Raw genomic sequence first — 107,492 nt, 5'->3', positions numbered from 1 at the left:
ACGTACCCCCCCCCCCCCCCCCCCCCCCCCCCCCCCCCCCCCCCCCCCCCCCCCCCCCCCCCCCCCCCCCCCCCCCCCCCCCCCCCCCCCCCCCCCCCCCGCGGCCGTCAGAGGGCGCCGAGGTCCAGCGCGTCGGCCATGGCGCGGTACCCGGCGTCACTCGGGTGCAGCTTGTCGCCCGAGTCGTACGCCGGACGGATGCCGCCGTCGGGGCCGGCCACGGCACGGTCGAAGTCGGCCACCGCGTCGTACTCGCCCGAGGTGCGGATCCAGTCGTTGACCGCCCGGCGCTTGGCCTCGTTGACGCCCGCCTCGTCGTCGTAGAACGACCCCTTGATCGGCGTCAGGGTGGCGCCGACCACCTTGACGCCCTTGGCGTGCGCCTGGCGGATCAGCGAGCGGTGGCCGTCGATGAGCCGCTCGGCGGAGACCTCCGGGGTGGGGCCGCCGGGAAACGTGGGGCCGCTGCCCCCGATGTCGTTGATGCCCTCCAGCACGATGACGGTGCCGACACCGGGCTCGCTGAGCACGTCCTCCTTGAAGCGGGCGATGCCCTTCTCGCCGGCCCAGGTCGTGTCGTTGGTGACCTGGTTGCCGCCGATGCCGTGGTTGAGGACGCCGCGGGGCTTCCCGGCGGCGGCGAAGCGCTCGGCGAGCTCGTCGGGGTAGCGGTTGTTCGTGTTCGGCGAGGAGCCGACGCCGTCGGTGATGGAGTCGCCGAAGGTCACGACCCCGTCGCGGCGCCCGGCCGGCTTGCCGCCGGTGACCTCGACGCCGGTGAGGTAGTACCAGGAGTCGTTGCTCTCGTCGAACGCCGCACCGCCGTGGTCCGACCTGTGGTCACCGTCGGCCCGGTAGCTGGTGGCGGCGGAGAAGTGGTGGAAGGTGGCCGGTCCGGTCGGCCCCGCCAGATACAGCGTGACGGTCAGCGACTCCAGGGCCCTGACCTTGAACGGCACGCCGTCACTGGTCGCCGTGGCGCCTGCGGGGATCGTCACCGAGCGCCCCTTGCCGAACGACAGGTGCCGGACCGAACCCGGCTTCACGGCCGCGCCCCCGGCCGTGCGGGCCACGGTCGCTCCGGTGATGCGCAGCGGAGTGCTCCCGTAGCGGTTGGACAGCTCGATACGGGCCTTCGTGCCGCCGGTGGTGACCCGCACCACCTGCCGGACCGTGTGGTTGTCGAAGCCCTGCTGCGACCAGTTCGGCGCGAACGGCGCGGTCGGCGCCTGCGGCGACGTCGCCCAGCCGCCCTGCCACTTCGCGCTGTGCCGCTCGGCGGCGGCGGCCGGGCCCTGCGCGCCGGCCACGGGCAGCGCCGCCAGCGCCGCCGCCGACAGCAGTGCGATTCCCGTACGGCGTAAGGAAGTTACGGTGCTCATGTGTTCCGCCCCCTGCTGGATCCCGAGTTCCTGTATCGATCACGTGCGTACGGGGTGATCAAGGATGCGGGGGCCGCTGCTATTCCCCGGGGGCCGCCGGGGCGGCGAACAGCAGGGTCGCCAGGGCGCCGAAGACGTCCTCCGGTCCGTCGCCTGCGGGGGTGCCGTCCAGGTTGTGCGTGAGCAGCAGGGTGGCGAAGCCGTGGGCCACCGACCAGGCGGCGATCGACGTGAGTTCGGGGTCCCCGGCCCGGTCCGCGGGCAGGCCGGCGACGCCGGCGCGCAGCCGGTCGTACGAACGGGCCTTCGCGGCCAGCAGCTCCGGGTCGTCGGGGCGCAGCAGGTCCGGCTGGAACATGACCTGGAAGTGCGCCGGGTGGGCGAGCGCGAAGCGGACGTACCGCACACCCGCGTCGCGCAGGTCCTTCGCGTCGGACAGCGCCGCCGCCAGCAGGTCGTGCCCTTCCGCGGCGATCGCGGTCAGCAGGCCCGCCCGGTCCTTGAAGTGGTGGGCGGGCGCGGCGTGGGAGACCCCGGCGCGGCGGGCGAGGTCGCGCAGGGACAGGGCGGCCGGGCCGTCCGTGCGGATGACGTCGAGCGCTGCGGTGAGGACGGCCTGTCGCAGGTCGCCGTGGTGGTAGGTGTCGCGGCTGGTCATGAGCAGCAGACTACGCGGAATCTAGGCATTGACAAGTTGACCGTCGCCGGGCAATCCTGTCGGTGTCAAGATGGGTGCGGGTCCGGATGGGCTCGTGTCGGTGTGGGCGCGTGTCCGGATGGGCCGGTGCGTTCGGAGGGGAAGCCATGGGCGGGGAAGTCGTGGAACTGGGGCGCGTGCGGCAGATGTGGCATCTGCTGGAGCCGCTGCACGCCGTCGTCTACTACGCCCCCGAGGTCTTCGCGGAGGCGGAGAAGCTCGGGTACGCGACGGACGTCCGCTGGCCGGGCTATTTCGCCTGGCGCGCCGCGCCGCTGGGGGCCGTGAGCGCGGAGGTCGTGACGGCGGCCTTCTACAGCTTCAGTCCGCGCACGGTCGGCGCGTACGTACCCGCCGCGTGGGGCGTCGCGGACCCGGCGGACGTCCTGGCCGCGCGGCTGCGGGGGGTGGACGGGGCCTACCGCGCCCTCTTCGGGGAGCGCGTCGACGGGCCCGAGGTCGCCGAGGCCGCGGCCCTCGCCCGGCGGGCCGCCGAGGCGGCCCGGACCGCGGGCCGGCCGCTCGCGGCCGCCAACGCCGCGCTGCCCTGGCCCGACGCCCCGCACCTCGTACTGTGGCAGGCCGCGACGGTCCTGCGCGAGCACCGCGGCGACGGGCACCTCGCGGCGCTGCTCACCGCCGGGCTCGACCCGGTCGAGGCCCTCGTGAGCTTCGCGGGCGTCGGAGCGGCGTCCGCCGGGACGTTCCGCAGCCGGGGCTGGAGCGACGAGGAGTGGGCCGCCGCCCGGGAACGGCTCCTCACGCGCGGCCTGTTGGACGCGGACGGCGTCGCCACCGGCGCGGGACGCGCGCTGCGCGCCGAGGCCGAGCGGGTCACCGACGAGCTGGCCGCCGCGCCCTGGCGGGTGCTGGGAGCGCGAGGAGTCGCGCGGCTCGCGGAGTTGCTGGGGCCGCTGTGGCTGACGGTGCTGGGTTCGGGGTTGCTGCCGGCCGAGAACACGCTGGGCATCGGCAAGGTCTAGTACGCCCCGTGGGACGCTGGGGGGCATGCATACCGACGCGCCCCGACGGACCGCCTGGATACGTACCCCGACGCCCGCACGGGCGCTCAGGACAGCGCTCCCCGCGGCCGCGCTGTCCGCCGCTCTCGCCGTCACCGGCTGCACGCCCGAGGCGGTGGAGGGAAGCGGCGGCGGACGGGAGCCGGGCGCGGCCGGCTCGGCCCTCGCCGCCGCCGGGACGCTCACCGTCAAGGGGCGCGCCCCGAGGACCGGTTACGAGCGCGAGGCGTTCGGCAGCGCCTGGGCCGACACCGACGACAACGGGTGCGGGACGCGCGACGACATACTGAAGCGGGACCTCGCCGACGTACGGATCATGAGCGGCGGCGGAGCCGACTGCAAGGTCGCCGGCGGGACGCTCACCGAGGACCCGTACACCGGGCGGCGCGTGGAGTTCGTGCGCGGACGCAGCAGGGTCGACATCGACCACCTCGTCGCGCTGTCCGACGCCTGGCAGAAGGGCGCCCAGAAGTGGCAGCGCCGCAAGCGGGTCGCGTTCGCCAACGACCCGCTGAACCTGCTCGCCGTCGACTCCTCCGCCAACCGCCGCAAGAGCGACGGCGACACGGCGACCTGGCTGCCGGCCAACAAGGCGTACCGCTGTGTGTACGTGGCCCGTCAGGTGGCCGTGAAGAAGAAGTACGAGCTGTGGGTCACCGGCGCCGAACGGGACGCCATGAAGCGCGTGCTGGCGCGGTGCCCGGACGAGCGGCTGCCCGCGGCCGGCGGCCCGACCGAGGCCCCGGCCCGCTTCGGCCGGTGAGGCTCGGCGGCCGCGTGAACGTGTGAACCCGTGACCGCACGCATGCCTGAACCCGTGACCGTGTGCACGCCTGACCGCCTGACCGCCCGACCGCCTGCACGCCGGACCGCCTGCACGCCGGACCGCGTGACCGTCCGCACGCCGGACCGCGTGTGACGGTGTGAACGTGTGGCCGCGTGCATGAGTCCGGCCCACTCGCGGGGGGTGCGCGAGTGGGCCGGACGGTCTGCGGTGTCGCCGTTGCGGCGGGGCTTCAGGCGATCAGAGCTTGAGGTCCCACTGCGAGGCGTCGTGGGAGAAGTCGGGGGAGATCTCGACGACGAGGTTCTCGGCGTCGGCCGGGGTGTCGAAGGCGTACACCACGGTGGCCTTCTTGCCCGGTGCGAGCGTGCCGGTGAACAGCTCGCCGACCTTCTCGTCGAAGATCTGCTCGGCCTTCACGCCCTCGGCGCCGGCGCGGGCCTCGGCGGTGACGAGCGCGGCGTCGAACTTCTTGGTGCCGGCGTTGTCGAGGACGACGGTGACCTTGTAGGCCTTGTTGCCCTTGGTGTGCCCGATCGCGTACTCGCCGGGGGTGTAGGGCTCCGGGGCGGACATCGTGACGGTCAGCTTGTCGTCGTAGACGGCGGAGTCGCCGGCCGCCAGCGTCTGGGAGTCGGTGCTGTCGCCGCCCTTGCCCTTGCTCTTCTTGTCCTTGTTCTTGGCGTCACCCTTCGAGGAACTGCCGCCCGACTCCTTGGCGGCCGACGAACTGCTGGTCGCCTTGTTGATGTCGTCCACCGCGTCGTCCACGGCCTTGAAGAGGATCACCGCGCCGACCACGGACATGACGAGCGAGACCAGGCCCAGGATGGCGCCCGCCAGGGCGACGCCCTTGTTGGTGGCCCCGCCGCGCTTGGCGCGGCCCCGGCCGGCCAGGCCCATGACCAGGGCGATGATGCCGAGGATGCCGGCGAGCCAGAAGAAGAACGGGATCAGACCCGACAGCGCGCCGATGATGCCGAGGATCAGGGCGGCGGTGCCCAGGCCGTTGCGGGCCTGCGCGGCCGGCACCGGAGCCTGCGGGAACTGAGGCTGCTGCGTGTACTGAGACATGGATGTCCTCCGGACAAGGTGTGTGCGGGACTGCCTTGCCGCCCCGTTCTGCTGCGATGGGTCAATCACAGCAGAGCTTGTGAACCGAGTCAACACGGTTCACGCAAGAACTTGAATTCACGTCGTGAAGCGGCTGCTCTTTCGCGCGCGGGTATGCTCGGTGCACAAGCAGGTGCAGGGGTACGAGGGGAGCCGGCCGGTGTCGGACAACGCAGCAGAGGTGACCGCCGCCGGAATCGCCCGGCTCGCCGGGGTGGGCCGCGCCGCCGTGAGCAACTGGCGCCGCCGCCACCCCGACTTCCCCAAACCCGTCGGCGGCACCGAGACGAGCCCCTCGTTCGCCCTCGCCGACGTCGAGCAGTGGCTGCGCGACCAGGGGAAAATCTCCGAAGTGCCCCTGCGCGAGCGGGTCTGGCAGCAGCTCGCGGGCCATCCGGAAGGAGCTGTTCCGGCCCTGATCCAGGCCGGCTGCGTCCTCCTGCTCGTACGCGACCGGCCCACCGCGTGGCTCCAGCTCTCCGCCGTCTCCGACGAGAAGCTGGCGTCCCTCCTGCCGCCCGCCCTGGAACAGGTCCTCGGCCCCCGCTTCGGGCCGGACCGGGCCGTTCACACCCCCGGCGCACCCGAGCTCGCCGCCTCCGTGCCCCTGCTGCGCGCCACCGCCGAGCTCGCCGCCGAGCTCGGCGCCCGCCAGACGTACGAGTTCCTGCTCGGCCGCCACCTCGACGCCAACCCGCGCCAGTACACACTCACGCCGCCCGGACCCGCCGCCCTGATGGCCGCCCTCGCGGGCAGCCCCCGTACCGTCCTCGACCCGGCCTGCGGCACCGGAACCCTGCTGCGCGCCGCCGCACAGGGCGGCGGCGCCGCGTCCGCCGACGCGCGGCCCGACGCCGCCGGGCCGCCGTCCGGCGACCGGGAAGGGCGCGCCCTGCACGGGCAGGAGACCGACCCCGACCTGGCCGCCCTCGCGGCCCTGCGCCTCGCCCTGCAGACCGAGAACGGCGCCACCGATGTCCGCGTGGCCGCCGCCGACTCCCTGCGCGCCGACGCCTTCCCGCACCTCACCGCCGACGCCGTGCTCTGCCACCCGCCGTTCAACGAACGCAACTGGGGCCACGAGGAGCTGGCGTACGACGCCCGCTGGGAGTACGGCTTCCCGGCCCGTACGGAGTCCGAACTGGCCTGGGTGCAGCACGCGCTGGCCCGGCTGCGCGAGGGCGGCACCGCCGTCCTCCTGATGCCGCCCGCCGCCGCCTCCCGCCGCTCCGGCCGCCGCATCCGCGCCGACCTGCTGCGCCGGGGCGCCCTGCGCGCCGTCGTCTCCCTCCCGGCGGGCGCCGCGCCCCCGTACGGCATCCCGCTGCACCTGTGGGTCCTGCGCAAGCCCGCGCCCGGGGGCCGCCCCTCCCACGAACTGCTGCTCGTCGACACCGCCGCCCTCTCCGCCGCGGGCCGCGACAAGCTCGACTGGCAGGCCCTGCACGGCGCCGTCCTCGACACCTGGCAGACCTTCGACCGGGACGGCGCCGTCACGGAACGCCCGGGCGTCAGCCGCTCGGTGTCCGTCCTCGAACTGCTCGACGACGACGTCGACCTCGCCCCCGCCCGCCACCTGCCGCCCCCGGCCGCGGGTGGCGGCGCCGCCGAACTCGCGGCCGTACGGGAACGGCTGGCCGAGACGCTGCGGCAGACCACCGCGCTCACACCCCCGGCGGGGGAGGCCGCCCAGCCGCCGCGCTGGCCCACCACCACCGTCGGCGAACTCGCCCGGGCGGGCGCACTCGTGCTGCGCGCGGGCGGCGCGGGAGCCGGTTCCGGGGAACCGGTCCTCACCGAACAGGACGTGCTCACCGGAGCCGCCCCCTCGGGCGCCCTTCCCGAGGGCGCGGCGGAGGACCCCGTGCGCGTCGAGGCGGGCGACGTGGTGGTGCCCGTGCTCGGCGGGGGCTCGGTCGCCCGCGTCGTGGACGACGCCACCGCCGGAGCCGCCCTCGGCCGCAGCCTCCAGCTCCTGCGCCCCGATCCGGCGGCCCTCGACCCGTGGTTCCTGGCCGGCTTCCTGCGCGGCACCGCGAACAACCGCCAGGCCAGCAGCTACGCCTCGACGTCGACCCGCCTCGACGTGCGCCGCCTCCAACTGCCCCGCCTGCCGCTCGCCGACCAGCGGCGCTACGGTGAACGCTTCCGCACGCTGGCCGAGTTCGAGGACGCCCTGCGACGGGCCGCGCGCCTCGGCGAACGGCTCGTACAAGGGCTGTACGACGGCCTGACGGACGGGACGGTACGACCCGACGGGGACGGGAGTGAGGAAGGAGCCGCGCGGGAGTGAGCCGTGCCACAACCGATCCGTACAACCCATGGGCCGTTGTCGGTGTCGGTGTATACGCTCAAAGCGCTTGATCGGGTGCTCGCCGTGGCGCGTGTCCGTCCCCCGTACGTCTCATCAGTTCTTCAGGAGCAGCCATGCACGGCTCCGGCACCACGCCGCCGGTCCGCACGGACGGCGTCGTCATCACCATGCGTGTGCTGTTCCCCCTCTGCGCCGTCTTCAGCTGCGGCATCCTGTCGTGCGTGCCGCTGTTCCGCATCGCGATCCTGCGCGGCCGCTGGTACGACTGGGTGGCCGCGTGGGGGAGCATGCCGCTGGCGATCACGGCGTTCGCCGTCGTCGGCGCACTGCCCGAGGGCGACGTCAGGACCGACATAGCCCTGTCGTGCGTCCTGCTCCTCGGGGCCGTGACCGCCGGGTACTTCCTCGTCTTCGACATCCGGCACCACGCGCGCCTCCAGAGCACCGGCGTGCCGCACTCCGTCACCGGCCCGCGCGTCCCGTACAGCCCGTACGCCCCGCAGCCGCAGCCGCAGCAGCCCCAGCCGCAGCAGCCGCTGTACGGGCAGACCCCTCCGCCGCAGTACGGCTATCCGAACCCGTACGCGAACACCCCGGTCGCCGATCCCGGCCCGGCGCCCCAGCAGCAGCCGCATCCGCAGCACCAGCAGCATCCGCACCAGCACCCCCCGCGCCCGCAGGAACAGCAGCCGCAGCCTCAGGCGCCGCAGAACCCCCAGCGCATGGACCAGGTGCGGGCCGAGCTCGACGAGCTGAGCGACCTCCTGCGCCGGGACCAGCGGGGTGACCGGGACCGGTGAACGGACGGATCATCGCGGGGCGCTACGAGCTGTCCACCGTCATCGGCCAGGGCGGCATGGGCCAGGTCTGGACGGCGTACGACCAGCGCCTGGACCGCCGCGTCGCCGTGAAGCTGCTGCGCCCCGACCGGATGGCCGCCGCCACCGCCGCCGAGGAGATGCGCCGCCGCTTCGTGCGCGAGTGCCGCGTCACCGCCCAGGTCGACCACCCGGGGCTCGTCACCGTCCACGACGCGGGCAGCGACGACGACGACCTGTACCTGGTCATGCAGTACGTCAAGGGCGCCGACCTGGCGGACCACCTGGCCGAGCACGACCCGTACCCCTGGCCGTGGGCCGTCTCGGTCGCCGCGCAGCTGTGCGCGGTGCTGTCCGCCGTGCACGCCGTGCCGATCGTCCACCGCGACCTCAAGCCGCGCAACGTCATGGTCAAGCCCGAGGGCACCGTCACCGTCCTCGACCTCGGCGTCGCCTCCGTCCTCGACACCGACACCACCCGCCTCACCCACACCGGCTCGCCCATCGGCAGCCCCGCCTACATGGCGCCCGAGCAGGCGATGGGCGGCGCGGTCGGCCCGTACACCGACCTGTACGCACTCGGCGTCCTGCTGCACGAACTGCTCAGCGGCAACGTCCCCTTCGCCGGCTCCACCGTCCTGGGCGTCCTGCACCGCCACCTGTACGAGCCGCCGCTGCCTGTCCGCCAGCTCCGCCAGGACGTTCCCGCGCCCCTCGAAGCGCTCGTCCTGCGGCTGCTCGCCAAGGACCCGCAGCACCGCCCGTCCTCCGCCCAGGAGGTCTATGAGGCACTGGTCCCGCTGCTGCCCGCGCACGGCGGCGCTCCGTCCGGACCGCTCGACCCCACGCGCCCCTTCCTGCGCCCGCACGCCCCCTGGCCCGACCGCGCCACCGCCCCGCCCGTCGCCCAGCCCACCCCCGCGCAGGCGCAGCCGGACGTCGCGGGCGCGGTGGACGAGGTCAAGCAGCTCCTCGGCGAGGGGCGCATCACGCAGGCCGTCGACATCCTCGGCGGGATCCTCCCGGCGGCCGCCGCCCAACACGGTGAGCGCTCCCCGGTCGTCCGCATCCTGCGCAAGCAGTACGCGGCGACGCTCCTGGACGACGGGCAGTACCGCCGCGCCCTGCCCGAGCTCCGCCGCCTCGCCGACGACCGCGCCGCCGAGGCGGGTCTGGCCGACCCGCAGGCCCTCCAGTTCAGGTACGACGCGGCGCAGTGCCTGGAGCAGCTGGGCGAACCGGCCGCCGCGCTCGCCGAGTACCGGGGCCTGCTGCCGTACTACGAGAACCAGTACGCGGGCGGCACGGCGCCCACCGACGCCACCGCCCGCGCCTTCGACATCCGCCAGCGCATCGCGAACCTGCTGCTCGCGATGGGCGACCACGCCGCCGCGCACGCCCAGTTGCAGGCCCTGCTGTACGACGCCGAGCTCGCCTACGGCCCGTACCACCAGCTGCCGGGCGAGGTGCGCCGCGCGCTGGACCGCACCCAGCGGATGCGGGAGGTCTGAGCCGGTCCGTGCGTCGGGTCCCGGCCGGCGGCGTCCCGCAGCGCTCGCCCCCGGCCCGCCGTCGTGAGCCGCCGTCCGCCAGGTGCTCGTCCAGTGCTTCGCCGTGCCTCATGCGGCGCGGGTCATGGTCCGGTGGCCGCGGGGTGGAGTCTTCGTGTGCCTCCTGCGGCGCCTGGCCGCCGCGCGGGGCGCGGCGGCCACCGCGACGAGCACAAGGAGCGACAGCCCGCCCACGGCCCCGCCGACGCGCAGCCCGGGCGGGCTGAACTCGCAGGCCACCGCCGAGGCGCGACCGTCCAGAGGGACGGCGACCAGGCCGAGGTACGAGTCGGCGGGCCGGTACGCGTCGGCGGGCCGCTCCCCGGCGCCGTCCGTGCGGCAGCTCCAGCCGGCGATGCGCGGCATGGCGAAGACCGCCGTGCCCCGGGAGCCGGGCGGCAGCTCGGCCCGTACGCCGCTGCCGGTGACGCGCACCCCGGTCGCGCCGCCCGCCCGCAGACCGTCCACGGCGGCGGCCAGCCGCTCGCGGTCCAGGCAGCCGACGCTCCGGCGCGGCAGGCTGTCGGCCCCCGAGCCCCGCAGCACGATCGCGACCCGGCCGTCGCGCGGTACGGCGCCGAGCGGCTGCATCGCGGCCCGCCGCGCGGGCACGGCGCCGCGCAGCGTCGCCTCCGTACCGGCGCGGGCGCCGGCGAGCCGCGCCGTACCGGAGAATCCCGGGGCCCAGAGGAACACCTCGCCGTCGGCGGGGCAGGCGGCGGTCAGCGTGGCGCCGTCGCCGTCGCCGCGCACGGCGGTGGGCGGGAGGGTGTAGACGCGGGCGCCGAGGAGCTTCTCCTGGTTGCGGAAGGGGGAGGCGTCGAAACGCGGCCCGGGGCCGGGCGGGCGCACGGTGACCAGCCGGGGCACCGCGGCGCGGGTCACCGTCACCTTGCGGTCGTCGGGCCGTGACCAGCGCTGATGCGGGTCGCGCGGCATGTGCACGCGCGCGCCGACGGCGAACAGGGCGTCGGTCACCGGGTTGTCGAGGCTCTGGACGGCGCGCCCGCTGGACGTCCACCCGGCGCCGAGCGCGGCGAGGGTGCGGGTGAGGACCTCGGGGGTGTGGCTGCTGTAGTACGCCGCCCCCTGACCGCCCACCATCAAGGGGTCGTTGGCGGTGGTCTGCTCCCGGCCGGGCTCGGTCCGGTGGGCGGGCCAGCCGTCGGCGCCGGCCACGGCGTCCGCCTGGGCCTGCTGCCGGCTGCCCCACGACGCGTAGTCGTCGAGTTGCGCCAGCCGCTGCCGGTCGGCGTACGCGGTGGTGACGGCGGCCTGCGCGGCCGACGCGCCGGCCAGGAGAACGGCCGAGACCACGACCGCCGCGCGCCGCCGCCGGGGGGCGGTGGCGCGGGGCTCGGCGGAGGCACCCATGAGGGCCCGCGCGCCGCTTTCCGCCCCGCCGCTTTCGGTCCCACCGCCTTCCGCCCCCGAGCTCCGCCCCGGCCCCCGGCCCGCACGCGCCGGACCGTCCGGCCCCCGGCCCGAGGGCGCAGGACGGCCCGCGTGCTCCGCACGCCGTGCCAGCAGCACCGCTCCCACCGTCGCCGCCACCCCGGCCGCCGTGAGCGGGTACGTCCACGACGTGACCAGAGGGCTCGCGGCCGCGCCCGCGGCCAGGAGCGCGACCGCGGCCGCTGCGCCGAGCAGGGCCCGCCGCCCCGGCCAGCCGTACGAGAGCGAGATCCAGGCCGCTGTCACCACGATCCCGGCGAGCACGAACGTCTGCCGGTACGGGCTGCCGTTCGGCGTGGCGAAGACGTGCCACACGAGGTGCGTGGGCCCCCACTGCGCCGACACCGCCACAGCGGCAACGAGCAGCGTCCACGCCCACCGCGCGCGCCGGGGCGCCGCCCGGTGGAAGAGCAGCGTGCCGGCGAGCACCAGCCCACCGGCGCCGAGGAAACCCGCCGGCGTGAAGAAGCTGTACGTCGCCGGAAGCGTCCGGGCGAACACGTCCGTCCAGTCCGACGGCGCGAACTCCCGCGTCCAGCCCGGGTAGGCGTGCCGCGACCCCAGGAAGACGACGGCCAGCAGGGGCGCCGCGAGCCCGATGCCGAGCACCGTGGCGCCGGCCGCCCGCGCCAGTGCGCGCAGCCTCTCCCGTACCGGCGCCGCGTCGTCGGTGAGCAGCCGCAGCAGCAGGACGAGACCGGCCCCGAGCGTCGCCATGTACGCCGTGTAGAAGTTCGCGGTCCACGCCAGCGCGACGACGACGGGACCCAGCACACGGCGGCGTCCCGTCCGCGCCCACTCGCCGACCAGGCACAGCAGCGGAAAGGCGATCAGGCCGTCCATCCACATCGGGTTGTAGACGGCCTCGGCGACCGCCCACCCGCACAGCGCGTACGCCGACCCGAGTGCCCCCGCCGCCCACCACGGGCCCTGGCCGCCCGCGCGCCGCAGCGCGAGCAGCAGCACGGTCATGGCAGCCGCCGCGACGGCCGTCTTCAGCACGGTCGTCACGTACACGGCCAGGTCGATCTCGTCGCGCGGGAAGAGGCCGACGAGCGGTGCGAACGGACTGCTGAGGTACGTGCCGGCATCGGGCAGGAAGCTCGTGCCGTACCCGGACTGCCAGTTGACGAGCACCCCGCCGTCCGCGCGCCCGTGCAGCAGGTCCCACAGGCGGGCGTGGTACGGCACGAACTGATTGCCGAGGTCATTGACGGCGCGCGTGCGCGGCCCGAAGGGAAAGGACCGGGCGGCGGCGTCACCGGCGCACACCGAGGCGACCGTGACGATCGCCGCCAGCGCCGCCGCACGGCCCCTGGCCGCTTCGGTAATCGACATGCTGATCCTTCTACTGCGCCCGATGTCGAATGGGCCAGCGTCTGACGGAAAAAGAGATGTCCGCGACATCGCGGTCGGGCAATAAAGCGGAAACAAGAGGGAATTCACCTGCTGGTGGCCGACACTTCACGTGGAAAGCCGGGCTCCGCCACATCGGGCGGCTGTGGTGTGCCTCATCCGTGCGATCGACGAGGGAGAGCCGTGCTCATCTCAATTGTCGTCCCGTGTTTCAACGAAGAGGAGATCGTCCGCCGCTTCCACGAGCACGTGACGGAAGAACTCGGCGGCCTCGGCCACCGCGTCGAGCTCCTTTACGTCGACGACGGGAGCAAGGACCGCACCCTCGCGATACTCCAGGAAATCGCGGCATCCGACCCCCGCGTGCGCTATGTCTCCTTCAGTCGCAACTTCGGCAAGGAGGCGGCGATGCTGGCCGGCCTGCGCCACGCCTCGGGCGACGCCGTCGTCCTCATGGACGCCGACCTCCAGCACCCGCCCGCGCTGGTGCACCGCATGGTGGCACTGCACGACCAGGGCTTCGACCAGGTCGTCGCCCGCCGCACCAGGAAGGGCGACCGGGTCACGCGTACGCTTACCGCCCGTGTCTACTACCGGCTCATCAACCGCCTCGTCGACGTCGAACTCGTCGACGGCGTCGGCGACTTCCGCATGTTGTCGCGCCGCAGCGTCGACGCGCTGCTCGAACTCACCGAGTACAACCGCTTCTCCAAGGGCCTTTTCGCCTGGGTTGGATTCAGTACCGTCACTTTCGCGTACGAGAACGCCGTACGCGAAGAAGGCCGCTCCAAGTGGACCTTCTCGAAACTTCTCAACTACGGACTCGACGGCATCGTCTCCTTCAACGACAAACCGCTGCGGGCCGCTCTCTATCTCGGTCTGCTGCTGGTCGCCGTCGCCATGGCGTATGCGACATGGATTGTCGGCGTCGCCCTCGTGAACGGGGTGGAAACCCCCGGCTTCGTGACGCTGCTCGTCGCCGTGACCGCACTCGCCGGCGTGCAGATGCTGATGATCGGCGTCGTGGGCGAATACGTGGGCCGCATCTATTACGAGGTGAAACGGCGGCCGCACTTCCTGGTGAAGGCGACGAACGTGGAACCGGCGGCGCCCGCCGCCTCCGCTCACCGGCCCGGCCGGGAACTCGTACGCCGGTGATCCGCCGCCAGCTGCTGAGGTTCGCCCTGGTGGGCGTGGTGAACACGGGCACGTACTACGCCTGCTACCTGCTGCTCCTGCGCTGGCTGCCCTATGTCGCCGCGCACGTCCTGGCCTTCGGCGTGAGCATGATCGGCTCGTTCTTCCTCACCTGCCGATTCACGTACGGCACGCGCCCCACCTGGCGGAAGTTCCTGCTGTTCCCGCTCACCAACGCGGCGAACCTCGTCGTCACGACCGGCGGCGTCTACCTGCTCGTGGACGTCCTGGGGCTCGGCAGCGCGTACGCCCCGCTGATCGCCGCGGCGGCCGCCGTGCCGGTCACCTTCGCCGTCTCCCGCACGATCATGCTCGGCGGCCCCGCCCGGGACGCCGGGGACAGCGCATCCACGAACACGCGCGAATCGTTGGGCGAATCAGTGGCCCGGACCACTCCGACTGCCTAACATCGATCACCGCAAGGTCGTTCGTCGCACTTTCGTTGCTATGCCGCACGATCACCGCCGGGAGGCACCCTTTGCACCGCCGCCGTCGCACCGCGCTCTCCGTCTCCACCGCGCTTCTGGTCGCGGCGCCGTTCCTCGCCGCGTGCGGCAACGAGGCGCACCCAGGGGCCGCGGCCGTCGTGGACGGTGGCCGTATCGAGGTCGCCGCCCTCCAGTCGCAGGTCGAGGACGTGCGCGAGGCCCAGCAGACCTCGCCGCAGTCCGCCCAGCTCATCGGCTCGACGGGCCAGCTCGGCCGCGCCAAGCTCTACGACCTGATCGTGGACAGGATCGTGCGGCGGGCGGCGGACGACGCCGGGGTGAGTGTGAACCGCAAGGAGGTCCAGCGGGCCCGGGAGGAAGCGGTCCGGCAGGCCGGCGGCGCGGAGCAGCTCTCGGCGATGTACCTCCAGCAGCGCGGCGTCGCCCCGGACCAGATCGAGGACGCCCTGCGCAGGGACGTCCTCGTCGGCAAGCTCGCGGAGAAGATCGGCGCCACGAACACCCCCGAGGGGCAGCAGAAGGTCAACGAGGCGTTCGTCGCGGCGTCGAAGGCGCTCGACATCGACGTGAACCCCCGCTACGGCACGTGGAACGACGAGAAGATGCAGCTGGGCGACTACAAGACCCCGTGGATCACCCAGGTCACGAAGGAGGCGGCGTCCCCGCAGGCGCCGGAGACGGGCGCGTAGGACCGCGCGCGGCGGGCGCACCTGGAGGGCCGGAGGGCCGCGCGGCGGCGCACCCCGGGGCCCGGGGCCTGCCCACCGGTGCGCCGCCCCGCCGAGGTACGTTCGACACGTGACCAGCGAAGCTTCCGCACCCGCACCGGCCGCCCCCGGCCGCATCGTCCTCCTCACCGCGAGCCACCGCGTCGCGCCGGGGCTGCTGTCGTGGCCCGCCTGGCAGACGCTGCGCGCCGCCGACCGGGTGCTGTGCGCGGACGCGGGGCATCCGCAGCTGCCGTACCTCCGGGAGGCGGGCGTCGCCGTCGAGCACGCGGCGCCCACCGCCCGGGAGCTGGTGGACGCGTGTGACGGCGGCCGCACGGTGGTCGTCCTGCCGTCCGGCGAGGGCGACCAGGCGCTGACCGACGGCCTCGCCCGGCTGGCCGGCTCGGGCCGCGTCCAGATGCCCGACCTGGAGCTGCTGCCCGGTTCGTACGACCTGCCCGGCGCCCGCCTCCTGGACCTCGTGCAGGTCATGGACCGCATCCGCCTCGAATGCCCGTGGTCCTCGCGGCAGACCCACAAGGGCCTCGCGAAATACGGCATCGAGGAGGCGTACGAACTCGTCGAGGCCATCGAGGACGGTGACCGCGAGGAACTGCGCGAGGAGCTCGGCGACGTACTCCTGCAGGTCGTCTTCCACGCCCGCATCGCGCAGGAGGGCAGCCCGGAGGACGGGTCCGAGCCGTTCTCGATCGACGACGTCGCCGGCACGATCGTCGAGAAGCTCATCCGCCGCCACCCGCACGTCTTCGGCGACGACACCGCCGAGACCCCGGAGGAGGTCAAGGAGCACTGGCTGCGCACGAAGGCGATCGAGAAGCAGCGCGAATCGGCGACCGACGGCGTCCCGCTCGGCCAGCCCGGCCTCGCCCTCGCCGCGAAGCTCTCCTCCCGCGCCCGCCACGCGCGGCTCGACGTCCCCCTGCCGGCGGGCGAGGGCATCGGCTACGAGCTGCTGGCCATGGCGGTACGGGCCGAGGAGTCCGGCATCGACCCCGAAGCGGCGCTGCGCGCGGCGGCCCGCGCCTACCGCGACGCGATCCGCGCGGCGGAGGGCCACGCCCCAGGGCAGGGGGCGGACGGAGAGTAGGCCGCCGGGTCCGACGCCCGGGCAGCCGCCGGAGCACCGGCGGATACTGTCGTGGCATGTCCGACCAGCCGCCCCCCAGCCCCGCGCCCGAGCTCTTCACCTGGGAGTTCGCCACCGACCCCTACCCGGCGTACGCCTGGCTGCGCGAGCACTCGCCCGTGCACCGGACCGTCCTGCCCAGCGGGGTCGAGGCCTGGCTGGTCACCCGGTACGCCGACGCGCGGCAGGCGCTCGCCGACCAGCGGCTCTCCAAGAACCCGGCGCACCACGCCGGCTCCGCGCACGCCAAGGGCAGGACGGGCATTCCGGGCGAGCGCAAGGCCGAGCTGATGACGCATCTGCTGAACATCGACCCGCCGGACCACACGCGCCTGCGGCGGCTGGTGTCGAAGGCGTTCACGCCGCGCCGCGTCGCCGAGTTCGCGCCGCGTGTGCAGGAGCTCACGGACCGGTTCATCGACAACTTCGCTACAAAGGGGAGCGCCGACCTCATCCACGAGTTCGCCTTCCCGCTGCCGATCTACGCCATTTGCGACATGCTGGGCGTGCCCCGCGAGGACCAGGACGACTTCCGCGACTGGGCGGGCATGATGATCCGCCACGGCGGCGGGCCGCGCGGGGGCGTCGCGCGCTCGGTCAAGAAGATGCGTACGTACCTCGCGGAACTCATCCACCGCAAACGGGAGGAACCGGGCGACGACCTGATCTCCGGGCTGATCCGGGCGGGCGACCACGGCGAGCACCTCACCGAGAACGAGGCGGCGGCGATGGCCTTCATCCTGCTCTTCGCCGGGTTCGAGACGACGGTCAACCTCATCGGCAACGGCGTGTACGCGCTGCTGCGCAACCCGGAGCAGCGCGAGCGCCTCCAGCGCGCGCTCGCGGAGGGGGACACGGAGCTGCTGGCCACCGGCGTCGAGGAACTGCTGCGGTACGACGGGCCCGTGGAGCTCGCGACCTGGCGGTACGCCACCGAGCCGCTGGTCCTGGGAGGCCGGGACGTCGCGGCCGGCGAGCCCGTGCTCGTCGTGCTCGCCGCCGCCGACCGGGATCCCGAGCGCTTCGGCGAGCCGGACACGCTCGACCTCGCACGCCGCGACAACCCGCACCTGGGCTACGGGCACGGCATCCACTACTGCCTCGGCGCACCGCTCGCGCGGCTCGAAGGGCAGGCGGCCATCGCGACGCTGCTGCGGCGCCTGCCCGACGTGCGACTCGCGGGGGAACCCGACGATTTGCGCTGGCGCGGCGGGCTCATCATGCGCGGGTTGCGCACTCTGCCCGTGGAGTTCACGGCCGAAACCAGGTGACGCTGCGTCACTTCGAGACCTTCACGTGATCTGCGCTGCATCGACTTGTAACAAACGTTCGAGTGCCGCTACGTTCTCCGTCAACCTCAGCCGTCGCTCGAAAGGCCACCGCATGCGCTCCGGGAACGGGAGACACCGCCGCCCCCGTCAGGCTCCAGCCCTCGTCGTCGCGGCAGGAGTGACCGGATCCGCCATCGCGATCCCGTTGCTCGGCGCGAGCGGCGCGACCGCTGCCGAAGCCACGACCTGGGACCGGGTCGCCGATTGCGAGAGCGGCGGCATGTGGAGTGCCGACCTCGGCAACGGCTACTACGGCGGGCTCCAGTTCTCCCCCGAGACGTGGCAGAAGTTCGGCGGCACGGCCTACGCGCCGCGCGCCGACCTCGCCAGCCGCTCCCAGCAGATCCAGGTCGCCGAGAAGGTGCTCGCGAAGGAGGGCCCCCAGGCGTGGCCCAGTTGCGCGCTCATCTCCGGCCTGACGGAGGGTGACGACGCCGCGTCGGACGACGGCGCGACCTCCGGACCGGCCGCCGGGCCGGAGAAGGACGCGCCGGCCGCCGCGAGCCGCGACGCCTCCGACGCCCCCGCGTCCGCCGAGCCGTCGGCGGACGAGACGTCCGGGGCCGGCCGGGACGGGTCCTCCTCCGTGAAGGCGGACCGGTCCGAGGCGCCCTCGCGGGACCGGACGCCGGACGGGGACTCCGAGACCCCCGCGGCGCCGTCCGCGGCCGGAAAGGGTGCGAAGGACGAGGAGGGCGACGCTCCCGCGGTCAAGGGCAAGCACCGCGGCGAGAAGGCCCGGGAGGACGACGCGGACGTGTCCGGCGAAGCGGGCGTCGAGCGTGAATCGGGCCGCCACGCCTCCCGGGGTGACGGAGCGACACGTGACGCCGCCACGGCGGAGGGCGGAGCGCGCGCGGACGGCAGCTACACCGTCCGTACCGGCGACAACCTCTCGGCCATCGCCGACGCCCACGAGGTGCGCGGCGGCTGGACGGCGCTCTACAACGCCAACGAGGAGACGGTCGGGACCGACCCGGACCTGATCCTCCCTGGCCAGAGCCTCGATCTGGGCTGATTTCGGGGGGTAGTTCGGGTCGCTATGTCCCGATTGGAGCAAGTGAGACAAGGGTCTCTTTGCCTCAACTCACGTCCGCGGCCCGGACGATCCCGCCCTCTCGCCCCTGACCTGCACGGATATGGGCGGGGTGAAGGGCGGGAAGGGTGATTTCTCCCTGATGAGCCTTTTTGAACATCACGGGCTCATGTGTTTACCGTCGAACCGCTCGCCACCGCGGGCCCCGTCGACCGCCACGCCGAATCCTGCCGGCGGCCGGGGGGAACCGACGCGTAAAGCGCCGTAGGCAGGAGCGGGGGACCCAGGTAGGCGCCGGGCCCGTACGTCGGAAGACGAACGGAACCGGCTTGGGGTTAAGCCGCGCGACCCAGGTCGCGCGCCGGGCACTCACTTGGCCCGAACCCGACAGCTCACCTCGTAGGCGTCGGTGAGGAGATGTCGCATGCTGTTTTCCGGCAAGGCCAAGCACCGCCGCCCGTCGAAGGCCACTCGTGTCGCCACGCTCGTCGGCATCACCGGCGCCGCTGTCGCCGTCCCGCTGATGGGCGCCACGTCGGCCTCCGCGGCCTCCGTCGAGACCTGGGACGCCGTCGCCCAGTGCGAGTCCGGCGGCAACTGGTCCATCAACACGGGCAACGGCTACTACGGCGGCCTGCAGTTCTCCGCCTCCAGCTGGGCCGCCGCCGGCGGCACGCAGTACGCCCCGACCGCCGACAAGGCGTCCAAGGCGCAGCAGATCGCCACCGCCGAGAAGCTCCTCGACATGCAGGGCCCGGGCGCCTGGGCCTGCGCCGGCGCCGGCGGCCTGACCAACGACGGCGTCGACCCGGGTGTCGACACCTCCGGTTCCTCCTCCGCGCAGCAGGAGCAGCCGAAGCAGCAGGCCGCGCCGCGCGCCGCCGAGCAGCCCGCCTCGCGCAGCGAGGTCCGCACCGCGCCCAAGGCCGCCGAGCAGCCCGCCGCGCCGAAGTCCTTCGAGAAGGGCGACGGCGAGTACAAGGTGAAGTCCGGCGACACCCTCGGCAAGATCGCTGAGAAGAAGAAGGTCAAGGGTGGCTGGGAGAAGCTCTTCGAGCTGAACAAGGACATCGTCGACGACGCCGATGTCATCTACGTGGGCCAGCAGCTCCACCTGAGCTGACCCGAGCTCACACCCCGAGCACCCCGGCCCGGCGCGTTTCCCCCGTACGCGCCGGGCCGGGGTTTCGTCTTCGTGCGGGCCCCCGGACCAGGCGGTGTTACTGCCCGGTAGGCCCGGTGTGCCGGAAGTCGGGCACAGAGTTACGTCCGCTATTGCGGGCATTCGCGGCTCTTCTCGTCCCAGGGGGCGGGCGAACGGCCGACCGACGCCCCCGAGCCGGTTAGGCTCTTGTCGCAAGGCCAAAGTGACCCTGCACCCCTAGCGTCACATCCCAGAAGGAGATGCTCGTGCCGTCCATCGACGTCGTCGTAGCCCGGGAAATCCTGGACTCCCGAGGCAACCCCACGGTCGAGGTCGAGGTCGGCCTCGACGACGGCAGCACGGGTCGTGCTGCCGTTCCGTCCGGTGCCTCCACCGGAGCGTTCGAGGCCATCGAGCTTCGCGACGGTGACCCGAACCGCTACCAGGGCAAGGGTGTCGAGAAGGCCGTCCTCGCCGTCATCGAGCAGATCGGCCCGGAGCTCGTCGGCTACGACGCCACCGAGCAGCGCCTGATCGACCAGGCCATGTTCGACCTGGACGCCACCGAGAACAAGGCGTCCCTCGGCGCCAACGCCATCCTCGGCGTCTCCCTCGCCGTCGCGCACGCCGCCTCCGAGGCGTCGGACCTGCCGCTGTTCCGCTACCTCGGCGGCCCGAACGCGCACCTGCTGCCCGTTCCGATGATGAACATCCTCAACGGTGGGTCGCACGCCGACTCCAACGTCGACATCCAGGAGTTCATGATCGCGCCGATCGGCGCCGAGTCGTTCTCCGAGGCCCTGCGCTGGGGCACGGAGGTCTACCACACCCTCAAGTCCGTCCTGAAGTCCAAGGGCCTGTCCACCGGCCTCGGCGACGAGGGCGGCTTCGCGCCGAACCTGGACTCCAACCGCGCCGCGCTCGACCTCATCCTGGAGGCCGTCAAGCAGGCGGGTTACGTCCCGGGCGAGCAGATCGCGCTCGCGCTCGACGTGGCCGCGTCCGAGTTCTACAAGGACGGCGTGTACGAGTTCGAGGGCAAGTCCCGCTCGGCCGCCGAGATGACGGAGTACTACGAGGAGCTCGTCGCGGCGTACCCGCTCGTCTCCATCGAGGACCCGCTGTTCGAGGACGACTGGGCCGGCTGGAACACCGTCACCGAGCGCCTCGGCGACAAGGTCCAGCTCGTCGGTGACGACCTGTTCGTCACCAACCCCGAGCGCCTGGCCCGCGGCATCGAGGAGAAGTCGGCCAACGCCCTCCTCGTCAAGGTCAACCAGATCGGTTCGCTGACCGAGACCCTGGACGCCGTCGAGCTGGCGCAGCGCAACGGCTTCAAGTGCATGATGTCGCACCGTTCCGGCGAGACCGAGGACGTCACCATCGCCGACCTCGCCGTCGCCACCAACTGCGGCCAGATCAAGACCGGCGCCCCGGCCCGTTCCGAGCGTGTCGCCAAGTACAACCAGCTGCTGCGCATTGAGGAGATCCTCGACGACGCGGCCGTGTACGCGGGCCGCAGCGCGTTCCCCCGCTTCAAGGGATAAGCACAGCAAGGGTTAAGCACAGCAAGGGCCGAGCACCGGCCGAGGGCTGAAAGCCTGAGCCTCCCTACGTCCCCGCACCCGGTCCCGTACCGTGTGCGGGGACGTACGCGCGTACAGGGGAGACGGGAGAGACATGGCCGGGAAGAACCGGGACCGGTTCTCCACCACCACCAGGATCCGGCTGCTCGGCGAGCAGACCGCCGCCCGTGTCTACCGCTCGCAGACGCGCAGGCAGGCCCGCCGCTCCCGGCTCACCGGCCGGGCCGCGCTGCTCGTCCTGGTCGTGTGCTCGCTGGTCGTGGCGCTCGCCTACCCGATGCGGCAGTACGTGTCGCAGCGCGGCGAGATCGCCGAGCAGCAGCGCAAGATGCGGGAGGCCGGCCGACGCGTCGAGGAACTGCGCGACGAGAAGGCCAGGCTCAAGGACGACGCCTACATCGAGCGCCTCGCCCGCGAGCACCTGCACCTCGTACGCCCGGGCGAGACGGGGTTCACCGTCGTCGACCCGCACGCCCGCGACCGGCGGCGCGAGGACGGCGGCGGCGCCGACCGTCCCTGGTACAGCAACCTCTGGGACGGCGTCGACAAGGCCGACCGCGCGGGCAACCAGTAATCACCAGTCACCACCGAACACGAAGGCACGAACGCAACGATGGACGCCGCACCCCCGACCACCCCGCGCACCGAGCCCACCGAGGCGGACATCGAGGCGTTCAAGCTCCAGTTGGGCCGCCCGCCGCGCGGACTGCGCGCCATCGCGCACCGCTGCCCGTGCGGACAGCCGGACGTGGTCGAGACGGCCCCGCGCCTGGAGGACGGCACGCCGTTCCCCACGCTCTACTACCTCACCTGCCCCCGCGCGGCCGGCGCGATCGGCACGCTGGAGGGCTCGGGCCTGATGAAGGAGATGCAGGACCGCCTCTCCGAGGACGCCGAGCTGGCCGCCGCCTACCGTGCAGCCCACGAGGACTACATCCGGCGCCGTGACGAGATCGAGGTGCTCCAGGGCTTCCCCAGCGCCGGCGGCATGCCGGACCGCGTGAAGTGCCTGCACGTCCTCGTCGGCCACGCGCTGGCCGCCGGACCCGGCGTCAACCCGTTCGGGGACGAGGCGCTCGCGCTGCTGCCCGAGTGGTGGGCGAAGGGGCCGTGCGTGACCCCGTGCGGCGAGGGCGGCGCGGAAGAGGAGGCCGGCAAGTGAGCACCCGCGTGGCCGCCGTCGACTGCGGCACCAACTCCATCCGCCTCCTGGTCGCCGACACGGACCCGGCGACCGGCGAACTGGTCGAGATCGACCGCCGGATGCGGATCGTGCGCCTCGGCCAGGACGTCGACCGCACCGGCCGGCTCGCCCCCGAGGCGCTGGAACGCACTTTCGAGGCGTGCCGCGAGTACGCCGAGGTCATCAAGACACACGGCGCGCAGCGGACCCGGTTCGTCGCCACCTCCGCCTCCCGGGACGCAGAGAACCGCGACGACTTCGTACGGGGGGTCCTCGACATCCTGGGCGTGGAGCCCGAGGTGATCACCGGTGACGAGGAGGCCGAGTTCTCCTTCACCGGCGCCACCAGGGAACTGGCGGGCCGCGCGGACCTCACCGGGCCCTACCTGGTCGTGGACATCGGCGGCGGCTCCACGGAGTTCGTCGTCGGGGACGGCCACGTACGGGCCGCCCGCTCCGTCGACGTCGGCTGCGTACGGATGACCGAGCGCCACTTGGTGCGCGACGGCGTCGTCTCGGACCCGCCCTCCGCCGACGGGATCGCCGCCGTGCGGGCCGACATCCGGGCCGCGCTGGACCTCGCCGAGGAGACCGTGCCGCTGCGCGAGGCGCACACGCTGGTCGGGCTCGCGGGTTCGGTGACCACCGTGGCCGCGATCGCGCTGGGTCTGGAGGAGTACGACTCGGCGGCGATCCACCACTCCCGCGTCCCGTACGAGCGGGTTCGGGACATCACCGCCGAGCTCCTCTCCTCGACCCACGACGAGCGGGCCTCTATCCCCGTCATGCACCCGGGCCGGGTCGACGTGATCGGGGCCGGAGCGCTGGTCCTGCTCGAGATCATGGAGCGGACCGGAGCCCGGGAAGTCGTGGTCAGCGAGCACGACATCCTCGACGGAATCGCTTGGTCCATCGCCTGACCGAGGAACTTCGTGAAGTTCTTCACAAGGAATTGGGGTCCTTGGGCCTACGAATCTGGGCCCAAAGGCCCTCGGGAGGCCCAACTCCTGCGGGCTGCCCGTATTTCGGACGGCTTCCGGGGCGTCGCGCCGGTGGGAACCGGGACCGGTTCCCACCGGTGGTACAGCCGCCGGAACAGCCCATGCGTCCAGCTCACGGGGGGTTTCCAACGTGCGGCCGTACACCCTGGTTCCCCCGCGGGGCCATGACGTGGATCACGTGGGCGGCGGAGTGTAGCAGAGGTGCCCGAAGTGCTTGTGAAGGGGCTCACGAGCCACCCCCTCCCGAGGGGTGGATACTCGATGGCATGAGCACCACGGAGCGTCCCAGGATCCTCGTAGTAGGCGGTGGGTACGTAGGCCTGTACGCAGCACGGCGCATTCTCAAGAAGATGCGCTACGCGGAAGCGACCGTCACGGTCGTCGACCCGCGCTCGTACATGACGTACCAGCCCTTCCTCCCCGAAGCTGCCGCCGGCAGCATCTCGCCGAGGCACGTCGTCGTACCCCTGCGACGCGTCCTGCCCAAGGCCGAGGTGCTCACCGGTCGGGTCACGACCATCGACCAGGACCGCAAGGTCGCCACCGTCGCGCCGCTCGTCGGCGAGGCGTACGAGCTGCCCTTCGACTACCTGGTCGTCGCCCTCGGCGCGGTTTCCCGCACCTTCCCGATCCCCGGCCTGGCCGAGCAGGGCATCGGCATGAAGGGCGTGGAGGAGGCCATCGGCCTTCGCAACCACGTCCTGGAGCAGCTGGACAAGGCCGATTCCACGACCGACGAGAACGTCCGCCGCAAGGCGCTGACCTTCGTCTTCGTGGGTGGCGGCTTCGCCGGCGCCGAGACCATCGGCGAGGTGGAGGACATGGCCCGCGACGCGGCCAAGTACTACACCAGCGTCAAGCGCGAGGACATGCGCTTCCTGCTCGTCGACGTGGCCGACAAGATCCTCCCCGAGGTCGGGCCCGAGCTCGGCAAGTGGGGCAAGGAGCACCTCGAGGGCCGCGGCATCGAGGTCTACCTCAAGACCGGCATGGACTCCTGCGTGGACGGCCACGTGGTGCTGAACAACGGCCTCGAGGTCGACTCGAACACCATCGTGTGGACCGCCGGCGTGAAGCCGAACCCGGCGCTGGCCCGCTACGGCCTGCCGCTCGGCCCCCGCGGCCACGTGGACACCCAGACGACGCTCCAGGTGCAGGGCTCGGACTACATCTGGGCCGCGGGCGACAACGCCCAGGTCCCGGATGTCGCCGCCCGCAAGGCCGGCGTCGAGAACGCCTGGTGCCCGCCGAACGCCCAGCACGCGCTGCGCCAGGCGAAGGTCCTCGGCGACAACGTCATCTCCGGGATGCGCGGCTTCCCGCAGAAGGACTACAGCCACGCCAACAAGGGTGCGGTCGCCGGTCTCGGCCTGCACAAGGGCGTCGCGATGATCGTCATGGGCAAGATGAAGATCAAGCTCAAGGGCCGTCTCGCCTGGTACATGCACCGTGGCTACCACGGTCTGGCCGTGCCCACCTGGAACCGCAAGATCCGCGTCGTCGCCGACTGGACCCTCGCGATGTTCCTCAAGCGCGAGGTCGTCTCGCTCGGCGCGATGGAGTCGCCGCGCGAGGAGTTCTACGAGGCCGCCAAGCCCGCACCCGCCCCCGCCGCCAAGACGGGTGCGTCCGCCGGCAGCGAGAAGGCCAAGGCGTCCTGACGCTCCACCGTGTCCGACCGGTGAGCAGGACCTAGAACGCGCAGCCCGAAGGGGCCGCCCGCCATCCGTGGTGCGGGCGGCCCCTTCGGCGTGTGCGGGGGTGCCGCTCGGTCGGCGCAGTCGCCACTCGCTTTGCCGATCCGATACCGGGCACGGGGAATGCGGCAGGGTGCCCGCGGGTGTTGTCCCGGGTGAACGCTCAGTGATCCGGGCAACACCGTCACGGAGGTGTGCACCATGGCCGACGCCGCCCAGCGGTTGACCACGCTCGCCGAGGAACTCCTCGGGATCCCCCTGCCGGTCCGCATCCGCGCCTGGGACGGCAGCGAGGCCGGTCCCGCCGACGCCCCGGTCCTCGTCGTCCGGAGCCGCCGCGCCCTGCGCCGCCTGCTGTGGAAGCCCGGGGAGCTCGGCCTGGCCCGCGCCTGGGTGGCGGGCGAGCTCGACATCGAGGGCGACCTGTACGAGGCCCTCGGCCGCGTCGCCGGGCTGCTCTGGGACCGGGGCGCACAGACGAAGTCCGCCGTCCACGCCGTGCGCGACCCGCGCCTGCGCGCCGCCGCCCGGGGCCTGCTCGCCGTCGCGGGGCCCTGGCCGCCGCCGCCCCCGCCTTCGGAGGAGGTCAGACGCCGCAGCGGGCCGCTGCACACCAAGCGGCGCGACAAGGAGGCGATCAGCCACCACTACGACGTGGGCAACGCCTTCTACCGGCTGGTGCTCGGCCCGTCGATGGTCTACTCGTGCGCGTACTTCGACGATCCGGCCCGGGAGACGACCCTCGAAGAGGCCCAGTACGCCAAGCTCGACCTGATCAGCCGCAAGCTCGGGCTCCGGGAGGGGACGAGGCTGCTGGACGTGGGCTGCGGCTGGGGCTCGATGGCGACGCACGCGGCGCGCGAGTACGGTGCCCGGGTCACCGGCGTCACGCTGTCCGGGGAACAGGCGGCGTACGCCCGCAAGCGCGTCGCCGACGAGGGCCTGACCGACCGCGTCGAGATCCGGGTGCAGGACTACCGGGACGTCAGGGACGGTCCGTACGACGCCATCTCGTCGATCGGCATGGCCGAGCACGTCGGCTCGGTCCAGTACCGGGAGTACGCCGACGACCTGTTCGGGCTGCTGAAGCCCGGCGGACGGCTGCTCAACCACCAGATCGCGCGGCGGCCGGAGCCGAACGAAGAGGCGTACCACGTGGACGAGTTCATCGACGCGTACGTCTTCCCGGACGGCGAGCTCGCGCCGCTCGGCCGCACCGTGGGGACGCTGGAGGACGCGGGCTTCGAGGTCCGCGACGTCGAGTCGATCCGTGAGCACTACGCCCTGACGCTGCGCCAGTGGGTCGCCAACCTGGAGGCCGGCTGGGCCGAGGCGGTACGGGCGACCTCCCTCGGCAGGGCCCGCGTCTGGCGGCTCTACATGGCGGCCTCCGCCCTCTCCTTCGAGCACAACAAGATCGGCGTCAACCAGGTCCTCGCCGTCCGGCCCGGGCCCGGCGGCGCGTCGGGGATGCCGCTGCGGGCCCGGACCTGGAACCCGCCGGCCGGGTGACCCGCGGCGCGCACGGCGAAGGGCCGGCCCCCGAGGGGAACCGGCCCTTCACCCGCGCGCCGTACGCGCCTACTCGGCCTTGATGGCGTCGAGCATGTTCAGCCTCGCCGCGCTGCGGGCCGGCCACATCGCGGCCAGCACTCCGACGACCGCCGCCAGGAGCAGGAAGACGCCGATCCGGTCCCAGGGCAGGACCAGGGCGTAACCCGGCACCTGGTCCCTGACCGTCTGGCCGATGGCCCAGCCCAGGAACGTGCCGAGGCCGACACCGATCACCGCACCGAAGAGCGAGATGACCACGGCCTCCAGCCGGATCATGGTCTTGACCCTGCGGCGGTCGAGACCGATCGCGCGCAGCATGCCGATCTCCTGCTGACGCTCGAAGACGGACATCGCCAGGGTGTTGATGACGCCGAGCACCGCGATCAGCAGGGCCATGCCCAGCAGGCCGTACATGATGTTCAGCATCGTGTTGATCATGCCGCCGAACTGGTTGCGGATGTCCTGCTGGTCCATCACGCTGATCGCCGGGTTCTGCCCCAGCGCGTCCACGAGCGCCTTCTCGTTCGCCTCGCTCGCGCCGCCGTCCGTCTTCACCCAGATCTCGCGGATGTACGGCTTGGCCTGGTGCTCGGCGACGATCTTCTGGTCGACGAGGACGGGCGAGAGGAACTCGTTGCCCTTGTACGTGGCGCCGACCTTCAGCTTCCCCTTCTTGCCGTCGGCGTACTTCACGGGCACGCTGTCGCCGACCTTGAAGCCGCTGCTCTTCGCCGTCTCGTCGGCGACCGCGATCGCGCCCTCGGCGAGCGAGTCGAGCGAGCCGGCGACCGGCGTGACGTTGATGACCCGCTCGATGTCGCCCGGCGTGACGCCGGAGGCCGCGGCCCACTCGCCCTTCAGCTCGAAGTCGGCGGCCGTCTGCGGGGAGACCGCGGACACACCCGGGACCTTCTCCAGCGCGCTGAGCGCCGACGTGTCCAGCGAACCGCCGCCGGCCATCGTGAACATGTAGTCGGCCCTGATGTTGTCCGTGGTCATCTTGTCCACGGCCCGGCCCATCGTGACGCCGAGCACGGAGAGCCCGGTGACCAGGGTGAGACCGATGGCCAGCGCCGACGCGGTGGCGCCGGTACGCCGCGGATTGCGGACCGCGTTCTGGCCGGCCAGCGTGCCCGACACCCCGAAGACCTTGCTGATCAGCGGCCGTACGAGCGCGATGACCGGACGCGACAGCAGCGGGATCAGCACGATGATGCCGATCAGCGCGAAGAAGGCGCCGGCCCCGATGAGCATCCGGCCGTCCTTGCCGGCCGCCGCGCCGGCCAGGATGCCGGCCGCGCCCAGCAGCGTGATGAAGCCGCCGATGGAGTTCCGCACGACGAGCGACTTGGTGGTCGCGACCGCGTGCACGCTGCTCATCGCCGCCACCGGCGGGATCTTCGCGGCCCGGCGGGCGGGCAGCCACGCGGCGAGCATCGTGACCAGGACACCCACGGCGAAGGCGGCGGCGACCGCGGTGGGCGAGACGATCAGCGGACCGGCCGGCGTCTTGGCGCCGAACATGGACATCACGGAGCGCAGCCCGGTCGCGAGCCCCAGCCCGAGGGCGAAGCCGACCACCGAGGCGATCGCGCCGACCACCATGGCTTCGAGCAGCACCGAGCGCTTGACCTGGCGGCGGGACGCGCCGACGGCGCGCATCAGCGCCAGTTCCTTGGTGCGCTGGGCGACCAGCATGGTGAAGGTGTTGGAGATCAGGAAGACGCCGACGAACAGCGCGATCGCGGCGAAGCCGAGCAGCACCTGGTTGAGGGCGCTCAGGCTCTCCTCGATCATCTTCGCCTGGTCGTCGGCGAGCTCCTTGCCGGTCTGGGCCTCGGCGTCCTCGGGCAGCAGCGGCTTCACCGCGCCGAGCAGCTTCTGCTCGGACGTGCCGGAGGCGGCGGCGATCGTGACGTCCTTGAAGTGACCCGGCGTCAGGTAGAGCTTCTGGGCGACCGGGGTGTCGAACAGGACCAGCGAGCCGCCGGCGTTGACCTCGCCGTCCTCGGTGGTGAAGACACCGGAGAGGGTGTACTCCTTCACCGGTCCGTTGGTCGCGACCCGCACGGTGTCACCGGTGCGGTACTCGCCCTTGTCGGCCGTGGCCTCGTCGAGGGCGATCTCGTCCGCCCGGGCGGGGCCCGAACCGTCGGTGAAGTCGTACGCGGGGTCCTTGCCGTTCGCGCCCGGCTCGAAGTTCGCGCCGGTGTTGGACCAGCCGTTGCCGATCAGCTTGCCGTCGGGGTCGGCGACACCGGCGAAGCCGGAGACCCGGCCGGTGGCGGAGGCGACGCCGTCCAGGGCCTGGATCTTCTCCAGGGTCCGGGCGTCTATGCCCTGGTCCCTCTTGCCGCTCTCGAGGTCGGGGTACGTGGTGACCGCGACGGCGACGTCCTTGTAGCTCTTCGCGGACTGGTTGCTGTAGGCGTTGGAGAGGGTGTCGGTGAAGACCAGGGTGCCGGACACGAAGGCCACGCCGAGCATTACGGCGAGCACGGTCATCAGCAGCCTGGCCTTGTGCGCGAGCACATTGCGCAGGGCGGTACGGAACATGTTTCGGTCAGTCCTGGGGTGGGTTCGGCCGGGGGAGGGGGGCTCGTGGGTCAGCTGGTGCGGCCCTTGGAGTCGAACTCCTTCATCCGGTCGAGGACGCCGTCCGCGGTCGGGCTCAGCATCTCGTCGACGATCCGGCCGTCGGCCAGGAAGATCACCCGGTCCGCGTACGAGGCGGCCGACGGGTCGTGCGTCACCATGACGACGGTCTGGCCGAGTTCGCGCACCGAGTTCCGCAGGAAGCCGAGGACCTCGGCGCCCGAGCGCGAGTCCAGGTTTCCGGTCGGCTCGTCACCGAACATGATCTCCGGCCTGCTCGCCAGGGCGCGGGCCACGGCGACGCGCTGCTGCTGGCCGCCGGAGAGCTGGGAGGGGCGGTGGCTGAGCCGGTCGGACAGGCCCACCATGTCGATGACCGTCTTCAGCCAGTCCTTGTCGGGCTTGCGGCCCGCGATGTCCATCGGCAGCGTGATGTTCTCGGCGGCGGTGAGCGTCGGCAGCAGGTTGAACGCCTGGAAGATGAAGCCGATCTTGTCCCGGCGCAGCTGGGTGAGCTGCTTGTCCTTGAGGGCGCCCAGCTCGGTCTCGCCGATCCGTACGGACCCGGAGCTGAAGGAGTCCAGACCCGCCACGCAGTGCATCAGCGTCGACTTGCCGGAGCCGGACGGGCCCATGATCGCGGTGAACTCGCCCTGGCGGAAGTCCACGGTGACCCGGTCCAGGGCGACCACCTGGGTCTCGCCCTGCCCGTAGACCTTGGAAAGCTCCGTGGCGCGTGCGGCCACCGCGGTGGTGCGGTGGGCGGTGGGGGTGGTGGTCACGAGAGGGCGCTCCTGTCGGGGACGGTTGAAGGGACCCCTTCATCGTCCCGTCCGTACGGCGCCGGCGGATCAGCCGTCGTGCCCGTTCTGACGGCCCTCTTGAGTCGCATCGCCGGGCACGCCCGTCCTCCTTTGGTATGACGCCGTCCCTGAGGCAGGCCCGGGGGCCGACGGGAGCCGCGCGGACCCGCGCGCAGTCGAGTTTGCGCCTTTCCCGCAGGCAGCCGTCGGTGCCCGTCCACCGCGCCCGGCATGTGCCGACGGCCCATTACGCACGCTGACACACCCTCAGGCGTCAATAAAATAAGACAACATCGGCCGGGGGTTCCGCTGTTCGGGGGAGGCGTCCGGATAGGCTCTGACCCGCGAATTGCGGAGCCGCGCACCTTGCCCGGATGGTGGAATGCAGACACGGCGAGCTTAAACCTCGCTGCCCCTCGGGGCGTGCCGGTTCAAGTCCGGCTCCGGGCACAACGGGGACCACTGCCTGACCGGAAGCAGAGCACGTACGAAGCGCCGTGTGCGCGACGAGGGGAGCACGCGGGGCGAGGTGTGACCGTGGCGGAGCGCGGGCACGTGACCTGCGGGATGATCCGGTCCTCGGACGGGATCAGGCGGGACGCATATCCCGCGGGCCCGAGGAACGCCCCGCCCGGGCGACGGTCGGAGAAAGATCCTCCCCTGGCACTAGGGTGTTCCTTTTGCTTTCCCATTACTCTTGACTCAAGGCCACGCAGGGTGGCCATGGAGGAGTGAGATGAGGAGCAGCAACCCGGTCTTCTCGCGACGGGGCTTCAGCCGCGACAACGGCACCGCGGGCTTCAACGCGGCGCCGCAGGCCGGGGGCCCCGCCGTCGGTACGGCGCAGGGCAACCCGTACGCCCAGGGCGCCCCCGCGAACCCGTACGCGACCAACCCCTACGCCCAGCAGGACACGCAGTACGGCGCCCCGCAGGCGCCCGTACGCGGCAACGTCATGACGATGGACGACGTCGTCGCGCGGACGGGCATCACGCTCGGCCTCGTGATCGCCGGCGCCACCGTCGCCTGGGTGACGAACGTCGGCCTCGGCCTGGCCATCGGCGCCGCTCTCGTGGCGATGGTGCTCGGGCTCGTCCAGTCCTTCAAGAGCAAGCCCGTCCCGGCGCTGATCCTGGCGTACGCGGCCTTCGAGGGCATCTTCCTCGGCGCGCTCAGCAACTACGTGAACACGTACGTGGCCGACGGCGCGCCGATGCAGGCGGTGCTGGGCACGATGGCGGTCTTCGTCACCATGCTCTTCCTGTACAAGACCCGGATCATCCGGGTCACCCAGCGGTTCACGCGCTACCTGATGATCGCCGCGATCAGCTTCATGGTGCTGACCGCCGTGAACCTGCTGTTCATGGTCTTCGCGGGCGGTGACGGCCTCGGCTTCCGCAGTGGCTGGGTGGGCGTCGTCTTCGGTCTCGTCGGCGTGCTGCTCGGCGCCTTCTTCCTCGCCCTGGACTTCAAGCAGGTCGAGGACGGCGTGGCCTACGGCGCTCCGCGCGAGGAGTCCTGGATGGCGGCCTTCGGCCTCACCATGACCCTGGTGTGGATCTACCTGGAGATGCTGCGCCTGGTCTCCATCCTCAGCGGCGACGACTAGTCGCCCCTGGACACACGCGGAAGGGCCCGCCCGGCGCAAGCCGGGCGGGCCCTTCCGCGTCTGCTGCGGCGGCCGCGACCGCCACCGGACTAGAGCAATCGCCGGGCGGCGCGCCTCAGGTCGTACTCGTGGATGATCGCTTTCGCGTGGCCGTAGGCGAGGTTGTGCTCACTGCGGAGCCAGCTCACCTTCTCCTCGAAGCGGAAAAGGGCGGGACCGTCGTCCACCGCGCGGAGCCAGTCGGAGACTTCACGACCGGTGCAGTGGGGGATACGGGAGAGCAGGTTCTGATGGGTCTCTTCGGAGAAGACTTGGGACATTCGGCGCCTCCGGACGCATTGCGCGAGTGCTCCTTCATGTCACCGTGCCTGAGTGTCCGCCCGTTGGCAACAGTGCCGGGCGGGCGCGTAGGGTCGCGGAGTGCTCGATACAACGCCCCTGACGACCGCCGTGGACCGATTCGCCGACCGGCTCCGTTCCGCTCCGCAGAGCAGGCTCCAGCGCGGCGCCGCCGCCGAAGGACTGGCTCTGGCCAGGGAATTGTCCGTACGGGCGCAGCGCCTGGAGGAGCCGGGGCGGGAGCCGCGCATCATGCCGGAGACCGGCGTCTTCGTGGTGGCCGACCAACTCGCGGTGGCGGGTCATGATTTGGCGCAGGCCCTGAGCGCCGCGTGCGCGCCGGAACGCGGGACGGCCCCGTCCGTCGCGGAAGGACTGGACGAGGCCGTGGGGCTGGTGGAGGCGGCGGCCGCGCGGGCCGGTCTGTGAACCGGTCGGCGGCGTGGCCCGGGGGGCCGGGCTAGATCGACGCGATGACGCGGTCGGCCAGGATGTAGACGCTTTCCTCGCCGCAGGAGAAGGTCAGCGCGTAGGCGCCGGAGATGCCGGAGCCGCCGAGCAGGACCGGGGACTCACCGCCGCGCAGCGACTCCGCGAGGCGCTCGGCGGTCTCACGGTGGCCGGGGGTCATGCAGAGCGTCGTACCGTCCGTGAAGACGTACACGTCGAGCGTGCCGAGCGGTCCCGGGCGGACGTCGGCGAGCGCGGTGCGGGCGGCGGCGAGCTCCTCCAGGCGGTGCACGGTGCGCTCGTGGTCGCCCACGGCGCCCGGCGTCTGGCCCGTGACGCCGTGCTCGATCCGGTTCGCGGCGTTCGAGGGGTGGCGGCGGCGGGCCGCCGCGAGCTCGGGGGAGTCCTCCGGGAAGGCGTCGGCCGGCTCCAGGTCGTCGAGCCCCTCCAGGGCGTCGGCGCCGTCGGCGCCGTGGAGGGCCTCGAGCGCCTCGTACGCGTCCACCGACTCCAGGCCGGTGAAGTCCGCCTGGCGCGGGACGAAGAAGGGGGGCGTCTCGTCGCCGAGACCGGTCAGACCGCCCAGCAGCGACGGGGCGTCGGCGGCGTCGCGGGCCTCCTGCGCGGCCCAGAAGGCCCGCGCCTCGGCCAGCTCGCGCTCCCGCTCCTCGGCGAGGGCCTCGGCCACCGCGGCCCGTATCCCGTCCGCGTCGGCGGCACGGGTCTGCTGGGGGACCGCGGCCCCGGAACGGCCGAGTGCGGCGGCGGCCGTCAGCTCGGTGCGCAGGGCGGCGACCTGCTTGCGCAGTCCGTGGACCGCGTGCAGGGCAGCGGCGCCCACGGCCGTGGCGGCGGCTGTGGTCAGCAACAGGGCAAGAGGCATGGCGCTCACTGACGTACTCCCGGTTTCATCGATCCCCCGACTTCCTACATCAGCTTGCGGTGAGTGCGCGCCGTCTGTCAGTGCATTACGTCACGAAATGGACAGGTCTTTCGCCTGGCGGATCTGCCAATAACCGCCGTTGACCTGGGGGTATGCCTCTCCCCCAGGAGATACATCACATCCTGGGGGAGATTGGGTTACGAACCGGGTGCGGCCGGAGCCGCACAGAGGGTCAGCTGAGGCGCTCGATCACCATGGCCATGCCCTGGCCGCCGCCGACGCACATCGTCTCCAGGCCGAACTGCTTGTCGTGGAACTGGAGGCCGTTGATCAGCGTGCCGGTGATCCGCGCGCCGGTCATGCCGAAGGGGTGGCCGACGGCGATGGCGCCGCCGTTGACGTTGACCTTGTCCAGGTCCAGGCCGAGGTCCTGGTAGGACGGGATCACCTGGGCGGCGAACGCCTCGTTGATCTCGGCGAGGTCGATGTCGCCGATGCTCAGCCCGGCGCGCTTGAGCGCCTGCCGGCTGGCCTCGACCGGGCCGTAGCCCATGATCTCGGGCGAGAGCCCGGAGACGCCGGTCGAGACGATCCGCGCCAGCGGGGTCAGGCCCAGCTCACGCGCCTTGGTGTCGCTCATGATGACGAGGGCGGCGGCGCCGTCGTTCAGCGGGCAGCAGTTGGCGGCGGTGACCCGGCCGTCGGGGCGGAAGACGGGCTTGAGGCCCTGGACGCCCTCGAGGGTGACGCCGGCGCGGGGGCCGTCGTCCTGCGAGACGACCGTCCCGTCGGGGGTCGTGACCGGGGTGATCTCGCGCTCCCAGAAGCCGTTCTTGATGGCCTGCTCGGCGAGGTTCTGCGACCGTACGCCGAACTCGTCCATCTCGGCGCGGGTGATGCCCTTGAGGCGGGCGAGGTTCTCGGCGGTCTGGCCCATGGCGATGTACGCGTCCGGGACGAGGCCGTCCTCGCGCGGGTCGTGCCAGTCGGCGCCCTCGCTCTGCGCGACGGCGGCGGTACGGGCCTCCGCCTCGGCGAAGAGCGGGTTGTGGGTGTCGGGCATGCCGTCCGAGCTGCCCTTGACGGAACGGGACACCATCTCGACACCGGCGGAGATGAAGACGTCGCCCTCACCGGCCTTGATGGCGTGCAGCGCCATGCGGGAGGTCTGCAGGGAGGAGGAGCAGTACCGGGTGACGGTGCAGCCCGGGAGGTGGTCCATGCCCATCTGCACGGCGACGATGCGCCCCAGGTTGTGTCCCTGCTCGCCGCCGGGGAGGCCGCAGCCGAGCATGAGGTCGTCGATGTCGCGGGGGTCGAGCTCGGGCACCTTGGCGAGGGCGGCCTGCACGATGGTGGCGGTCAGGTCGTCCGGCCGCAGGTCCTTCAGGGAGCCCTTGAAGGCGCGTCCGATGGGCGAGCGGGCGGTGGAAACGATCACTGCTTCGGGCACGACGGCTCCATGAGGGCGAGAAGGGCGATTGGGCACGACTGAGTGGGAAGTTACCCGCCCGTACCGCTCGGGTCATCGTGCGGACGATGTGATGCGGGCCTCTTTTCTAAGCGCTCGCTCAGTCGGGGGCGGGCGGCGGTCCTCCACCAGCCCCTCCCACTGTGTCACCGCGCGCCCGCGCACCCTCACAGCGCCCGGCGCGACTCCGAGGGAGAGTGGGCCGGCTCCGTCGAGGCGGGAAGGCGCCGACGGCGCCGGTGCTTGAGCAGGGCCCAGGGGGCCCGTGCGGCCGTGACCTCCGTACCGGCGGCCGAGGCCGCCTCCGCCGCGGCCTTCGCCACCGGCAGCATGTCCTCGTCGCGCGAGGGGTCCAGCCGGTCGGACTCCGGCCACAGCCCGAGCGCCGCGCACACCGTCGGCAGCACGGCCATCGCCGCCGTCGCGTAGCCCTCCGCCGACGGGTGGTAGTTGTCCGGACCGAACAGCTCGCGGGGGTTCGCCAGGAACTCGGGCCCGAGCAGGTCCCCCAGCGACACCGTGCGCCCGCCCTGCTCCACCGCGCCGATCGTCTGCGCCGCCGCGAGCTGCCGCGACACGCGCCGGGCCAGCCAGCGCAGCGGCTGGTAGACCGGCTCGATCGTGCCCAGGTCGGGGCAGGTGCCGACGACGACCTCCGCCCCCGCCGTGCGCAGGCGGCGCACCGCCGAGGCGAGGTGGCGGACGGACTGCGTGGGCGGCATCCGGTGCGTCACGTCGTTCGCACCGATCATGATCACGCACACGTCCGGCAGCCGCTCACGGTCCGCCAGCGCGACGGTGACCTGCCGCTCCAGGTCGTCCGACTGCGCCCCCGGCTGCGCCACGTTCCGCAGCGCCACCGGACGCTCCGCCACCGCCGCGAGGCCGGACGCGAGGAGCGCCCCCGGCGTCTGCCCCGCCCGGCGCACGCCCTGTCCCGCGGCCGTGGAGTCGCCCAGCATGGCGAGCCGCAGCGGGGCGTCCATGGGATACCCGGCCAGCGGCATGCCGTACAGCCCGTCCGCCAGGGGCGGGACCGGCGCCCGTCCGCCGCCCACCGACCGCTTGGCCAGCTGTACCTCGGCGAGGAAGATCCCCACCGCGGCCGCGCCGACCAGCCCGATGCCGCCCCCTCCATATGCCGCGCCAGCGGCGATTCGCCGTGCCACCCTTGCCCTCGACACAGTCGCAGCCACCTCCTCCGGCCTTGAAGTCTCGCGCTCAAAGGCTTACTGCCCGGTAGTGGGCGCTCTTCAATCTCGTCCGAAGGTGAACGCGCCGTCGTCAGCCCTCTACGCTGGGCCGCATACCACCACGGAGACCCCGGAGCGCATCGTGCAATTTCACGACTCGATGATCACCCTCGTCGGCAACACCCCGCTTGTGAGGCTTGGCAGCGTGACGGCCGGAATCCAGGCAACAGTCCTGGCCAAGGTCGAGTACTTCAATCCCGGCGGATCCGTGAAGGACCGGATCGCCCTGCGGATGATCGAGGCGGCGGAGGAGAGCGGCGCGCTCAAGCCCGGCGGCACGATCGTCGAACCGACGTCCGGCAACACCGGCGTCGGCCTCGCCATCGTGGCTCAGCAAAAGGGCTACAAGTGCATCTTCGTCTGCCCGGACAAGGTGTCGACCGACAAGATCAACGTACTGCGCGCGTACGGCGCCGAGGTCGTCGTCTGCCCCACGGCCGTCGACCCCGAGCACCCCGACTCGTACTACAACGTCTCCGACCGTCTGGTCGCCGAGACGCCGGGTGCCTGGAAGCCGGACCAGTACAGCAACCCGAACAACCCGCGCTCGCACTACGAGACGACCGGTCCCGAACTGTGGGCGCAGACGGACGGGAAGATCACGCACTTCGTCACGGGCGTCGGCACCGGCGGCACCATCTCCGGCACCGGCCGTTACCTGAAGGAGGTCAGCGGCGGCAAGGTCAAGATCATTGGCGCGGACCCCGAGGGCTCGGTGTACTCGGGCGGTTCGGGCCGCCCGTACCTCGTCGAGGGCGTCGGTGAGGACTTCTGGCCGTCGGCGTACGACGCCACGGTGACGGACGAGATCGTCGCGGTGTCGGACAAGGACTCGTTCCAGATGACCCGGCGCCTCGCCAAGGAGGAGGGCCTGCTGGTCGGCGGCTCCTGCGGCATGGCGGTCGTCGGCGCGCTGCGCGTGGCCGAGCGGCTCGGCCCCGACGACGTGGTGGTCGTCCTGCTGCCCGACAGCGGCCGCGGCTACCTCAGCAAGATCTTCAACGACGAGTGGATGGCGGACTACGGCTTCCTGGAGGAGTCGGGTCAGCACGCGAGCGTCGGTGACGTCCTGCGGTACAAGGAGGGCGACATGCCCAGCCTCGTGCACATGCACCCGGAGGAGACGGTGGGTCAGGCGATCGACGTGCTGCGCGAGTACGGCGTCTCGCAGATGCCGATCGTGAAGCCGGGCGCCGGCCACCCGGACGTCATGGCCGCGGAGGTCATCGGCTCGGTCGTCGAACGGGATCTGCTGAACGCCCTGTTCGCGCAGCGCGCGCAGCTCGGGGACCGGCTGGAGCAGCACATGAGCGCGCCGCTGCCGCAGGTCGGCTCCGGCGAGCCGGTGGAGGACCTGATGGCCGTACTCGGCGGCAAGGGACAGCACGACGCGGCGATCGTCCTGGTGGAGGGCAAGCCCACGGGCGTGGTGAGCAGGCAGGACCTGCTGGCGTTCCTGGCAAAGCCGCAGAGCTAGGCGGCAGCGGCTCCGGCGAGGGGGACGCGCCGGAGCCGGAACTGTTGGTGCGTGTCGGTGGTGCGGGGGCGTCCGGCGCGTTTGTGCGGGGCGACTCGTTCGCGCAGCGCCGGGCCGGAACCGCCGCTTCGTGCAACTGGTACGAGGCCGACACGTTCGCGCAGCACCGGCTTAACACGCCTCGGGCACATTGGTGGTTGTCGGCGTCACGGACTACGGAGCGGCTCCCGGACCTCCATGGACGCCAGGACGCGAAGCCGGCCCTGATCCCGGCCCGCGTCCCTCGCGGGGACCGCTGTCGTCCCGGCCCCCGGGCAACCGGGGGTGCGGCGGTCCCCGCGACATTTCCCTTTCACGCCCGGTCCGCCGAGTCGGATTCCGGGCTCGGTCCGCCGAGTCGCAATCCGGGCTCAGCCCGTGAAGTCGGATTCCGCGCCCGGTCCGTCGAGTTGAGTCGGATTCCGGTTCAGTCCGCCCAGTCGGACTTCTCGCCCCTCTTGCGCCTTCCACCCAGCCAGGCGGAACCGCGCGCGGCATGCACGGCGTTGACGCCGACGATGCCGAGCCAGGCGACGATCAGGCCCTCGAGGTCCGCGTTGGCCACGCCGATGGCCGACAGTGGGATGGCCAGGACCAGTGAGACGGCGGCGAAGCCGAACCGCTCGCCGAAGCTCGCCTCGCCCGGCTGCGGCTTCGCACCGCCTCTGGCGACGACCATCTGTTGCTCGGCGAGCTGGCGCCGGACGCGGCGGTCGACCGTACCGTCGAGCCGCTGCTCGACCTTTTCCAGGAACGATTCGACGAGCGCGGACTCGTAGTCGTCCCCAAGCTCCTTGCGTGCGTGCAAGGTCGCGTCGAGGTCCTTCTTCAGATCGGGGTCGCGGGCTTCCATGGTGGCAACGTTACGGAGTGCCCAAGCCGTCGACAGTGGGGATAACCCCCCTCTTCGTTGTGGGGGCGGTGGGGGAGTTGGTGAGGGTGGTGGAGGCGAGGGGAACCACTCGTTGCTTCTGGAGGGGAATCTCGGGCCGTCCCTGGCGCTCAAGGGTCGGCGGGCCGGGTGGTGCGGCCCCAGTCTCGGCGGGTGCGGCGACGGTCGTTGGTGCGACACAACGATTCCGACGCATACATGCACACAGGGACATGCACACACGCACGCACACACACGCCGGTGGGCGGTCGGCCCGGCCGGGCGACCTGCGGACTCATGGGTGCGCGGGTGGGGCGCGAGGGTGGCATGGGGTGAGTCGGGCGGTGTCCAAAGGAGATCTTGGCCGGGAAGTGCGTCGCTTGCGTCCGTCTGCGCAACTAGCCTCAGCCATCATGAGCACCTTGCAGACGATCCACGACGTGCCCGTTCTGATGTGCGCTTCGGAGGGCGAGCTCATCGGGAACGAGCGCGACGCCTTGGATCTCATAGGCGACGCCGGCTACCAGGGCGCCCAATGGGTGGTCATTCCCGCCGGACGGTTCACTGAGGCGTTCTTTCAGCTGCGCACCCGCGTCGCCGGTGACATCTTCCAGAAGTTCGCCAACTACCGCTTGGGTGTTGTCGTCCTCGGTGACATCTCCCACCACACGGCGGAAAGCCCGTCGCTGCGGGACTTCGTCCGCGAGTGCAACCGTGGGCGGCAGGCGTGGTTCCTCACCGACATCGAGGAACTGCGAGACCGGCTGAAGGCGTGAGGAGGCCGTGGTGCTGACCGTTCGACGGCCGTCCGTGCCCGGCTACGTTCCTCCGTCGCGTACAACCGCGACTTCTCCGCCCGCGGTCAGTGACTGACTTCTCCGCCGCTGCCGCTGAGGCTGGGGGTTCCGTGGGCTCCCCCCGGGGGACGCCGCCCTCCCCAAAGGCGGCCCCCACAGCAGAAGCAATCACCGCCCCGGGCCCAACGAAGCCCCGCACCCAGCCGCCGCCCTGCACCCGCCCGGTTTGATCACCCCGCCCCTCGCCGTCCCTTGCAGCGCTGCATATGGTCATGCAGAGTTCTAGGTGTCTGAATACGTGCACCAGTAACAGGCAGCAGTAACACCCGTAACAGCAGTAGCACCCGCACACCCGCCGCACAGCCGGCGTCCGCACCGCCGAGATCGGAGCGTCCGAGATCGGAACGTCGAGATCCGAACTCCGAGATCGGAAGTCACAGGGGGATGGCATGAGCGACAGCGCTGCCGCGCGACTGCAGCAGCTCTTCGACGGGCACCGGCTCACGCCGACCCAGCGGCGCATCGCGCACTGCATGGTGCGCAAGGCCGCCGACGTGCCGTTCCTGTCGAGCGTCGAGCTGGCGGAGCTGGCCGGGGTCAGCCAGCCCTCCGTCACGCGCTTCGCCGTCGCCCTCGGCTTCGACGGCTACCCGGCGCTGCGCAAGCACCTGCGGGAGGTCGCGCCCACCGAGCCCGCGCCGGGCGAGGACGAGTACAACGAGTACCAGCAGGCCGTCCAGGCCGAGATCGAGAACCTCCGGCACCTCTCCGAGCTGCTCGCCGACCCCGGCCCCGTCGAGGAGGCCGGCCGCGTCCTGGCCGGCTCCCGCCCGCTGCCCGTGCTCGGGCTGCGCGCCGCGTCGTCGCAGGCGGGGGGGTTCGCGTACTTCGCGGCGAAGGTCCATCCCGACGTGCGCCTGCTCGACGAGAGCGGGTCGATGCTCGCCGACCGCATCGACGCGGCCCGCCGGGCCGGCGCGACCGCGCTGCTGTGCTTCGCGCTGCCGCGTCATCCGCGCGAGGTCGTGGACGCGCTGGCGTACGCGCGTGAGCAGGGACTGAAGGTGGTGACCGTCGCCGACTCCGCCTTCGCTCCGGTGGCGGGCCACAGTGACCTGCTGATCCCGGCGGCGGTCGGCACGGGCCTGGCGTTCGACACGGCGTGTGCGCCGATGCTGCTGGGGCGGGTGCTGCTGGAGGCGATGTGCGACGGCCTGCCGGACGCGCAGGCGCGGCTGGAGGAGTTCGACGCGAAGGCGGCGGCGCGGGGGCTGTTCGTGGACTAGCCGCGAAGGGGCCCGGCGTCGCCCGCGTGCGGGTGCGGCGCCCTTTCTCGGCGGTTTTTCACCCGGCGCTCAGAATCCGGCGTTACCCTCCCCGACTGGAAACAGTCGAAGCCGGCAGGGAAGGGGCGGTCGTGGCGCGCGGAGAACGGGCACAGGCGTTGGCGAGGGTGGCGGTGGTCGTAAGGGCCGGGGCGGCCCCGCTGTGGTGGCTCGGACTGCTCGCCGCCGGGGTCGGAGCACTCGTACCCGGCCTCACCGGGCGCCGTGTCGGCCTGCTGGCCGGAGCCGCGCTCTTCGTCGTCGCGGCCGCCGCGACCGCGCTCGCCCGCAGGGGCCGGTACGCCGTGCTCGCCGCGGACGCGACCCGCGCCGGCCGCCGCGACTTCCTCCAGGCCCGCTCCGTGACGGTACGGGGCCGGCGCCGCGACCGCCGCTGGTGGCTGGCGGCCGCCTTTCTCGCGGCCGTGGCGAGCGCCTTCGCGCTGCCGGGCGCCGGCGGGCTGATCATGGCGGGCGCCGGCGCGGGGCTGTGGCTGAAGGCCGTGTGGCTCGGCGCCCGCGAGCGCCGGGACCAGACGCTGCTGTGGGTGTGCACGGACCGGCTCGGCGGCGGGCCCGCGGGGCGGCGGGTGACGGCGTACCGGACCACCGGGATCGCGGCGGGCGACGCCGCGCCGGGCGGCGCGCGGCGTCGCCCGGCGGCCGCTCCGGTGGTCACACGTCGAGTTCGGCCTCGATCCTCTTGAGCTGGTGGCGGGCCATCGCGAGGTTGGCCCGCGCCTTGTCCAGCGCCAGGTAGAGGAACAGGCCGTTGGCGCCGCGCCCCTTGAGGAGCCGGATGAGGTGGTACTGACCGCCGAGGGTGATCAGGATGTCCTCGATCTCGTCCTTGAGGCCCAGGTGTTCCATGGTGCGCACCTTGGCGCGCACCACGTCGGTGTTGCCCGCGGCGGCGACCGTCAGGTCGAGGTCCTTGCCGCCGCCGAGGGTGCCGAGGGCCATGCCGCTGGTGTAGTCGACCAGTGCGACACCGAGGGTTCCCTCGATGCCGGTCATCGCTTCCTTGAGCACGGTTTCGGTGTTGGCCATGAGGGTCGCACTTCCTTTTCGTCTGGTGGTGGGTCTTGCCGCTGTGGTGCGTTTGGCTGTGGTCATGCGTTCTCCCGGGCGCTGTCGACCAGGGCGCCGATGCGCACACTGGCCCGGCGGGCCTCCAGATGGAGGCGGCCGACGTTGACGCGCGGTTCCGCGAGGAGCGTGAGTACGGCGGACGTGCCGGCCGCGTAGGTGGCCACGTAGCCGTCGTCGCCGCGCACGAGCAGTTCGCGGAAGACGCCCTTGCCGGTCGCGTCGGTCAGCCGCACGGCGACGCCGAGTGCCGCGGCCGTGAGCGCCGCGATCCCCTCGGGCTCCACGGTCGTGGTGTCCTGGGCCAGTACGAGGCCGTCGACGCTCGCCGCGAGCGCGCCCGACAACTGCGGGATCCTGGCTTTCAGCCGCCGAAGTTCGTCGAGGACTTCGGGTTCTGCCGCCATCAGCTTTCTCCTTTCTGCGCGTTGTCTCAGGGCGCGCCTCATGAGGGGGTGGGGAGGGCCGCGCCGACGGACCGGAACTTCACAGGCTTGCCTCCAGGGCGTCGCGGAGCCGGCGCAACAGGGCGGTGTCCGGGTCGTCGGCGACCCGCGCGACCCAGGCGGGCACGGGGGGCGGGGACACGGGCGTGTCCCGGGGCGTGGCGACCGTGCCGGCCGCCGCGAGCCGCCGTACGTCGATCAGCGTGTGGAAGGCGGGCCGGCCCAGGGCCCGGGCGATGTCACCGGGGGTCCGTGCGCCGTCCGCCAGGTCGAGTACGGCACGCTGGCGGCGGGTGACGGGCTGCCCCGACGGCGTACTGCGGCGTACGACCGGGGCGGTGTCGGTGTCCGGGTAGGGCCAGAGCTCGTCCAGCAGCTGACGGCGGCGACGCGACTCACGCTCGACCACCGAGGCGGAGACGGGCCGGATCCGGCCCAGCCAGTGGGCGGCTCCGTACCGGAAGCGGGTGGGGCCGCTGCCGGGAGCGAGTGCGAAGAAGGCGGCGTCGAACAGCGCGCTCAGATGGCACAGTTCCAGCTCGCCGTCGGCCAGCCGGCCGCTGTCGACGAGGAAGCGCCCGACCCGGCCGCGGGTGCCGGCGCGGTCGACGGCCTCCTGCCACTCCTCGGCGGGCAGCCGCCCGGTCGAGGTCAGCAGTACGTCGATGCCGGGCGCGGCGGGGCTCTCGGCGTGCACCACCTGGCCGTCGACGAGGTAGAGGGTCCCGTGGTCGCGCAGCAGGGCGCCGGTCGCGCGCTCGGCGGCCAGTCGGACGAGCATCGGGGACACGGTGGAGCTCATCCGAGGACCAACTGCTCGGCCAGGGTGCGCAGACGTAACCGGGCCAGGGCGAGGTTGCCGTCCTCGCGGTCGAGCCACAGGTGCAGGAAGACGCTGCTGTCGAACGAGGTCTCGACGAAACGCAGCAGGTGGTAGCCGCTCGGCGTGGTGATGATGACGTCCTCGACCGGCAGTCCGTTGGGGGAGAACGCGCGCTGCTCGGAGGCCATCCGGGCCAGTTCCGCGGTCTCGGCCGCGGTGGTCTCGTGGTCGCCGTTGGGCGAGTCTCCGACCGTGCCCAGCGCGAGCCCGCTCGTCCAGTCCACCAGTGAAGCCCCGAGGGCGCCGGGCAGGACCATCGCGGCGAGCAGACATTCGTCGATTCCGGGCATGCGGAACCCCCCTCCCGGCGTGGCACACGGATGCGGACTGCCGGACGCACGTTCTGCGGCAGTGACGAGGAGGTTACGTAAAGAGAGGGATGGGGGCAGGTTGTTCCGGCATTTTCCACGTGCACATGCCAGCTAGCTTTCGCTTGTCGCCACTATCGCTGCCTTGTTGATCGCCCAGCGATCGATTCCGACCGAAAGGGGGGTGTCGGCGCACGGAAGCTCTGGTGCACCCCCGTCAGCCGCGCCCGCCCTCCACGGCCGCCGCCACGTCGGCCAGATCCCCGGCGATCGCCCTGCCCACCGCTCGCGCGCCCAGGCCGCCCAGCACTCTGGCCACCAGACCCGCCGCTCCCGGCGGCGGGACGGCGGAGAACGTCATCCGGACGGTCGTCGCGTCCGGCCCGTCGGCGCGCAGGGCGAACTCCGACACGTAGTGCGCGCCGCGCGAGTCCGCCTCCACGACATAGCGCACCGGAGGCTCGCTCACCGTCACGCGCATTCTCCTCCGTGGCCTGCCGGCCCAGCATGCGGCGGGTCTCCCGCCAGCGGGTGCCGACTCCGAAGGAGCCCGTCGGCGACCGCTCGAGAATCTCCACCTTCTCCACCCCGCCGATCACTTCCGGCATGCCCTCCAGGTCGGTCAGCGCGCGCCAGACCCGGTCCGGGCCGGCCGCGATCCGCCGTTCGACGACCACGCTCCTGAGTGCCATGGATCCATGGAAGCAGCCGGGTCCGACAGCCGCCCCCGACGCGTCGCGGGACGCCGGCGGCGCCTTCGCCTACAGGAGCGCGTCCGCGTGCGCGCCGCCCGACTCGGCGACGATCTCTGCGAGCGTCTGCGGCGGCCGTACGACGCGGAAGCGGACCCCGCCGGGGCCCGTGGTGAAGCCGTGGATCCCCGCCCTGGCCAGGCTGTTGTAGGCGTAGTGCGCGGCCATGTAGTACGCGCCGGTGTCGAGCACCGCCACGTGGTCGCCCTGGCCGAGGAGCGGCAGCAGCCGGTTCTCGGCGAGGAGGTCCCCCGCGAAGCACGCCGGGCCCGCCACGTCCTGAGCCACCGGCGGCCCCGCCCTGGGCCGGCCCTTCGCGTCGTACGCCGCGATCCGCAGCGGCCAGGACTCCGGGGCGTACACCGTCCGTGTCGCGATCTGGACGCCCGCGTGGGTGACGGCGATCGGCCGGTCGCCGGAGGTCTTCGCGTACTCGACGCGCGCCAGGACCGTGCCGTGCTTGGCCAGCAGCGAGCGGCCGAACTCGGTGACCAGGCCGTAGCGCCCGTCGAGCAGGCCGGGGACGTGCTGCTTGAGGAGGCGGGCGTAGTCCGCGTACGTCGGCGTCCCGGCGTCGGAGGCGAAGTCGACCGGGAGGCCGCCTCCGATGTCGACCGTGTCGATCTGCCGGCGGCCCGCCGCCGCGTTGATCTCCTCGGCCAGCTCGTACGCCGCCGCCACGCCCCGGGCCATCAGCTCCAGGGGCAGGCCCTGCGAGCCGGAGTGCGTGTGCAGCCGGGTCAGCCACGGCCGGTCCAGGTAGGCGCGCACCACCCAGGCGCGGGCGCCGGGATCGCGCAGCGCCACGCCGAACTTGGACGTGGCGGTGGCGGTGGAGAGCGCGCTGATGGCGCCGCCGCCGATCTGCGGGTTGACGCGCAGGCCGAGGGGGGAGGCGGTGGCCGCCGACCGCACCAGCGCGTCGAGGCGCGCGAGCTCCTGCGGGTTGTCGGCGTTGACCGCGATGCCCAGCGCGAGGGCTTCGCGCAGCTCGGCGGGGGTCTTCGCGGGGGAGTCGAGGACGGTACGGGCCGGCGGCACGCCGGCGGCGCGGGCCAGGGCCAGCTCCCCCGGGCTCGCGACCTCGGCGCCGATCCCCCCGTGCTCGTGCAGCAGCCGCAGGACCGGGACCAGCGGCGTCGCCTTGACGGCGAACGCGTGCAGGACCGGGGTGCCGGCCGGGACGACCTCCTCGAACGCGGCGCGCAGGGCGGCGGCCGAGGCGCGGATGCCGGTGATGTCCAGGAGGCCGGCGATCGGCACGTCGGGGCCGACGACGCCCTGCTCCACGGCGGCCCGTACGGCCTGCTCGCGGCGCTCGGGAGCACTCGTGCCGGGGAGCGTGTCCCCGCTCGGGTCCGGGCTCGTGTCCGAAGGCATGTGTTCCAGCCAACCACCCCCTCGGACGCCGCGCAGGACCCCACACATATTGACTAGTTCTATTCATCTGGTCAGGATGTGAATAGACGACGATGCAGTCACTCGCGAGGAGGCACACCATGTCAGGACCCCGCCCCGTACGGGCACCGCGCGGTACGGAGCTGAGCGCCCTGGGATGGCAGCAGGAGGCCGCCCTGCGCATGCTTCAGAACAACCTCGACCCCGAGGTCGCCGAGCACCCGGACAAGCTCGTCGTCTACGGAGGCACGGGCAAGGCGGCGCGGGACTGGCGCTCGTTCGACGCCATGGTGCGCACCCTGAAGACCCTCAAGCAGGACGAGACGATGCTCGTCCAGTCCGGCCGCCCGGTCGGCGTCATGCAGACCCACGAGTGGGCGCCGCGCGTGCTCATCGCCAACTCCAACCTGGTCGGCGACTGGGCGAACTGGGAGGAGTTCCGCCGCCTGGAGGCGCTGGGCCTGACCATGTACGGCCAGATGACCGCCGGGTCCTGGATCTACATCGGCACCCAGGGCATCCTCCAGGGCACGTACGAGACCTTCGCGGCCGTCGCCGCCAAGAAGTTCAACGGCACGCTGGCCGGGACGATCACCCTCACCGCCGGCCTCGGCGGCATGGGCGGCGCCCAGCCCCTCGCGGTGACCATGAACGACGGCGTCGCGATCTGCGTCGACGTCGACCCGCGCGCCATCGAGCGGCGCATCGAGCACCGCTACCTCGACGTGAAGGCCGACAGCCTCGAGCACGCCCTCCAGCTCGCCGTCGAGGCCCGCGACGCCCGCAGGCCGCTCTCCATCGGCCTCCTCGGCAACGCGGCCGAGCTGCTGCCGCGCATGCTCGCCGAGGGCGCGCCCATCGACATCGTGACCGACCAGACCAGCGCCCACGACCCGCTCGCGTACCTCCCCGTCGGCGTCGACTTCGACGACATGGCCTCGTACGCCGCCGAGAAGCCCGCCGACTTCACGCTGCGCGCCCGCGAGTCCATGGCCAGGCACGTCGAGGCGATGGTCGGCTTCATGGACGCCGGCGCCGAGGTCTTCGACTACGGCAACTCCATCCGCGGCGAGGCCCAGCTGGCCGGATACTCCCGCGCCTTCGACTTCCCCGGCTTCGTCCCGGCGTACATCCGTCCGCTGTTCTGCGAGGGCAAGGGCCCGTTCCGCTGGGCGGCCCTGTCGGGCGAGGCGTCCGACATCCACAAGACGGACCGCGAACTGCTGAAGCTCTTCCCGGAGAACGAGTCCCTGCACCGCTGGATCAAGATGGCCGGCGAGCGCGTCCACTTCCAGGGCCTGCCCGCCCGCATCTGCTGGCTGGGCCAGGGCGAGCGCGACAAGGCGGGCGCCCTGTTCAACGACATGGTCGCCGACGGGACGCTCGCGGCCCCCCTCGCGATCGGCCGCGACCACCTCGACTGCGGCTCGGTGGCCTCCCCGTACCGCGAGACCGAGGCCATGCTCGACGGCTCCGACGCGATCGCCGACTGGCCGCTGCTCAACGCCATGGTCAACGTCGCGTCGGGCGCGTCCTGGGTCTCGATCCACCACGGCGGCGGCGTCGGCATGGGCCGCTCGATCCACGCGGGCCAGGTCTCGGTCGCCGACGGCACGAAGCTCGCGGGCGAGAAGATCCGCCGCGTACTGACGAACGACCCCGGCATGGGCGTCATCCGCCACGTGGACGCCGGTTACGACATCGCCGAGAAGACCGCGGACGAGCAGGGCGTACGCGTCCCCATGCGGGAGGGCGAGTGACCCCGGTCGCGGCCGCCGACGGGCCGCCGCACACGTCCACCTCGTTCCACGAGATGTGGGCCGACCTGAAGCCGATCGGGCGCGACGCCGGCTCCGGCGGCTACCGCCGCTACGCGTGGACGGAGGCCGACCGGGACTGCCGCGCCTGGTTCAGGGCCCAGGCCGAGTCCCGGGGCCTCACGTACGAGGTGGACCGCAACGGCAACCAGTGGGCCTGGCAGGGCGACCCCCTCGCCGGGGACGCGGTCGTCACCGGCTCGCACCTCGACTCGGTGCCGGACGGCGGCGCGTTCGACGGCCCGCTCGGCGTCGTGTCCTCCTTCGCCGCGCTCGACGAACTACGCCGCAGAGGAGTGGAGTTCACCAAGCCGCTGGCCGTCACCAACTTCGGTGACGAGGAGGGCGCGCGCTTCGGCCTGGCCTGCGTGGGCTCCCGGCTGGCGGCCGGGCAGCTGACGGCCGCCAAGGCCCACGAGCTGCGGGACGGGAACGGCGTCAGCCTTCCCCGGGCCATGGAGGCGGCGGGTTACGACCCGTCCGCCATCGGCCCGGACCCCGAACGACTCGCCCGTATCGGCGCCTTCGTCGAGCTGCACGTGGAACAGGGCCGCGCGCTGGACGTCTCCGGCGACCCCGTCGGCATCGCCTCCGCCATCTGGCCGCACGGACGCTGGCGGTTCGACTTCCACGGCGAGGCCAACCACGCGGGCACCACCCGCCTGGAGGACCGGCGCGACCCGATGCTCACGTACGCCGAGACGGTCGTCGCGGCCCGCCGCGAGGCGCGGCTCGCCGGGGCGCTCGCCACCTTCGCGAAGATCGCCGTCGAGCCGAACGGCGTCAACGCGATCCCCTCCCTGGTACGCGGCTGGCTCGACTCGCGCGCCGCCGACCAGGACACCCTCGACCGGGTCGTCGCCGGGATCGAGCAGGCGGCGCACGAGAGCGCGACCCGTTCCGGCATCGACCTGCGCGTCACGCGGGAGTCGTTCACCCCGGTGGTCGAGTTCGAGCACGCCCTGCGCGACGAGCTCGCGAGGCTCCTGCGTGAGACGCACGGCGAGCTCCCCGTCCTCGGCACGGGCGCGGGACACGACGCGGGTATTTTGTCCGCCTCGGTGCCGACCGCCATGCTGTTCGTACGGAACCCCACGGGTGTCTCGCACTCTCCGGCCGAGTACGCCGCCGAGGACGACTGCGTCGCGGGGGTCGTCGCACTCGCCGACGTACTGGAGGGGCTCGCGTGCGCGTGACCTACTGGCTGGAGCACGCCTGGCTCGACGCCGTCGTCGAGCCGGGCGTGGCCCTGGACGTCACGGACGGCCGGATCACGGCCGTCCGCAAGGGCGTCCCGGCGCCGCCCGGGGCCGAGGTCCTGCGCGGCCTGACCCTCCCCGGCCTCGCCAACGCCCACTCCCACGCGTTCCACCGGGCGCTGCGCTCCACGGTGCAGGTCGGCTCGGGGACCTTCTGGACCTGGCGGGAGGTCATGTACGGCGTGGCCTCCCGCCTGACGCCCGACACGTACTTCGACCTGGCCAGGGCCGTGTACGCCGAGATGGCGCTGGCCGGGGTCAGCGCGGTGGGGGAGTTCCACTACCTCCACCACGCCCCCGGCGGCGTCCCGTACGCCGACCCCAACGCCATGGGCGAGGCCCTGATCGCGGCCGCCGCCGAGGCCGGGATCCGCATCACGCTGCTGGACACGGCGTACCTCGCCTCGGGCTTCGGCACGCCGCCCACCACTCAGCAGCAGCGCTTCTCCGACGGCACGGCCGAGGCGTGGGCGGAGCGGGCCTCGCTGCTGAAGGACCGTGAGCACGCGCGCATCGGGGCGGCCGTCCACTCGGTGCGGGCCGTGCCGGCGGACCAGCTGGCGACGGTGGCCGCCTGGGCCGAGGCCCGGACGGCGCCGCTGCACGTGCACCTGTCGGAGCAGCCGGCCGAGAACGAGGCGTGCCTGGCGGCGCACGGCCGCACGCCGACGCGCCTGCTGGCGGACCACGGCGTCCTCGGGCCGCGCACCACGGGCGTCCACAACACCCACCTGACCGACGAGGACATCGCCCTCCTCGGCGGCACGTCGACCGGCACCTGCATGTGCCCCACGACGGAACGCGACCTGGCGGACGGCATCGGTCCGGCGACCCGTCTCCAGACGGCCGGCTCCCCGCTGTCGCTGGGCAGCGACAGCCACGCGGTGATCGACCTGCTGGAGGAGGCGCGGGCGATGGAACTGAACGAACGGCTGCGCTCGCGCACCCGGGGCCACTGGACGGCCGCGTCCCTGCTGCGCGCCGCGTCGGCCGACGGCCACGAGGCCCTCGGCTGGCGCGGCGCGGGCACCCTCGCGCAGGGGGCCCCGGCCGACTTCACCACCATCGCCCTCGACTCGGTCAGGACGGCGGGGCCGCCGCCGCGCCTGGGGGCCGAGACGGCGGTGTTCGCGGCGTCGGCGTGCGACGTGCGCCACACGGTCGTCGCGGGCCGCCACATCGTCCGCGACGGTACGCACACGCTGATCCCGGACGTGCCCCGGGCCATGGCCGAGGCGATCGCGGCCGTCCACCAGTAACCCACCACCCGCGGCGGGCCGCCCCTCCCCAGCCGGGCAGGCCCCCGCGCGCCGGACGGGCCGCGAGCGCCGCCGCACAGCGGCGACTCGTGGCCCCTCCGGCGCCCGAGGAGCGGGGCCCGTTCCGGGAAGGGGCGGCACGGGCACCGCACCACGGCCGTCCCGCCACCGCCACCGCCGCGCGCCCCCGCACCGTACGCAACCGGGAGAGGACCCAGTGAGCAGTACCACCCTCGTCACCAACATCGGCAGCCTCGTCACCAATGACCCCGCGCGGGCCGACGGCACGGGCGCGAGCCCCCTCGGCCTGATCGAGAACGCCGCCGTCCTCCTGGACGGCGACCGCGTCGCCTGGACCGGCCCGGCGGCCGGCGCCCCCGCCGCCGACACCGCGTTCGACGCGCAGGGCCGGGCGGCGATCCCCGGCTTCGTCGACTCGCACTCCCACCTCGTCTTCGCCGGCGACCGCACGCAGGAGTTCAACGCCCGCATGTCGGGCCGCGCCTACTCCGCCGGCGGCATCCGCACCACCGTCGCCGCCACCCGCGCCGCGAGCGACGAGGCGCTCGAAGCGAACGTCGTCCGCTACCTCCGCGAGGCCCTGCGCCAGGGCACGACGACCTTCGAGACCAAGTCGGGCTACGGCCTGACGACCCACGACGAGGCCCGCGCGCTGCGCATCGCCGCGCGCCACACCGAGGAGGTCACCTACCTCGGGGCCCACATCGTGTCGCCCGACTACGCCGACGACCCGGCCGCGTACGTCGCCCTCGTCATCGGCGAGATGCTCGACGCGTGCGCGCCCCACGCCCGCTGGATCGACGTCTTCTGCGAGAAGGGCGCCTTCGACGGCGACCAGGCCCGCGCGATCCTGACGGCGGGCAAGGCGAAGGGCCTGCACCCCCGCATCCACGCCAACCAGCTCGGCCACGGCCCCGGTGTGCAGCTCGCCGCCGAACTCGACGCGGCCAGCGCCGACCACTGCACGCACCTCACGGACGCCGACGTGGACGCCCTCGCGAACAGCCGCACCGTCGCCACGCTCCTGCCCGGCGCCGAGTTCTCGACCCGCGCCCAGTGGCCGGACGCCCGCAGGCTCATCGACGCCGGCGCGACCGTGGCGCTGTCCACGGACTGCAACCCGGGCTCGTCCTTCACCAGCTCGATGCCGTTCTGCGTGGCCCTCGCCGTACGCGACATGGGGATGACCCCGGACGAGGCGATCTGGTCGGCCACGGCGGGCGGTGCGGCGGCCCTGCGCCGCACGGACATCGGCCGCGTCGTCCCCGGCGCCCGCGCCGACCTGGTGCTGCTCGACGCCCCGTCCCACGTCCACCTGGCCTACCGCCCGGGCGTGCCGCTCGTCTCGGAGGTCTGGCGAAAGGGCGTGCGTACGACGGGGCACGCCGGGTAGGCGACACACACGTGGAGGAGGGCCTGCCCCGGATAGCGCCTGGGGCAGACCCTCGCTCACACTTCCCACCAACACGGGGGGAGGTGTCACTCCTCCACGGTCAGCCCCTTGCGCAGCTTGCCCAGCGTGCGCGACAGCAGGCGCGACACGTGCATCTGCGAGATGCCGAGCTCGTCGCCGATCTCCGACTGCGTCATATTGGCGACGAAACGCAGGGAGAGGATCTGCTTGTCCCGGGCGGAAAGTTCGGCGATCAGCGGCTTCAGCGACTCGATGTACTCGATGCCTTCGAGGCCGTGGTCCTCGTAACCGATCCGGTCGGCCAGCGCGCCCTCGGAGTCGTCTTCCTCGGGCTGGGCGTCCAGCGAGCTCGCGGTGTACGCGTTGCTCGCGGCCATGCCCTCGACGACCTCCTCGTTGGTGAGGTCGAGGCGCTTGGCGAGTTCGCCCACGGTCGGGGCGCGGTCGAGCTGCTGGGCGAGCTCGTCGCCGGCCTTCGCGAGGTCCAGGCGCAGTTCCTGGAGGCGGCGCGGAACGCGGACCGACCAGGACGTGTCACGGAAGAAGCGCTTGATCTCGCCGACGATCGTCGGCATCGCGAAGGTGGGGAACTCGACGCCCCTGCTGAGCTCGAAGCGGTCGATCGCCTTGATCAGGCCGATGGTGCCGACCTGGACGATGTCCTCCATCGGTTCGCTGCGGGAGCGGAAGCGGGAGGCGGCGAACTTGACCAGGGCCAGGTTCAGTTCGACGAGCGTGTTGCGTACGTACGCGTACTCGTGCGTTCCCTCTTCGAGGGTCTCGAGGCGTGCGAAGAGCGTCTTCGACAGCGCTCTGGCGTCCAGCGGCGCCACCTCGTCGTACGGCGGGATCTCGGGAAGCCCTTCGAGGGCTTCGGGTCCAGCCTCGATCCGGCCGATCTGTTCGACCTGTTCGATGTGCTCGGGCTGGGCGGACGGGTTTGCCGACGGCGCGGTCTGCTGCACGGTGCGCGTTCGCGCTTCGTCGAGCCGGGGTGACATGGTCTCCTCCATCGTTCTCGGCATATGGCTGCCGATGCCGATACGTCTGCGTGCGATGTGCGGCGCCTCCAAAGCCGGTCGTGTTGGTTGTGTCCTTACTAGGCCTACCCGGTCTCGACCGGCCGTTGCAAGTCTCATATGTCCTAATTGGGTAGTATTGAAAGGTTCTTCGGCTACCAGTCCGCGTGGAGAAGGCGTAAGGTTCTGGCACGTCATTGACAGTCACGACTGCGAAGAGAGACGGGCATGGAGCGCGGGACGGTCGGCAGCGCGAACCGGGGTCGGCTCCGGGTCGCAGTTCGGACCGAGGGTCAGAGTGAAGTTGTCACGCCGGCGGGTGAGCTCGATCACCACACCGCCGAGCTGCTCCGTGAGCCTCTCGACAATGCCCTCGAAGCAGGGCGTACGCGCCTGGTCATCGACTGTTCGGCGCTCGAATTCTGTGATTCCACCGGGCTGAACGTGCTGCTCGGTGCCCGCCTCAAGGCCGAGGCGGGCGGGGGAGGGGTTCACTTGGCCGGGATGCAGCCGGTCGTGGCCAGAGTCTTCGAGATCACCGGGGCCGAGGCCGTCTTCACCGTTCACGAGTCGCTCGACGACGCGCTGGACCAGTGAATTGCGTCTCAGTGGCACCTCCGGGTGACCGGTTTGTTGACCGCGTCACGTGTCCGTACCGAAAAAGTGGGTGTTCTCACCGTTCGGTCGGGCAGGAGGTCTCTGACCCTGTCGGCCCCAGGGGGCTCAGAACGCTCCCGTTGTCCTTGCAGCGATGAATTTGATGAATTGGCGAATCGGTGAGGTGAAGCGCTGATGAGCACCACCCGGCAGCCTCGGTCGGGCGACTCCGGTCAGGAGTCGGCGAGCCACGGCCCGGCCTCTGCCGTGTCCGCCGCCGGCCAGGCGCGTTCTCTGACGCTCAGCAGCGCCAGCGGCATCGTGCCGCTCGCCCGCGACTTCACCCGCCAGGCGCTGTACGACTGGGGCTGGCTCCCCGCCTCGTCGGCCGACCGGCGGGCCGCTGCCGAGGACGTCCTGCTCGTCGTCTCCGAGCTGGTCACCAACGCCTGCCTGCACGCCGAGGGGCCGGAGGAGCTGCGCGTCGCGTCCGACGGCAAGAAGCTGCGCCTCGAAGTCGTCGACCGGGGCACGGGACAGCCCGCCCCCCGCACGCCGCACCGCGCCGGCCGGCCCGGCGGGCACGGCATGTTCATCGTGCAGCGCCTGTGTCTCGACTGGGGGGTCGAGCGGACCGGCGAGTCCACCGGCAAGACGGTCTGGGCGGAACTCGCCGCCCCCGCGTAGTCCACCGCCCGGTCCTCCCGCGCAGCGCCCCCGACGGCTTCAGCTCAGGCGCGACGCGGGGTTACCGACGGTTCGTAGTCCTTCTCGGGCACGCCGATCCGGCGTGCCCTGTGTCTTCCCTCGGCAAGACCTCAGGCGTACCTTGACGCCCAATCTGATGTGTCGTCAGAACCTGTCTTGGGGCATGAGGTGACTTGAGGTGTCGTACGAGAAACGGACAACTCTCGCGCTGGCGGCGGCGGTCGCGGGCTCGGTGGTGCTGCTGGCCGCCCCGGCGGCCCGTGCCGACGTCGTGGACGTCGACTACCAGTGCAAAACGCCGATCGGGAACAAGTCGGCCGTCTCCCCGATCGACATCAAGGGTGTCAGGAGCGGGAACGCCTACAAGCTCACCATGTCGTTCCAGAAGGGCGTCTCGTCCAGCCCCGTCGAGCTGGGCAAGGGGGCGATGAACCCGAGCGCCGTCATCAGACTGGGCGGCGCGGAGAGCGGCACCGTGGCGGTGTCGGGCCCCTCGAACCCGGCCGCGATCCCCGCCAACACCCCGATCAAAATCACCGACCTGAGCGGTACGTACACGCCGCGCAAGAGCGGCAAGGTCACCTTCACGGCGTCCGTCCTGACCATCAAGGCGCTCGGCACCACCACCACCTGCACCCCCTCCAACAACCCCGGACCGTCGCTCGAACTCGACGTCGAGGGCGCGGGCGCCGGCCCGGCCGGCGACGCCTCGGGCGGTACGCCGCAGAACGCGTCCGGCGGCGGCTCCGGCGAACTGCCGAAGACCGGCCCGAGGGACTCCGCCCTCGCGCTCGGCACACTCGGCGGAACGGTCCTGCTCACCGGGGCGGCCGGGACGCTGTGGCTGACCCGGCGCGGCCAGCGGTCCGCGGCCTGACGCCGCCCGTGCAGTCGCCGCGCCGGGCCCGTCGTGCCGGCCGCCTCCTCGCCGCCGCGGCCGCACTGCTGCTGAACGCCGCCGCGCCGGCCCCGGCTGCCGCGGCGGACGGCACGCCGGCCTGGACGGCGGCCCCGAGCGGCGCGGGCAGACCGTACTTCTACCTGGAGGGCGCCGCCGGCACGGTCTTCGAGGACCGGCTGACGCTGACCAACCAGGGCGGCGGGGCGCGCACGGTCCTGCTGCGCGCAACGGGCGCGGACAGCGCCGAGTGGATCACCCTGGCCGCCACCACGGTGCGGATCCCGCCGCGCACCCGCGCCGAGGTCCCCTTCACCGTGACCGTGCCCGCCGGTGCGGCGCCGGGCGACCACCCCGGCGCGATCACCGCCTCGGGCGGCGGGCGGGCGACGGACGTACCCGTCCATCTGCGCGTCAGCGGTCCGACGCTGGCGGCGCTCACCGTCGAGGACGTCACCGTCCGGAAACAGGGCGACGGGGCCGTCATCGCGTACGCCCTGGTCAACCGGGGCAACACGGACCTCCTGCCGCGCCTCGCCGTCCGCGCCGAAGGGCTTCTCGGCGGCGAACTCCTGCGCCGCGCGCCACACACCCTGCCGCAGCGGCTCGCCCCGGGCGCCCGCGTGGAGCGCACCGAACCGTGGCCCGGCGCCCCCGCCCTCGACGCGGTGGACGTCCGTCTCACGGCGACCGCCGCCGGCGGCGCGCGGAGCGAGGCGACGGCGTCCGCGTCGTTCGTGCCCTGGACAGGGGTGACGGTGACGGCGCTGGTGGTGCTGGGCGTCGCGGGAGGGGCGGTGCGCCGCGTACGCCGCCGAACGCGACGACCGCAGGCCGCTGCCGAACCCCCGCCCGCCGACCGGCCGTTGGTGCAGTCAGGAGCGGCGACATGACCCACACCACGCCGGAACGACAGCCCGCCGCCCTGCGTACGGCGCGCGGTGCGGACGCGGCCGGGCACGGGCGGGCCCGCGCCCGCGTCCGGTGGGCCCTCGTGCCGCTGTGCGCCCTGCTGGCGGCGCTGGTCCTCCTCCCCGCCGCCCCCGCGAGCGCGGACTTCGACGAGCCGCCCCGGGTCTCCCTGTCCCGCCAGGAGGCGGGCAAAGGCGGTCACATCACCGTCAGCGGGACCGGGTGGCGGCCCAGGACGCTGCTGATGATGCTGATCTGCGGGCAGTCCGCGCCCGGCCGGGGCGTCGTCGGCGGCACCAACGCGTGCGCCAACTCCGACGGCCGCGCCGTCACCACCGACGCCAGGGGCGCCTTCCGGAAGAAGATGCCCGTCGCCGAGCCGCCCAGACCGTGCCCGTGCGTGGTGCACGTCGCGGCCGTCACCGGCGGCGAACCGGCCGCCGCCGACGCCGTGTTCGAGGTGGCGGGCCACCCCGTCGCACCGCTCCCGCGGCCGGGACGGGACGGGAAGCTCGCCGTGCTCGCGGCCGCCCGGCTCGACGGTTCGGGTTCCGTACTGACGTGGTTCGGCGCCCCGCAGACCCGCAGACTCCTCGTCACGGTCGGCAATCTCGGCTCGGACCCGGTGAAGGACCCCGTCTTCGAGATCGGCACCTCCCACGGCGTCTTCGCGCCGCAGTGGGAGGAGCGCCAGTGGCGCGGCACCGTCCGGCCCGGCGAGAAGGCCCGGGTCGCCCTGGACGTGCAGTTGCCGGCCGGCGCGCACGGCGACTACCTCGTCTCCCTCAAGTACGGGCACAAGGTCCTGGCCGAGCAGCCGTGGGGCGTGGGGCGGCCGTGGGGCGTCACGCTGTTCTGGGTCCTGCTGTGCGTGGTGGTGCCGGCGGCGGTGTTCCGTATCGGCATGGCGGTCGTCGACAAGGTCCGGCCGCCGCGCACGCCGGGCCGCCACCGCCCGGACCGCCTCCCGGCCCGCACCCGCGAGGCCCGCGAACGGGCGGCTCCCGCCGTCACGGGCCTGCCGTGGTTCACCCCGGACAACGCGCCGGGCCCGCACCCCCCGATCTCCGCACCGTCTCAGCAGAACAGTCCGACGACGAAGGGAAATCCGTGACCACGCAACGGAGGATGAGCGCGGCCGGCGTCGCGCTGATGCTCGGCGGTGCGGGCATCCTGCTCGCGGCGAGTCCCGCGCAAGCAGCCGAGGTCTCGTACAGGACCGAGTGCATACCCCCGCCCATCTCCGGCCTGCCGCCCGTCCAGGGCACCACGAAGGTGCTGATCACGGCGCCCGCCGAGGCCAAGGTGGGTGACGAGATCGAGGTGGTGTGGAAGACGGTCGAAGCCGCTTCCAAGAACCCCGACGTACTCGACCTGGACAAGGACACCGTCAAGCCGACCGGCACGGTCAAGGTGGGCGGCGCGGCGAGTGGGGACCTGCGGATGGAGGGGCCGCGGCAGAACCCGCCGATCCCCAAGAACAGTCCGATGGTGCTGCCGGACATGAAGGGCAAGCTGAAGCTGGAGAAGGCGGGCGAGATCACGCTGACGCCGGACGCGTACACCATCAACGTCAGCAAGCCGCTGTCCACGGACACCAAGTGCGCGCCGAAGGAGACGGTGAAGGCCGCGGCGACGGTCAAGGTCTCGTCGTCCGGCGGCACCTCGGGCGGTACGACGACGTCGGGTGGCACCACGTCGGGTGGCACCACGTCGGGTGGCACGACATCGGGTGGCACGACGTCGGGTGGCACGACATCGGGCGGTACGACCACCTCCGGCGGCACCACTACCTCCGGCGGTACGACGTCCGGCGGCACCAGTACGTCGGGCGGCGGCGGTGGCGGCTCCGGCGACTTCCCCGGCAAGGAGGTCGCCGTCGCCTTCGCGTGCAAGTCCCCGGGCCCGGCGTCCATCAACTCCAAGGTGACCGTCAACGCCAAGAAGAACGGCGGCGCCTACGACCTCGTCGTCAAGACGGCCAAGGGCGTCATGGACAGCCCCGCCGCCCTCCCGGCGGGAGCGCTGAAGCCCTCCATGCAGGTGCTGCTGGGCGGCGTGGACAAGGGCGCCGTCCCCGTGACAGGGCCCCCCAACAAGGACCCGCTCGAACAGGGCAAGCCGGTGGACCTGCCGGACATGACCGGTACGTACACACCCGGAGCGAGCGGCAAGTCCACCCTCAGCCCCGGCACGCTCACGATCGACGTGACCCTGGGCGGACAGAAGATCACCATCCCCTGCACCGTCACGGGCAAGGCGGCCGTCTCCCTGGAACTCGACACCTCGGCCCAGCCGGGCGGCGCGTCGGGCGGCACGGCGGCCGGCGGCGGCTCGGCGGGCGGCGCGGCGGCCGGCGGAGGCGGCACGGACTCCGGCGGCGGTCTCGCCGACACGGGGGCCACCGACCACGGCGGCCTGCGCGCCCTCGCCCTGGTCGCCGGCACGGTGATCCTGCTCGGCGGCGCGGTCTTCACCTTCACCCCATGGCGCCGGCTGCGCGGCCTGCGCTGATCCGGTACGAAGCGAAGGGCCGCCGCACCGGACGAATCCGGTGCGGCGGCCCTTCGGCGTACCGCTGGGGTGTTCCGCGTGGCGGGACTACTTCACGTCACCCATGAGGGCGCGGATCTTCCGGCCCGCCATCATGAAGGCGAGGCCCGCGGCGACGGCGATGACCGCCCACAGGGTGTAGTAGAGGGCGTCACCGAGCGGCGCGTTGAGCTTGGTGGTCCAGCCGTTGAGGGCGTTGCCGGTGGACGTGGCGAGGAACCACAGACCCATGATCTGGCCGACGAACAGCTTCGGGGCCATCTTCGTCGACAGGGACAGACCGACCGGCGACAGGCACATCTCGCCGATGGTCTGCGCCAGGTAGACGCTCAGCAGCCAGAAGACGGTGACCTTGCCGGTGTCGCTGTTCGCGGCGGCGGCGCCGGCCAGGCCCATGATGCCGAAGGAGCCGCCGATGAGCAGCATCGCCAGCGCGAACTTCATCGGGGTGCTGGGCTCGCGGTTGCGCTGGGCGAGCTTGACCCACAGGGTGGCGAAGACGGGGGCCAGGATGATGACCATCATCGGGTTGACCGACTGGTACCAGGAGGCGGGGAACTCCCAGCCGCCGATCATGCGGTCCGTCTTCTCGTCGGCGAAGAGCGTCAGCAGCGACCCGGACTGGTCGTAGATCATCCAGAACAGCACGGCGGTCACGAAGAACCACACGTACGCCTTGATCTTCGGCCGGTCCTCGCTGGTGAGCGCGGGGTTACGGAAGATCGCGACGAAGTACACGATCGGCACGACCACGCCGAGGACGGCGAGAACGTTGACGATGTGCTCGATCTCGTACGTACCCAGTGCGAGGTCGAGCACCAGCGCGGCGGCGGCGATGCCGGCCCACAGTGCGACCTTGCGCAGGACCGCACGCTTCTCCTCCGGCGTGGCGGGCTTGGCCGGCTCCCTGCCGACGTCACCCAGGTGACGGCCGCCCAGGATGTACTGGACGACGGCGAGGGACATGCCGATACCGGCGACGGCGAAGCCGAGGTGCCAGTTGACGTTCTCACCGAGGTAGCCGACCAGCAGCGGGGCGACCATGCCGCCGATGTTGATCGCCATGTAGAAGAGGGTGAAGCCGGCGTCGCGGCGGGCGCTGGGCTGGCCTTCGTAGAGGCCGCCGACCATCGCGGAGATGTTCGGCTTCAGCAGGCCGGTGCCGACCGCGATGAGTCCGAGACCGCAGAAGAAGGCGATGTCGCTCGGGATCGCCAGGGTGAAGTGCCCCAGGGCGATGACGATGCCGCCGACGAGAACGGCCTTGCGCGCGCCCCAGAGACGGTCGGCGACCCATCCGCCGGGCATGGCGGCCATGTACACGACGGCGTTGTAGACACCGTAGATCGCGCCGGCGAGGACCTTGCGGTCCTCCAACGGGCCGTCGACGACGGCGGCCACCAGGTACAGCGTGAGAATGGCGCGCATTCCGTACCAGGAGAAGCGCTCCCACATCTCCGTCATGAAGAGGGTGGCCATACCGCGGGGGTGGCCGAAGAAGGTCTTCTCGCCGGAGGGGGCCCCGGCGGTGTCCTTCGTCAGGCTGGACGCCATGGTCGATCCTTGCTTGCTCGGGACGCGTCCGCCTCGTGAGCGGTGCGCGCCCGGGTGGGGGGCGGCCGGCGTCGCGCGAGGGTGGCCCGGCCCATGGTCAGTCACTGCGCGGAACGGCGATGCGATCCCGCGCAGAGATGAGCCCTTTGGTGCGGTTCGCTGCCCAAAGGCCCGAAAGAACTCAGAGTCCTGCTACAGACGACTCGACACCATACGCCACGAACCTGCCGCATATGGAAGGACTTGAGATATGGATCACAGGTCGGCGTGGAACCAGAGCCCACTATTCCAAGGTCCACAACAGGATCGCATCCCGTAGCCGCAGGAGGGAACGATCAAGCGTCGACCGGCCGCGACCCGTCTCGCACGCGGACTACCATCACTCCATGACCCGTGTACTGCTCGCCGAGGACGACGCATCCATCTCGGAGCCACTGGCCCGCGCACTGCGTCGGGAGGGTTACGAGGTCGAAGTGCGCGAGGACGGTCCGTCCGCGCTCGACGCCGGCCTCCAGGGCGGCGTGGATCTGGTCGTGCTCGACCTGGGCCTGCCCGGCATGGACGGCCTGGAGGTCGCCCGCCGGCTGCGCGCCGAGGGCCACGCCATCCCGATCCTGGTCCTGACGGCCCGTGCCGACGAGGTGGACACCGTCGTCGGCCTCGACGCCGGCGCGGACGACTACGTCACCAAGCCGTTCCGCCTCGCCGAGCTCCTCGCCCGCGTGCGGGCCCTCCTGCGGCGCGGCGCCAGCGAGCCCGCCCCCGCGCCCGCCACCCACGGCGTACGGATCGACGTCGAGTCGCACCGCGCCTGGATGGGCGAGGACGAACTCCAGCTCACGGCCAAGGAGTTCGACCTCCTGCGGGTCCTCGTGCGCGACGCCGGCCGGGTCGTCACCCGCGACCAGCTCATGCGCGAGGTCTGGGACACCACGTGGTGGTCGTCGACCAAGACCCTCGACATGCACATCTCGTGGCTCCGCAAGAAGCTGGGCGACGACGCCGCCAACCCGCGGTACATCGCGACCGTGCGGGGCGTCGGCTTCCGCTTCGAGAAGAGCTGACGTACACACACAGCCATGCGCCGCCGCCTGATCAACTCCACGCTCGCCGTGGTGCTCGTCGTCATCGCCGTCTTCGGCGTCTCCCTCGTCATCGTCGAGACGCGCACCATCAGCAACAGCGCCCAGGAGAGCGTCGACTCCGAGGCGCTGCGGCTCATCAGCGTCGTGGAGAGCCGCATCCTCGGCGAGGAGAGCGTCAACCCCGGGGTGCTGGGCGACCAGATCCACCCCGAGCGGTACGCCCGTATCGAGCTACCGGGCCGCGCCCCCATCGAGATCGGCGAGCGCCCCCGGGGCAGCGTCATCACGGGCGTGGAGCGCGGCGACTCCGGCGAGGTCGTCACCGTCCAGGAGTCCCGCTCCACCGTCACCGACGAGGTCGGCCGTACGCTCATGATCATCGGGGCGGTGGCGCTGCTCGCCGTGATCGCCGCCGTCCTGCTGGCCGTACGCCAGGCGAACCGCCTCGCCTCCCCGCTCACCGACCTCGCCGAGACCGCCGAGCGTCTCGGCTCGGGCGACCCGCGGCCCCGCCACAAGCGGTACGGCGTACCGGAGCTCGACCGCGTCGCCGACGTGCTCGACTCCAGCGCCGAGCGCATCGGCCGGATGCTCACCGCCGAGCGCCGGCTCGCCGCCGACGCCTCCCACCAGCTCCGCACGCCGCTGACCGCGCTCTCCATGCGGCTGGAGGAGATCACCCTCACCGAGGACCTGGACACGGTGAAGGAGGAGGCGACGATCGCGCTGACGCAGGTCGAGCGGCTCACCGACGTCGTCCAGCGGCTGCTCACGAACTCCCGCGACCCGCGCACCGGCTCCGCCGTCGCCTTCGACCTCGACGAGGTCGTCAAGCAGCAGATCGAGGAGTGGCGCCCCGCCTACCGCAGCGCGGGCCGCGCCATCGTCCACTCGGGCAAGCACGGCATGCGGGCCGTCGGCACGCCCGGCGCGGTGGCCCAGGTGCTGGCCGCGCTGATCGAGAACTCCCTCATGCACGGTGGCGGTACGGTCGCCCTGCGTACGCGCGTCACCGGCAACCAGGCGGTCATCGAGGTGACCGACGAGGGGCCCGGCGTACCGGCCGACCTCGGCGCCCGGATCTTCGAGCGCAGCATCAGCGGCCGCAACTCCACCGGCATCGGACTGGCCGTCGCCCGCGACCTCGCGGAGGCGGACGGCGGCCGGCTGGAGATGCTCCAGCAGCAGCCGCCGGTCTTCGCGCTCTTCCTGAGCAGGCTCACCCGTCCCAGGGAGGAGCCGGAGCCGACCGTCAGATGACGCGGTCGCGCTCGGTGGTGCGCGGGTCGTCCGCGAAGTGCTCCGCCGTGGCCAGGTCCCCGCGCGGCGGCGGCAGCTTCTTGAAGACCCAGGTGCGGTACGACCAGAACCGGAAGACGGTCGCGATGCCGATGCCGAGGAACTTGAAGGCGTTGCTCTGGAGCGGGCTGTCCCAGCCGAAGCCGGACGTGGCGATGTAGAGCACACCGCTCTGGATCACCAGCCCGAACGCGCTGAACAGCAGGAACAGCGTCAGCTCACGGCTGCGGCGGTTCTTGTCGCGCTCCCGGTAGGTGAAGTAGCGAAAGCCCAGGTAGTTGCAGCCGATCGCGACGACGGTGGCGATGATCCCGCCCGGGACCACCGGCACGTCCATGACGTGGCACAGCAGGTTGAAGACCCCGAGGTCCACCAGGAGCCCCACGCCGCCGACCGCCCCGAACTTCGCGAACTCGCGCGCGAGCCGCTCCAGGCGCCTGCGCCAGGGGCCGCCGTCCCGTCCACTCATGGTGTTCGCAAGCCCCGTTCCGGTCGGTGTCGTCGACGTTCGGTCGTGTCGTCGACCCAGCCATGCTAACCAGCGGCCTCCGCGGATGCGGGGTGCGAGGGAAGAGTCACGCGGGGACGGAGGGGCGCGGGCCTGCGGATACCCTGGAGACGTGACGTTCCCCGTAGTCGGCATGGTCGGTGGCGGTCAGCTCGCCCGTATGACCCACGAGGCGGGCATCCCCCTCGGCATCAGATTCAAGCTCCTCAGTGACACACCCCAGGACTCGGCGGCCCAGGTCGTCAGCGACGTCGTCATCGGCGACTACCGCGATCTGGACACGCTGCGCGCCTTCGCGCGCGGCTGCGACGTGATCACCTTCGATCACGAGCACGTCCCGACCGAGCACCTGCGGGCCCTGGAAGCGGACGGCATCCCCGTCCGGCCGGGGCCCGACGCACTGGTGCACGCCCAGGACAAGGGCGTGATGCGAGCGAAGCTCACGCAGATCGGAGCGCCTTGCCCGCGCCACCGCATCGTGAGCGACCCGGCGGACGCGGCCGCGTTCGCCGCCGAGACCGGCGGCTTCCCGGTCATCCTCAAGACCGTGCGCGGCGGATACGACGGCAAAGGCGTCTGGTTCGTACGCGACGAGAAGGACGCCGAGGAGCCCTTCAAGGCGGGCGTCCCGGTCCTCGCGGAGGAGAAGGTCGACTTCGTACGGGAGCTGGCGGCGAACATCGTGCGCTCCCCGCACGGACAGGCCGTCGCCTACCCCGTCGTCGAGTCGCGGCAGGTCGACGGCGTCTGCGACACCGTGATCGCCCCGGCTCCCGGCCTCTCTGAGGAACTGGGCGGCCAGGCGCAGGCGCTGGCGCTGCGCATCGCGAAGGAGCTCGGCGTCGTCGGCCACCTCGCCGTCGAACTCTTCGAGACGGCGGACGGCCGCATCCTCGTCAACGAGCTGGCGATGCGCCCGCACAACTCCGGGCACTGGACGCAGGACGGCGCGGTCACCTCGCAGTTCGCCAACCACGTCCGGGCCGTGCTCGACCTGCCGCTCGGCGACCCGCGCCCGCGCGCGAAGTGGACCGTCATGGCGAACGTCCTCGGCGGCGACTACCCGGACATGTACCAGGCGTACCTGCACTGCATGGCGCGCGACCCGCAGCTCAAGATCCACATGTACGGAAAGGACGTGAAGCCCGGCCGTAAGGTCGGCCACGTCAACACCTACGGCGACGACCTCGACGAAGCGCTGGAGCGCGCCCGTCACGCCGCCGGCTACCTGCGAGGAACGATCACCGAATGACGACCCCTGCTGCAGCCCCCGTAGTCGGCATCGTGATGGGCTCCGACTCGGACTGGCCGGTCATGGAGGCCGCCGCGAAGGTCCTGGACGAGTTCTCGGTCCCGTACGAGGTCGACGTCGTCTCGGCGCACCGCATGCCGCGCGAGATGATCGCGTACGGCGAGGAGGCGGACGGCCGCGGCCTCAAGGCGATCATCGCGGGCGCGGGCGGGGCGGCGCACCTGCCCGGCATGCTGGCGTCGGTGACGCCCCTGCCGGTGATCGGCGTGCCGGTGCCGCTGAAGTACCTCGACGGGATGGACTCGCTGCTGTCCATCGTGCAGATGCCGGCCGGGGTTCCGGTCGCCACCGTGTCGGTGGCGGGCGCGCGCAACGCGGGTCTGCTGGCGATCCGCATGCTCGCGGCGCACGACCCCGAACTCCTCGCGCGCATGCGGGAGTTCCAGCAGGACCTCAACGACCAGGCGACGGAGAAGGGCAAGCGGCTGCGCGCCAAGGCGCAGGGCGCGGACGCGTTCGGCTTCGGCAAGTGAACCCGGTGGAGGACGGCCGGGCGGTCGAGCGGGCCCGGGAACTGCTCGCCGCGCATCCAGTGGCCGACGGCCACAACGACCTGCCGTGGGCCCTGCGCGAGCAGGTCCGCTACGACCTGGACCGGCGCGACATCGCCGGCGACCAGTCGGCCTGTCTCCACACCGACATCCCCCGCCTGCGGGCGGGGGGTGTCGGCGCGCAGTTCTGGTCCGTGTACGTGCGGTCCGACCTGGCGGGGGACGACGCGGTCAGCGCGACGCTGGAGCAGATCGACCTCGTCGGGCAGCTGCTGGCCCGCTACCCGGAGTACCTGGTGCGGGCCCTGACCGCGGACGACATGGAGGCGGCGCGTGCCTCGGGGCGGATCGCCTCCCTGATGGGCGCCGAGGGCGGCCACTCGATCAACAACTCCCTCGCCACCCTGCGCGCGCTGCACACACTGGGCGTCCGCTATCTGACGCTGACGCACAACGACAACACCGCGTGGGCGGACTCGGCCACGGACGAGCCGGGGGTGGGCGGCCTCTCGCCGTTCGGCCACGAGGTCGTACGGGAGATGAACCGCCTCGGCATGCTCGTGGACCTGTCCCACGTGGCGGCCACCACGATGCGGGCGGCGCTGGCCACTTCGGTGGCGCCGGTGATCTTCTCGCACTCGTCCGCGCGGGCCGTGTGCGACCACCCGCGCAACATCCCCGACGACGTGCTCGAGCTGCTGCCCGGCAACGGGGGAGTGGCGATGGCGACGTTCGTGCCGAAGTTCGTCCTGCCGGAGGCGGTGGAGTGGACGCGGCGCGCGGACGAGAACATGCGGGCGCACGGATTCCATCCGCTGGCGATGACGGCGGACGCGATGAAGGTGCAGCACGCCTTCGAGGACGCGCATCCGCGTCCGGTCGCGACGGTGGCCACGGTGGCGGACCACCTCGACCACATGCGGGAGGTCGCGGGCGTCGACCACGTCGGCATCGGCGGCGACTACGACGGCACGGCCTTCACCCCGGCCGGGCTGGAGGACGTCTCGGGGTACCCGAACCTGATCGCGGAGCTGCTGCGGCGGCGGTGGTCGGAGGCGGACCTCGCCAAACTGACCTGGCACAACGCGGTACGAGCACTCCGCGACGCCCAGTCGACGGCCGCCACCCTGACCCACGTCCCCCCGTCGAACGCGACCCTGGCGTCCCTGGACGCGTAAGAACTCCGGCACCGAGCCGAGGGCGGTGGCTTCGGGGTCGGTGCGGCGGGAGTGGGGGGCGCCCCGGCACGTCCCCTCCTGCCCCGCACGATGGGCGACCAGAGCGGCGGCAGCCCCCACAGGATCCCGCGCGGCGCAGCGCCGGTAGCTTCCACCGGCTGGCCGGCGGAGGACGGCGGGCGCACCCAGTGGGCGCACGGCAGGCGGCGGCGGCAGACCGCGTGCGGCGTCCGGGGGTGGGGGAGGCGGAGGTTCCGGCGGAAAGAGGGGGGCGAGGCCGGGCGGGGCTTGGGGTGTACCCCGAACGCTCCGTCCGCCGTGAACCCTCGGCGCTCCCGTGACACGGTGGCCGTACTGCGTCCATGAATTCGGAGTCCCGTCATGGCAGATCTGCAGGACGACCCGCACACCTCGTCCACCACCGCGGTCGGCGAGCTCGACCGAATACTGGGGGCGGATGTCCCGGAGCTTCCGGAATCGGCGTCACCCGAAGAGCTCGACGAGCTGGTGTTCCACGAGCCCGTGGGGGAGGACGACCCGCCGCCCGCCCCCGAGGACAGCCTCGCCCGCGCCCGCGCACTCCTCGTCGAGCATCCCGTCGCCGACGGGTTCAACCGGCTCGCGTCCATCCTCGGGCAGCGCCAGTGGCACGATCTCGAACTCGGCGAGAGCACGCTGGACACCGACATCCCCCGCCTGCGCGACGGCGGAGTGGGTGCCCAGTTCTGGTCCCTGCTCGTCCCGGCGGAGTACGCCGGCGACCGGGCCATCAGCGCCACCCTGGAACAGATCGACCTCGTCAAGAAGGTCGTGGCCGCCTACCCCGAGGGCCTGCGCCTCGCCCTCACCGCCGGGGACATGGCCGACGCCCGCAACTGCGGGCGCATCGCCTCCCTGCTCGGCCCCGTCTCGGGCCACGCCCTGGGCGATTCGCTCGGCACGCTCCGCGCGTACCACGCGCTGGGCGTCCGCAGCCTCGTGTTCGCCGGCACGCGCTGGGCGGGCGCGAAAGGGGAGGGGCTGACGCCGTTCGGCCACGAAGTCGTACGGGAGATGAACCGCCTCGGCGTACTCATCGACCTGACCGGCGTCCCCGAGGAGGCCGTCCGCGGCGTGCTGACCGTCAGCCGCGCCCCGGTCGTCCTGTCCCACTCGGGAGCCGGCGCGCTGACCGACGCTCCGGCGAACGCCTCCGACGAGGTACTGCGCGCCCTCACCCCCGACAAGGGCGTGTGCATGGTCGGCTTCGCCCCGCAGCAGACCGTGCGCCGGGTGGCCGACCACCTCGACCATGTGCGCGAGGTGGCCGGGCGGCACTGCGTGGGGCTGAGCGGTATGTACGGGGCCGATGTGGCCGACGTACCGCACGGGGACGACCTCAGGGACGTCTCCTGCTACCCGCACCTCATCGCGGAGCTGATCGACCGCGGCTGGGACGAGGCCGACCTCGCCCTGCTGACGTGGGGCAACGCGGCACGGGTCGTACGCGACACGGAGTTCACCTCCCGCGCCGCCCGCCGCCGCCCCGCCCCCGTCGTCACCTGACGGACCGCGGTCAGCAGGCGCAGAGGCAGAACGGGTGCCCGGCCGGGTCGGCGTAGACCCGCCACGACCTGTCCCGGTCGGCCGCGTCCAGCGGCTTCGCGCCGAGCGCGAGCACCCGTTCTTCCGCCGCGTCGAGATCCCCCACCGTCAGATCCAGGTGGAACTGCTGCGAGCCGTCCGGCGAGGGCCAGCGCGGCGGTACGAAGCCGGGCGCCTCCTGAAAGGCCAGCGGCGTCCCCTCGTAACCGGTGAGGTCGACCCACTTCCCTCCGTCGGTGACCTCGGGGACGCCGCCGAGCAGCGGCGCGTAGAAGCGCGCGAGGGCTTGGGGGTCCGGACAGTCCAGAACGACGGTGCCCAGCTTGGCGACGGCTGTGCTGCTCATTTCCATGTCCTCCAGAACGAGAGGGGTTGTTACCGATTGACGGCGTCAACAGGTAACCGTTACTGCATGCTCCCGCATAAGGGGTAACCTCGCAACCATGAATGACAGGGCACCCGCGCCGGGAGAGCTCGCACTGGTGGAAGCCCTGGTGAACACGCTCGACGTGGAGAAGGGCGCCGACTCCCTCGACACGGAGGCCGGCCGCACGGCCTTCGGCCTGGCGGAAGCCGACGTACCGGCGGCCCGCGAGCTGCGCGAGGCCCTGCGCGCGGCGTGCCTGGCCCACGCGGGCCACGCGGTGTCCACCGCGCCCCTCGACCGGCTGCTCGCGGCGGCCCCGCTGCTCGTCACCGTGGACGGCGCGGGCGCGGCCTCGCTGCGCCCGGCGGACCCCCGCGCCCTGGCCTCCCGCGTCGCGTCGGCCATCGCCGCGGCGACCGCCGACGGCACGTGGCAGCGGCTCAAGGCGTGCGAGGCCGAGGACTGCCGCTGGGCGTACTACGACCGCAGCCCGGCGGGCCGCAGCCGCTGGTGCACGATGGCGGTCTGCGGCAGCCGGGCCAAGATGCGCAAGTACCGCGCCGGCCGCGCGAAGGGCTGAGCTACGCCTTGGGGCGGCCCATGGCCCGGTACGTCCAGCCCGCCTCGCGCCACAGCTCCGGGTCCAGCGCGTTGCGCCCGTCCAGGATCAGCCGCTCGGAGGCCACCTCGCCCAGCACCGCCGGGTCCAGCTCCCGGAACTCGCGCCACTCCGTCAGGTGCAGCACCACGTCCGCGCCGCGCACCGCGTCGACGGCGGTCGGGGCGTAGCCCAGAGTCGGGAAGAGACGCTGCGCGTTCTCCATGCCCTTGGGGTCGTAGACCGTGACCTGGCCGCCCTGGAGGTGGATCTGCCCGGCGACGTTGAGCGCCGGGGAGTCCCGTACGTCGTCCGAGTCCGGCTTGAACGTGGCGCCCAGCACCGCGACCCGCTTGCCCAGGAACCCGCCGCTGCCGCCGACCGCCTCGCGCGCCAGCTCGACCATGTGCCCGCGCCGGCGCATGTTGATCGAGTCGACCTCGCGCAGGAAGGTGAGCGCCTGGTCGGCGCCCAGCTCGCCCGCACGGGCCATGAACGCCCGGATGTCCTTCGGGAGGCAGCCGCCGCCGAAGCCGATGCCGGCCCGCAGGAACTTCTTGCCGATCCGCTCGTCGTACCCGATCGCCTCGGCCAGCTTCACGACGTCGCCGTCGGCCGCCTCGCAGACCTCGGCCATCGCGTTGATGAAGGAGATCTTCGTCGCCAGGAAGGAGTTCGCGGACGTCTTCACCAGTTCGGCGGTCGGGAAGTCCGTCACCACGAACGGCGCGCCCTCCTCGATCGGCCCGGCGTACACCTCGCGGAGCAGCTTCTCCGCGCCCTCGCTCTCCACGCCCGCCACGATCCGGTCCGGGTGCAGGGTGTCCTGCACGGCGAACCCCTCGCGCAGGAACTCCGGGTTCCACGCGAGTTCGGCGTCCGTTCCCACGGGCGCCAGCTCCGTGAGCAGCGCCGCGAGCCGGGCGGCGCTGCCGACCGGGACGGTCGACTTGCCGACCACGAGGGCGGGCCGCGTGAGCTGCGGCGCGAGCGAGGTGAAGGCGGACTCGACGTAACTCATGTCGCACGCGTACTCGCCGTGCTTCTGCGGCGTGTTCACGCACACGAAGTGCACGTCTCCGAACGCGCCGACCTCCTCCCAGGAGGTGGTGAAGCGCAGCCGCCCGCTGGAGCCCTCGATGCCGGCGACGTGCTTGCGCAGCAGCTCCTCGAGCCCCGGTTCGTACATCGGGACCCGGCCGGCGGACAGCATCTCGATCTTCTCGGGCACCACGTCGAGGCCCAGCACCTCGAAGCCCAGCTCAGCCATGGCCGCGGCGTGGGTCGCGCCGAGGTACCCGGTGCCGATCACAGTGATCTTGAGGGCCATGTGGTGCTCCAGAGAGGTACGGGCAGACATTCGCCGGTCGAGCATAGTCCGGCCCGGGGGCGGGAACCTGTCCCCGTGTCGCCGCCTGTCGGCAAGCTCACGTATCCCCGCGGGCGGCCCACCCCCTAAAATTGGGTTACTTAACGGTAGTTAGCATCCTTGGGGAGTGAGAGACCTTGGCAGGCTCGCCTGATTTCGACCTGTACCGCCCGTCCGAAGAGCACGACATGCTCCGTGACGCGGTGCGCTCGCTCGCCGAGGCGAAGATCGCGCCGTACGCCGCCGCGGTCGACGAGGAGGCCCGCTTCCCGCAGGAGGCGCTCGATGCCCTGGTGGCCAACGACCTCCAGGCCATCCACGTCCCCGAGGCGTACGGCGGCGCGGGCGCCGACGCGCTGGCCACCGTCATCGTCATCGAAGAGGTCGCGCGCGTCTGCGCCTCCTCCTCGCTGATTCCGGCGGTCAACAAGCTCGGCTCGCTCCCGGTGATCCTCTCCGGCAGCGAGGACCTGAAGAAGAAGTACATGACGCCGCTCGCCAAGGGCGAGGGCATGTTCTCGTACGCCCTGTCCGAGCCGGACGCAGGCTCCGACGCGGCCGGCATGAAGACCAAGGCGGTCCGCGACGGCGACTACTGGGTGCTCAACGGCGTGAAGCGGTGGATCACCAACGCGGGCGTCAGCGAGTACTACACGGTCATGGCCGTGACCGACCCGACCAAGCGCTCCAAGGGCATCAGCGCCTTCGTCGTCGAGAAGTCGGACGAGGGCGTCTCCTTCGGCGCGCCGGAGCGGAAGCTCGGCATCAAGGGCTCCCCGACCCGCGAGGTCTACCTCGACAACGTCCGCATCCCCGCCGACCGCATGATCGGCGAGGAGGGCACCGGCTTCGCCACGGCGATGAAGACCCTGGACCACACCCGCATCACCATCGCGGCCCAGGCCCTCGGCATCGCCCAGGGAGCCCTCGACTACGCCAAGGGCTACGTCCAGGAGCGCAAGCAGTTCGGCAAGCCGATCGGCGACTTCCAGGGCGTCCAGTTCATGCTGGCCGACATGGCGATGAAGATCTCCGCCGCCCGGGCCCTCACCTACCAGGCCGCCGCGGCCTCCGAGCGCGTCGACGCCGACCTCACCTACCTCGGCGCGGCGGCGAAGTGCTTCGCCTCCGACGTCGCCATGGAGGCCACCACGGACGCGGTCCAGCTCCTCGGCGGCTACGGCTACACCCGCGACTACCCGGTCGAGCGCATGATGCGTGACGCCAAGATCACCCAGATCTACGAGGGCACCAACCAGGTCCAGCGCATCGTCATGGCCCGCAACCTGCCGTAGCGCACGGCGAACTCCACGCACGGCGAAGGGGCCCGGACGGTGATCCGTCCGGGCCCATCGCCGTGACCGGTCAGTTGCCGGTGACGGTGACCTTCTCGTCGTTCTTCAGCTGCTCCACGAGCTGCGCGACCTTCGCCTTGTCCCAGACCAGGTTGCCGCCGTTGCTGCCCGAGATCGGGATGTTCATCGACGTGCCGTCGCCGCCCGTGACGCCCTTCATCGCGAAGAACATCTGGCTCAGCGACCACAGGCTCATGTCCTCGTCGACGATGAGCGTGTCGAGGCCGGCGCCCATGGTCGGGTAGAGCTTGAACGGGTTGAGGATCGTGCCCGGCGTCGCCGTCTGGCTCGCCAGCGCCGCCAGGAACTTCTGCTGGTTCTTCGTACGGTCCAGGTCGCTGCCCGCGAACGCGTACCGCGTGCGGACGAAGGCCAGGGACTGCTCGCCGTTCAGCGTCTGCTTGCCGGCCTGGAAGTCGGCGCCCGACTTCTTGTCCTTGAACGCCTTGGGGATGTCCATCTCCACCCCGCCGATCGCGTCCACGATGTTGGCGAAGCCGGCGAAACCGATCTCGACGTAGTGGTCGATGCGCAGCTTGGTGTTGTGCTCGACGGTACGGACCAGCAGCTCCGGTCCGTCCTCGGCGTACGCGGCGTTCAGCTTCACGCGCCGGCCCTGGCCCGGGAAGGTCTTGCCCGACTCCGAGCCGACGAAGGACGGGATCTCCACCTCGGAGTCGCGCGGCAGCGAGATGAGGGTCGGGCCGTTGGAGCCGTCGTGGAGGATCATCATCGAGTCGGTGCGCTTGCCCTCGGCCGACCCGGTGTGCAGCTTCTTCTTGTCGTCGGCCGACATGCCCTCGCGGCTGTCGGAGCCCACGATGAGGTAGTTGGTGCCGTCGCCGGCCTCCGGGCGCTCGATGACCTTCGACAGGTCGACCTCGCGCTTGAGCTTGCCGTCCGCCCAGAAGTACGTGCCGACGGAGACGGCGAGGAGCACGACGACCAGCGTCAGCGACCCCAGCTTGATGCGGCGTCTCCAGTCCGGCGCCGGACCCACCCGCGGTCCGCGGGGCGGCCGGCCGCCGCCCCCGCCGTAGACCTGGCCGGTGTTGTAGCCGTCGCCGCGGGAGCCCTGGCCGTACCCGTCGTCGTAACCCTGCGGCTGCGACGGCACCGGGCGGTGCGCGGGAGGCGCCGGGGAGGCGGGCGGCGGCACCTGGCCGCGCTGCACATGCCTCATCACGCGCGCGCCCTCGGGCTGCGCGCCGCCGCTGCCGCGTCCGTGCGGGTCGCTGCGGTCGTTCCATCCGTCCGGCCAGTCGCTCATGCGGACCAGTGTGCAGGGAAGGGGCGGGGCGCTTACAGGGTGGGTGGGAAATCGGGGCAGGGCTGTTGCGAAGCTGATGCAATGTGCCCGCGCATAAGGTGGAGGGCATGACAGATCAGTCCCAGCCGGAAGAACATATTCCGGGCAAGCCCACCGCGGCGTCCCGCACCACGCTCAGCCACATCATGACCGGCAGCGACACCAACCTCCTCGGCACGGTGCACGGCGGCGTGATCATGAAACTGGTGGACGACGCGGCGGGCGCCGTCGCCGGACGGCACTCCGGCGGGCCGGCCGTCACCGCCTCCATGGACGAGATGGTCTTCCTGGAGCCGGTGCGCGTGGGCGACCTGGTCCATGTCAAGGCGCAGGTCAACTGGACGGGCCGGTCCTCCATGGAGGTCGGCGTACGGGTCCTCGCCGAGCGCTGGAACGAGTCGACCCCCGCCACGCAGGTCGGCAGCGCCTACCTCGTCTTCGCCGCCGTCGACGCCGACGGCAAGCCCCGCCGCGTGCCGCCCGTCGTACCCGAGACGGAGCGCGACCGGCGGCGCTACCAGGAGGCCCAGATCCGCCGTACGCACCGCCTCGCGCGGCGCCGCGCCATCAAGGAGCTGCGGGACAAGCGCGCCGCCGAGGGCCTCGACACGGAGATGTGACGCGGGCCGCTACGGGCAGACGACCTGGTCGCCGGTGACCGCGCCGAACGCGCCCTGGCCCGGCTCGTCCGCCCGTACCGCCCGCACCTCCTTGAAGTCCGTGCCCGCCATCACCTTCAGCAGCCCGCCCTGCCCCTCCACCGCCCGCAGCTCGCAGCCGGGCAGCGCCACCTGGAGCGACTTCGCCGAGCGGTCCCAGCGCGGGTCGTACATGACGAGCGTGCGCTTCACGTCGTGCCGGTCGGCGTCCTCGGGGGCCCGGCTGGTCCGGAAGCCGGTGGCGCGCAGCGCGTCGTCCACGCGCCGGCCCAGGCCGCGGATCAGCGTCCCGTTGTAGACCTGTACGGCGATCTGCTGCGGCGCCACGTCCACGACCGCCGCCTTCCTGCGGGCCCGCAGCGGCGCGAGCGGCTTGTCCTCACGCAGGTGCTGGAACAGCTTCTTCGCCTTCGTCTCGTCCCACTTGACGGTCGAGCCGATGCCCTCGACGGTGGTGTTGACCCCGGTGACCGGCACGGACGTGAACTCCGACGACGCGGGCTTGAAGCCGCGCATCGCCTGCCCCAGGGCCAGCATCTGCTCCGTGCCGAAGCCCCTGTCCGCCCGTACCGAGCCGAGCAGCGTGGACGTGACCTCGCGGAACTTGACCGGGTTCAGCAGGACGCCGGCCGTCCCCGCCTTGGCGATGAACGCGGCGAGGAAACGCTGCTGGCGCTGCATGCGGCCGAAGTCGGCGGCGCCGTCGATGTGCCGGGAGCGGACGTACTGGAGGGCCTGGCCGCCGTTCAGCCGGTGGGTGCCGACGGGCAGGTCGAGACCCGTGTAGGCGTCCTTGAGCGGGCGGACCGTGCAGACCTCCACCCCGCCGATCACGTCCACCGTCCGCATGAAGCTGGTGAAGTCGACCTCCAGGTAGTGGTCGATCTTCACCTTCGTCATGTGCTCGACGGTCCGTACCGTGAGCCCGGGACCGCCTTCCGCGTACGCCGCGTTGATCTTCGCCGGGTGTGCGTTGTGGTGCTTGCCCGTGGACTGGTCGGTGTGCTCCGGGACCTGCGCGTAACTGTCGCGCGGCAGACTCACGACACTCGCCCGCTCCTTGTCCGCGGAGATGTGGACCACCATGATCGTGTCGGTGCAGTGGCACGGCTCACCGCCCAGCCGGTACTTCCGCCTCTCCTCCGCCGAGATCCGGTCGCGGCCGTCGGTGCCGACGAGCAGGATGTTCGTGCCGTGGCCGGGCGCGGGGCGGTTCTTCATGTCCTTGAAGGGGTCGACCCGCTCGATGCCGGTCTCCATCCCGGAGACCACGGCGTGACCGATGCCTCCCGCGCACAGCACCAGGACCGAGATCGTGGTGAACAGGCGCATCGACCACTGCGGGCGCTCTTCCCGCCTCCGGCTGCGGCCCTTCTGCGGACGGGGCGACTGGGGCACGTGGGGAACCTCCGCGAGGGCATGGGGGGATCAGCAGCAACGTAAGCCCATACGATCAACGACCCCGGGCAGCGACGCGGCCGCCGCGCGACCGTGTCCCCCGTTCGCGGTAACGTGACCCCCGATGAACGCCACACCCGCAGTCTCCGTGATCATGCCGGTCCTCAACGAGGAGCGGCATCTGCGCAACTCGGTCCGCCACATCCTGGAGCAGGAGTACGACGGCGAGATGGAGGTGGTGATCGCCATCGGCCCGTCCTCCGACCGGACCGAGGAGATCGCCGCCGAGCTGGTGCGCGAGGACCCCCGCGTCCACACCGTCCCGAACCCGACGGGCCGCACCCCCGCGGCGCTGAACGCCGCCATCAAGGCGTCCCGGCACCCCATCGTGGTGCGGGTCGACGGCCACGGGATGCTCTCGCCGAACTACATCGCGACCGCCGTGCGACTCCTCGAGGAGACCGGCGCGCAGAACGTCGGCGGCATCATGCACGCCGAGGGCGAGAACGCCTGGGAGGACGCGGTCGCCGCCGCGATGACCTCGAAGATAGGCGTCGGCAACGCGGCGTTCCACACGGGCGGCGAGGCCGCTCCGGCCGAGACCGTGTACCTGGGCGTCTTCCGCCGTGAGGCGCTGGAACAGCAGGGCGGCTACAACGAGGAGTTCATCCGCGCCCAGGACTGGGAGCTGAACTTCCGGATCCGCGAGGCGGGCGGCCTGATCTGGTTCTCGCCCGAGCTGCGCGTCCAGTACCGCCCGAGGCCCTCCGTCAAGGCGCTGGCCAAGCAGTACAAGGACTACGGCCGCTGGCGCCACGTGGTGGCCCGCTACCACGCCGGTTCGATCAACCTGCGTTACCTCGCGCCGCCGACCGCCGTCTGCGCGATCGCCGCGGGCCTCGTCGTCGGCGCCGCGCTCACGCCGTGGGGCTTCGTCGTACCGGCCGGCTACCTGGCGGCGATCGTGGCGGGCTCGGTCCCGGCCGGCAAGGGCCTGTCGCTGAAGGCACGCGCGCAGATCCCCGTCGCCCTGGCGACGATGCACATGTCCTGGGGCTACGGCTTCCTGACGAGCCCCCGCTCCCTGGCCAGGAAGGTCATCGCGAGCCGCCGCCCGGCGGTCCGGCCCACGACGGTCTGACGGCCGCGGGCAGGCCCCCGTACGACGAAGGTCCTGCCCGCCGGCCCGCTGTCAGCCCGCCGCGGTCACCAGGTGAATCCCGGCTGCACCGTCATGCAGGCCTTGCTGTCCTCGCCGTTCAGCGCACGGCCCGACTTGAGGGCCTCCGCTGTGCTCTTGCCGTCGTCCTTCGCCGCCGACTCGGGGTACGCGCTGCCGGTGCGCCAGTCCGCGCCCACGACCAGCGTGACGCCCGAGACGTCCGTGGACTTCTTCGCCGAACTCAGCGGCAGCCCAAGCGATTTGGCGACGGCCTGGGCGTCGCCCTCCAGGTCCGCGCTCGGGAAGTACACCGTCGTCCGCTCCAGCGGGACGCGCCGGGTGTCGGCCTTCGCCTGCGCGAAGCCCTTCTCCACGAGCACGCCGGCGATGTCCGCCGCACGTCCCGTCGCCGAGCCGAGGGCGTCCGTGTAGGTGCCGTTCTGGACCATCACGCCGATCTCCGCGTCCGGCGCCGCCGGGTCCTCGGACGCCTTCGGCTTCTGCTTCTTCGAAGCCCTGCCGTCCAGCGGGGTGTCCTCCCGGACCATCTTGAAGAGCAGTTCGGCCTCGCCCGGCTTGGGCAGGACGCGTCCGCCCTGCGGCACCCACGGCATGGTGGCCATGGTGATGCGCGCCGTCGGGACCTTCTTGAGTTCCTCGCCGAGTGCGTACAGCTTCGCGACGGTGTCGAGCTCCCTGTCGACGGTGAGGGCCCCGGTGGCGGCCTCGGCCAGCTTCCGCAGCTTGTTCGGGTCGCTGAGCTTGGTGTTCTTCTTCAGCTCGCGGACCATCGAGTTCATGTACATGTGCTGGCCGTGCGTACGGGCGAGGTCGGTGCCGTCCTCGAAGCCGTAACGGGTGCGCAGCCATTGGAGGGCCTGCTCGCCCTTGACGTAGGTCGTGCCCTTCTCGAGCTTCAGGCCCGAACCCGCCCCCTTGCTGTTGCGGGAGTGCACGTTGTCGGTGACACAGACCGGGACGCCGCCGATGGCGTCGGCCATGGAGACCACACCGGAGAAGTCGATCATCATGAAGTGGTCGATGGTGATGCCGGTCAGCTCGTACCAGGTGGCGACCGTGCAGCCCGGACCCCCGCGGCCGAGACTCTGGTTGGTCATCCGCAGATTCGTCGTCGCCGGGTAGACCTCGCCGGTTTCCGGGTCGGTGCACTTGGGCATCTTCAGCAGGGTGTCGCGCGGCATGCTGATGACCGAGATGTTGCTGCGGTCGGCGGACACGTGCAGCAGCATCTGCACGTCGGCGAGCGGCGGGCTGTCGAAGGTGTCCCTGGCGCCGCCGAGCCGCTTGTTGGCGTCGGAGTTACGCGCGTCCGAGCCGATGAGCAGGATGTTCAGCGGCGTCTGGCCCGCGGCGTTGGCCTTGTGGTCGGCCATCGGCCTGTCGCCGAGGTTGAGTTCTTCCTTCTTCAGCGTGCTGTTGAGGTGGCGGTAGTACAGGTATCCGGCGCCGGCCGTGCCGAGTATCAGCAGGGACAGTACGGCGGCGACCCAGCGCAGCACCCGCCGCTTGCCGCCCCTGCCGCCGCGTCTGTGCCCGCTGCCGCGCCGCCGCGGCGGGCCGCCGCCCTCGGACACGGAGGGCGCCGTGCCGGCGCCGGCTCTCGCGGGTCCGCCCCTGCCCCGGTCTCGTTCGCCTGCGCTCCGGACGCCCCCTCGCGTCCCCTCCTCACGCACGCTGTTGTATCCCACCCCTGGCCCCCCTGTCATTCGGGCGCCGGACAGTCCGGTGGCCCGAGTTTCACTGTGCGCAGATCTTCTTGTCTGCTTCGACCTTGTCCACCTCGGGCGCCTTCACCGGTCCGGCGATGGGCACCCCTTCGCCCTTGAAGTCGGCGCCGAGCGTCAGGACCATGGCCTGCATCTCGCCCGCGTCGTCGGCGCCCTTCTTCATCGCCGTGGCGGGCAGGCCCATCAGGTCCGCCAGCTTGCGCGCCTGGTCGGCCTGGTTGGGCGCGTACTCAAGCGTAGTCTTGTCGATCTTCTCCGGGGCGTTGCTCTTGTTCGTGGACTTGAGCACGCCCTTCTCGACCTGCAGCCAGTTCAGCGTCTTCTGCGCGGCCCCTGCGGTGTCGCTGCCGTTGTAGACGTCGACGCGCACCTCGGAGGCGTCGGCCCTGGGTCCCTTGAGCAGCGCGGCCTGCTTGCTCTTGGCGGCCTTCTCCTTCTTCTTCACCTCGGTGAAGGAGGTGTCGCTCTGGAGCATGCTGAAGACCTGGGGGGCCTTGACCGGGTCAAGGACGACGGTGGCGCGGATCTTCTCGGCGGGGTTGTCGATCACGGGGATCGTCGTGAACGTGATGTTCTTGAGGTTGATCCGGCCCAGTTCCTCGGCCAGTCCCTTCAACTGCGAGATCTCGCCGAGCCCCTGGTCCACCGTGAGCGCCTTGGTGGCCGCGTCCGCGAGTGCGAGCATCCGCTTCGGGTTGCCGAGCGTCTCTTCCTTCATCTTGCGGATCATCGAGGCGATGAACTGCTGCTGCATCTTGATCCGGTCGAGGTCGCTCTCGTTGCCGAGGCCGTGCCGGTTGCGCAGGAACGCCAGCGCCTGCTCGCCCTCCAGGGTGTGGTCGCCTGCGCCCAGATCGAGCTTGGAGTAGTCGTCGTCCTTGATGGGCTTGGTCAGGCAGACGTCCACACCGTCGATCGCGGTGGTCAGCGTCTTGACCGCGTTGAAGTCGGCCATCATGAAGTGGTCGATCGGTACGCCGGTGATCTGCTTGACCGTGCGCATGGTGCAGCCCGGGTCACGGCCGGCCACGCCGAAGCTCTCGTTGAACTTCGTGTACGACTTGCCGGTAATGATCTTGGTCGAGCCGTCCGGCTGCTTGGTCGGGCAGTCCGGGATGTCGGTCATCAGGTCGCGGGGGATGCTCAGCGCGGTCGCGTTGGTCCGGTCCTCGGACACGTGGAAGAGGAACGTCGTGTCGGCGTGCCCCGTGGTGTTCTCCCGGTCGCCGTAGCCCTCGTTGCCCTTGCCGGTGCGCTTGTCCGTACCGATGATCAGGATGTTGAGGGGGCCGTCCTTGAGGCCCCCGTTGGCGGCGTCACCGACGTCGATCTTGTTGATGTTGCCGTTGAGCCGGTCGTAGAGCATGTACCCGCCGACCGAGACGCCCACGAGCAGGAAGCCCATGACGCCGCCGGTCCACACGAGCGCCTTCTTCTTGCCCGACTTCTTCGCCTTGCGCTTGCGCCGGCCCGCCTGCGGGTCGGAACCGCCCGCGCCCTTGCCGTCGGAGCTGTTCGCGGCCCGTCGGCCGCGCTGCGCGGGAACCTGTCGCCGTGGGGCCGTGGCCACGTCGGCGGCGCCTCTTCTGGAGCGGGGGCCTCTGGGGGACGCGGCGGGCGACTTCCCTGCGGATTGGTCCAGTCGCAATTCGTAATCACCGGTGGCCGGGTTCAGCACCCACTGGTCTGCCGGGTCGATTTCTTCGGCCCGCCCACGGTTTTGCGCATCCACGGTTGCTTGAGTCCTCCGTCGGGTGCCACATGAGGCGCCTCCCCCCAGGCCCTCTGGCGTTCTTTCCAGCAGTGCGACCTCAGGGCCGGAAGCACCGGATCGCGTCACACTATCTGCCCAGTTCAGCGCGGGGCGACGTCCGTGACAAATTCCACTCCCCTTACAACTGGGCAATACGCCCAATCCGCGTCAGTGGCCGGGCATGCCTTGGTCATGGCTTTACTCGCACTCGTCCGTGGCGGCATTGCTGCCGGTGAAAGTCGGCGTCGGCGCCGGGCTCGTCGCGCCCGCGTCGTCCGGCTTCTCGTCGGCGCTGCCTTCGCCCTGCTCGGCCTGCTTCTCCGACCCCGCGGGTACGACCGAGACCGGCGCGTCCTCGCGCAACTGCTCGAACAGACGGCCCGCGTCCGGCTCCACGAGCTCGTCGCGGTTCGGGTCCTGCCGGTACGGCTGCCGGGGCACCGTCATGAACTGCACCTGCTCGGTGGGGATGTTCCGCATGCCGCGCACCAGGTTGTACAGGTCCTTGAGCGAGTCGAGCCCGGGATCGGTCGTCAGGGACTTCGTCGCCGCGTCCAGCACCGGGTACAGCCGCGTGGGGTTGAGCAGCACGCCGTTGCTCTGCACCTTGTTCACCAGCGCGCCGAGGAAACGCTGCTGGCGTTCCATGCGCTCGGTGTCACTGCCGTCGCCGATGGTCTTGCGGGCCCGTACGAAGCCGAGGGCCTGCTCCCCGTTCAGCTTCTGGCGGCCCTTGTCGAGCCGCAGCAGGGCGTCGTCGTCGTCGATCGGCTCCTTGAGGCAGATCTCGACGCCGTGCACCGCGTCGACCATCCCCTTGAAGCCGGCGAAGTCGACGACCATGTGGTGGTCCACGCGGATGCCGGTGAGTTTCTCGACCGTACGGATCGTGCACGCCGTACCGCCGAGCTCGAACGCCGAGTTGAACTGGGTGAGCTGTTTGGCCGTACGCGCCCCGTCGGGCTTGCGGCAGCTCGGCACCTCGACCATCAGGTCGCGCGGCAGCGAGACGGCCGTGGCGCTTTTGCGGTCGCCAGCCAGGTGCAGCAGGATCGTCGTGTCCGAGCGCTGGGTGCCCTCGTCCGCGCCGTACTTGCTGTTGCCCTTGCCGGAGCGGGTGTCGGAGCCGATGAGCAGGATGTTCTGGGCGTCCACCGCGATGGGCGTGGGACGTTCCTTCTCGTACTCCTCCAGCTCGGCGGCGGCGGTGGTGTCGGTGGTGATGTTGCCGTCCAGCGTCCGGTAGAGCCACCAGCCGATGCCGGCCGCGAGCAGGAGGGCGAAGGACGCGCCGAGGGCGGTCCAACGGAGCCAGCGCCGGGAGCCGTTGGCGTCCGCACCGGCGCCGTCCCCCTCGTCCGCGCCGGTCTTCGGCTCGGCCTTCTCCTCGGTCTTGGCCTCGGCCTTGGGCTCCGCCCCGCCCGCACGCGTGGCCCGGTCCTTCGCCTCGCCCTCCTCGGCCGGTGTGTCCGGTCCGGAGGGCGTGCCAGCACTGTCGGTCACGTCTGCGTCCATCCTTCACGGAGTCGGCGGCGCGCTGGGCCGCCGGTCGCAGGGGTAGACGGCCGAACCTCGCGCATGGTTGTGCGGTGTACCGCCGATCATCCACCGGAGCCCGGCCCTCCGGCCGCAGGGCTCGGCAGCCCTGGGCCGGACGGGTGGCACTCAGGGAGCCTGCGGCACCACCGTGTTGGTGACGCGCTCGCTCTCGGTCCGCTGGGCGAGTCCCTCCTCGGAGAGGCGGTCGAGGTTCCGGCACAGCACCACGGACCCGCCGGCGGCGAGCGGCGCGAAGAGGCCCGACGAGAGCCCCTCCCAGGTGTCGTACGCCAGTCCGGACAGCAGCCGTGCCCCGGGGGCGAGTCCCAGCGCCTTCGCGTCCGCGCGGGCCCGGTCGACCGCCTCGGCGCCGGTGAGCTCCGCGCCGCCGACACGCAGCGCGGGCCCGTCCGGGTCGACGGGCGCGTACGGCGCGAAGCGGTCGCCCTGCCCCGGCACCTCGACGGCGTAGTCCGCGAAGCCCGCGGGCGGCTGCGGGAAGCGGCCGCCCAGGGGGCGCAGCGCGAGCGCCACCCGTTCGCCGCCGCAGGCGCGCGCCCGCTCCAGCGTGTCGGGTCCGGAGACCACGAGGTCAGCGTCGGCCGGGTCGCCGCCGATGTCGGCGGTGACGCCGACCGAGGAGCACGCGAGCAGCCAGACGGCGGTCTGCCAGTGCGCGGGCAGCAGCAGCGCGAGCCGGTCGCCGGGCGCGGCGGCGAGGTCTCCCTGGAGCAGATTGGCGGTCTTGGCCACCCAATTGGCGAAGGTGGCGACAGACAGTTCCACGCGTTCGCCGGTGGCGTCGTCGTAGAAGGTGACCAGTGGCTGGGCCGGGTCCGCGGCGAGCGCGGATCGCAGCAGGTCGGCGGGGGTGCGATCGGTGGCGTTCACCCGCGCAAGAGTACGCCGCGCCGTCGGGCGGGGGCCGGGTCGCCCGGGGTGCGGGAGGGCTGCCCGTACACCGGTCGGCCGACGAGGCGTCAATTTCCCAATGGACATATTTGTCTGCTTATGTCCAAGATCTGCTCCATGCGTGCATTCCTTGCTTCCGCGATCGGAGTCGCGTGCGCCGCGGCTCTGGTCCTGCCCACCGCCGCCTTCGCCGCTCCGGTCCCCGCCAGTACGGCGCCACCGGGCTCCACCCAGTCGCTGCCCCTCGTGCCGCTCGTGCCGGACGCTCCCGGCGACGACCGCGCCGCGGGCACCGTCCCACAGGGCCTGACGGAGCGTGACGCCAGGCCGTTCTCGCTCGTCGGGGTCGTCTGGGACGACGCCGGGGCCGAACTCCACGGCACGGTCCAGGTCCGTACCCGCTCCACCGGAACGGGCGCCTGGACCGGCTGGCAGTACCTCGAAACCCACAACCACGAACACGCCGCCGACTCCGGCACGCCGGAACGCGAGGCCGGGAAGGTCCGCGGCTCGACCGCGCCCCTGTGGGTCGGCGCCAGCGACGGCGTGGAGGTACGGGTACGCCCCGAGGAGGCCGCCGCACGCGGCGCCGCCCCCGCCCGGCTCCCGTCCGGCCTGCGCCTCGAACTGGTGGACCCCGGCGACGACCCGCCGGCCGGCACGACCACCACCGCCGTCGAGGCGGCGCCCGACGCCGCCGACGTCAACGCCGACGACAGCGCGGCCCAGACCGGGGCCGAGGACAGGGACGACCCCCGCACCACCCTCATGACCGCTGAGGACGCCGCGGCCTCCGCCGTCAACGCCGATCTCGCGCCGCTGGGCGCCACCGAGGTACCCGCACTCACCAAGGCGGAGACGGAGGACGAGACGTTCGTACTGGGCGGCGGAAAGCCGCTGATCGGACCCCGTCCGCGCATCGTCACGCGCAAGGGGTGGGGCGCCAACGAGCAGCTCCGCGAGCGCAACTTCGTCTACACCAAGCGGGTCAAGGCGGCCTTCGTGCACCACAGCGCGACCGGCAACAACTACAGCTGCTCGCAGGCCGACTCCGTCCTGCGCAGTATCTACCGCTACCACGTCAAGAGCAGCGGCTGGCGCGACTTCGGCTACAACTTCGCCGTCGACAAGTGCGGAAACATCTACGAAGGCAGGGCAGGCGGTGTGGCCAAGCCGGTCCTGGGGGCGCACACTCTCGGTTTCAACAGCAACAGCACGGGCATCGCCGTTCTCGGTACCTACAGCAAGTCCGACCCACCCGCCGCCGTCGTCAACGCCGTTGCCCGTCTGACCGCCTGGAAGCTCGGTCTGTACGGCGCCGACCCGCGCGCCAAGACCACGCTCAAGTCCGGCGGCGGCAACCGCTACAAGAAGGGCACCGTCGTCAAGCTCAACGTCATTTCCGGACATCGGGACGGATACGCCACCGACTGTCCGGGAGGCCGCCTCTACAACAAGCTCGACGAGGCCCGGGACGCCTCCGCCCGCCTGCAGGGGCGCTGACCGGGTCGTATCGAACGGTCTGCATACACTGGCCTGCCCGTACCCGGCCGGCCCCAGCAGGAAGCAGAGACGACAAGGTGACTGAAGCGATCCTCCTGGTCGGCGGCAAGGGCACCCGGTTGCGCCCGCTCACCGTGCACACACCCAAGCCCATGGTCCCGGCGGCCGGTGTGCCCTTCCTCACCCATCAGCTGGCCCGCGCCCGGGCGGCCGGAGTCGAACACATCGTCCTCGCGACGTCGTACCTCGCCGAAGTCTTCGAGCCGTACTTCGGCGACGGCTCCGCCCTCGGTCTGCACCTGGAGTACGTCACCGAGGAGGAGCCGCTCGGCACCGGCGGCGCGATCCGCAACGTGGCCTCGCGCCTCCACTCGTCCCCCGACGACCCGGTCCTCATCTTCAACGGGGACATCCTCACCGGTCTCGACATCGGCGCCCTCGTCTCCACGCACACCGCGTCGGGCGCCGACGTCTCCCTGCACCTCACCCGCGTCGAGGACCCCAGAGCCTTCGGCCTCGTCCCCACCGACCCCACGGGCCGGGTCACGGCCTTCCTGGAGAAGCCGCAGACCCCCGAGGAGATCGTCACCGACCAGATCAACGCGGGTGCGTACGTCTTCCGCCGCTCGGTCATCGACACGATCCCCACCGGCCGCCCCGTCTCCGTCGAACGCGAGACCTTCCCCGACCTGCTGTCCTCCGGCGCGCACCTCCAGGGCATGGTGGACTCGACGTACTGGCTGGACCTCGGCACCCCGCAGGCGTTCGTACGCGGCTCGGCGGACCTGGTGCTGGGGCGGGCCCCGTCCCCGGCGGTGCCGGGCCGCTGCGGTGACCGCCTGGTGCTGCCGACCGCGTCCGTGGCCGCCGACGCGAAGCTGACCGGCGGCACGGTGGTGGGGGAGGGCGCCACGGTCGCCGAAGGCGCACGCGTGGACGGCAGCGCGATCCTCGCCGGAGCCGTGATCGAGGCCGGCGCGGTGATCACCGACTCCCTCATCGGCGCGGGCGCCAGGATCGGCGCCCGCACCGTCGTGTCCGGCGCCGTCGTCGGGGACGGCGCCACCGTGGGCGCGGACAACGAGCTGCGCGACGGCGTACGGGTGTGGTGCGGCGCCGCGCTCCCCGACGCCGCGCTCCGCTTCTCGTCGGACCAGTAGGCTCGAAGCCCACGCACATCCCGACCCAAGGACCGCACCCGTGTCAGGCCGCTTCGCGCCCCGCCCCGTCACCCGCACCTCGGTGCGGGGCGGCGACACGGCCCCGACCGCGCCCGTCCCGCGCCAGAGCGCACCGGTCCCGGCCGCCCGCACCCGCACCTGGACCCCGCCGGGGCCGCTCGACCTCGCGCTGGTGCTGGGACCGCTCCGGCGCGGCCCGGCCGACCCGACGTTCCGCGCGACCCCCGACGGCGCCTTCTGGCGCACCTGCCGCACACCGGCCGGCCCGGGCACCCTGCGGGTGGCCGCGAGCGCAGGCGCCGTGCAGGCGACGGCCTGGGGCGAGGGCGCCGACTGGCTCCTGGACGAGCTGCCGTCCCTCCTCGGCTCCCTGGACGACCCCTCCGCCTTCGTACCGCGCCACCGCGTCGTCGCCGAGACCTGGCGCCGCCGCCCGGGCCTGCGGCTGGGCCGTACGGGTCTGGTCGTCGAATCCCTGATCGCGTCCGTCCTGGAACAGAAGGTCACCACGGACGAGGCGTACCGCGCCTGGCGCCTGCTGATCCGCAAGTACGGCGAACCCGCCCCCGGCCCGGTCGACGGCCGCATGCACGTCACCCCCTCACCGAGGACCTGGGCACTCGTCCCGTCCTGGGAGTGGCACCGCGCGGGCGTGGACAGCAAGCGTTCCGCGACGATCCTGCGAGCGGTACGGGTGGCGAGACGCCTGGAGGAGGCGTCCACGATGCCCCTGGAACAAGCCTCGGCCCGCCTGCAGCTGATCCCGGGCATCGGCCCCTGGACGGCCGCGGAGACCCTGCAGCGCAGCAACGGAGCCCCTGACGCGGTCTCGGTCGGCGACTACCACCTGCCGAGCACCGTCGGCTACGCCCTGGCAGGCGACCGCGACGCGGACGACGACGCCATGCTGGAACTCCTGGCCCCGTACGCCGGCCAACGCCACCGCGCGGCCCGCCTGATCCTCCTCTCAGGCAGAACCCCACCCCGCCGCGCCCCCCGAATGACCCCGGGCAACATAGCGGCCCTCTGACCCCCACACGACGACGGACCGTACCGACCCCTCCAACGGGCACGCACGTCCGAACGGGCACCATCCCGGCCCCCCACATGGCGCCGGGAGGGGACGTGCCGGGGCGCTCCCCGCAGGACGCCGAACGCAACCACCCCGAACCGACCGCAGCGCTACCCGAACGTTCGGCGCCCGAGGAGACGCCCCGGCGCGGCACCGACCCCGAAGCCCCGGCCCGGCACAGTGCGCGAAGCCCCGCACCGACCCCGAAGCCCCGGGCCCGGCCGCGCGCCCCCGGCCCCGCTACCGCACCTCGACGTACGCCGCAGAATCCCGCGCCGCCCGTTCCTTCGGCGCAGCCGCCGCATGCCCCACCGCCACCGCGCCCATCGGATCCCACCCCTCCGGCAACTCCAGCACCTCCCGCACCACATCCCGGCAGAACATCGTCGACGAGACCCACGCCGACCCCAGCCGCTCCCCGGCCAGCGCCACCAGGAAGTTCTGCACACCCGCGCCCGCCGCGACCACGAACATCTCGCGCTCCGCCGCGTCCCTGCGCGCGTCCCCGTACGTGTGCGAGCCGTCCATCACCATGCACGGCACCACCAGGTACGGCGCGTTGCGCAGCACGTCCCCCCGCCGCACCCGCTTGGCGATGGACTCCTCCGACTTCCCGTCGGCCCGGAGGTCCGCCACCCACGCGTCACGCATCGCGTCGAGCAGCGCCACCCGCGCCGCCTCCGACTCGACCAGGACGAAGCGCCACGGCGTCGTGTGGTGCGGCGCCGGCGCCGTGACCGCCGCGGCGACCGCACGCCGTACCGCGGCCGGATCCACCGGCTCGTCCGTGAACTCCCGCACCGTACGCCGCTGCGTGACCGCTTCCCGTACGGCCTCCGACGTCCCGAGGCGGAACATGTCGTCGGCCGCCGGCCGGACGAGGCCGCGGCTGCCGCCCTCCGCCCCCACGAGGTGCGCGAGCCCCCGCACCACCGCGACCGGCAGCCCCTCGGCCTTGCCCTTCACTAGATCGCCGGCCGCGGCCAACTCGTCCGCGACGGCGACGACGGTGACGTTCAGCGGATTGCCGTACGCGTCGGTTCCGCCCCGCAGATCGTCGAGGACCCGCACCCCCGCGGCGCCGATCGCCACGTCGGTCAGGCCGTTGCGCCAAGGCCGCCCGAAGGTGTCCGTGACCACGACGCCCACGTCCACGCCCAGCGCGTCCCGAAGGCCGTCCCGGATCAGGCGCGCCGAAGCGTCCGGGTCCTCGGGGAGCAACAGCACGGTCCCGGCAGCGGTGTTCGACGCGTCGACGCCGGCCGCGGCCATCACGAGCCCCTGGCGGTTCTCGACGATACGAAGGGCTCCGCGCCGCGCGACCACGCGCACGGTCTCAGCGTCGATGGCCGCCTCACGGTCCGCCGCCTCCATGACGCGGCCCTCCGCCTTGCTCACGATCTTGGAGGTGACGAGCAGGATGTCGCCGTCGACGAGCCCGGGCCGGGTGGCGGCGATCAGCCGGGCGATGTCGTCCCCGCCCCGGACCTCGGGCATCCCCCGAACAGCCCACACCTGGAACTCCGCCGCGGGCCCGGCACCGGCAGCCACACCCGCCACCGCCACGGTCTTCGTCCCCGCACCAGGCACCGTGTCCGCACCCGGAGCCGCACCCGGAGCCGGCACCGCACCCGCCCCCGGAGCCGACCCCGCACCCGCCCCCGGAGCCGGCACCGCACCCGCCCCCGGAGCCGGCACCGCACCCCGCGCACCCCCCGAGCTCACGCCCGTACCTCCTCCGCCAGCGCCAGCGCCTCCCGGGCCATGGCGGCCGTGGCCTCCACGTCGGTCATCATCAGCGGGACCGCCCGGCACCGGACGCCCGCGCTCTCCACCTCGTCCACCGCGCCCGCGTCCACCGTGTCGACGAGCCACCCGTCGAGCAGCCCCGACCCGTAGTGCAGGGCGACGGCCGCGGCCGTGGACTCGACGCCCACCGCGGCCAGCACCTTGTCGGCCATGCCCCGCACCGGCGCGTCGCCGACGATCGGCGAGAGTCCCACCACCGGCACCCCCGCGTCGGCGATCGCCTCGCGCATGCCGGGCACGGCCAGGATGGTCCCGATGCTCACCACCGGGTTGGACGGCGGGAAGAGGATGACGTCGGCCGAACCGATCGCCTCCAGAACCCCCGGCGCAGGCTTCGCCTGCTCCGCGCCCACCGGCACGACGGCCTGCGCGTCCACCGACGCGCGCAGCTTCACCCAGTACTCCTGGAAGTGAACGGCCTTGCGCTCCCCGTCGATGTCGACCGCGACATGCGTCTCGATGCGGTCGTCGGACATCGGCAGCAGCCGCACCCCCGGCTGCCACCGCTCGCACAGCGCCTCGGTGACCGCGCTCAGTGGATAGCCCGCGCCGAGCATCTGCGTACGGACGATGTGCGTCGCGAAGTCGCGGTCGCCGAGCCCGAACCACTCCGGCCCCACGCCGTACGCCGCGAGTTCGCCCTTGACCTGGAAGGTCTCGTCCGCACGCCCCCAGCCCTGCTCCTCGTTGATGCCACCGCCGAGGGTGTACATCACGGTGTCGAGGTCGGGGCACACCTTGAGCCCGAACAGATGAATGTCGTCACCGGTGTTGCCGATGACGGTGATGTCCGCGTCAGGCGCGGCCGACTTGAGGCCGCGGAGGAAGCGAGCGCCACCGATACCGCCTGCCAGAACCACAATGCGCATGCACAGCAGTCTGTCAGGCCCGTACGACATCCTGGGCGGCCGGGGACGAGCACCGCGCCGCGTGCATCGGCATCTCGGTGAGTCCGGGGAAGTAGACGTGCAGGCTGACGGCCGGCTCCAGCGCGTCATTGACGACATCGTGGGCGTACCCCGGCGCGAACACCCGCTGCGCGCCCGCCCCCAGCGTGCGCCGCGCCCGCCCCTGCCCGGTGTGCTCGGTCAACTCTCCCTCGAGGACGGTGAGGACGCCGGAAGAAGGGCCGTGGTCATGCATACCGCTGCCCTGACCGGGCACCCAGCTGAGCAGCCAGACCTCGTACCCGGGTCCGGTGCGCAGCCGGTGGTACCAGCGGCTGGTGGCGTCGTACGAAACGAGGTGTTCCCACTGCGCGCGATCGGCGGCGATGGAACGGGCGAGGCCGGCGAACTCGGCGACGGTTGCCGGGTGCTCGCGGGCGGGCTGGAGAAGGTGCTGGACGGCGAGGATGTCGCCGGCGATCTGGAGGTCGCTGTCGCTGTTCATGGTGCGGGGGTTCCTCGGCATGAGTGCTCGGGTGTCGCAGGAAGAGATGTCGCGAGACGCGGACGCAAGATGGGTGCAGCGACCGGAAGCGGACCGCTACGGAGAGTCAGCTGGAGCGCGGAGGCTTCAACAGCTGGAACAACAGCAACAGGAACACGAAGCGCCGAACCGGACCTGGGCAGCGCCACGGGACCCACGGGTGTGGGTGCGGGAGAGCGCTGCGGTCATCGGCATGGGTTCAAGGAGACCCGGTCGCTCACGCGCTGTCAACTGGATGACCGTTTTGGCCGCAATGTTTCACCTCATCCGGGTAGCGGGTCCGGAGAAAGGTTTGTGCAACGGAGAGTGCGGACACATGCCGCAACAACCCTGCATGCAAACGTCGCCAAGGGGTCGCGCTCGGTGCAACCGGCGCAAACCGGCGCGACGCGGGCGGCAGGTGCGACCCCGGGTGTGATCCCGATCGCTTCCGCGCGCCGGCCGCAACAAGATCAAACCCCGTCGCATCTCTCCTTGGAGAGGGGGTCGCGGAGGGGCTGTGGATGAGCCGGTGGCGTGTGTCACCGTTTTTGGCGATTTGAACACTTTCCGCATAGCTTTGGTTCCGCAGAGTGAATAACCGGCTCAATAGCAGATCTCGGCTTGACTGCCCCGGATCCGCGCACTTGTAATTTCACTCGTGTCGTTCGGCCGAAAACGGCAACGACTACAGCACGGGGACTGCAAAAGACAGACGAGGGGCGCACATGACCGAGCTGTTCCAGCAACTGCTGGTCGAGGACGCGGACGAGGAAATCGGCTGGCAGGAGCGCGCTCTGTGCGCCCAGACCGACCCGGAGTCCTTCTTTCCCGAGAAGGGCGGATCCACCCGCGAGGCCAAGAAGGTCTGTCTCGCCTGTGAAGTCCGCTCGGAATGTCTCGAGTACGCGCTCTCCAACGACGAACGGTTCGGTATTTGGGGCGGTCTGTCGGAGCGCGAACGCCGACGACTGAAAAAGGCGGCCGTCTGACCGCGACCCGCCCGATCCGGTCGCACCCGACCGTCGCGCTCGGCGCTTATTGATCAAATGGCACAAGCGTGCACGTATCAACCGGTCCGTCGCCCGGCCCCAGGCCGCAGGCGGCGGACCGTTGTGTTGCCCAGCCGTTAGTGTGGGGCGCTGTCCGAGACGCATCAACGCCCCCACGGGTCGCGCGCGTCGACGCAGTCAGACAGCAGCCTTCCGGGGGGCGACCCCCGGACCCCGGCCGGAGGGCCCGTACCCCGATGTCCGTGCACAGCCAAACGTCGGCGCCGTACGCGGCGGCCGCTCCCGAGTTCCCCCGGCATGTCGTCACCGCCGTGCTCGTCTCCCACGACGGAGCGCGCTGGCTGCCCGACGCCCTCGCCGGTCTGCTGGGGCAGGAACGCCCCGTGCAGAACGTCGTCGCCGCCGACACCGGCAGCGCGGACGACTCCGCCGAACTCGTCACCGAGGCCATCGGTCCCGAGCGCGTGCTGCACCTCGCGCGCCGCTCCGGCTTCGGAACGGCCGTCGACGAGGCGGTCCGCAGCGCCCAGGTGCTGACCCCCGAGGACCTGCCGTACCTCAAGCGCCCCTCCGGCTGGGACCCGGTGAGCAGGACGTGGCGCGACGACGCGTACGACATGCCCGAACTGCCGCACGGCGAACCGGTGCAGTGGCTGTGGCTGCTGCACGACGACTGCGCGCCCGAGCCGGACGCGCTCGCCGAACTGCTGCGGGTCGCCGACTCCGACGAGCACGCCGCGATCATCGGCCCCAAACTCCGCGGCTGGTACGACAGGAAGCAGCTGCTGGAGGTCGGCGTCTCCATCGCCAACAGCGGCCGCCGCTGGACGGGCCTCGACCGGCGCGAGCAGGACCAGGGCCAGCACGACCAGGTCCGCTCCGTGCTCTCCGTGTCGACCGCCGGCATGCTCGTCCGCCGGGATGTGTGGGAGGAACTCGGCGGATTCGACCGCAGGCTGCCCCTCATGCGCGACGACGTCGACCTGTGCTGGCGCGCCCACGCCGCCGGCCACCGCGTCCTCGTCGCCCCCGACGCCGTCCTGCGGCACGCCGAAGCGGCCGCGCGCGAGCGCAGGCCCATCGACTGTGCCGGGCGCTCCGTCGCCAACCCGCACCGCGTGGACAAGGCCGGCGCCGTCTACGCGATGCTCGTGAACGCGCGGGGCGCCGCCCTCCCGTACGTCATGCTGCGCCTCGTCCTCGGCACGCTGCTGCGCACCGTCGCCTACCTCCTCGGCAAGGCGCCCGGACAGGCGGTCGACGAAGTCACCGGCCTGATGGGCACGCTGCTGCGCCCCGGCAAGATCCTCTCGGCCAGGAAGCGGCGCGGGAAGGGCAAGGTCGAGGCGAGCGAACTGCGGCCCCTCTTCCCGCCGGCCGGCGCCACCGTCAGAGCCACCGTCGAACAGGTCGCCGGCAGTTTCGGCTCCCGCTCCGAGCCCGAATCGGCCTCCGGTTCACGGCACGGCGTCGTCGAGTCGGGCCCCGGCGGCGACGACGCCGACTACCTGGAGATCGAGCAGTTCGCGCGGCTGAAGCGGATCGCCCGCAAGCCGGGCCCGGTGCTCTTCCTCCTGCTCCTCTTCGTCTCGCTCGTCGCCTGCCGCGGCCTCCTCGGCGGCGGCTCGCTCGCGGGCGGCGCCCTGCTGCCGGCCCCCGACGACGTGTCGGGCCTCTGGTCGCGGTACGCCGACGCCTGGCACCCCATCGGCACCGGCGGCACCCAGACGGCGCCGCCCTACCTCGCCGTGCTCGCCGCCCTCTCGGCCGTCTTCCTGGGCTCCACCGGGCTCGCGCTCACCGTGCTGCTGGTCTGCTCGGTGCCCCTGGCCGGCCTCACCGCCTACTTCGTCTCGCGTCCGCTCGTCGAGTCCCGGCTGCTGCGCGCCTGGGCGGCCGTCGCGTACGCGTTCCTGCCCGCCGCCACCGGAGCCCTCGCCACCGGGCGGCTCGGAACGGCCGTGCTGGCCGTCCTGCTGCCGCTCATCGCGCGGTGCGCCGTCTCCGCGAGCGGTCTGCGCGCCGGGGGCGGGCGGGCCGGCTGGCGCGCCGTCTGGGCGTACGCGCTCCTGCTGACCCTCGCGACGGCGTTCACGCCGATCGTGTGGCTGATCGCCCTGGTCCTCGGCATCGGCGTACTGGTCCTGCGGCGCGGCGACGTCACCGCGTACGGACTGCGCTTCCTCGCCGCGCTCGGCACCCCCCTGCTGATGCTCGCCCCCTGGTCGCTCTCACTCCTCACCAGCCCCTCCGCCTTCTTCCGCGAGGCGGGGCTCGACGTCGGCACGGGCCCGGCCGGCGCACTCGACCTGCTCGGCACGAGCCCCGGAGGCCCCAAGGCGGCCGGCGGGCTGCTGCTCGTCGGCGTCGTCCTCGCGGCCCTGGCGGCCCTCCTGCGCGGTGAGCGCACCTTCGCCATCCGCACGGCGTGGACCGTGGCGCTCGTCTCCCTCCTCTTCGCCGTGTTCGCCAACACCGCGGAGGGCTGCTGGGCCGGCCCCGCGACCCTCGTCTACGGCCTCGCGCTCATCGGCGCCACCGTGCTCGGCGCGGACGGCGCGCGCGAACGCGTCGCCACCCAGAGCTTCGGCTGGCGCCAGCCCGTCGCCGTGCTGATCGCCTTCGCCGCGGCGGCCGGACCGCTGCTCGCCGCCGCCGGATGGATGATCGGCGGCGCCGCGGGACCGCTGGAGCGGCGCGACCCGGTGCAGGTGCCGGCGTTCGTCGCGGAGGAGAGCGGCACCCGCGACCAGGCGCGCACCCTCGTCCTCGGCGGCACGTCCGCCGCGAAGGTCTCGTACACGCTCGTACGCGGCTCCGGGGCCCGCCTGGGCGACGGCGAGCTCACCGAGGCCGGCGGCGGCAGCGCCCGGCTCGACAGGATCGTCTCGAACCTCGTCGCCGGCTCCGGCGCCGACCAGGCCGACCAGCTCGGCGGGTACGCCGTCCGGTACGTCCTCGTCCGGGACGGGGCGCCGCGCTCCATGAGCCGCGTCCTCGACTCGACGCCCGGTCTGAGCCGGCTGAGCCAGCTCGACGGCAGCGCGCTGTGGCGCGTCGACCGCCAAGTCGCGCGGGCCGTGATCGTCTCCGGCGCCAAGGGCGGCGAGCCGCTGTCCGTCGCGTCGAGCCCGGTCGAGGCGCACACCGACATCCCGGCCGGCGAGGCCGGACGCGTCCTGCGCATCGCGGACTCGGCGGCCGAGGGCTGGCAGGCCACGCTCGACGGCCGCGTACTGGAGAAGAAGACCGTCGACGGCTGGGCGCAGGGCTTCGCACTGCCCGCCGAGGGCGGCCGGCTCGACCTCACGTACGAGGCTCCCGTCACCCACAGGGTGTGGATCTGGACCCAGGTGGGCCTCGCCCTGCTCCTCGTGGTGCTCGCGCTGCCCGGCCGCCGCCGGGAGGTCGACGACGACCTCCCCGAGGAGGAGTACGACATCCCCGCGCAGCCGGTCGCGGGCGAGGGCCGCAGGGCGCGCAGGCTGCGCGCGGCGGCGCAGACCGACGCGCCCCGGCCGGAGGACGAGCAGGAGCAGGCCGGCGACCAGCCGCCGGCCCCGCCGGCCGCGGACCCGTACGGCGAGCCGCAGCGGGAGCGGCAGGAAGGGAGCGGCGACGCGTACGCGTCGCCGCCCCGCGGGCAGCAGTACGACGAGTGGGACGCGCAGTCCTACGCGGGAGCCGAGTACGGGCAGCAGCAGCCGTACGGCGGTGAGGAACAGCACCAGGGCTACGGCGGCGAGCAGTACCAGGGCGATCCGTACCAGGCGGCCGGCTACGGCGACGGCGGGCAGTACGGGGCCGACCCGTACCAGCAGGGCCAGGACCAGTACCAGGGCGGCTCCTACCCGGAGGGCCGGTACCAGGCCGCCGACCCGTACCAGGAGGGTCAGTACGACCCCTACGGCTACGGACAGCAGCCGCAGCAGCCCTACGCCGACGGCAACGAGCCCGAGCAGCGTCCCGACGGGAGCGACAACCGATGAACCGCACCACCCTCTCCCTGATCGCCGTCGCCACCGCCCTGGCCGCGGTCACCGGGTTCGCCGCGGTCTCCGCGCCGGACGGCGGCGGTAAGGCCGCGACGGCCGGCGGCGCGAAGACCGCGGCGCGGATGCCGGTGGAGCGCTCCAGCCTGCTGTGCCCGGCGCCCAGCTCTTCCGACCTGGCGGAGACGACGTACACGTCGTTCACCCCGGCGGGCAAGGGCGGCGCGGACGCGAAGGGCGGCTCCGCCGAACTCGTCCCGACGGACGCGACCCTGGCGGCCTCGGACGACCCCGAGGACAAGAAGAAGGACAAGGACAAGGCCCGGGACAGGGGCGCGAGCAAGCCGGTCCTGTCGCTGGAGGAACCGGGCAAGCCCCGGACCGCCGACGCCAACACCGCCGAGGCCCCCGCTCTCGTCGGCTCGGCCGACGGGCTGCTGGCTCCCGGCTGGACCGCCCAGCAGACCACCAAGGTCACCGCGGGCCAGGGGCGGGGCCTGCTCGGCGTCAGCTGCACGCCGCCCGACACCAGCTTCTGGTTCCCGGGTGCGAGCACCGCCGCCGAGCGGCAGGACTACGTCCACCTCACCAACCCCGACGACACCGCCGCCGTCGCCGACATCCAGCTGTACGGCCAGGACGGCGCACTGGAGACGGACACGGGGGAGGGCATCACGGTCCCGGCCAGGTCCAGCGTCCCCGTGCTGCTGTCGACGCTCAGCGCCGACCGGGCCGAGAACGTGACCGTCCACGTCACCACCCGCACCGGCCGCGTCGGAGCCGTCGTACAGGCCATCGACGAGGAGGACGGCAGCGACTGGCTGGCGCCGTCCGCCGAGGCGTCCGCCGACGCGGTGCTGCCCGGCATCCCGGCGGACGCGACGTCCGTACGCCTGGTGGTCTTCGCGCCCGGTGACGAGGACGCCGACCTGAAGCTGCGGTTGGCGGGCCCCACCGGCACGATCACCCCGGCCGGCCACGAGAACCTGCACGTCAAGGCGGGCATGTCCATGGCCGTCGACCTCGCCGACGTCACGAAGGGCGAGGCGGCCTCCCTGCTGCTCGACCCGGCCGCGCAGAGCAGCCCGACCCCCGTCGTCGCCGCCCTGCGCGTGGCCCGCGGCAAGGGCGCCGCCCAGGAGATCGCGTACATCCCCGCGACCAGGCAGGTGGGGGACAGGGCCACGGTGGCCGACAACAGGGCGAAGGGATCGGTCCTCTCGCTGACCGCGCCCGGCAAGGCGGCCGAGGTCCAGGTGACCGCGTCGGCGGGCAGCGGCGGCGGAGAGCCCGTGACCAAGACCTACAGGATCGCGGCGGGCACCACGCTCGCGGTGACGAAGCCGCCGGCGCCGTCCGGGCTCAAGGGCTCGTACGCGCTGACGGTCGAACCGCGGTCGGGCGGCCCGGTGTACGCGTCGCGCGCGCTCGCCCTGCCCGAGGACGGCATCCCGATGTTCACCGTGCAGACGATGCCGGACGACCGGGGGACGGTCTCGGTGCCGGAGGCGGAACAGGACCTGTCGGTCCTGGACGACTGACCGCGCGACGCGAGGGGGCGTACGGCGTCAGCCGTCGCCCTCCGCGTCCCCGTACCGCGGATCGACGGACTCCGGCGACAGGCCGAGCAGTTCGGCGACCTGCTCCACCACGATCTCGTGCACGAACATGGCCCGCTCGTCCCGGTTCTTGGTCCGGATCTCGACGGGCCGCCGGTAGATGACGATCCGCGCCGGATGGGCGCTCGTCGCGGCGATCATGCCGCCGAGGGGAACGGACTCGGCGGCCCAGCCGTCGGAGTCGCCGCCGCCCGCGGGCGGCACGTCGAGCACAAGGAAGTCGACCTCGGCGAGCTGCGGCCACCGCCGTTCCAGACGCTCGACCGAATCCTGCACGAGATCGCCGAAGGCGGCGGCCCTGCTGGTCGACAGGGGCACCTGAGGGGGCGCCACCGGGCCGCGCATGCCGCGACCGTGCCGGTCGCGCCGCCGGGGCCCCGGGCCGGTGGGGAGGGGAGGTACGGGACTGTCCATCACTGACGCAGGGTAGCCCTCATCGGGGCGGTGCGGCCGCGCCGGACGGACGGCAGACGGCATGTCGCATATTGAGCATTCCAGCCAAGGTTGGGCTCGAATTCAGGCCCGTACGCGACCGTCGATCTCGCGACGCTTGACGGCATTTGCCCCAAGTGGCGACTGGGCACGGCCCGGTGACCGGCTGTGCGCGCGGGTCTCCGCGCAGGTCGGGCCAGTTGCGCAAGGGGCGCCTGGGACGGGACGAGACCCGCGACACGGTGGAGTGACGTGGGGGAGAGTCGTCGCGGCCCGCTCAAGAGTGCGGTACCGTCCAACCTCGTGAGCCCTGTACGTCGCTGTTCGCGCACCGCGTGCGGCCGCCCTGCCGTCGCGACACTGACGTACGTCTACGCGGACTCGACCGCAGTCCTCGGCCCGCTCGCCACCTATGCCGAGCCCCACTGCTACGACCTGTGCGCCGAGCACTCGGACCGGCTGACCGCGCCGCGCGGCTGGGAGGTCCTGCGGCTCGTCGACGGCTCGGCCCCCGCCCACCCGAGCGGTGACGATCTCGAAGCACTGGCCAACGCCGTGCGCGAGGCCGCCAGACCGCACGAGCGTGCGGCGGAGGCGAGCGGCGGGGCGCGCACCGCCGACCCGATGGAGGTCGCGCGCCGCGGCCATCTGCGGGTCCTGCGCTCCCCCGACTCCTGAAACCACTCCTGTTCGTCCGTACGGGTAGCCTCAGGGCCGACCAAGAGGACTTCAGGAGGGGCTGGCCGTGGCTGCTGAGCGGGCTGATCTGTCGCAGATCGTCAAGGCGTACGACGTGCGCGGAGTCGTCCCCGACCAGTGGGACGAGCCGCTGGCCGAGCTGTTCGGAGCCGCCTTCGCCCAGGTGACGGGTGCCGGCGCGATCGTCACCGGGCACGACATGCGGCCCTCGTCGCCGGGTCTGTCCCGGGCGTTCGCGCGCGGGGCGGCGGCGCGCGGTGTGGACGTCACCGAGATCGGCCTCTGCTCGACCGACCAGCTGTACTTCGCCTCGGGGAGCCTCGGACTGCCCGGCGCGATGTTCACGGCCTCGCACAACCCCGCGCAGTACAACGGCATCAAGATGTGCCGGGCGGGAGCCGCCCCGGTGGGGCAGGACACCGGCCTGGCGGAGATCCGCGCCCTGGTGGAGGAGTGGTCGGCGACGCCGGCCGCAGCGGCCACCAGCCGGATCGGAACCCTCACGCGGCGTGACACGTTGAAGGACTACGCGGCCCATCTGCTGTCCCTGGTCGACCTCTCCGCGATGCGCCCCCTCAAGGTCGTGGTCGACGCGGGCAACGGCATGGGCGGCCACACCGTCCCCACGGTCTTCGACTCCCTCCCGCTGACCCTCGTCCCCCTGTACTTCGAGCTGGACGGCACGTTCCCGAACCACGAGGCCAACCCGCTCGACCCGAAGAACCTCGTCGACCTCCAGGCCAAGGTCCGCGAGACCGGCGCCGACCTCGGCCTGGCCTTCGACGGCGACGCGGACCGCTGCTTCGTGGTGGACGAGCGCGGCGAGGGCATCTCCCCGTCCGCCATCACCGCCCTGGTCGCGGCGCGCGAGCTGGCGCGCAACGGCGGCGAGGGCGCGGTCATCCACAACCTGATCACCTCGTGGTCCGTCCCGGAGGTCGTACGGGAGAACGGCGGCACCCCGGTCCGCACCCGCGTCGGCCACTCCTTCATCAAGGAGGAGATGGCCCGCACCGGCGCGATCTTCGGCGGCGAGCACTCGGCGCACTACTACTTCCGCGACTTCTGGAACGCGGACACCGGCATGCTGGCCGCCCTCCACGTCCTCGCGGCCCTCGGCGGCCAGGACGGCACCCTCTCCGCCCTCGTCGCGGAGTACGACCGCTACGCCGGATCCGGCGAGATCAACTCCACGGTGGACGACCAGGCGGGCCGCATGGCGGCGGTCAGGGCCGCGTACGAGGGCCGCGACGGCGTCACGATCGACGAACTGGACGGCCTGACGGTCACCGCGGCCGACTGGTGGTTCAACCTCCGCCCGTCGAACACGGAGCCGCTGCTGCGCCTGAACGTGGAGGCGAGGGACGAGCCGACGATGGCGCGGACCCGCGACGAGGCGCTGACGCTGATCCGCGCCTGACCACGGCAGTTGCATCGCCCGGTGAGACTCCCGACACCGCCTCGTTCCCCGGGGCCGTGCCGGGGACGCGGGGCGTGCTGTGCGAGTGGGACGCAGGGCGTCCTGTGCGGGCCGGACGCCGGTCGCGCGATCCAGCCCCGCCGGGCCTCTGCATCACGCGCTCCGGAGCCCCGCTCCCCTCCCGGCGCGCCCTCCCGTCAACACCCGCGCCCCGCCACCCCGCATCGCCCCCCACCCGGCGGTAGGCTGACCTGGCCCGATCCGTACCCTGTTTCCGCATGCTCGAAGGGACCCACCCCATGCCGCTCGAAGCCGGCCTTCTGGAGATCCTCGCCTGCCCCGCGTGCCACGCGCCCCTCAGCGACGCGTCCGCCTCGGACACGCCCGAGCTGATCTGCACCAGCGACGACTGCGGCCTGGCCTACCCGGTACGGGACGGCATCCCGGTGCTCCTCGTCGACGAGGCCCGCCGCCCCGCCTGACGCCGGCCCGCACGCCCCGCCCAGCCTGACGCCCCACCCCCACCCCGCGCAGCGCCCCACCACAGGCCACGCGCCCGGCGATCGGAGGCTCGCACCATGCTCGACGAGTCGTTGCTCGACGACCCGGAGTCCCTGGCCCGCGCCGACCGCCGCGGCCTGCTGCGCGGCGCCGCCGAGGCAGGCGCCCGGGTACGGACCGCCGCCCGGCACGCGACGGAGGCCGGCCTGGCCGAGATCAAACCGGAGGGCCGCCCCCGCGCCGTACTGATCGCGGGCCCCGGCACCGCCGCCAACGGCGTGGCCGACCTGCTGGTCACCCTGGCCGGCGCCGCCTGCCCCGTCACCCGCCTGAACTCCACCGGAGTCGCCCCCGCCGCCGGCGCCCTGCGCTGGGCGCTGCCGGGCTGGGCGGGCTCGGTCGACCTCCTGCTCCTCGTCACCCCGGACGGCGCCGAACCGGGTCTCGCCGTCCTGGCCGAACAGGCGTACCGCCGTGGCTGCACGGTCGTCGCCGTGGCCCCGCAGCGCTCCCCGCTGAGCGAGTCCGTCAACGGCGTGCACGGCCTGGTCGTACCGATGGCTACCGCCCCGTACGAGGAGTACGACGAGGGCACGGCGACCGGCCCCGCGGCCCTCTGGGCGCTCCTGACCCCGCTGCTCGTCCTCTTCGACCGCCTCGGCCTGATCTCCGCGCCCTCGGACACCCTCCGGCTCGTCGCCGACCGCCTCGACCGCACCGCGGAGCGCTGCGGCCCGGCCATCGCCATGTACGGCAACCCGGCCAAGACGCTCGCGTCCGAGCTCGCCGACTCGCTCCCGCTCATCTGGACGGAGGGCGCGTACGCCGGCCCTGTCGGCCGCCGCTTCGCCGCCGTACTGGCCGAACTGGCCGGACGCCCCGCCCTCTCCGCGGAACTCCCCGAGGCCCTGCCCGCCCACGGCGTGCTGCTCTCCGGAGCCTTCGCCGCCGGAGCCGACCCCGACGACTTCTTCCGCGACCGCGTCAACGAGGCACAGGCGCTGCACGCCCGCGTGGTGCTGCTGCGGGACCGCCCGACCGGTGGGATGACCGCCGCCCCGGCCGCCCGCGAACTCGCGCTGAGCCACGACACCGCCATCAGCGAGATCGAGCCGGAGGACGGCAGCGAACTGGAGAACCTGGCGGAGATGCTCGCCATCACGGATTTCGCCGCCGTTTACCTGGCGCTCGCTTCCGCAGGCGGATCATGAGCAGGCACACCAGTACCCGACCGCGGCACCACCGGCACCACCACCCCACCCCACGGGTAACAAGGTCACCACGAGCGCCACCGCCGGCGTCACCGCCAAGGGTCACCACAAGCGAAGTCACCACACCCAGGGGAAGCCCCATGGACCGCCTCTCGAACACCGTGCGCCCCTACGCCTGGGGCTCCACGACAGCCATCCCGGCCCTCCTCGGCACCACGCCCACCGGTGAACCGCAGGCCGAGATGTGGATGGGGGACCACCCCGGCGCCCCCTCCCGCGTCGACCGCGGCGACGGTGCGGGCGAACGGCCGCTGTCGGCCGTCATCGACGCGGCCCCCGAGGCGGAACTGGGCGAAGCCGTCGTACGGAAATTCGGCCCCCGCCTCCCCTTCCTCCTGAAGATCCTCGCGGCCGGCGCCCCCCTCTCCCTCCAGGTCCACCCGGACCTCGCCCAGGCGAAGCAGGGGTACGCCGCCGAGGAGAGCGCCGGGGTCCCGGTCGACGCCCCGCACCGCAACTACAAGGACCCGAACCACAAGCCCGAACTGCTCTGCGCCCTCACCCCCTTCGAGGGCCTCTGCGGCTTCCGCGACCCGGCCGCGTCGGCCGACGCACTCGCCGCACTCGACGTCGACTCCCTCAAGCCGTACGTCGACCTGCTGCACGCCCACCCCGAGGACGCCGCCCTGCGCGAGGTGCTCACCGCCGTACTGTCGGCCGACCGCGCCGAGATGGCCGAGACCGTCACGTCCGCCGCTGCCGCCGCCGACCGCCTGGGCGGCGCGTTCGCCCCGTACGCGGCCCTCGCGCACCACTTCCCCGGCGATCCGGGCGTCATCGCCGCCATGCTGCTCAACTACGTACGGCTCCAGCCCGGCGAGGCGCTCTTCCTCGGCGCCGGCGTACCGCACGCGTACCTCAGCGGCCTCGGCGTCGAGATCATGGCGAACTCGGACAACGTGCTGCGCTGCGGCCTGACGCCCAAGCACGTGGACGTCCCGGAACTCCTGCGCGTCGTCCGCTTCGAGGCCCGCGACCCCGGCATCCTGCGCCCGGAGGCGTCGTCCTCCACCGGGGAGGAGCTGTACGACACTCCGATCGACGAGTTCCGCCTCTCGCGCCACGTCCTCGCCCCCGGCGCCGCCCCCCGCACCCTCCCGTCGGCCACCCCGCAGATCCTGCTGTGCACGGCGGGCAGCGTCAGCGCCGGCGAACTGGCGCTCGCGCCCGGCGAGTCCGTGTTCGTACCGGCAGGCGAATCGGTTGATTTGTCCGGTACCGGCACGCTCTTCCGCGCCACAGTGGTCGCCTGACGTACCGTCCGCACACGCCGCCCCGACAAGCTGCAACAATGTGCGGCCGTACGGCGGCGCCAGGGCCGCGGCACCAAGGAAGGGACATCCGGCACCCATGAGTGCGTCAGGCGGAACCAAGGCGATCGTCGCGGCACTCGCCGCCAACCTCGCGATCGCAGTAGCCAAATTCGTGGCGTTCCTCTTCAGTGGCTCGTCCTCGATGCTCGCGGAGAGCGTGCACTCGCTCGCCGACTCGGGCAACCAGGGCCTGCTGCTGCTCGGCGGCAAGAAGGCCAAGCGCGAGGCGACCCCCCAGCACCCCTTCGGTTACGGGCGCGAGCGCTACATCTACGCCTTCCTGGTCTCCATCGTGCTGTTCTCCGTCGGTGGCATGTTCGCCATCTACGAGGGCTACGAGAAGATCAAGCACCCGCACGAGATCGAGGCGTGGTACTGGCCGGTCGGCGTCCTCGTCTTCGCGATCATCGCGGAGAGCTTCTCCTTCCGTACGGCGATCGTGGAGTCCAACCAGACCCGCGGGAACCTCTCCTGGAAGGACTTCATCCGCCGTGCGAAGGCCCCCGAGCTGCCGGTCGTCCTCCTCGAGGACCTCGGCGCACTGGTCGGTCTGATTCTGGCCCTCGTCGGCGTCAGCCTCGCGATCGCCACGGGCGACGGCGTATGGGACGGCATCGGCACCCTGTGCATCGGCGTCCTGCTGATCGTCATCGCGATCGTCCTGGCCGCCGAGACCAAGTCGCTCCTCCTCGGTGAGGCGGCGGGCACGGAGGACGTCGACAAGATTCAGGCCGCGCTCGTGGACGGCGAGACGGTCACCCGCGTCATCCACATGCGCACGCTCCACCTCGGCCCCGAGGAGCTGCTGGTCGCCGCCAAGATCGCGGTCCGGCACGACGAGACCGCCACCGAGGTCGCGCACGCGATCAACGCGGCGGAGGACCGCATCCGCGCGGCCGTCCCGATCGCCCGGGTGATCTACCTGGAGCCGGACATCTACAGCGAGTCGGCGGCAGCGGCCGGCGAGAACCCCGCGACCAGCCCGGGCGGCCCTTCCGCTCACTGACACCGCACCCGTCACGACGAAGGCCCCCGCCGATCCACCGGCGGGGGCCTTCTGGTTACGCCGGAGGCGGCGGCGCGGCCGTCCACGCCGGGCCGGGAAGGGCCGCCACCCGCCGGCGCCGCACCACCAGGGCGGCCACCCCGAGGCCCCCACCGGTCAGGAACAGCAGGGCACCCGCCATTCCCGCCGCGACCAGCACGAGGGGAACCGTCCAGTCGTCCAGCACCGTGGCGCGCACCCGGGAAACGGCGACCGTTCCGGACCGCTCGGAGAGGAAGAACCGCGAATCCCGCGAGTTCCCCCGGTTTTCCCCGAGCAGGAACATCCGCCCCTCGGGCACCGTGACGTCGAACGCCGCCCCCGCCACACCCGCGACGCCGTCGCGCACGTACGGCTCGTCGAGCGGCGCGCCGTTCAGCGTCACCGACGTGTCGCCGTCGCGGTAGGCCACCCGGTCGCCGCCCAGGGCGACCACCCGCTGCAGGCTGAGCCCCTCCCGAACCCGCTCGGGAGCCGAATGGAGCACCACGTCCCCATGCCGCACGTCGTCGCCGGACATCTCCTCCGCGACGATCGTCTCGCCCTGCCGGTACGTCGGGCTCATGTTGTCGCCGCCGACCTTCGAGGCCTGGTACCCGCCCCGCCCCATGCCGAGACCGGCCGCCGCGAGCACCGCCCCGGTGATCAGCAGCACGACCGCCGCGATCCCCAGCCCCCTGCCGGCAGGCCGCCCGCCCGTCGTTGTCGCCTGTCGCATCCCACCCCCTCCCCGGAATCTGCCGCCCACACGCTAGAGCCCTCCCGTGCGCGGGCCGACAGCGGCGTACGTCTGACCAGGGCGGCTGGGGACCGCTGGGCCGATCGGTGTAGATTCGTGACCTAGCCAGACGTCGCTGCTGATGGCGGTCGGGCGGTCCGGTGGGCCGGCCGAGGGAGAGAGGGCCTCCGACGGACTGCGCTGCGAGCGCCCGGGCACTCGTATGCCCGCCGCCGCAGAGTCAGCCGTACCCACCTCGACCCATATCCACGAGGAGCAGCCCGCATGACGACTGTCGCAACCGGCCAGGACTTCAAGGTCGCCGACCTCTCGCTCGCCGCCTTCGGCCGCAAGGAGATCACCCTCGCCGAGCACGAGATGCCCGGCCTGATGTCGATCCGCAAGGAGTACGCCGCCGCCCAGCCCCTGGCCGGCGCCCGCATCACCGGCTCCCTGCACATGACCGTGCAGACGGCCGTCCTCATCGAGACGCTGGTCGCCCTGGGCGCCGACGTCCGCTGGGCCTCCTGCAACATCTTCTCCACCCAGGACCACGCCGCGGCGGCCATCGCGGTGGGCCCGAACGGCACCCCCGACGCCCCGGCCGGCGTCCCGGTCTTCGCCTGGAAGGGCGAAACCCTCGAGGAGTACTGGTGGTGCACGGAGCAGGCCCTGACCTGGCCGAACACGCCCACCGGCGGCCCGAACATGATCCTCGACGACGGCGGCGACGCCACCCTCCTCGTCCACAAGGGCGTCGAGTTCGAGAAGGCCGGAGCCGCCCCGGACCCGTCCACCGCGGACAGCGAGGAGTACGCCCACATCCTCACGCTCCTCAACCGCACCCTCGGTGAGAGCCCGCAGAAGTGGACCCAGCTGGCCTCCGAGATCCGCGGCGTCACGGAGGAGACCACCACCGGTGTCCACCGCCTGTACGAGATGCACCGGGACGGCACCCTCCTCTTCCCGGCGATCAACGTGAACGACGCCGTGACGAAGTCGAAGTTCGACAACAAGTACGGCTGCCGCCACTCCCTCATCGACGGCATCAACCGCGCCACCGACGTCCTGATCGGCGGCAAGGTCGCCGTCGTCTGCGGTTACGGCGACGTGGGCAAGGGGTGCGCGGAGTCGCTGCGCGGCCAGGGCGCCCGGGTGATCATCACGGAGATCGACCCGATCTGCGCTCTGCAGGCGGCGATGGACGGCTACCAGGTGGCGACGCTCGACGACGTCGTCGAGACCGCCGACATCTTCATCACCACGACCGGCAACAAGGACATCATCATGGCCGCGGACATGGCCAAGATGAAGCACCAGGCGATCGTCGGCAACATCGGCCACTTCGACAACGAGATCGACATGGCCGGCCTCGCCGCCGTCCCCGGCATCGTCAAGGACGAGGTCAAGCCGCAGGTTCACACCTGGACGTTCCCCGACGGCAAGGTCATCATCGTCCTCTCCGAGGGCCGCCTGCTGAACCTGGGCAACGCCACCGGCCACCCCTCGTTCGTGATGTCCAACTCCTTCGCGGACCAGACGCTGGCCCAGATCGAGCTGTTCACCAAGCCCGAGGAGTACCCGACGGACGTCTACGTGCTGCCCAAGCACCTCGACGAGAAGGTCGCCCGCCTCCACCTCGACGCCCTCGGCGTCAAGCTCACCACCCTCCGCCCCGAGCAGGCCGCCTACATCGGCGTCGAGGTCGAGGGCCCGTACAAGTCCGACCACTACCGCTACTGAGCCGTACGCTCGGCACTCAGCAGCAGTAACCTGCAGGCAGGCCCCCGCACCCCCGTGTCGGGGGCCTGCCCCATGTCGGACCCCTAAGGACCCGAGACCCATGCCCCGCGGCCGTTATTCGCTCCACGACCCCCACGACCACACCCCCCTGGGCGAAGAACACTTCCACTGCGCACCCGGCCCCTCCGGCTGGCGTTACGTCTCGCAGATCACGGCCCCCTCAGGCGACCACGCCGGCTCCGTCGACCTGGCCATCGACGAACTCGGCCGCCCCATCCGCCTCGAACTGCACGCCGCGAGCTGGCAGGTCCGGGGCGCCGCCATCGACGGTGTCACCTGGGTCCGTACCGACCCGACCGGCGCTCACGCCACCGAAGGCAACGCGCCCGCGCACACCTTCACCGGCACATCCCCGGCCTTCCTCATCGCCACCACCCGTCTCCTGAGGCTCACCCCCGGTTCCCCCGCCACTCGCGTCCGCCTGGTCGCCTTCACCGACCCGGTCCTGGCCCCCCGCACGATCGACCAGTCCTGGGCCTTGCTGAAGAGTGAAGCGCATGCCACTGACAATGGCCCCCTGATGGTGGACGAGTACCAGGTCAACGCCCTGGACACCGGCGAACAGCACCTCGTCCACATCGCCGGGGACGTGGTCCTGTCAGCCCCCGGCCTGGAACTGGAACACCTGGAAACCCCACCGTCGACCTTCCCCTGACCACAGCCACCACCGCCGCGACCTCCCCCGTCCGAGTCCGCCCCCTCGTGCGTCGGCAACACGACGGCCCCCGCCAGGCCCCATCCGGATCCCCAGCCCTGTGAACGGACCGCCGCCGTGCGCAGGCGGCCCTAACCGTCGCCCCGCCCGACGTCAGTGGCCCACTTCGGTAATGCGACGGCCCAAGCCTCGTCCGGACTCCTCAGCCCCGTGACATGGACGCCGCCATGTGCCACCGCCCTGCATCGTCGCCCGCCCGACGGGCGGGCGTCTGACGACAGTGGCCGCGCCTCGGTAACGCGACGGCCAAGCCCCCGCCCGGGCCTCAGCCCGTCGGCCATCCGGCATCCGAGCAGCGCCCGAGACGGAGCGGCGAGGTCGGGGAGCCCGCCGCCCTAAGCCGGCGGCGCGAACCCGGTCCGACCCGACGCCCCGGTCCCGCCGGAAGCCCCTCGCACTTCCGCCGCAGCACTCACCCGCACCCCGTTCTCCTCCCGCCCAGCACCAGCACCAGCACCGGCATCCGGCCCTGCACCGGCACCCGCACCCGGACCGGCGGCCGTACCCAGATCCGAACCGGAACCCGAACCGGCACGCGCACCCCCATCGGCACCCAGCCCCGCACTGGCACCAGCACCCCAGCCCGCCCCCAGCCCCGCACTGCCACCAGCCCCCGAACCCGCACCCGCCCCCAGCCGCACACCTCCGGACCCCCAAGCACTCGCCCCCGGAGCCGCGGCACCCCCACCGCCACCCACATCCACCCCAACCCCGCCGCTCCCCACCCGCCGCGCATCCCGCGCCTGCCGCTCGCTCACCACGGCGGCCAGGTACGCCGCAGGCGGCACCTCCCGCGGCGCCGGCGCCCCCGTACGCTGCGCCAGATCCCTGGCCAACCGCTCAGCCATCGACCAGCTCACCTGCGGATCCAGCTGCCCCATCCGCGTCAGGTACTGGCGTATCGCGAGCCACAGCCCGTCCGGTACTCCGGAGAGATCAAGAGTGGCGAACCGCCCCACCAGCCACGGCGGCGGAGGCGGCACCGCACCCACCCGCCCGGCGGACACCCTTTCCCGTACGACGAGAGTCCCCGCGAACACGTCGCCGATCCGCCGCCCCCGCTCCGACACCAGCGAGGCGATACAGGCGACGACCCCGAACGTCATCAGGATCTCCACCACCCCCACGGCCCCCCGGACCAACGCGTGCCGGAACCGGATCGGCCCCCCGTCGTCCCGCACCACCCGCAGGCCGCACGCCATCTTCCCCAGCGACCGCCCGTGCGTGAGCGTCTCCACGGCGATCGGAGCCCCGACCAGCACCAGCAGAAACGACGCCACCGCGACCGCCATGCCCGCCGCCTCGTCGAGCGAGGCGGTGGCTATCGCCAGGCCCACCGACACACTCAGGTAGACCGTCCACACCACTGCCATGTCGATCGCCAGAGCAAGCGCCCGGCTGGGCAGCCTTGCAGGCCGCAGCCCCAGTACGACCGCGTCACCCGTAACAAGCTCACTCACCGGAAACCCACCCTCCGCCACCCATGGCAGCTCTTCCGCCCCGTCCCTGCCCCCTGAATCCCCAGTCTGCCAAGCTGGCCCGCAGCGCGCGCCGCGCAGTACGGACCGTACGGACCCAGGGCCTGGAGCAGCAGCCGATCATGGACCTCGACGTCTTCGTCACCGCCCACCACGCAGAGTGGGACCGACTGGACCACCTCCTGCGCCGCGGCCGCCGCCTCACCGGCGCGGAAGCCGACGAACTGGTCGCCCTTTACCAGCGCACGGCCACCCACCTCTCGCTGATCCAGTCGACCGCCCCGGACCCCACGCTCACCGCGCGCCTCACCCACCTCGTGGCCCGGGCCCGCGCCACCGTGACCGGTACCCGCCGCGCCTCCTGGCGCGACGCCACCCGCTTCCTGACCGCGGGGTTTCCCGCGGCCGTCTACCGCACCCGCCACTGGTGGGTCCCCACCGCGCTGCTCTCCATCGCCGTGGCCGCGGTCATCGGCTCGTGGATCGCCACCCACCCCGAGGTCCAGTCCGCGATCGCGGCCCCCGGGGAGCTCCGCGACATGACCCGCCCGGGCGGCCAGTACGAGACGTACTACTCCAGCCACCCCGCCGCGTCCTTCGCCGCCCAGGTGTGGACGAACAACGCCCAGGCGGCCGCCATGTGCCTGGTCCTGGGCGCTTTCCTGTGCTTCCCGGTCCTCTGGATCCTCTTCCTCAACATGCTGAACCTGGGCGTCGCTTTCGGCCTGATGTCCTCGGCCGGCCGCCTCGACGTCTTCCTGGGCCTCGTCATCCCGCACGGCCTCCTGGAACTCACCGCCGTCTTCGTGGCCGCCGGCACGGGTCTGCGCCTCGGCTGGACCCTCATCGACCCGGGCCCCCGAACCCGCCGCGCCGCCTTGGCCCAGGAGGGACGCGCGGCCCTGGGCATGGCGATCGGCCTCGCACTGATCCTGTTCGTCGCCGGCGTGATCGAAGGCTTCGTCACGCCGTCCGGCCTCCCCACCTGGGCCCGCATCGCGATCGGGGTCGTCGCCGAACTGGCGTTCCTCGCGTACGTCTACATCCTCGGCGGCCGAGCAGCCCGGGCAGGCGACCAGGGCGACGTCGAGGAGACAGACCGAAGCGCCGAACTCCCCACCGCCGCGTGATGTGCGTACGACCCCTCTGAGCTGGTACTGTCCTGTCCGCCCCACAAGAGCTGTTGACACGGCAGGCGTGGGGAGGTAGATTTAAACGGTTGCAACGGGTGGACGTACCCACTGGCAACTGTGAGCATCTGTCTCGCTCTCCGGTTGGTATTACTTCCTGGAGAGTCACTCGATTCAAATTCGAATCATGAAGCCGATTAGGTCGGCCGAAATGCTTCTGATAAAGTCGGGGACAAGCCGAAAGGCAAAAGGCCACTCCACCCGGCCACCAGAAACAAACTCCGAACCGGAAACGGAACGGAAAAGCGGATCTGGTAAGGTTGGAAACACGAAATACCGAACGAAAGCCCGGAGGAAAGCCCGAGAGGGTGAGTACAAAGGAAGCGTCCGTTCCTTGAGAACTCAACAGCGTGCCAA

General features: G+C 72.1%; 92 protein-coding genes, 1 tRNA gene, 2 pseudogenes and 1 riboswitch. Of the genes and pseudogenes, 60 read left to right on the top strand and 35 right to left on the bottom strand.

Annotation, left to right across the window (positions count from 1 at the left end; all coding sequences use genetic code 11):
• Positions 1-107 precede the first annotated feature (107 nt).
• A complete protein-coding gene (locus tag AC07FK_RS20260) occupies positions 108-1,382 on the bottom strand; it encodes an SGNH/GDSL hydrolase family protein (RefSeq protein ID WP_479106288.1) in 1,275 nt (424 codons plus the stop codon).
• A 79-nt stretch (positions 1,383-1,461) separates the two neighbouring features.
• Positions 1,462-2,040, bottom strand: a complete 579-nt coding sequence (locus tag AC07FK_RS20255) for a TetR/AcrR family transcriptional regulator (protein ID WP_479106287.1) — start codon at positions 2,038-2,040, stop codon at positions 1,462-1,464.
• Positions 2,041-2,186: 146 nt separating this feature from the next.
• On the opposite strand from AC07FK_RS20255, the gene AC07FK_RS20250 reads away from it, so the two are divergent.
• On the top strand, positions 2,187-3,062 hold the full coding sequence (locus AC07FK_RS20250; protein ID WP_479106286.1) for an SCO6745 family protein: 876 nt from the start codon (positions 2,187-2,189) through the stop codon (positions 3,060-3,062).
• Positions 3,063-3,087: 25 nt separating this feature from the next.
• Complete coding sequence (locus AC07FK_RS20245; RefSeq protein ID WP_479106285.1) at positions 3,088-3,864, top strand: HNH endonuclease family protein; 777 nt, start codon at positions 3,088-3,090, stop codon at positions 3,862-3,864.
• A gap of 261 nt (positions 3,865-4,125) precedes the next feature.
• On the opposite strand, the gene AC07FK_RS20240 is transcribed toward AC07FK_RS20245, so the two are convergent.
• Entirely contained in the window at positions 4,126-4,959 is an 834-nt protein-coding gene (locus AC07FK_RS20240; RefSeq protein ID WP_479106284.1) for a DUF4190 domain-containing protein, read from the bottom strand.
• Between the two features lie 199 nt (positions 4,960-5,158).
• Between AC07FK_RS20240 and AC07FK_RS20235 the strand changes: the two genes are divergently transcribed.
• From AC07FK_RS20235 to AC07FK_RS20225, 3 genes are all read left to right on the top strand, one after another.
• Entirely contained in the window at positions 5,159-7,291 is a 2,133-nt protein-coding gene (locus AC07FK_RS20235) for an N-6 DNA methylase (protein ID WP_479106283.1), read from the top strand.
• A gap of 134 nt (positions 7,292-7,425) precedes the next feature.
• Positions 7,426-8,112 carry a hypothetical protein gene (locus AC07FK_RS20230; protein WP_479106282.1) on the top strand — a complete coding sequence of 229 codons (687 nt, stop codon included), beginning with the start codon at positions 7,426-7,428 and terminating at the stop codon, positions 8,110-8,112.
• On the top strand, positions 8,109-9,641 hold the full coding sequence (locus AC07FK_RS20225) for a serine/threonine-protein kinase (protein WP_479106281.1): 1,533 nt from the start codon (positions 8,109-8,111) through the stop codon (positions 9,639-9,641). The genes AC07FK_RS20230 and AC07FK_RS20225 overlap by 4 nt, the downstream gene beginning before the upstream one ends.
• A gap of 108 nt (positions 9,642-9,749) precedes the next feature.
• On the opposite strand, the gene AC07FK_RS20220 is transcribed toward AC07FK_RS20225, so the two are convergent.
• Complete coding sequence (locus AC07FK_RS20220) at positions 9,750-12,473, bottom strand: YfhO family protein (protein WP_479106280.1); 2,724 nt, start codon at positions 12,471-12,473, stop codon at positions 9,750-9,752.
• Positions 12,474-12,674: 201 nt separating this feature from the next.
• Between AC07FK_RS20220 and AC07FK_RS20215 the strand changes: the two genes are divergently transcribed.
• The 13 genes from AC07FK_RS20215 to AC07FK_RS20155 all read left to right on the top strand — a co-directional run bounded on the left by AC07FK_RS20215 (position 12,675) and on the right by AC07FK_RS20155 (position 26,484).
• Entirely contained in the window at positions 12,675-13,649 is a 975-nt protein-coding gene (locus AC07FK_RS20215; protein ID WP_479106279.1) for a glycosyltransferase family 2 protein, read from the top strand.
• Complete coding sequence (locus AC07FK_RS20210) at positions 13,646-14,095, top strand: GtrA family protein (RefSeq protein ID WP_479106278.1); 450 nt, start codon at positions 13,646-13,648, stop codon at positions 14,093-14,095. Before AC07FK_RS20215 ends, AC07FK_RS20210 begins: the two co-directional genes overlap by 4 nt.
• Positions 14,096-14,166: 71 nt before the next feature.
• Positions 14,167-14,826: a SurA N-terminal domain-containing protein gene (locus AC07FK_RS20205; protein ID WP_479106277.1), complete on the top strand. Its 660-nt coding sequence runs from the start codon at positions 14,167-14,169 to the stop codon at positions 14,824-14,826.
• A 109-nt stretch (positions 14,827-14,935) separates the two neighbouring features.
• A complete protein-coding gene (locus AC07FK_RS20200) occupies positions 14,936-15,955 on the top strand; it encodes a nucleoside triphosphate pyrophosphohydrolase (protein WP_479106276.1) in 1,020 nt (339 codons plus the stop codon).
• A 56-nt stretch (positions 15,956-16,011) separates the two neighbouring features.
• A complete protein-coding gene (locus tag AC07FK_RS20195; RefSeq protein WP_479106275.1) occupies positions 16,012-17,265 on the top strand; it encodes a cytochrome P450 family protein in 1,254 nt (417 codons plus the stop codon).
• A 112-nt stretch (positions 17,266-17,377) separates the two neighbouring features.
• Positions 17,378-18,343 (top strand): transglycosylase family protein, encoded by a 966-nt coding sequence (locus AC07FK_RS20190; RefSeq protein WP_479106274.1) that lies wholly within the window; start codon positions 17,378-17,380, stop codon positions 18,341-18,343.
• Positions 18,344-18,611: 268 nt separating this feature from the next.
• A riboswitch (cyclic di-AMP (ydaO/yuaA leader) is annotated at positions 18,612-18,782 on the top strand.
• A 3-nt stretch (positions 18,783-18,785) separates the two neighbouring features.
• Positions 18,786-19,484, top strand: coding sequence for a transglycosylase family protein (locus AC07FK_RS20185; RefSeq protein WP_479106273.1), 699 nt, complete (start codon positions 18,786-18,788; stop codon positions 19,482-19,484).
• A 281-nt stretch (positions 19,485-19,765) separates the two neighbouring features.
• The gene (gene eno / locus AC07FK_RS20180; RefSeq protein ID WP_479106272.1) at positions 19,766-21,052 is read left to right on the top strand and encodes a phosphopyruvate hydratase; all 1,287 of its coding nucleotides are present in this window, start codon (positions 19,766-19,768) and stop codon (positions 21,050-21,052) included.
• A 133-nt stretch (positions 21,053-21,185) separates the two neighbouring features.
• Positions 21,186-21,665, top strand: coding sequence for an FtsB family cell division protein (locus tag AC07FK_RS20175; protein WP_479106271.1), 480 nt, complete (start codon positions 21,186-21,188; stop codon positions 21,663-21,665).
• 39 nt (positions 21,666-21,704) lie between these two features.
• The gene (locus AC07FK_RS20170; protein WP_479106270.1) at positions 21,705-22,253 is read left to right on the top strand and encodes a DUF501 domain-containing protein; all 549 of its coding nucleotides are present in this window, start codon (positions 21,705-21,707) and stop codon (positions 22,251-22,253) included.
• Positions 22,250-23,194 (top strand): Ppx/GppA phosphatase family protein, encoded by a 945-nt coding sequence (locus AC07FK_RS20165; RefSeq protein ID WP_479106269.1) that lies wholly within the window; start codon positions 22,250-22,252, stop codon positions 23,192-23,194. Before AC07FK_RS20170 ends, AC07FK_RS20165 begins: the two co-directional genes overlap by 4 nt.
• Positions 23,195-23,541: 347 nt before the next feature.
• Complete coding sequence (locus AC07FK_RS20160) at positions 23,542-24,936, top strand: NAD(P)/FAD-dependent oxidoreductase (protein ID WP_479106268.1); 1,395 nt, start codon at positions 23,542-23,544, stop codon at positions 24,934-24,936.
• Positions 24,937-25,173: 237 nt separating this feature from the next.
• The gene (locus AC07FK_RS20155) at positions 25,174-26,484 is read left to right on the top strand and encodes a class I SAM-dependent methyltransferase (protein ID WP_479106267.1); all 1,311 of its coding nucleotides are present in this window, start codon (positions 25,174-25,176) and stop codon (positions 26,482-26,484) included.
• A 69-nt stretch (positions 26,485-26,553) separates the two neighbouring features.
• On the opposite strand, the gene AC07FK_RS20150 is transcribed toward AC07FK_RS20155, so the two are convergent.
• On the bottom strand, positions 26,554-29,082 hold the full coding sequence (locus AC07FK_RS20150; RefSeq protein ID WP_479106266.1) for an ABC transporter permease: 2,529 nt from the start codon (positions 29,080-29,082) through the stop codon (positions 26,554-26,556).
• A 50-nt stretch (positions 29,083-29,132) separates the two neighbouring features.
• Complete coding sequence (locus AC07FK_RS20145) at positions 29,133-29,903, bottom strand: ABC transporter ATP-binding protein (protein WP_479106265.1); 771 nt, start codon at positions 29,901-29,903, stop codon at positions 29,133-29,135.
• Positions 29,904-30,292: 389 nt separating this feature from the next.
• Here AC07FK_RS20145 and AC07FK_RS20140 point away from each other — a divergent pair.
• Both AC07FK_RS20140 and AC07FK_RS20135 read left to right on the top strand, forming a co-directional pair.
• Positions 30,293-30,374, top strand: a tRNA-Leu gene (locus AC07FK_RS20140).
• 286 nt (positions 30,375-30,660) lie between these two features.
• A complete protein-coding gene (locus AC07FK_RS20135) occupies positions 30,661-31,533 on the top strand; it encodes a Bax inhibitor-1/YccA family protein (protein WP_479106264.1) in 873 nt (290 codons plus the stop codon).
• A gap of 89 nt (positions 31,534-31,622) precedes the next feature.
• On the opposite strand, the gene AC07FK_RS20130 is transcribed toward AC07FK_RS20135, so the two are convergent.
• On the bottom strand, positions 31,623-31,853 hold the full coding sequence (locus AC07FK_RS20130; protein ID WP_138899329.1) for a DUF4287 domain-containing protein: 231 nt from the start codon (positions 31,851-31,853) through the stop codon (positions 31,623-31,625).
• Between the two features lie 100 nt (positions 31,854-31,953).
• Between AC07FK_RS20130 and AC07FK_RS20125 the strand changes: the two genes are divergently transcribed.
• Positions 31,954-32,301, top strand: coding sequence for a hypothetical protein (locus AC07FK_RS20125; RefSeq protein ID WP_479106263.1), 348 nt, complete (start codon positions 31,954-31,956; stop codon positions 32,299-32,301).
• A gap of 31 nt (positions 32,302-32,332) precedes the next feature.
• On the opposite strand, the gene AC07FK_RS20120 is transcribed toward AC07FK_RS20125, so the two are convergent.
• The 3 genes from AC07FK_RS20120 to AC07FK_RS20110 all read right to left on the bottom strand — a co-directional run bounded on the left by AC07FK_RS20120 (position 32,333) and on the right by AC07FK_RS20110 (position 35,845).
• Positions 32,333-33,205 (bottom strand): hypothetical protein, encoded by an 873-nt coding sequence (locus tag AC07FK_RS20120; protein ID WP_479106508.1) that lies wholly within the window; start codon positions 33,203-33,205, stop codon positions 32,333-32,335.
• A gap of 232 nt (positions 33,206-33,437) precedes the next feature.
• Positions 33,438-34,658 (bottom strand): acetyl-CoA C-acetyltransferase, encoded by a 1,221-nt coding sequence (locus AC07FK_RS20115; protein ID WP_479106262.1) that lies wholly within the window; start codon positions 34,656-34,658, stop codon positions 33,438-33,440.
• A 185-nt stretch (positions 34,659-34,843) separates the two neighbouring features.
• Positions 34,844-35,845, bottom strand: coding sequence for an SGNH/GDSL hydrolase family protein (locus AC07FK_RS20110; protein ID WP_479106261.1), 1,002 nt, complete (start codon positions 35,843-35,845; stop codon positions 34,844-34,846).
• A 166-nt stretch (positions 35,846-36,011) separates the two neighbouring features.
• Here AC07FK_RS20110 and AC07FK_RS20105 point away from each other — a divergent pair, with 166 nt between their 5' ends.
• The gene (locus AC07FK_RS20105; protein WP_479106260.1) at positions 36,012-37,406 is read left to right on the top strand and encodes a cystathionine beta-synthase; all 1,395 of its coding nucleotides are present in this window, start codon (positions 36,012-36,014) and stop codon (positions 37,404-37,406) included.
• 466 nt (positions 37,407-37,872) lie between these two features.
• On the opposite strand, the gene AC07FK_RS20100 is transcribed toward AC07FK_RS20105, so the two are convergent.
• A complete protein-coding gene (locus AC07FK_RS20100) occupies positions 37,873-38,298 on the bottom strand; it encodes a hypothetical protein (protein ID WP_479106259.1) in 426 nt (141 codons plus the stop codon).
• A 431-nt stretch (positions 38,299-38,729) separates the two neighbouring features.
• On the opposite strand from AC07FK_RS20100, the gene AC07FK_RS20095 reads away from it, so the two are divergent.
• The 3 genes from AC07FK_RS20095 (at position 38,730) to AC07FK_RS20085 (ending at position 41,145) form a co-directional block, all read left to right on the top strand.
• Entirely contained in the window at positions 38,730-39,092 is a 363-nt protein-coding gene (locus tag AC07FK_RS20095) for a DUF4180 domain-containing protein (protein WP_479106258.1), read from the top strand.
• Positions 39,093-39,562: 470 nt separating this feature from the next.
• The gene (locus AC07FK_RS20090) at positions 39,563-40,399 is read left to right on the top strand and encodes a MurR/RpiR family transcriptional regulator (protein WP_479106257.1); all 837 of its coding nucleotides are present in this window, start codon (positions 39,563-39,565) and stop codon (positions 40,397-40,399) included.
• 131 nt (positions 40,400-40,530) lie between these two features.
• Positions 40,531-41,145 carry a hypothetical protein gene (locus AC07FK_RS20085; RefSeq protein WP_479106256.1) on the top strand — a complete coding sequence of 205 codons (615 nt, stop codon included), beginning with the start codon at positions 40,531-40,533 and terminating at the stop codon, positions 41,143-41,145.
• Here AC07FK_RS20085 and AC07FK_RS20080 read toward each other — a convergent pair.
• The 7 genes and pseudogenes from AC07FK_RS20080 to AC07FK_RS20050 form a co-directional block, all read right to left on the bottom strand.
• On the bottom strand, positions 41,114-41,488 hold the full coding sequence (locus AC07FK_RS20080) for a hypothetical protein (RefSeq protein ID WP_479106255.1): 375 nt from the start codon (positions 41,486-41,488) through the stop codon (positions 41,114-41,116). The two genes, AC07FK_RS20085 and AC07FK_RS20080, sit on opposite strands and share 32 nt — an antisense overlap.
• 62 nt (positions 41,489-41,550) lie before the next feature.
• Positions 41,551-41,934 carry a roadblock/LC7 domain-containing protein gene (locus AC07FK_RS20075; RefSeq protein WP_479106254.1) on the bottom strand — a complete coding sequence of 128 codons (384 nt, stop codon included), beginning with the start codon at positions 41,932-41,934 and terminating at the stop codon, positions 41,551-41,553.
• Positions 41,935-42,013: 79 nt separating this feature from the next.
• Positions 42,014-42,754: a transcriptional regulator gene (locus tag AC07FK_RS20070; RefSeq protein ID WP_479106253.1), complete on the bottom strand. Its 741-nt coding sequence runs from the start codon at positions 42,752-42,754 to the stop codon at positions 42,014-42,016.
• Between the two features lie 17 nt (positions 42,755-42,771).
• Complete coding sequence (locus tag AC07FK_RS20065) at positions 42,772-43,146, bottom strand: roadblock/LC7 domain-containing protein (RefSeq protein WP_479106252.1); 375 nt, start codon at positions 43,144-43,146, stop codon at positions 42,772-42,774.
• A 235-nt stretch (positions 43,147-43,381) separates the two neighbouring features.
• Positions 43,382-43,693, bottom strand: a pseudogene (locus AC07FK_RS20060) (SRPBCC family protein); the annotation flags it as partial.
• Positions 43,694-43,703: 10 nt separating this feature from the next.
• Positions 43,704-43,856 (bottom strand): annotated as a pseudogene (locus tag AC07FK_RS20055) (SRPBCC family protein); the annotation flags it as partial.
• A 69-nt stretch (positions 43,857-43,925) separates the two neighbouring features.
• Positions 43,926-45,296 (bottom strand): type III PLP-dependent enzyme domain-containing protein, encoded by a 1,371-nt coding sequence (locus tag AC07FK_RS20050; protein ID WP_479106251.1) that lies wholly within the window; start codon positions 45,294-45,296, stop codon positions 43,926-43,928.
• Positions 45,297-45,415: 119 nt separating this feature from the next.
• Here AC07FK_RS20050 and hutU point away from each other — a divergent pair, with 119 nt between their 5' ends.
• The 4 genes from hutU to hutI all read left to right on the top strand — a co-directional run bounded on the left by hutU (position 45,416) and on the right by hutI (position 51,063).
• On the top strand, positions 45,416-47,074 hold the full coding sequence (gene hutU, locus AC07FK_RS20045; protein WP_479106250.1) for a urocanate hydratase: 1,659 nt from the start codon (positions 45,416-45,418) through the stop codon (positions 47,072-47,074).
• A 53-nt stretch (positions 47,075-47,127) separates the two neighbouring features.
• Positions 47,128-48,327, top strand: a complete 1,200-nt coding sequence (locus AC07FK_RS20040) for an allantoate amidohydrolase (protein WP_479106507.1) — start codon at positions 47,128-47,130, stop codon at positions 48,325-48,327.
• A complete protein-coding gene (locus tag AC07FK_RS20035; protein ID WP_479106249.1) occupies positions 48,318-49,649 on the top strand; it encodes a formimidoylglutamate deiminase in 1,332 nt (443 codons plus the stop codon). The genes AC07FK_RS20040 and AC07FK_RS20035 overlap by 10 nt, the downstream gene beginning before the upstream one ends.
• A 217-nt stretch (positions 49,650-49,866) precedes the next feature.
• Entirely contained in the window at positions 49,867-51,063 is a 1,197-nt protein-coding gene (hutI, locus tag AC07FK_RS20030) for an imidazolonepropionase (RefSeq protein WP_479106248.1), read from the top strand.
• An 86-nt stretch (positions 51,064-51,149) separates the two neighbouring features.
• On the opposite strand, the gene AC07FK_RS20025 is transcribed toward hutI, so the two are convergent.
• Positions 51,150-52,097, bottom strand: a complete 948-nt coding sequence (locus AC07FK_RS20025; protein WP_479106247.1) for an RNA polymerase sigma factor SigF — start codon at positions 52,095-52,097, stop codon at positions 51,150-51,152.
• A 234-nt stretch (positions 52,098-52,331) separates the two neighbouring features.
• Between AC07FK_RS20025 and AC07FK_RS20020 the strand changes: the two genes are divergently transcribed.
• The 6 genes from AC07FK_RS20020 (at position 52,332) to AC07FK_RS19995 (ending at position 57,732) form a co-directional block, all read left to right on the top strand.
• Entirely contained in the window at positions 52,332-52,700 is a 369-nt protein-coding gene (locus tag AC07FK_RS20020) for an STAS domain-containing protein (protein WP_479106246.1), read from the top strand.
• A 195-nt stretch (positions 52,701-52,895) separates the two neighbouring features.
• Positions 52,896-53,387, top strand: a complete 492-nt coding sequence (locus tag AC07FK_RS20015) for an ATP-binding protein (protein WP_479106245.1) — start codon at positions 52,896-52,898, stop codon at positions 53,385-53,387.
• Positions 53,388-53,586: 199 nt separating this feature from the next.
• Positions 53,587-54,285 carry a peptidase gene (locus AC07FK_RS20010; RefSeq protein ID WP_479106244.1) on the top strand — a complete coding sequence of 233 codons (699 nt, stop codon included), beginning with the start codon at positions 53,587-53,589 and terminating at the stop codon, positions 54,283-54,285.
• On the top strand, positions 54,249-55,199 hold the full coding sequence (locus tag AC07FK_RS20005; RefSeq protein WP_479106243.1) for a COG1470 family protein: 951 nt from the start codon (positions 54,249-54,251) through the stop codon (positions 55,197-55,199). Before AC07FK_RS20010 ends, AC07FK_RS20005 begins: the two co-directional genes overlap by 37 nt.
• Complete coding sequence (locus tag AC07FK_RS20000) at positions 55,196-56,332, top strand: hypothetical protein (protein ID WP_479106242.1); 1,137 nt, start codon at positions 55,196-55,198, stop codon at positions 56,330-56,332. The genes AC07FK_RS20005 and AC07FK_RS20000 overlap by 4 nt, the downstream gene beginning before the upstream one ends.
• A 14-nt stretch (positions 56,333-56,346) precedes the next feature.
• A complete protein-coding gene (locus AC07FK_RS19995; protein WP_479106506.1) occupies positions 56,347-57,732 on the top strand; it encodes a hypothetical protein in 1,386 nt (461 codons plus the stop codon).
• Positions 57,733-57,819: 87 nt separating this feature from the next.
• On the opposite strand, the gene AC07FK_RS19990 is transcribed toward AC07FK_RS19995, so the two are convergent.
• Positions 57,820-59,325: a peptide MFS transporter gene (locus tag AC07FK_RS19990; RefSeq protein WP_479106241.1), complete on the bottom strand. Its 1,506-nt coding sequence runs from the start codon at positions 59,323-59,325 to the stop codon at positions 57,820-57,822.
• A 386-nt stretch (positions 59,326-59,711) separates the two neighbouring features.
• Between AC07FK_RS19990 and AC07FK_RS19985 the strand changes: the two genes are divergently transcribed.
• Both AC07FK_RS19985 and AC07FK_RS19980 read left to right on the top strand, forming a co-directional pair.
• The gene (locus AC07FK_RS19985) at positions 59,712-60,389 is read left to right on the top strand and encodes a response regulator transcription factor (RefSeq protein ID WP_479106240.1); all 678 of its coding nucleotides are present in this window, start codon (positions 59,712-59,714) and stop codon (positions 60,387-60,389) included.
• Between the two features lie 15 nt (positions 60,390-60,404).
• Positions 60,405-61,670, top strand: a complete 1,266-nt coding sequence (locus tag AC07FK_RS19980; RefSeq protein WP_479106239.1) for an ATP-binding protein — start codon at positions 60,405-60,407, stop codon at positions 61,668-61,670.
• Here the strand turns inward: AC07FK_RS19980 and AC07FK_RS19975 are convergent.
• A complete protein-coding gene (locus AC07FK_RS19975) occupies positions 61,663-62,178 on the bottom strand; it encodes a GtrA family protein (protein WP_479106238.1) in 516 nt (171 codons plus the stop codon). The two genes, AC07FK_RS19980 and AC07FK_RS19975, sit on opposite strands and share 8 nt — an antisense overlap.
• 85 nt (positions 62,179-62,263) lie before the next feature.
• On the opposite strand from AC07FK_RS19975, the gene AC07FK_RS19970 reads away from it, so the two are divergent.
• The 4 genes from AC07FK_RS19970 to AC07FK_RS19955 all read left to right on the top strand — a co-directional run bounded on the left by AC07FK_RS19970 (position 62,264) and on the right by AC07FK_RS19955 (position 66,743).
• On the top strand, positions 62,264-63,469 hold the full coding sequence (locus AC07FK_RS19970; RefSeq protein ID WP_479106237.1) for a 5-(carboxyamino)imidazole ribonucleotide synthase: 1,206 nt from the start codon (positions 62,264-62,266) through the stop codon (positions 63,467-63,469).
• A complete protein-coding gene (gene purE, locus AC07FK_RS19965; RefSeq protein WP_479106236.1) occupies positions 63,466-64,002 on the top strand; it encodes a 5-(carboxyamino)imidazole ribonucleotide mutase in 537 nt (178 codons plus the stop codon). Before AC07FK_RS19970 ends, purE begins: the two co-directional genes overlap by 4 nt.
• Positions 64,003-64,007: 5 nt before the next feature.
• Positions 64,008-65,198 carry a dipeptidase gene (locus tag AC07FK_RS19960; protein ID WP_479106505.1) on the top strand — a complete coding sequence of 397 codons (1,191 nt, stop codon included), beginning with the start codon at positions 64,008-64,010 and terminating at the stop codon, positions 65,196-65,198.
• Positions 65,199-65,579: 381 nt separating this feature from the next.
• On the top strand, positions 65,580-66,743 hold the full coding sequence (locus tag AC07FK_RS19955) for a dipeptidase (RefSeq protein ID WP_479106235.1): 1,164 nt from the start codon (positions 65,580-65,582) through the stop codon (positions 66,741-66,743).
• 10 nt (positions 66,744-66,753) lie between these two features.
• Here AC07FK_RS19955 and AC07FK_RS19950 read toward each other — a convergent pair whose 3' ends face one another.
• Positions 66,754-67,128, bottom strand: a complete 375-nt coding sequence (locus AC07FK_RS19950; protein WP_479106234.1) for a VOC family protein — start codon at positions 67,126-67,128, stop codon at positions 66,754-66,756.
• A 97-nt stretch (positions 67,129-67,225) separates the two neighbouring features.
• Between AC07FK_RS19950 and AC07FK_RS19945 the strand changes: the two genes are divergently transcribed.
• Entirely contained in the window at positions 67,226-67,729 is a 504-nt protein-coding gene (locus AC07FK_RS19945; RefSeq protein WP_479106233.1) for a CGNR zinc finger domain-containing protein, read from the top strand.
• A 1-nt stretch (position 67,730) separates the two neighbouring features.
• Here AC07FK_RS19945 and AC07FK_RS19940 read toward each other — a convergent pair whose 3' ends face one another.
• Positions 67,731-69,077, bottom strand: coding sequence for a UDP-glucose dehydrogenase family protein (locus AC07FK_RS19940; RefSeq protein ID WP_479106504.1), 1,347 nt, complete (start codon positions 69,075-69,077; stop codon positions 67,731-67,733).
• 176 nt (positions 69,078-69,253) lie between these two features.
• Between AC07FK_RS19940 and AC07FK_RS19935 the strand changes: the two genes are divergently transcribed.
• A complete protein-coding gene (locus AC07FK_RS19935) occupies positions 69,254-70,411 on the top strand; it encodes an acyl-CoA dehydrogenase family protein (protein ID WP_479106232.1) in 1,158 nt (385 codons plus the stop codon).
• A 70-nt stretch (positions 70,412-70,481) separates the two neighbouring features.
• Here AC07FK_RS19935 and AC07FK_RS19930 read toward each other — a convergent pair whose 3' ends face one another.
• The gene (locus tag AC07FK_RS19930) at positions 70,482-71,741 is read right to left on the bottom strand and encodes an LCP family protein (RefSeq protein WP_479106231.1); all 1,260 of its coding nucleotides are present in this window, start codon (positions 71,739-71,741) and stop codon (positions 70,482-70,484) included.
• 107 nt (positions 71,742-71,848) lie between these two features.
• Here AC07FK_RS19930 and AC07FK_RS19925 point away from each other — a divergent pair, with 107 nt between their 5' ends.
• A complete protein-coding gene (locus tag AC07FK_RS19925; RefSeq protein ID WP_479106230.1) occupies positions 71,849-72,400 on the top strand; it encodes an acyl-CoA thioesterase in 552 nt (183 codons plus the stop codon).
• A gap of 9 nt (positions 72,401-72,409) precedes the next feature.
• Here the strand turns inward: AC07FK_RS19925 and AC07FK_RS19920 are convergent, their stop codons facing one another.
• Positions 72,410-73,837 carry an LCP family protein gene (locus tag AC07FK_RS19920; protein WP_479106229.1) on the bottom strand — a complete coding sequence of 476 codons (1,428 nt, stop codon included), beginning with the start codon at positions 73,835-73,837 and terminating at the stop codon, positions 72,410-72,412.
• Positions 73,838-73,961: 124 nt separating this feature from the next.
• On the opposite strand from AC07FK_RS19920, the gene AC07FK_RS19915 reads away from it, so the two are divergent.
• Entirely contained in the window at positions 73,962-74,978 is a 1,017-nt protein-coding gene (locus AC07FK_RS19915; protein WP_479106228.1) for a glycosyltransferase family 2 protein, read from the top strand.
• 65 nt (positions 74,979-75,043) lie between these two features.
• On the opposite strand, the gene AC07FK_RS19910 is transcribed toward AC07FK_RS19915, so the two are convergent.
• The 4 genes from AC07FK_RS19910 to AC07FK_RS19895 all read right to left on the bottom strand — a co-directional run bounded on the left by AC07FK_RS19910 (position 75,044) and on the right by AC07FK_RS19895 (position 80,930).
• Positions 75,044-76,726 (bottom strand): LCP family protein, encoded by a 1,683-nt coding sequence (locus AC07FK_RS19910; RefSeq protein ID WP_479106227.1) that lies wholly within the window; start codon positions 76,724-76,726, stop codon positions 75,044-75,046.
• A 31-nt stretch (positions 76,727-76,757) separates the two neighbouring features.
• Positions 76,758-78,479 (bottom strand): LCP family protein, encoded by a 1,722-nt coding sequence (locus AC07FK_RS19905; RefSeq protein WP_479106226.1) that lies wholly within the window; start codon positions 78,477-78,479, stop codon positions 76,758-76,760.
• A gap of 219 nt (positions 78,480-78,698) precedes the next feature.
• On the bottom strand, positions 78,699-80,003 hold the full coding sequence (locus AC07FK_RS19900) for an LCP family protein (RefSeq protein WP_479106225.1): 1,305 nt from the start codon (positions 80,001-80,003) through the stop codon (positions 78,699-78,701).
• A gap of 162 nt (positions 80,004-80,165) precedes the next feature.
• Positions 80,166-80,930: a TIGR03089 family protein gene (locus AC07FK_RS19895; protein ID WP_479106224.1), complete on the bottom strand. Its 765-nt coding sequence runs from the start codon at positions 80,928-80,930 to the stop codon at positions 80,166-80,168.
• Positions 80,931-81,068: 138 nt separating this feature from the next.
• Between AC07FK_RS19895 and AC07FK_RS19890 the strand changes: the two genes are divergently transcribed.
• From AC07FK_RS19890 to AC07FK_RS19880, 3 genes are all read left to right on the top strand, one after another.
• Positions 81,069-82,454 carry a peptidoglycan recognition protein family protein gene (locus tag AC07FK_RS19890; RefSeq protein ID WP_479106223.1) on the top strand — a complete coding sequence of 462 codons (1,386 nt, stop codon included), beginning with the start codon at positions 81,069-81,071 and terminating at the stop codon, positions 82,452-82,454.
• 77 nt (positions 82,455-82,531) lie between these two features.
• Positions 82,532-83,614: a mannose-1-phosphate guanylyltransferase gene (manB, locus tag AC07FK_RS19885; protein WP_479106222.1), complete on the top strand. Its 1,083-nt coding sequence runs from the start codon at positions 82,532-82,534 to the stop codon at positions 83,612-83,614.
• Positions 83,615-83,654: 40 nt separating this feature from the next.
• Complete coding sequence (locus AC07FK_RS19880; protein WP_479106221.1) at positions 83,655-84,665, top strand: DNA-3-methyladenine glycosylase family protein; 1,011 nt, start codon at positions 83,655-83,657, stop codon at positions 84,663-84,665.
• A gap of 282 nt (positions 84,666-84,947) precedes the next feature.
• On the opposite strand, the gene AC07FK_RS19875 is transcribed toward AC07FK_RS19880, so the two are convergent.
• From AC07FK_RS19875 to AC07FK_RS19865, 3 genes are all read right to left on the bottom strand, one after another.
• Positions 84,948-86,204: a coenzyme F420-0:L-glutamate ligase gene (locus AC07FK_RS19875; protein WP_479106220.1), complete on the bottom strand. Its 1,257-nt coding sequence runs from the start codon at positions 86,202-86,204 to the stop codon at positions 84,948-84,950.
• Between the two features lie 224 nt (positions 86,205-86,428).
• On the bottom strand, positions 86,429-87,385 hold the full coding sequence (cofD, locus tag AC07FK_RS19870) for a 2-phospho-L-lactate transferase (protein ID WP_479106219.1): 957 nt from the start codon (positions 87,383-87,385) through the stop codon (positions 86,429-86,431).
• Between the two features lie 13 nt (positions 87,386-87,398).
• Complete coding sequence (locus AC07FK_RS19865) at positions 87,399-87,908, bottom strand: cysteine dioxygenase (RefSeq protein WP_479106218.1); 510 nt, start codon at positions 87,906-87,908, stop codon at positions 87,399-87,401.
• A gap of 746 nt (positions 87,909-88,654) precedes the next feature.
• On the opposite strand from AC07FK_RS19865, the gene AC07FK_RS19860 reads away from it, so the two are divergent.
• From AC07FK_RS19860 to AC07FK_RS19850, 3 genes are all read left to right on the top strand, one after another.
• Positions 88,655-88,918, top strand: a complete 264-nt coding sequence (locus AC07FK_RS19860; protein ID WP_028810740.1) for a WhiB family transcriptional regulator — start codon at positions 88,655-88,657, stop codon at positions 88,916-88,918.
• A 257-nt stretch (positions 88,919-89,175) separates the two neighbouring features.
• Complete coding sequence (locus AC07FK_RS19855) at positions 89,176-92,928, top strand: glycosyltransferase family 2 protein (protein ID WP_479106217.1); 3,753 nt, start codon at positions 89,176-89,178, stop codon at positions 92,926-92,928.
• On the top strand, positions 92,925-94,472 hold the full coding sequence (locus AC07FK_RS19850; protein ID WP_479106216.1) for a DUF5719 family protein: 1,548 nt from the start codon (positions 92,925-92,927) through the stop codon (positions 94,470-94,472). Before AC07FK_RS19855 ends, AC07FK_RS19850 begins: the two co-directional genes overlap by 4 nt.
• 27 nt (positions 94,473-94,499) lie before the next feature.
• Here the strand turns inward: AC07FK_RS19850 and AC07FK_RS19845 are convergent, their stop codons facing one another.
• Positions 94,500-94,964 (bottom strand): metallopeptidase family protein, encoded by a 465-nt coding sequence (locus AC07FK_RS19845; protein ID WP_479106503.1) that lies wholly within the window; start codon positions 94,962-94,964, stop codon positions 94,500-94,502.
• Positions 94,965-95,285: 321 nt separating this feature from the next.
• Between AC07FK_RS19845 and AC07FK_RS19840 the strand changes: the two genes are divergently transcribed.
• The 6 genes from AC07FK_RS19840 to AC07FK_RS19815 all read left to right on the top strand — a co-directional run bounded on the left by AC07FK_RS19840 (position 95,286) and on the right by AC07FK_RS19815 (position 101,192).
• Entirely contained in the window at positions 95,286-95,660 is a 375-nt protein-coding gene (locus AC07FK_RS19840; RefSeq protein ID WP_453402880.1) for a DUF3499 domain-containing protein, read from the top strand.
• A gap of 67 nt (positions 95,661-95,727) precedes the next feature.
• Positions 95,728-97,101, top strand: a complete 1,374-nt coding sequence (locus tag AC07FK_RS19835; protein WP_479106215.1) for a phosphomannomutase/phosphoglucomutase — start codon at positions 95,728-95,730, stop codon at positions 97,099-97,101.
• Positions 97,102-97,400: 299 nt separating this feature from the next.
• A complete protein-coding gene (locus tag AC07FK_RS19830) occupies positions 97,401-97,583 on the top strand; it encodes a Trm112 family protein (RefSeq protein WP_479106502.1) in 183 nt (60 codons plus the stop codon).
• Positions 97,584-97,679: 96 nt separating this feature from the next.
• On the top strand, positions 97,680-98,813 hold the full coding sequence (locus AC07FK_RS19825) for an SIS domain-containing protein (protein WP_479106214.1): 1,134 nt from the start codon (positions 97,680-97,682) through the stop codon (positions 98,811-98,813).
• A 140-nt stretch (positions 98,814-98,953) separates the two neighbouring features.
• On the top strand, positions 98,954-100,126 hold the full coding sequence (gene manA / locus AC07FK_RS19820) for a mannose-6-phosphate isomerase, class I (protein ID WP_479106213.1): 1,173 nt from the start codon (positions 98,954-98,956) through the stop codon (positions 100,124-100,126).
• Between the two features lie 97 nt (positions 100,127-100,223).
• Positions 100,224-101,192: a cation diffusion facilitator family transporter gene (locus AC07FK_RS19815; protein WP_479106212.1), complete on the top strand. Its 969-nt coding sequence runs from the start codon at positions 100,224-100,226 to the stop codon at positions 101,190-101,192.
• 55 nt (positions 101,193-101,247) lie between these two features.
• On the opposite strand, the gene lepB is transcribed toward AC07FK_RS19815, so the two are convergent.
• A complete protein-coding gene (gene lepB / locus AC07FK_RS19810; protein ID WP_479106211.1) occupies positions 101,248-101,949 on the bottom strand; it encodes a signal peptidase I in 702 nt (233 codons plus the stop codon).
• 285 nt (positions 101,950-102,234) lie between these two features.
• Here lepB and ahcY point away from each other — a divergent pair, with 285 nt between their 5' ends.
• Both ahcY and AC07FK_RS19800 read left to right on the top strand, forming a co-directional pair.
• Positions 102,235-103,692, top strand: a complete 1,458-nt coding sequence (ahcY, locus tag AC07FK_RS19805) for an adenosylhomocysteinase (RefSeq protein ID WP_479106210.1) — start codon at positions 102,235-102,237, stop codon at positions 103,690-103,692.
• Positions 103,693-103,792: 100 nt separating this feature from the next.
• Positions 103,793-104,407, top strand: a complete 615-nt coding sequence (locus tag AC07FK_RS19800) for a hypothetical protein (protein ID WP_479106209.1) — start codon at positions 103,793-103,795, stop codon at positions 104,405-104,407.
• Between the two features lie 395 nt (positions 104,408-104,802).
• On the opposite strand, the gene AC07FK_RS19795 is transcribed toward AC07FK_RS19800, so the two are convergent.
• Positions 104,803-105,927, bottom strand: a complete 1,125-nt coding sequence (locus tag AC07FK_RS19795; RefSeq protein WP_479106208.1) for an RDD family protein — start codon at positions 105,925-105,927, stop codon at positions 104,803-104,805.
• Between the two features lie 140 nt (positions 105,928-106,067).
• Between AC07FK_RS19795 and AC07FK_RS19790 the strand changes: the two genes are divergently transcribed.
• Positions 106,068-107,075 (top strand): stage II sporulation protein M, encoded by a 1,008-nt coding sequence (locus AC07FK_RS19790; protein ID WP_479106501.1) that lies wholly within the window; start codon positions 106,068-106,070, stop codon positions 107,073-107,075.
• The last annotated feature ends 417 nt before the right edge of the window (positions 107,076-107,492 follow it).

Source organism: Streptomyces sp. NPDC046122 (genome assembly GCF_056429965.1).
The sequence above is the reverse complement of the archived record's forward strand: the minus strand, read 5'-3'. Positions and strand labels throughout refer to the sequence as shown.

Excerpts from the sequence above, each read along its gene's own strand:
- AC07FK_RS20135 (WP_479106264.1), top strand. The coding sequence starts at position 30,661 with ATGAGGAGCAGCAACCCGGTCTTCTCGCGACGGGGCTTCAGCCGCGAC.
- AC07FK_RS20040 (WP_479106507.1), top strand. The coding sequence starts at position 47,128 with ATGTGGGCCGACCTGAAGCCGATCGGGCGCGACGCCGGCTCCGGCGGC.
- AC07FK_RS19910 (WP_479106227.1), bottom strand. The coding sequence starts at position 76,726 with ATGACAGGGGGGCCAGGGGTGGGATACAACAGCGTGCGTGAGGAGGGG.
- AC07FK_RS20100 (WP_479106259.1), bottom strand. The coding sequence starts at position 38,298 with ATGGAAGCCCGCGACCCCGATCTGAAGAAGGACCTCGACGCGACCTTG.
- AC07FK_RS20255 (WP_479106287.1), bottom strand. The coding sequence starts at position 2,040 with ATGACCAGCCGCGACACCTACCACCACGGCGACCTGCGACAGGCCGTC.
- AC07FK_RS20095 (WP_479106258.1), top strand. The coding sequence starts at position 38,730 with ATGAGCACCTTGCAGACGATCCACGACGTGCCCGTTCTGATGTGCGCT.
- AC07FK_RS20150 (WP_479106266.1), bottom strand. The coding sequence starts at position 29,082 with ATGTTCCGTACCGCCCTGCGCAATGTGCTCGCGCACAAGGCCAGGCTG.
- AC07FK_RS19930 (WP_479106231.1), bottom strand. The coding sequence starts at position 71,741 with ATGAGCGACTGGCCGGACGGATGGAACGACCGCAGCGACCCGCACGGA.
- AC07FK_RS19825 (WP_479106214.1), top strand. The coding sequence starts at position 97,680 with ATGCTCGACGAGTCGTTGCTCGACGACCCGGAGTCCCTGGCCCGCGCC.
- cofD (WP_479106219.1), bottom strand. The coding sequence starts at position 87,385 with ATGCGCATTGTGGTTCTGGCAGGCGGTATCGGTGGCGCTCGCTTCCTC.
- AC07FK_RS19865 (WP_479106218.1), bottom strand. The coding sequence starts at position 87,908 with ATGAACAGCGACAGCGACCTCCAGATCGCCGGCGACATCCTCGCCGTC.
- AC07FK_RS20195 (WP_479106275.1), top strand. The coding sequence starts at position 16,012 with ATGTCCGACCAGCCGCCCCCCAGCCCCGCGCCCGAGCTCTTCACCTGG.
- AC07FK_RS20025 (WP_479106247.1), bottom strand. The coding sequence starts at position 52,097 with ATGGAGGAGACCATGTCACCCCGGCTCGACGAAGCGCGAACGCGCACC.
- AC07FK_RS19915 (WP_479106228.1), top strand. The coding sequence starts at position 73,962 with ATGAACGCCACACCCGCAGTCTCCGTGATCATGCCGGTCCTCAACGAG.
- AC07FK_RS19955 (WP_479106235.1), top strand. The coding sequence starts at position 65,580 with ATGGCAGATCTGCAGGACGACCCGCACACCTCGTCCACCACCGCGGTC.
- AC07FK_RS19950 (WP_479106234.1), bottom strand. The coding sequence starts at position 67,128 with ATGAGCAGCACAGCCGTCGCCAAGCTGGGCACCGTCGTTCTGGACTGT.
- AC07FK_RS20080 (WP_479106255.1), bottom strand. The coding sequence starts at position 41,488 with ATGGCCAACACCGAAACCGTGCTCAAGGAAGCGATGACCGGCATCGAG.
- AC07FK_RS20175 (WP_479106271.1), top strand. The coding sequence starts at position 21,186 with ATGGCCGGGAAGAACCGGGACCGGTTCTCCACCACCACCAGGATCCGG.
- AC07FK_RS20075 (WP_479106254.1), bottom strand. The coding sequence starts at position 41,934 with ATGGCGGCAGAACCCGAAGTCCTCGACGAACTTCGGCGGCTGAAAGCC.
- AC07FK_RS20155 (WP_479106267.1), top strand. The coding sequence starts at position 25,174 with ATGGCCGACGCCGCCCAGCGGTTGACCACGCTCGCCGAGGAACTCCTC.
- AC07FK_RS20245 (WP_479106285.1), top strand. The coding sequence starts at position 3,088 with ATGCATACCGACGCGCCCCGACGGACCGCCTGGATACGTACCCCGACG.
- lepB (WP_479106211.1), bottom strand. The coding sequence starts at position 101,949 with ATGCGACAGGCGACAACGACGGGCGGGCGGCCTGCCGGCAGGGGGCTG.
- AC07FK_RS20130 (WP_138899329.1), bottom strand. The coding sequence starts at position 31,853 with ATGTCCCAAGTCTTCTCCGAAGAGACCCATCAGAACCTGCTCTCCCGT.
- AC07FK_RS20160 (WP_479106268.1), top strand. The coding sequence starts at position 23,542 with ATGAGCACCACGGAGCGTCCCAGGATCCTCGTAGTAGGCGGTGGGTAC.
- hutU (WP_479106250.1), top strand. The coding sequence starts at position 45,416 with ATGTCAGGACCCCGCCCCGTACGGGCACCGCGCGGTACGGAGCTGAGC.
- AC07FK_RS19985 (WP_479106240.1), top strand. The coding sequence starts at position 59,712 with ATGACCCGTGTACTGCTCGCCGAGGACGACGCATCCATCTCGGAGCCA.
- AC07FK_RS20240 (WP_479106284.1), bottom strand. The coding sequence starts at position 4,959 with ATGTCTCAGTACACGCAGCAGCCTCAGTTCCCGCAGGCTCCGGTGCCG.
- AC07FK_RS20170 (WP_479106270.1), top strand. The coding sequence starts at position 21,705 with ATGGACGCCGCACCCCCGACCACCCCGCGCACCGAGCCCACCGAGGCG.
- AC07FK_RS19925 (WP_479106230.1), top strand. The coding sequence starts at position 71,849 with ATGACAGATCAGTCCCAGCCGGAAGAACATATTCCGGGCAAGCCCACC.
- AC07FK_RS20230 (WP_479106282.1), top strand. The coding sequence starts at position 7,426 with ATGCACGGCTCCGGCACCACGCCGCCGGTCCGCACGGACGGCGTCGTC.
- eno (WP_479106272.1), top strand. The coding sequence starts at position 19,766 with ATGCTCGTGCCGTCCATCGACGTCGTCGTAGCCCGGGAAATCCTGGAC.
- AC07FK_RS20260 (WP_479106288.1), bottom strand. The coding sequence starts at position 1,382 with ATGAGCACCGTAACTTCCTTACGCCGTACGGGAATCGCACTGCTGTCG.
- AC07FK_RS19815 (WP_479106212.1), top strand. The coding sequence starts at position 100,224 with ATGAGTGCGTCAGGCGGAACCAAGGCGATCGTCGCGGCACTCGCCGCC.
- AC07FK_RS20070 (WP_479106253.1), bottom strand. The coding sequence starts at position 42,754 with ATGCTCGTCCGACTGGCCGCCGAGCGCGCGACCGGCGCCCTGCTGCGC.
- AC07FK_RS19875 (WP_479106220.1), bottom strand. The coding sequence starts at position 86,204 with ATGCCCGAGGTCCGGGGCGGGGACGACATCGCCCGGCTGATCGCCGCC.
- AC07FK_RS19975 (WP_479106238.1), bottom strand. The coding sequence starts at position 62,178 with ATGAGTGGACGGGACGGCGGCCCCTGGCGCAGGCGCCTGGAGCGGCTC.
- AC07FK_RS20020 (WP_479106246.1), top strand. The coding sequence starts at position 52,332 with ATGGAGCGCGGGACGGTCGGCAGCGCGAACCGGGGTCGGCTCCGGGTC.
- AC07FK_RS19855 (WP_479106217.1), top strand. The coding sequence starts at position 89,176 with ATGTCCGTGCACAGCCAAACGTCGGCGCCGTACGCGGCGGCCGCTCCC.
- AC07FK_RS19890 (WP_479106223.1), top strand. The coding sequence starts at position 81,069 with ATGCGTGCATTCCTTGCTTCCGCGATCGGAGTCGCGTGCGCCGCGGCT.
- AC07FK_RS19790 (WP_479106501.1), top strand. The coding sequence starts at position 106,068 with ATGGACCTCGACGTCTTCGTCACCGCCCACCACGCAGAGTGGGACCGA.
- AC07FK_RS20120 (WP_479106508.1), bottom strand. The coding sequence starts at position 33,205 with ATGCCTCTTGCCCTGTTGCTGACCACAGCCGCCGCCACGGCCGTGGGC.
- AC07FK_RS19945 (WP_479106233.1), top strand. The coding sequence starts at position 67,226 with ATGAATGACAGGGCACCCGCGCCGGGAGAGCTCGCACTGGTGGAAGCC.
- AC07FK_RS19940 (WP_479106504.1), bottom strand. The coding sequence starts at position 69,077 with ATGGCCCTCAAGATCACTGTGATCGGCACCGGGTACCTCGGCGCGACC.
- AC07FK_RS20185 (WP_479106273.1), top strand. The coding sequence starts at position 18,786 with ATGCTGTTTTCCGGCAAGGCCAAGCACCGCCGCCCGTCGAAGGCCACT.
- AC07FK_RS19970 (WP_479106237.1), top strand. The coding sequence starts at position 62,264 with ATGCGGGGTGCGAGGGAAGAGTCACGCGGGGACGGAGGGGCGCGGGCC.
- AC07FK_RS20250 (WP_479106286.1), top strand. The coding sequence starts at position 2,187 with ATGGGCGGGGAAGTCGTGGAACTGGGGCGCGTGCGGCAGATGTGGCAT.
- AC07FK_RS20065 (WP_479106252.1), bottom strand. The coding sequence starts at position 43,146 with ATGCCCGGAATCGACGAATGTCTGCTCGCCGCGATGGTCCTGCCCGGC.
- AC07FK_RS19800 (WP_479106209.1), top strand. The coding sequence starts at position 103,793 with ATGCCCCGCGGCCGTTATTCGCTCCACGACCCCCACGACCACACCCCC.
- AC07FK_RS19845 (WP_479106503.1), bottom strand. The coding sequence starts at position 94,964 with ATGGACAGTCCCGTACCTCCCCTCCCCACCGGCCCGGGGCCCCGGCGG.
- AC07FK_RS19990 (WP_479106241.1), bottom strand. The coding sequence starts at position 59,325 with ATGGCGTCCAGCCTGACGAAGGACACCGCCGGGGCCCCCTCCGGCGAG.
- manA (WP_479106213.1), top strand. The coding sequence starts at position 98,954 with ATGGACCGCCTCTCGAACACCGTGCGCCCCTACGCCTGGGGCTCCACG.
- AC07FK_RS20015 (WP_479106245.1), top strand. The coding sequence starts at position 52,896 with ATGAGCACCACCCGGCAGCCTCGGTCGGGCGACTCCGGTCAGGAGTCG.
- AC07FK_RS20000 (WP_479106242.1), top strand. The coding sequence starts at position 55,196 with ATGACCCACACCACGCCGGAACGACAGCCCGCCGCCCTGCGTACGGCG.
- AC07FK_RS20190 (WP_479106274.1), top strand. The coding sequence starts at position 17,378 with ATGCGCTCCGGGAACGGGAGACACCGCCGCCCCCGTCAGGCTCCAGCC.
- AC07FK_RS19830 (WP_479106502.1), top strand. The coding sequence starts at position 97,401 with ATGCCGCTCGAAGCCGGCCTTCTGGAGATCCTCGCCTGCCCCGCGTGC.
- AC07FK_RS19860 (WP_028810740.1), top strand. The coding sequence starts at position 88,655 with ATGACCGAGCTGTTCCAGCAACTGCTGGTCGAGGACGCGGACGAGGAA.
- AC07FK_RS20220 (WP_479106280.1), bottom strand. The coding sequence starts at position 12,473 with ATGTCGATTACCGAAGCGGCCAGGGGCCGTGCGGCGGCGCTGGCGGCG.
- AC07FK_RS19980 (WP_479106239.1), top strand. The coding sequence starts at position 60,405 with ATGCGCCGCCGCCTGATCAACTCCACGCTCGCCGTGGTGCTCGTCGTC.
- AC07FK_RS20050 (WP_479106251.1), bottom strand. The coding sequence starts at position 45,296 with ATGCCTTCGGACACGAGCCCGGACCCGAGCGGGGACACGCTCCCCGGC.
- purE (WP_479106236.1), top strand. The coding sequence starts at position 63,466 with ATGACGACCCCTGCTGCAGCCCCCGTAGTCGGCATCGTGATGGGCTCC.
- ahcY (WP_479106210.1), top strand. The coding sequence starts at position 102,235 with ATGACGACTGTCGCAACCGGCCAGGACTTCAAGGTCGCCGACCTCTCG.
- AC07FK_RS19995 (WP_479106506.1), top strand. The coding sequence starts at position 56,347 with ATGAGCGCGGCCGGCGTCGCGCTGATGCTCGGCGGTGCGGGCATCCTG.
- AC07FK_RS19850 (WP_479106216.1), top strand. The coding sequence starts at position 92,925 with ATGAACCGCACCACCCTCTCCCTGATCGCCGTCGCCACCGCCCTGGCC.
- AC07FK_RS20090 (WP_479106257.1), top strand. The coding sequence starts at position 39,563 with ATGAGCGACAGCGCTGCCGCGCGACTGCAGCAGCTCTTCGACGGGCAC.